The sequence below is a fragment of the Microcoleus sp. w1-18aA5 genome (assembly GCF_036701705.1).
Lineage (GTDB): Bacteria > Cyanobacteriota > Cyanobacteriia > Cyanobacteriales > Microcoleaceae > Microcoleus.
Window position 1 is genome coordinate 1 of the sequence record NZ_JAUPTE010000017.1, and the last position, 93731, is coordinate 93731.

Annotated in this window: 82 protein-coding genes; 44 read left to right on the forward strand and 38 right to left on the reverse strand. The window is 46.4% G+C overall.

Annotated features, from left to right (window positions below; translation table 11 throughout):
• Window positions 1-271 precede the first annotated feature (271 nt).
• From Q5691_RS08775 to Q5691_RS08795, 5 genes are all read right to left on the reverse strand, one after another.
• Window positions 272-646 carry a hypothetical protein gene (locus Q5691_RS08775; protein WP_333211214.1) on the reverse strand — a complete coding sequence of 125 codons (375 nt, stop codon included), beginning with the start codon at window positions 644-646 and terminating at the stop codon, window positions 272-274.
• Window positions 630-1013, reverse strand: a complete 384-nt coding sequence (locus Q5691_RS08780) for a class I SAM-dependent methyltransferase (RefSeq protein WP_333211213.1) — start codon at window positions 1011-1013, stop codon at window positions 630-632. Before Q5691_RS08780 ends, Q5691_RS08775 begins: the two co-directional genes overlap by 17 nt.
• Window positions 1014-1860: 847 nt before the next feature.
• Window positions 1861-2820: a DUF362 domain-containing protein gene (locus tag Q5691_RS08785; protein WP_333211208.1), complete on the reverse strand. Its 960-nt coding sequence runs from the start codon at window positions 2818-2820 to the stop codon at window positions 1861-1863.
• 125 nt (window positions 2821-2945) lie between these two features.
• Window positions 2946-3272 carry a hypothetical protein gene (locus Q5691_RS08790; RefSeq protein ID WP_333211206.1) on the reverse strand — a complete coding sequence of 109 codons (327 nt, stop codon included), beginning with the start codon at window positions 3270-3272 and terminating at the stop codon, window positions 2946-2948.
• Between the two features lie 174 nt (window positions 3273-3446).
• Entirely contained in the window at window positions 3447-4871 is a 1425-nt protein-coding gene (locus Q5691_RS08795; RefSeq protein ID WP_333344507.1) for an aspartate ammonia-lyase, read from the reverse strand.
• A gap of 375 nt (window positions 4872-5246) precedes the next feature.
• Between Q5691_RS08795 and Q5691_RS08800 the strand changes: the two genes are divergently transcribed.
• The 9 genes from Q5691_RS08800 (at window position 5247) to Q5691_RS08840 (ending at window position 14040) form a co-directional block, all read left to right on the forward strand.
• Window positions 5247-7112, forward strand: coding sequence for a hypothetical protein (locus Q5691_RS08800; RefSeq protein ID WP_333344509.1), 1866 nt, complete (start codon window positions 5247-5249; stop codon window positions 7110-7112).
• A 273-nt stretch (window positions 7113-7385) separates the two neighbouring features.
• Window positions 7386-9074 carry a DNA repair helicase XPB gene (locus Q5691_RS08805; RefSeq protein WP_333344511.1) on the forward strand — a complete coding sequence of 563 codons (1689 nt, stop codon included), beginning with the start codon at window positions 7386-7388 and terminating at the stop codon, window positions 9072-9074.
• Between the two features lie 105 nt (window positions 9075-9179).
• Window positions 9180-11297, forward strand: a complete 2118-nt coding sequence (locus Q5691_RS08810; RefSeq protein WP_333344513.1) for a WD40 repeat domain-containing protein — start codon at window positions 9180-9182, stop codon at window positions 11295-11297.
• Between the two features lie 105 nt (window positions 11298-11402).
• Window positions 11403-11744 carry a DUF2281 domain-containing protein gene (locus Q5691_RS08815; protein ID WP_333344516.1) on the forward strand — a complete coding sequence of 114 codons (342 nt, stop codon included), beginning with the start codon at window positions 11403-11405 and terminating at the stop codon, window positions 11742-11744.
• Complete coding sequence (locus tag Q5691_RS08820) at window positions 11734-12090, forward strand: type II toxin-antitoxin system PemK/MazF family toxin (protein ID WP_333344518.1); 357 nt, start codon at window positions 11734-11736, stop codon at window positions 12088-12090. The genes Q5691_RS08815 and Q5691_RS08820 overlap by 11 nt, the downstream gene beginning before the upstream one ends.
• A gap of 270 nt (window positions 12091-12360) precedes the next feature.
• Window positions 12361-12792, forward strand: coding sequence for a hypothetical protein (locus Q5691_RS08825; RefSeq protein WP_333231301.1), 432 nt, complete (start codon window positions 12361-12363; stop codon window positions 12790-12792).
• A gap of 219 nt (window positions 12793-13011) precedes the next feature.
• Complete coding sequence (locus Q5691_RS08830) at window positions 13012-13296, forward strand: peptidase (RefSeq protein WP_333344520.1); 285 nt, start codon at window positions 13012-13014, stop codon at window positions 13294-13296.
• 134 nt (window positions 13297-13430) lie between these two features.
• Entirely contained in the window at window positions 13431-13724 is a 294-nt protein-coding gene (locus Q5691_RS08835; RefSeq protein WP_333344522.1) for a hypothetical protein, read from the forward strand.
• Complete coding sequence (locus Q5691_RS08840) at window positions 13711-14040, forward strand: type II toxin-antitoxin system PemK/MazF family toxin (RefSeq protein WP_333344524.1); 330 nt, start codon at window positions 13711-13713, stop codon at window positions 14038-14040. The genes Q5691_RS08835 and Q5691_RS08840 overlap by 14 nt, the downstream gene beginning before the upstream one ends.
• A 91-nt stretch (window positions 14041-14131) precedes the next feature.
• Here the strand turns inward: Q5691_RS08840 and Q5691_RS08845 are convergent, their stop codons facing one another.
• The gene (locus Q5691_RS08845; protein ID WP_333344526.1) at window positions 14132-14599 is read right to left on the reverse strand and encodes a DUF29 domain-containing protein; all 468 of its coding nucleotides are present in this window, start codon (window positions 14597-14599) and stop codon (window positions 14132-14134) included.
• A gap of 203 nt (window positions 14600-14802) precedes the next feature.
• Between Q5691_RS08845 and Q5691_RS08850 the strand changes: the two genes are divergently transcribed.
• Window positions 14803-15948 carry an iron-containing alcohol dehydrogenase family protein gene (locus tag Q5691_RS08850; RefSeq protein ID WP_333344528.1) on the forward strand — a complete coding sequence of 382 codons (1146 nt, stop codon included), beginning with the start codon at window positions 14803-14805 and terminating at the stop codon, window positions 15946-15948.
• A gap of 99 nt (window positions 15949-16047) precedes the next feature.
• A complete protein-coding gene (locus Q5691_RS08855) occupies window positions 16048-17232 on the forward strand; it encodes an aspartate aminotransferase (protein WP_333344529.1) in 1185 nt (394 codons plus the stop codon).
• 167 nt (window positions 17233-17399) lie between these two features.
• Here Q5691_RS08855 and Q5691_RS08860 read toward each other — a convergent pair whose 3' ends face one another.
• Both Q5691_RS08860 and dapF read right to left on the reverse strand, forming a co-directional pair.
• Entirely contained in the window at window positions 17400-18545 is a 1146-nt protein-coding gene (locus Q5691_RS08860) for a hypothetical protein (RefSeq protein ID WP_333344531.1), read from the reverse strand.
• Window positions 18546-18767: 222 nt separating this feature from the next.
• Window positions 18768-19652, reverse strand: coding sequence for a diaminopimelate epimerase (dapF, locus tag Q5691_RS08865; RefSeq protein WP_333307737.1), 885 nt, complete (start codon window positions 19650-19652; stop codon window positions 18768-18770).
• A 312-nt stretch (window positions 19653-19964) separates the two neighbouring features.
• On the opposite strand from dapF, the gene Q5691_RS08870 reads away from it, so the two are divergent.
• A complete protein-coding gene (locus Q5691_RS08870) occupies window positions 19965-20177 on the forward strand; it encodes an Hfq-related RNA-binding protein (RefSeq protein ID WP_333057289.1) in 213 nt (70 codons plus the stop codon).
• Between the two features lie 141 nt (window positions 20178-20318).
• On the opposite strand, the gene Q5691_RS08875 is transcribed toward Q5691_RS08870, so the two are convergent.
• Complete coding sequence (locus Q5691_RS08875) at window positions 20319-22634, reverse strand: cation:proton antiporter domain-containing protein (RefSeq protein ID WP_333344533.1); 2316 nt, start codon at window positions 22632-22634, stop codon at window positions 20319-20321.
• 541 nt (window positions 22635-23175) lie between these two features.
• Between Q5691_RS08875 and Q5691_RS08880 the strand changes: the two genes are divergently transcribed.
• Window positions 23176-23415 carry a glutathione S-transferase domain-containing protein gene (locus Q5691_RS08880; protein WP_333211169.1) on the forward strand — a complete coding sequence of 80 codons (240 nt, stop codon included), beginning with the start codon at window positions 23176-23178 and terminating at the stop codon, window positions 23413-23415.
• A gap of 35 nt (window positions 23416-23450) precedes the next feature.
• A complete protein-coding gene (locus Q5691_RS08885; RefSeq protein WP_333211167.1) occupies window positions 23451-24512 on the forward strand; it encodes an NADH:flavin oxidoreductase/NADH oxidase in 1062 nt (353 codons plus the stop codon).
• Between the two features lie 158 nt (window positions 24513-24670).
• On the opposite strand, the gene Q5691_RS08890 is transcribed toward Q5691_RS08885, so the two are convergent.
• Window positions 24671-24961: a hypothetical protein gene (locus tag Q5691_RS08890; RefSeq protein ID WP_333211165.1), complete on the reverse strand. Its 291-nt coding sequence runs from the start codon at window positions 24959-24961 to the stop codon at window positions 24671-24673.
• Between the two features lie 40 nt (window positions 24962-25001).
• Here Q5691_RS08890 and Q5691_RS08895 point away from each other — a divergent pair, with 40 nt between their 5' ends.
• From Q5691_RS08895 to Q5691_RS08915, 5 genes are all read left to right on the forward strand, one after another.
• Window positions 25002-25907, forward strand: coding sequence for a D-hexose-6-phosphate mutarotase (locus Q5691_RS08895; RefSeq protein WP_333211164.1), 906 nt, complete (start codon window positions 25002-25004; stop codon window positions 25905-25907).
• A 331-nt stretch (window positions 25908-26238) separates the two neighbouring features.
• A complete protein-coding gene (locus tag Q5691_RS08900) occupies window positions 26239-27765 on the forward strand; it encodes a phosphomannomutase/phosphoglucomutase (RefSeq protein ID WP_333211162.1) in 1527 nt (508 codons plus the stop codon).
• Window positions 27766-27817: 52 nt separating this feature from the next.
• The gene (locus tag Q5691_RS08905; RefSeq protein WP_333211160.1) at window positions 27818-28045 is read left to right on the forward strand and encodes a hypothetical protein; all 228 of its coding nucleotides are present in this window, start codon (window positions 27818-27820) and stop codon (window positions 28043-28045) included.
• Window positions 28046-28765: 720 nt separating this feature from the next.
• Window positions 28766-29707, forward strand: coding sequence for a M23 family metallopeptidase (locus Q5691_RS08910; protein ID WP_333211158.1), 942 nt, complete (start codon window positions 28766-28768; stop codon window positions 29705-29707).
• A gap of 208 nt (window positions 29708-29915) precedes the next feature.
• Window positions 29916-30452, forward strand: a complete 537-nt coding sequence (locus Q5691_RS08915) for a late competence development ComFB family protein (RefSeq protein WP_006631395.1) — start codon at window positions 29916-29918, stop codon at window positions 30450-30452.
• Between the two features lie 228 nt (window positions 30453-30680).
• Here the strand turns inward: Q5691_RS08915 and psb29 are convergent, their stop codons facing one another.
• Window positions 30681-31394: a photosystem II biogenesis protein Psp29 gene (gene psb29, locus Q5691_RS08920; protein ID WP_333211156.1), complete on the reverse strand. Its 714-nt coding sequence runs from the start codon at window positions 31392-31394 to the stop codon at window positions 30681-30683.
• A gap of 471 nt (window positions 31395-31865) precedes the next feature.
• On the opposite strand from psb29, the gene Q5691_RS08925 reads away from it, so the two are divergent.
• Window positions 31866-32486, forward strand: coding sequence for a chromophore lyase CpcT/CpeT (locus tag Q5691_RS08925; RefSeq protein WP_333211155.1), 621 nt, complete (start codon window positions 31866-31868; stop codon window positions 32484-32486).
• A 245-nt stretch (window positions 32487-32731) separates the two neighbouring features.
• On the opposite strand, the gene Q5691_RS08930 is transcribed toward Q5691_RS08925, so the two are convergent.
• Both Q5691_RS08930 and hemF read right to left on the reverse strand, forming a co-directional pair.
• Window positions 32732-33094: an STAS domain-containing protein gene (locus Q5691_RS08930; RefSeq protein ID WP_006631392.1), complete on the reverse strand. Its 363-nt coding sequence runs from the start codon at window positions 33092-33094 to the stop codon at window positions 32732-32734.
• A 57-nt stretch (window positions 33095-33151) separates the two neighbouring features.
• Entirely contained in the window at window positions 33152-34195 is a 1044-nt protein-coding gene (hemF, locus tag Q5691_RS08935) for an oxygen-dependent coproporphyrinogen oxidase (RefSeq protein ID WP_333211153.1), read from the reverse strand.
• Window positions 34196-34476: 281 nt separating this feature from the next.
• Between hemF and Q5691_RS08940 the strand changes: the two genes are divergently transcribed.
• Window positions 34477-35547, forward strand: coding sequence for an Mrp/NBP35 family ATP-binding protein (locus tag Q5691_RS08940; RefSeq protein WP_333057242.1), 1071 nt, complete (start codon window positions 34477-34479; stop codon window positions 35545-35547).
• Window positions 35548-35678: 131 nt separating this feature from the next.
• On the forward strand, window positions 35679-35870 hold the full coding sequence (locus tag Q5691_RS08945) for an NAD(P)H dehydrogenase subunit NdhS (RefSeq protein WP_015175937.1): 192 nt from the start codon (window positions 35679-35681) through the stop codon (window positions 35868-35870).
• Between the two features lie 67 nt (window positions 35871-35937).
• Here the strand turns inward: Q5691_RS08945 and Q5691_RS08950 are convergent, their stop codons facing one another.
• Entirely contained in the window at window positions 35938-36078 is a 141-nt protein-coding gene (locus tag Q5691_RS08950; protein ID WP_333211151.1) for a hypothetical protein, read from the reverse strand.
• 80 nt (window positions 36079-36158) lie between these two features.
• On the opposite strand from Q5691_RS08950, the gene Q5691_RS08955 reads away from it, so the two are divergent.
• Window positions 36159-36827, forward strand: a complete 669-nt coding sequence (locus Q5691_RS08955; RefSeq protein WP_333173180.1) for an HAS-barrel domain-containing protein — start codon at window positions 36159-36161, stop codon at window positions 36825-36827.
• A gap of 192 nt (window positions 36828-37019) precedes the next feature.
• On the opposite strand, the gene Q5691_RS08960 is transcribed toward Q5691_RS08955, so the two are convergent.
• Window positions 37020-37283, reverse strand: coding sequence for a peptide ABC transporter substrate-binding protein (locus tag Q5691_RS08960; RefSeq protein WP_333211149.1), 264 nt, complete (start codon window positions 37281-37283; stop codon window positions 37020-37022).
• 115 nt (window positions 37284-37398) lie between these two features.
• Between Q5691_RS08960 and Q5691_RS08965 the strand changes: the two genes are divergently transcribed.
• Entirely contained in the window at window positions 37399-37635 is a 237-nt protein-coding gene (locus Q5691_RS08965) for a helix-turn-helix transcriptional regulator (protein WP_333344537.1), read from the forward strand.
• 99 nt (window positions 37636-37734) lie between these two features.
• Complete coding sequence (locus Q5691_RS08970; protein WP_333211147.1) at window positions 37735-38037, forward strand: Rieske (2Fe-2S) protein; 303 nt, start codon at window positions 37735-37737, stop codon at window positions 38035-38037.
• 205 nt (window positions 38038-38242) lie between these two features.
• Here Q5691_RS08970 and Q5691_RS08975 read toward each other — a convergent pair whose 3' ends face one another.
• Together Q5691_RS08975 and xrtO are read right to left on the reverse strand one after the other, a co-directional pair.
• Window positions 38243-41143, reverse strand: a complete 2901-nt coding sequence (locus Q5691_RS08975) for a TIGR02921 family PEP-CTERM protein (RefSeq protein ID WP_333344540.1) — start codon at window positions 41141-41143, stop codon at window positions 38243-38245.
• Window positions 41121-42707, reverse strand: a complete 1587-nt coding sequence (gene xrtO / locus Q5691_RS08980) for an exosortase O (protein ID WP_333344541.1) — start codon at window positions 42705-42707, stop codon at window positions 41121-41123. The genes Q5691_RS08975 and xrtO overlap by 23 nt, the downstream gene beginning before the upstream one ends.
• A 127-nt stretch (window positions 42708-42834) precedes the next feature.
• Here xrtO and smpB point away from each other — a divergent pair, with 127 nt between their 5' ends.
• The 3 genes from smpB to Q5691_RS08995 all read left to right on the forward strand — a co-directional run bounded on the left by smpB (window position 42835) and on the right by Q5691_RS08995 (window position 44963).
• The gene (gene smpB / locus Q5691_RS08985; RefSeq protein ID WP_006631384.1) at window positions 42835-43302 is read left to right on the forward strand and encodes an SsrA-binding protein SmpB; all 468 of its coding nucleotides are present in this window, start codon (window positions 42835-42837) and stop codon (window positions 43300-43302) included.
• A 717-nt stretch (window positions 43303-44019) separates the two neighbouring features.
• Window positions 44020-44736: a tetratricopeptide repeat protein gene (locus Q5691_RS08990; protein WP_333344543.1), complete on the forward strand. Its 717-nt coding sequence runs from the start codon at window positions 44020-44022 to the stop codon at window positions 44734-44736.
• Window positions 44733-44963, forward strand: a complete 231-nt coding sequence (locus tag Q5691_RS08995) for an Osc7112_2153 family protein (RefSeq protein WP_333307771.1) — start codon at window positions 44733-44735, stop codon at window positions 44961-44963. Before Q5691_RS08990 ends, Q5691_RS08995 begins: the two co-directional genes overlap by 4 nt.
• A gap of 443 nt (window positions 44964-45406) precedes the next feature.
• Here Q5691_RS08995 and Q5691_RS09000 read toward each other — a convergent pair whose 3' ends face one another.
• The 8 genes from Q5691_RS09000 to Q5691_RS09035 all read right to left on the reverse strand — a co-directional run bounded on the left by Q5691_RS09000 (window position 45407) and on the right by Q5691_RS09035 (window position 54064).
• Window positions 45407-46867 carry an IctB family putative bicarbonate transporter gene (locus Q5691_RS09000; protein WP_333307773.1) on the reverse strand — a complete coding sequence of 487 codons (1461 nt, stop codon included), beginning with the start codon at window positions 46865-46867 and terminating at the stop codon, window positions 45407-45409.
• Between the two features lie 283 nt (window positions 46868-47150).
• Window positions 47151-48038 (reverse strand): histidine kinase dimerization/phospho-acceptor domain-containing protein, encoded by an 888-nt coding sequence (locus tag Q5691_RS09005; protein WP_333211136.1) that lies wholly within the window; start codon window positions 48036-48038, stop codon window positions 47151-47153.
• Between the two features lie 156 nt (window positions 48039-48194).
• Window positions 48195-49637 carry a 1-acyl-sn-glycerol-3-phosphate acyltransferase gene (locus Q5691_RS09010; protein WP_333344545.1) on the reverse strand — a complete coding sequence of 481 codons (1443 nt, stop codon included), beginning with the start codon at window positions 49635-49637 and terminating at the stop codon, window positions 48195-48197.
• 597 nt (window positions 49638-50234) lie between these two features.
• Window positions 50235-52241: a ribonuclease R family protein gene (locus Q5691_RS09015; RefSeq protein WP_333344547.1), complete on the reverse strand. Its 2007-nt coding sequence runs from the start codon at window positions 52239-52241 to the stop codon at window positions 50235-50237.
• A 311-nt stretch (window positions 52242-52552) separates the two neighbouring features.
• The gene (rpsR, locus tag Q5691_RS09020; protein ID WP_006631377.1) at window positions 52553-52768 is read right to left on the reverse strand and encodes a 30S ribosomal protein S18; all 216 of its coding nucleotides are present in this window, start codon (window positions 52766-52768) and stop codon (window positions 52553-52555) included.
• A gap of 179 nt (window positions 52769-52947) precedes the next feature.
• Window positions 52948-53136: a 50S ribosomal protein L33 gene (gene rpmG / locus Q5691_RS09025; RefSeq protein WP_006631376.1), complete on the reverse strand. Its 189-nt coding sequence runs from the start codon at window positions 53134-53136 to the stop codon at window positions 52948-52950.
• Window positions 53137-53174: 38 nt separating this feature from the next.
• Entirely contained in the window at window positions 53175-53708 is a 534-nt protein-coding gene (locus Q5691_RS09030) for an RDD family protein (RefSeq protein WP_333344549.1), read from the reverse strand.
• A gap of 113 nt (window positions 53709-53821) precedes the next feature.
• On the reverse strand, window positions 53822-54064 hold the full coding sequence (locus Q5691_RS09035; RefSeq protein WP_190658612.1) for a DUF7219 family protein: 243 nt from the start codon (window positions 54062-54064) through the stop codon (window positions 53822-53824).
• A gap of 361 nt (window positions 54065-54425) precedes the next feature.
• Between Q5691_RS09035 and Q5691_RS09040 the strand changes: the two genes are divergently transcribed.
• Window positions 54426-55280 (forward strand): SGNH/GDSL hydrolase family protein, encoded by an 855-nt coding sequence (locus Q5691_RS09040; RefSeq protein ID WP_333344551.1) that lies wholly within the window; start codon window positions 54426-54428, stop codon window positions 55278-55280.
• Between the two features lie 116 nt (window positions 55281-55396).
• Here Q5691_RS09040 and Q5691_RS09045 read toward each other — a convergent pair whose 3' ends face one another.
• The 3 genes from Q5691_RS09045 to Q5691_RS09055 form a co-directional block, all read right to left on the reverse strand.
• Window positions 55397-56230, reverse strand: a complete 834-nt coding sequence (locus tag Q5691_RS09045; protein WP_333211126.1) for a DUF4436 family protein — start codon at window positions 56228-56230, stop codon at window positions 55397-55399.
• Window positions 56231-56518: 288 nt separating this feature from the next.
• Complete coding sequence (locus Q5691_RS09050) at window positions 56519-58015, reverse strand: carotenoid oxygenase family protein (protein ID WP_333211124.1); 1497 nt, start codon at window positions 58013-58015, stop codon at window positions 56519-56521.
• Between the two features lie 130 nt (window positions 58016-58145).
• Complete coding sequence (locus Q5691_RS09055) at window positions 58146-59600, reverse strand: folate/biopterin family MFS transporter (protein ID WP_333211122.1); 1455 nt, start codon at window positions 59598-59600, stop codon at window positions 58146-58148.
• Window positions 59601-59861: 261 nt separating this feature from the next.
• Here Q5691_RS09055 and Q5691_RS09060 point away from each other — a divergent pair, with 261 nt between their 5' ends.
• Both Q5691_RS09060 and Q5691_RS09065 read left to right on the forward strand, forming a co-directional pair.
• Window positions 59862-60323, forward strand: coding sequence for a cupin domain-containing protein (locus tag Q5691_RS09060; protein WP_333211120.1), 462 nt, complete (start codon window positions 59862-59864; stop codon window positions 60321-60323).
• Between the two features lie 6 nt (window positions 60324-60329).
• Window positions 60330-60968: a class I SAM-dependent methyltransferase gene (locus tag Q5691_RS09065; RefSeq protein ID WP_333211118.1), complete on the forward strand. Its 639-nt coding sequence runs from the start codon at window positions 60330-60332 to the stop codon at window positions 60966-60968.
• 94 nt (window positions 60969-61062) lie between these two features.
• Here the strand turns inward: Q5691_RS09065 and Q5691_RS09070 are convergent, their stop codons facing one another.
• From Q5691_RS09070 to kdpA, 6 genes are all read right to left on the reverse strand, one after another.
• Window positions 61063-62331 carry a sodium:proton antiporter gene (locus tag Q5691_RS09070; RefSeq protein WP_333211117.1) on the reverse strand — a complete coding sequence of 423 codons (1269 nt, stop codon included), beginning with the start codon at window positions 62329-62331 and terminating at the stop codon, window positions 61063-61065.
• A 125-nt stretch (window positions 62332-62456) separates the two neighbouring features.
• Window positions 62457-63599: a universal stress protein gene (locus Q5691_RS09075; protein ID WP_333211115.1), complete on the reverse strand. Its 1143-nt coding sequence runs from the start codon at window positions 63597-63599 to the stop codon at window positions 62457-62459.
• A gap of 167 nt (window positions 63600-63766) precedes the next feature.
• Complete coding sequence (kdpC, locus tag Q5691_RS09080; protein ID WP_333307783.1) at window positions 63767-64396, reverse strand: K(+)-transporting ATPase subunit C; 630 nt, start codon at window positions 64394-64396, stop codon at window positions 63767-63769.
• A 41-nt stretch (window positions 64397-64437) separates the two neighbouring features.
• Window positions 64438-64707, reverse strand: a complete 270-nt coding sequence (gene kdpF, locus Q5691_RS09085) for a K(+)-transporting ATPase subunit F (RefSeq protein WP_333211110.1) — start codon at window positions 64705-64707, stop codon at window positions 64438-64440.
• 157 nt (window positions 64708-64864) lie between these two features.
• Entirely contained in the window at window positions 64865-66958 is a 2094-nt protein-coding gene (gene kdpB / locus Q5691_RS09090) for a potassium-transporting ATPase subunit KdpB (RefSeq protein WP_333344553.1), read from the reverse strand.
• 128 nt (window positions 66959-67086) lie between these two features.
• Window positions 67087-68865: a potassium-transporting ATPase subunit KdpA gene (gene kdpA, locus Q5691_RS09095; protein WP_333344555.1), complete on the reverse strand. Its 1779-nt coding sequence runs from the start codon at window positions 68863-68865 to the stop codon at window positions 67087-67089.
• Between the two features lie 300 nt (window positions 68866-69165).
• Between kdpA and Q5691_RS09100 the strand changes: the two genes are divergently transcribed.
• From Q5691_RS09100 to Q5691_RS09115, 4 genes are all read left to right on the forward strand, one after another.
• Window positions 69166-70266 (forward strand): HAMP domain-containing sensor histidine kinase, encoded by a 1101-nt coding sequence (locus tag Q5691_RS09100; protein ID WP_333344557.1) that lies wholly within the window; start codon window positions 69166-69168, stop codon window positions 70264-70266.
• On the forward strand, window positions 70263-70955 hold the full coding sequence (locus Q5691_RS09105) for a response regulator transcription factor (protein WP_333233658.1): 693 nt from the start codon (window positions 70263-70265) through the stop codon (window positions 70953-70955). Before Q5691_RS09100 ends, Q5691_RS09105 begins: the two co-directional genes overlap by 4 nt.
• 264 nt (window positions 70956-71219) lie before the next feature.
• Entirely contained in the window at window positions 71220-76601 is a 5382-nt protein-coding gene (locus tag Q5691_RS09110; RefSeq protein ID WP_333344559.1) for an Ig-like domain-containing protein, read from the forward strand.
• 439 nt (window positions 76602-77040) lie between these two features.
• The gene (locus Q5691_RS09115) at window positions 77041-81468 is read left to right on the forward strand and encodes a choice-of-anchor Y domain-containing protein (protein ID WP_333344561.1); all 4428 of its coding nucleotides are present in this window, start codon (window positions 77041-77043) and stop codon (window positions 81466-81468) included.
• 387 nt (window positions 81469-81855) lie between these two features.
• Here Q5691_RS09115 and Q5691_RS09120 read toward each other — a convergent pair whose 3' ends face one another.
• Window positions 81856-83472 carry a Ppx/GppA phosphatase family protein gene (locus Q5691_RS09120; protein WP_333344563.1) on the reverse strand — a complete coding sequence of 539 codons (1617 nt, stop codon included), beginning with the start codon at window positions 83470-83472 and terminating at the stop codon, window positions 81856-81858.
• A 95-nt stretch (window positions 83473-83567) separates the two neighbouring features.
• Between Q5691_RS09120 and Q5691_RS09125 the strand changes: the two genes are divergently transcribed.
• From Q5691_RS09125 to Q5691_RS09155, 7 genes are all read left to right on the forward strand, one after another.
• Window positions 83568-84452 carry a 4-hydroxybenzoate solanesyltransferase gene (locus Q5691_RS09125; RefSeq protein ID WP_333344565.1) on the forward strand — a complete coding sequence of 295 codons (885 nt, stop codon included), beginning with the start codon at window positions 83568-83570 and terminating at the stop codon, window positions 84450-84452.
• Window positions 84453-84729: 277 nt separating this feature from the next.
• On the forward strand, window positions 84730-85440 hold the full coding sequence (locus Q5691_RS09130; RefSeq protein ID WP_333344567.1) for a hypothetical protein: 711 nt from the start codon (window positions 84730-84732) through the stop codon (window positions 85438-85440).
• Between the two features lie 32 nt (window positions 85441-85472).
• Window positions 85473-85772 carry a GIY-YIG nuclease family protein gene (locus tag Q5691_RS09135; RefSeq protein WP_333344569.1) on the forward strand — a complete coding sequence of 100 codons (300 nt, stop codon included), beginning with the start codon at window positions 85473-85475 and terminating at the stop codon, window positions 85770-85772.
• 65 nt (window positions 85773-85837) lie between these two features.
• Window positions 85838-86083: a hypothetical protein gene (locus Q5691_RS09140; RefSeq protein WP_333216126.1), complete on the forward strand. Its 246-nt coding sequence runs from the start codon at window positions 85838-85840 to the stop codon at window positions 86081-86083.
• A gap of 172 nt (window positions 86084-86255) precedes the next feature.
• Entirely contained in the window at window positions 86256-86753 is a 498-nt protein-coding gene (locus Q5691_RS09145) for a TIGR00725 family protein (RefSeq protein ID WP_333216124.1), read from the forward strand.
• A gap of 8 nt (window positions 86754-86761) precedes the next feature.
• A complete protein-coding gene (locus Q5691_RS09150) occupies window positions 86762-87283 on the forward strand; it encodes a hypothetical protein (protein WP_333216122.1) in 522 nt (173 codons plus the stop codon).
• A gap of 288 nt (window positions 87284-87571) precedes the next feature.
• Window positions 87572-88807 (forward strand): TPM domain-containing protein, encoded by a 1236-nt coding sequence (locus Q5691_RS09155; RefSeq protein ID WP_333307799.1) that lies wholly within the window; start codon window positions 87572-87574, stop codon window positions 88805-88807.
• A 109-nt stretch (window positions 88808-88916) separates the two neighbouring features.
• On the opposite strand, the gene wecB is transcribed toward Q5691_RS09155, so the two are convergent.
• Window positions 88917-90029, reverse strand: coding sequence for a non-hydrolyzing UDP-N-acetylglucosamine 2-epimerase (wecB, locus tag Q5691_RS09160; protein ID WP_333344571.1), 1113 nt, complete (start codon window positions 90027-90029; stop codon window positions 88917-88919).
• A 212-nt stretch (window positions 90030-90241) separates the two neighbouring features.
• Here wecB and Q5691_RS09165 point away from each other — a divergent pair, with 212 nt between their 5' ends.
• A complete protein-coding gene (locus Q5691_RS09165) occupies window positions 90242-90811 on the forward strand; it encodes a pseudouridine synthase (RefSeq protein WP_006631347.1) in 570 nt (189 codons plus the stop codon).
• 29 nt (window positions 90812-90840) lie between these two features.
• Here Q5691_RS09165 and Q5691_RS09170 read toward each other — a convergent pair whose 3' ends face one another.
• Together Q5691_RS09170 and Q5691_RS09175 are read right to left on the reverse strand one after the other, a co-directional pair.
• A complete protein-coding gene (locus Q5691_RS09170) occupies window positions 90841-91020 on the reverse strand; it encodes a hypothetical protein (RefSeq protein ID WP_333344573.1) in 180 nt (59 codons plus the stop codon).
• The gene (locus tag Q5691_RS09175) at window positions 90983-91828 is read right to left on the reverse strand and encodes a hypothetical protein (RefSeq protein ID WP_333307803.1); all 846 of its coding nucleotides are present in this window, start codon (window positions 91826-91828) and stop codon (window positions 90983-90985) included. The genes Q5691_RS09170 and Q5691_RS09175 overlap by 38 nt, the downstream gene beginning before the upstream one ends.
• 196 nt (window positions 91829-92024) lie before the next feature.
• Here Q5691_RS09175 and ctpB point away from each other — a divergent pair, with 196 nt between their 5' ends.
• Window positions 92025-93344, forward strand: a complete 1320-nt coding sequence (ctpB, locus tag Q5691_RS09180) for a carboxyl-terminal processing protease CtpB (RefSeq protein ID WP_333211505.1) — start codon at window positions 92025-92027, stop codon at window positions 93342-93344.
• The last annotated feature ends 387 nt before the right edge of the window (window positions 93345-93731 follow it).

Genomic DNA, 93731 nt, shown 5'->3' on the forward strand with positions numbered 1-93731 from the left:
GGTCTGACCAGTTTTTTTTCAACAATTCTCTAAAAGCCTCTTGACAAAAGACTTACAGTCTTAACTTGTCACCAATGATGCAGTAAGCTGCGGACTGCACACCTTACAAACAAAGTTGGTTGGTAAGTCTCGATCAAGTCAGGTGGATTGCTGGGTCAATAGTCGCATTTGGTGTGACTGTACTCCTGGCCTGGGCGACGATCGCAGGGGATCGCAAAAGTAGTGTGAGTGTGTAACCAAACTGGATAATCAAACCACAAATTTATTGCCCTTACCTAGATTTTGCTATGGCTTTTGTGCCACACACAATCCGGATCGAATCGTACTTGTCTTCATCAGCAGCAACAATTGTTTTCAGCAGTAGCTTCCAAGCTTGGAATTTAATGTTTTCTTGGAGCTTTACTATCTGATGAGATGCCATTGAATCGAACACACTAAAAATTTTTCTTTCATCATCGATCCAACTGTTGGCAAATTGGCGATAGTAGCCATTCAACTCAGTAGAAATTATCTCAAATCCCACTTTTTCACAGATAGCGCGGAAGCTCTGCAGTGTGAAGAAATACAAATGCCTTGGTACATCTAGATGCATCCATGCAATCCCTGATGACTTCAGCCCAATACAAGAGTTATTTGGTACTTCCATTACCAATTTGCCACCATCCACTCCGCAATTGCATGGCATTGCGGAGTGCAAGTAAAGGATCTCTGGTATGTTCGAGTACGTGGTTCATCACAATTATGTCGTACTGTCTAGACTTGACTTCCGGGGGCAAAGATTCAGCAGTACCATAAAATACATCAAGACCTCGCTGTTGGGCCAAAACCAAAGCTTGTCGATCGGGTTCTACACCCCAGACTTTGTGACCATCTGCTTGCAATTCTTGCAACAGGTGCCCGTTGGCGCAACCGATTTCTAATATCGAGCACGAAGCAGTCCCGAACTGTTGCTTCCACCATTTACTTGTGACATCTACTCCGCGATCAAAACGCCAAGCTAGATGGGTACGCAATTTATCGAAGAAGGAATAGAAGAGGCAGATACGAAGCCTGTAAAGTCTATATGATGAGTATAATACTCATCGATGTCGTAGAAGCTGGCGATTTTGTTGAAATCGGGCAGAGGATGAATGCATCCAAGTTGTGACTTTTCGCACCAATACAATTGAAATGACTCTTTGTTTGCAGGTCTGCGCCAATCACCGGGTATGAATAGCCACGGTTTCATACTCTCTCCCGATATCGGGCAGACGACGGTAGGGCTTAAGGACGTTTGACTTTGCATTGGAGTTTTCATTATTTAGGTACTTGACATACTCATAACCACTCGTGTTGGATGTCAAATCCAGTAATTAATTATGTGCCATTAAGAATTGCAGAATCCGAAATACAGCAGATGACTGCCCAAAAAATATTAGGTTTCGGAAACACGATTGCTGCGGCGTGGTTTTCAGCTTACATTGAATTTAAGCTAACGCATTTAACTTGCTTTGTCACTTTGCATAAAAAAACTTCACATTCTGCGATCTGGATGTGAGTAAGTTTTCATGTATTTACGAATTCAGCAATACTACAAGTATAAATTAAGTTATAAAACTGGGGAGCGATGTAGGCTGCGAGCGAGACCCATAAAAACTTTGTTGCATTTGTACCTCAATAATATTGCTGAAATCTTTTGCGAAAGCGAAGTATGAAATTTGCCATTTCATATATCTGTGGGCGCAAATATTGCGCCCGCTACTGTTCTTTGATCTGAAAATTTAGCTCCCAATTGAGTTGGGAAGCCAAACTTTTCTTGAATCTTCAGCACAAGAGCTAATTGACAAGCGTGCATTTTTATGTATTTGTAGTGAATGCCTCCTATCGATCGGCGTAAGCCCCCATCCGTTCTTTGATAAACCGGATATAAAAATGCCTGAAAGTAGACTTAATCACGCGGGGCATACCAAAGTCGATCGGCATCATTTTTTCCGGCAACTTCCAATCCAAAACCTTGAGATTTTCAGGCTGCAACAGCGGAAAATCAAGATCCTCTAAATTCGAGCACAGTCCTAATCTCATCGCCGCAGCTACAGTGGGAACCGCCGCCGGATCAGCATTAATAATTTCAACTAAAGTTCTGTCCAAAGCAAACACATCATCAGATGCGGCTAAAATTCCCAAAAACTTAGGTTCACCGCCACTTGGCCCGTTACCTTCGTGGCCGATAATGCCATCCAAAATCGTCAAATTTGGGTTAATTGCCCGGGCAGTTTCTACCAGCATTTCACCGAATCTGGCGCTATCTTTGCCAGCTTCCATGTGCCACCAAGCCTTCATTTTGCCGGGGACGCAGCCGAACAAGTTTTTCACGCCCATTGTCACGGTTAATTGAACGTGAGATTTGAGTTTGGGCAAATTAATCACTACATCCGCTTCCATTGCTTCTTTGCAAATTCGCAGATGATTGAAATCTTCGCTGACAGTTTCGTAGCGTTTTCCTTGAAACTCAACTACTGGCAAATTCAGTTCTTCCAAAAGTGGCAAATAACCGTTTGCTTTGGCTACACCCATAGCGCTACCAAAAGCTGGACTATCGCCTAAAAATGGTCTTCCTCCCGCTTCAATGACCATTTTAGCGACGCAGTAAACCAATTCTGGGCGGGTGACGCATTCTTTTGTAGGGCGAGAACCGGTGAGGAGATTGGGTTTGAGTAAAACCCGATCGCCCGATTTGACAAAAGCCGAGATTCCGCCCAAGGGTGCCAGCAAACTTTCTAAAGATGCTTGCAAGATTTGGCGATCGTATGAATTGGCCTGAATTAAACTAACAGCAGACATAATTATGAATTGATTGGTAATTGGTTATCGATCGGGAATAATCTAAATATAACGCACGCGCGGAACACCCTAAGCAGGGTGTTCCGCGCGTGCGTTACCAAGAATAATCTCAATACAAATGAACCCTAAGTATCCATCGGCAATCTGCCAACAGCAGCCCGCTGCATGGTACTAACTCGCAGCGAGTTAGAGAATACTCCTTGACCTTGCAGTTCAGGGATAGCAGGTTTAACTTCCACTTTCACCAACCGGGCAGTGCAGATAAAAACCGTTTGATCTGCTAAATGGAAAGTCAACCAAGGTTGATTTAACAAATGCAGCACTTCCTCTTGGAATTCTTGTGCAGGCATCGGAATAGTAAAGGTTTCTGCGTGACCTTCCACATAATGAAATGTCACTTGAGTCGTGTTCTCTCTATCTTGAGTTAATTTGGCAAAAGAACCTGCGCGCATAAATTTTGCTCCCAAACTTTAGACTATAAAAAAAATTCAGAATTAAATGTAAAAAAAATGAATTCTGAATTGTTTAACTTTAACCTGTGACAGTGATCGGGCAGAACTCAGAAGGTAGAAGGCAGAATTAAATCGAGTTCAGCCTTCTAGTTTCTAGCTGATTCCTGCGAGATACTATACGTTAGCAGAAGATGTTGGCATCGCACTCATTTTCTTTAAATCTAGAACTTTTGCCAAGTCTTCTGCACTCATTAAACCCTGTTCTAACACAATTTGCCGCAGAGATTTGCCAGTTTCTAGGGATGCTTTGGCGACAGCAGCGGCGTTGAGATAGCCGATGTGAGTGTTGAGGGCGGTAACGAGGGCGAGACTACCTTCAGCATAAGCAAGACACCGATCGCCCTTAGCTTCAATTTTCGCGAGGCATTGTGTAGTCAAAGCGCTGATGGTATTGCCCAAAATTTCGATGCTGTGAATGAGATTGTAGGCAATCAGGGGCATCATCACGTTCAATTCTAATTGTCCCGCTTGGGCCGCCAGGGCGATCGCGCTATCGTAACCCATAACTTGAAAACAAACCATCGATGTCATTTCTGCCATCACAGGATTGTATTTTCCCGGCATAATTGACGAACCAGGTTGCACAGGAGGCAGTTGAATTTCTTTCAAACCCGTTTTCGGCCCGGAGTCCATCAAACGCAAGTCATGGGACATTTTAACGCAATCCTGAGCGAGATTTCGCAGTGCACCGGAAACATTTACAAACGGTGCCATACTCTGCATAGCAGCCATTAAATGCTTTGCTGGTTTCAGGGGGTGGTCGATTAATTCGGAGAGAATTTCAGCAACTTTTTGACAGTATTCAGGGTGAGTATTTAACCCGGTTCCTGCCGCACTTCCCCCCAATCCCAGGGATGTCAAATCATCGGATGCCCTGTCAATTCTCAAGGTATGTTCTTTCAGAATTTGCGCCCAAGCGCCGAAGGTATCGCCGAGTCGAACCGGCACAGCATCTTGTAGGTGAGTGCGGCCTGATTTAACAATATCTTTGAATTCTTCTGCTTTATTTTCTAGGGCGACTACGGCATCCGACAAAGCCGGAAAAAGAGTTTTTTCTAACGCCAACAATCCGCCGATCCTAATCGCCGTCGGAATCACATCATTTGTCGATTGACCGTAGTTTACATGATCGTTAGGACTGATGCGCTTGTAATTGCCTTTTTCCTCGCCCATAATTTCCAAAGCGCGATTTGAAAGAACTTCATTAACATTCATGTGGTGAGAAGTTCCGGCGCCGGCTTGGTAGACATCAACTACAAATTGATCGCGCAATTTGCCAGCTAGGATTTCATCTGCTGCTTGGACAATTGCTTGACTGATGTCTTGGGGAATGCAGCCGAGTTCGCCATTGGCGATCGCCGTTGCTTTTTTAATTAAAACACAAGCCTCAACGTATGTTGATAAAGGCTTAATGCCGCTAATCGGGAAATTTTCAACTGCGCGCAGGGTTTGGATGCCGTAGTAGACATTAGATGGGATTTGTTTGTCTCCCATCGAGTCGCTTTCGGTGCGGTAGCTGATGGTTTGGTGTTCGCTCATATCGCCTTGTTTGTGATAATTGGGAATTGGGATTTTTTTTAAACGCTGCTGACTGTCACTGCTGTTTTACCGCGTCGGCGGACTCAGTAAAATACAAGTCACGATTGTAAATAATTATCTCACACTCTGAGTTAAATCTCAAAGCTCAAATTCTAAATTAAAATTATTTACCTAAGATTGTGCAATAATAGTAGTGTAATTCCGAGTTTTTTAGCTTGCATTCTTCTGTACTTCATTAGATAAAATTTTCGTGTTTAACAATAAATATTAAACCATACTTGGGGATTTTGTTACAAAAATTCAAGTTAAAATTTTCCGAAAGTTGTTATATTTGGTAGCACAAACAATTTTGCAGCAGGCGAATTGCCAAAAATTATGCCGCGTTACCAAACCATAGATGATGTTCCTACTCTCCAAGAGGCACTCGAAGGAATAATTGTTGAAGATTTAAAAAAGCTCAATGCACTGTTGTCGGGCGATCGCAAATTAACCCGCAAAGCTGACCTGGTTGCTGGGATTAAACAGCAAATGCAGGGAGAAAAACTTAAGCAAGTTTGGGCGCAATTAGACGATTTGCAAAAAGCGGCCGTAGCGGAAGTTATACATGGGTCAGGTGGTGGCTATGATGCCGATGTATTTGTAGCGAAATACGGACAACAACCAAACTGGGGAAAGAGCGATCGCTATGGATACAACCGAGAACCATCCCTACTATGCTTGTTCTTCTACGGCACTGAGATACCCTACGATCTGGAAAAAAACTTGCTGAAGTTTGTGCCAAAACCTCAAGCAACTCCCTTAAATCTGGTTGGCGATGTACTGCCAGAGAATTTTATGGTTCGTGTAGAAAAACATAACTTTCGTACATCTAAAAAAGAGGTATCCGAGTACGAACTTCCTTTGACAATTTTTGAAATGGAACGGGCAGCCCCAAAGGATTTGGAAGCAGTTTTGCGTCTGATTCAGTCGGGCAAAGTTGCCGTTAGTGAGAAAACCGCATTACCTGGTGCCACAACTCAGAAAGCGATCGCCGCCGTATTGCAAGGAGGTGATTTTTATAACGACGAACAGCGCCAAGCTACCGTGGAAAAGGGCGATATATTCTACGAGGTTGGTAACATCAAATCCTTTGCTTGGACCGCGATCGCTCAAGCGAGCAAATTCGCCGAACAATCGGGCAAAAAGCTTGTTTTGACGAAAGCGGGACAGAAAGCTTTGCAAGAATCACCTGCCAAAGGATTACAGACAGCATGGAAGCGTTGGTTAAAAACAAACTCTTTTGATGAATTTCGCCGCATTGATGCGATTAAAGGACAAACCGGCAAGGGCGCGCGCGGCATGACAGCGGTGGCGGGGCGGAGAGAGGCGATCGCCTCAAGGCTAGCAGAATGTCCTGTCGGTAAATGGGTTCTGTTTAGCGAATTTAGCAGGTATATGTTGGCAACGGGCAATCGGTTTGAAGTAACGCGCGATCCCGACAATCTCTACATTTCTGAATTTGGGTATGGTAACTTAGGATATTCGGGCAGTCACGATTGGCATATTCTGCAAGAAAGATATATGCGCTGCCTGTTGTTTGAGTATGTTGCTACCCTGGGAATAATTGATGTTGCCTATGCCGATCCGTCCCTCCTACCCAGCGATTTTGACGATCTTTGGGGAACGGACGATTTGAGATTTCTCAGCCGCTACGACGGCTTAATCTCTTTTCGCCTGACAGCTTTGGGGGCTTACTGTTTGGGATTGACTCAGAATTACACCGCGCCAGCAATTGAGTTCCGTCAAACACTCCGCGTACTACCCAATTTAGATATTGTTGTAGCAGGAGAAGGCATCGCGACATCAGATGCGATCGTCCTCGATCTCTATGCTAAAAAAGTTTCAGATGTCGTCTGGCAACTCGATCGACAAAAGCTATTTACCGCCATTGAAGCCGGATACCCGCTAGCAGAATTTAAAGAAGTTTTAGAGACAAGAAGTATCGAACCGCTACCGGAAACCGTACAGCGATTTCTGACGGATGTTACAGAACGAGCGAATAGTTTGCAAGATATAGGAACTGTCAAGTTAATCGAATGCACAAACGCCCATTTAGCAGTGTTGATTGCCAATGATTCCCGTACCAAAAAATTCTGTCAGCTAGCGGGCGATCGCACTTTGACGGTTCCATTGTCCCAGGAAACTAAGTTTCGCAACGCCCTGCGGCAAGTCGGCTACGTCTTACCCCAGCGGGATAAATAATACACCTGATACTATTAGTGTCAAAAATCACCCGAAAACCTTTTTATCTTTCGTTTATAGCTGAGTCCAGATCCCCCTAATCCCCCTTGAAAAGGGGGACTTTGAGTATTTGTACGGTGCGTCGCTGGCGATAAATCCTAAAAAAAGAGCGACAATCTCAATCGCGACGCACCTTATAACATGGACTGGAGCAAATCAACCAAACTTTTCTGTTCTAACAAACTTATTCCCTCTTCCTTCTTCCTTCTTCCCTCTTCCTTCTTCCTTCTTCCTATGACTTACGTTCCCGAAAATGCTTTAATCGTACAAAGCGATCGATCGATCTTACTAGAAGTTCACGCTCCCACAGCACAACAGGCGCGAGAAGCGATCGCCCCCTTTGCCGAATTAATCAAAAGTCCCGAACACATCCACACCTATCGCATCACGCCCCTCAGCGTGTGGAATGCGCGGGCGGCGGGAATGTTAGTTGAATTGATGATCGCAGCTTTGCGAAAGTATGCTAAATATGACATTCCTGAGTCGGTAGCGCAGGAAATCGAACTGCTTGGTACGCGCTACGGATTGACGGTAATTGAAAGGATTGATGCGGAAAATCCCGATTTACAACTGCGGATTGCCGATCGCCCGCTGACGGAGTTGCTAGTGCGGGACGATCGCGTTAAACCGCTGTTAGGTAAGCGGATTTCGGATCTTTGCTTTCAAGTCGATGCGGGGAATCGCGGTGTACTCAAACAAGCTTTGCTAGCCGTGGGTTATCCGGCGGAAGATTTGGCTGGATATGTCGAGGGTGCCGAGTTAGCAATTGCATTGCGCGATCGCACTTTAGGAAGCGATTTACCCTTTAATTTGCGTGCCTATCAAAAAGAAGCAGTAGAAGCATTCTATCAGAGCGGAGAGGTAAAAGGTGGCAGCGGTACGATCGTCCTACCGTGCGGCGCTGGTAAGACGATTGTGGGGATGATTGCGATGAGTTTGGTGCAGCAAAAAACATTGATTCTCACCAGCAGTTTGACTTCGGTACACCAGTGGCGCAGGGAAATATTAGACAAGACGAGTTTAACTGAAGATGCGATCGCCGAGTACAGCAGCAACAGCAAAAAAACGGCTTCTGTAACTCTCTCGACTTACCAAATGCTCAGTTATCGATCGAATAAAAATGATGAATTCCCGCATTTCGAGTTGTTTAACGCCCAATCGTGGGGACTGATTATTTATGATGAAGTCCATCTATTACCTGCACCGATATTTCGGATCACCGCTGAATTACAAGCACGACGCAGGTTAGGTTTAACTGCGACATTGATTCGCGAAGACGGGAAAGAAGGCGATGTCTTCACGTTGATTGGGCCCAAGCGCTATGACGTACCTTGGCGCGAATTGGAAGGACAGGGATTTATTGCCACTGCGAATTGTACGGAAATCCGCGTCGCGCAAAATGAAGCGGAAAAAATGGAATATGCCCTAGCACCCCGCCGCAGCCAGTTTCGGATTGCTGCGGAAAATCCGGGTAAGTTGGATGTGGTACAAAGTTTATTGCAAAAGGAGGCGGGACACCGTATTTTAATTATTGGTGAGTATCTCGAACAGTTGGATGCGATCGCCAAAATTACCGAATTGCCTCTGATTACGGGGAAGACAAAACAGGCAGAGCGCGATCGGTTATACGAAGCATTCCGTCACAAAGAGATTCCCGGATTAATTCTCTCTCGCGTGGGCAATTTTGCCGTCGATTTACCCGATGCCGATGTGTTGATTCAAGTATCGGGAAAGTATGGTTCTCGCCAAGAAGAAGCGCAGCGCCTCGGACGAATTCTCCGCCCTAAACCCGACGGACACAATGCCAGCTTTTATACATTAGTATCGCTACAAACTTGCGAGGAAGATTTTGCCCGACACCGCCAACTATTCCTCACCGAACAGGGCTACAACTATCGCATAGAAGTTCAAGGCGATGGTTAGTCTGCCTTGCATAATAGACCTCTTACAGTATTAACGCGCTTGTAGTTGCTTTTTTCATCTCAACAAGTTGCTACACTATTAATAACCGCATCCTCACCCACATTTATGCTTCCAACAATCATCGCCGCTATCGCTCCCTACATATCGGGAGTGCTCTCACCCATCGCCAGAAATATCGGCCACAAACTAGGAGAAGCCTTCGGAAACAACTCTCAAAAGTACCGAGATATTCTGATTCCCGCTCCCAATAACTCATCTGATTCGACTGAGATAGAGCGAGCAAAACACCGTTATTCTCAAGAAATGCTGGAATACGCGAAGGCGAAAGATACCAGAGACCGGGAATTGTTAAAGCTAACAGTAGCACAAACGGCACGTCGCATTGAGTTGCAGGAACAGGAACAGCAAGACAGACTAAAGCTGGCAGCCTTGCAGCGGGATTTGATGCGGGAATTGCAAGCAAAGGATATTCAGGTCAAGCTGGCTGAAATTCAAACGATTTGGGATAAAGATACTTGGTTTTCTAAGTTGAATCGAGAGGAAACTAAGCAGATTTTACTTCAGCAGCAACACCGCCTCTTAATCTTACTATCACCGCCCAAAATTAGCAAGCAATGCCCGGAAACATTCTGTGAAGATTTGCCAATTGAAATGAGAAGTGTCGGAGATTTTCTCAGACAGTATTATCCTCAACAGGATGTCTTACGCCCAGTTAAGTTTTATAGCGACTATTTCACAGAGTCGATTGGTGATATTGATGTGGAACGCTTGCAGCGAATTTTATCTCCGGTTCCGACTACAATTTTATATAGCGATATCAGTGATTATGCCGTAACTTTTCGCGTCGGCTTTTGGGGATTCCTCAACAATCAGGAAGTCTCCCTGTTTTCTACAAAAGTTTTTGACTGGGAAGAGACCAAAGATGCACTTTTAGCATCTGGGGTAAGTGAGAAAAAAGCCCTCCGCATGATTCGGCAGTTGATTGTGGCAATTCACAAGTTACTGGCTGGATTTTTAGCGGATTTGTATTATCTCAATATTGACCCATCCTATGAACCTCAGTTGTTTAATTTAAGGGATGAATTGGCTGAATATGGATTGGCAGAAGAATGGGTGAAACCTTATTTTGATATTCTTCAGGATATTCAGTGGCGACAGGGAGAACAGTATGAACAGCAGTTGAAAAAGCTGATGGAGCAAATAGAGGCAGAAGGTCAATCTCAAGCATCTGCCAAAGCTGAAGCCAAACGCCAACAACAAATAGAAGAATGTGCCAAAGCTGAAGTAAAAAGCCAACAACAAATAGAAGAAGCATTCACTAAAAAAGTTCAGTCATTCAAATGTGTCAAAACTCTTAATCGCGTAGGTAAGTCATCTGTTGATTGCGTAGTTGTTAGTCCAGATGGCAAGACTTTTTCTACTGATAGCAGGGGAAATTGCAGCAAACTTTGGAATTTGCATACAGGAGAGGTAATTCGTACTTTCTCTGGGCATTCAGATGCGGTTTATTGCGTTGCTATTAACCATAATGGGAAAATTTTAGCGAGTGGAAGTTATGACCAAACAATTAAGCTATGGAATCTGGAAACAGGACAAGAGATTAGCACTCTCAAGGGTCACTCAGGTTTAATTCGGTCTCTTGCTTTTAGTCCAGACGGAGAAACTCTTGTTAGCGGCAGTGGTGACCATACTATCAGACTGTGGAATCTGAAAACCAAACAGCAAATCCGCACTCTCACTGGGCATTCAAACCAGGTTTGGTCTGTTGCCATCAGCCCGGATGGACAAACTCTTGTTAGTGGCAGTTGGGACAAAACTATCAAACTGTGGAGTCTGAAAACCAGACAGGAGATTTGCACTCTCACTGGGCATTCAAAGTCGGTGTATTCTGTCGCCATCAGCCCGGATGGACGAACTCTTGCTAGTGGCAGTTGTGACAATACTATCAAGCTTTGGAATCCTAAAAAAGGAAATGAGATTTGCACTCTCACTGGGCATTCAGACTATGTTAAGTCTGTCGCCATCAGCCCGGATGGACAAACTCTTGCTAGTGGCAGTTTTGACAACACTATCAAGCTTTGGAATTTAAAAAATGGACAGACAATTCGCACTCTCATCGGACATTCAGATAAGGTTAATTCTGTCAGTTTTAGCCCAGATGGAAACACTCTGGTTAGTGGCAGTAATGATGAGAGTATCAAGATTTGGCGGTGTGATAAGTAAAGTAACATAAACAGATGAAAATTAAGGAGCAATTTGCAAACATGGCACTACAAAACTTGACTGCGTGAGAAATAAACCGATAAACGCTTAGGGAATGTAATTGAAATGTCAGAAACAATTAATTTTGAGCAAGCAGTGTTAGAGAATCTGCGACAGTTGCCAAGGGAGAAACAACAAGAATTGCTCGATTTTGCACAATTCCTGGTGCAAAAAGCGGAACAGAAAAAGCAGTTACCTAGCGAAAGTTCTGAGTCTAACAGTGCGTCAACAACCGCACCTACTCTCCAGCTATCACTTAGAGAAATTGCTAGCCTGCCAATAGCAGAACGCCATAAAATACTAGCACCATTTATACCGGCTACAGCCGAAGATTTTTTGACATATCCTGAATTAACCGAGTTTTCGGCACTCGATGGCGAAGACTGGGAGACTGAGTATGACTACTAACCCAAAACGAGGAGAGGTTTGGCTGGTACAACTTGATCCAACCCGAGGGCAAGAAATTCAGAAAACACGTCCTGCGGTTGTGATTAGTTCGGAAATGTTTAGTTCTATCGCCATGCGGATTATAATTCCTGTGGCTACATGGCAACCTAAATTTCAAAATCGCCCTTTCATGATTCTCATTCAGCGAACTGAAGAAAACTGTTTAGACGCAGACTCAGCAGGCAATGTTTTGCAAGTTCGGAGTGTAACTACTGAGCGATTTGTCAGATGTATCGGCAAAGTTTCTGAAACGGTTGTGCAAGAATTAGTAATAGGCTTAATTATCTGTGTTGATTATCGTCCATAAAATCAGGAATGTCGATCGCCCGAATTAGCTTTCTGAACATAAAACACACCAGAGGCTAGTCAGTATGGGTTGCACTGCATTCAGGTCAACAGTGGCAAACCCTCATCTAGTGGCGTTTCCTCCCTCAACCCAAACCTACCAAACTTACCCAACTATCAGCCCACTTCCAGCTTCAAAATTTACTATCCCGCAGGATGTTGATTTATTGCCACGGATCGGATTTCTTTGTGACACAATAGATTTTAGTATGAATCTATGTGAGGATTGTTCATGGCTCGTTTTAATCAAATCCTTGTCCTTAGCGCCATCAGCCTTATAGCTTTGGCTGGTTGCGACAGCGCTAAAGAAGCTTCCACTCCCCCAACTTCACCTGCCCCGGTTCCTGCTGCTACTGCTGTAAAAACTGATAAACCAGCATCGCAGGGAAACTATGCAGAATTGAGTGGTGTGGTTTCCAGTACCACAGCAGCAGTTCAGGCTGGAAACTTTGCCAAAGCGAAAACCGAATTTGACAAATTTGAGAATGCCTGGAAAAAAGTAGAAGACGGTATCAAAGCTAAAGCTCCTAAAAGCTACGATGCAGTTGAGGATACCACAGAAAAAGTGATGACTTCGCTCAAAAAGTCTCAGCCAAGTAAAGACCAAGTGCTGACTCAATTGCAGTCGCTAGAAAAGACGATCAGTAGCATTCCTAAGTCCTAAATTTCAGTGGTGAGTGCTTGATTCTAAAGTCTCAGACGCAGAAACCGAGTTTTTTAACTCCGGTAATTGGTTCAAACCTTGAATAAAAGTTAAAATACCCGGTTTCTGTGCGTCGGACTGCGTAAGTCCTGTGAGAGTTATGCGATCGGAGTTACTCAGCAACAAGCACTCAACGCTCGCTCCTTATATAACCTCAGTATTCCCAAACTTTCAACCACTATGAAGAGAGCATTTCGCAAGTACCACCGCATTCTAGGCCTTATTGTTGCTTTGCCGATCGCGCTGACTGTCTTGACTGGAATGGTGATCACAATTGTCCGAGAGTGGCCGCTCGGTATAGAAATTTCATCGAGATTATTATTGAAAATTCATACAGGTGAAATCTTCCACCTGCAAGCGATTTACCCCATTTTAAATGGATTAGGAATGATAGGCTTGCTAGTGACTGGTTTAAGTATGTCTGGTTTGTTTGGCCGGAAAAAGCAGCCCACCTCTAACGATTAAAACCACAGAGGTGAGGAACTTTGGTCGGTTATATTGTTGGACTGGCTAGAATCAGGAACGCTCTCACCTTTGAGAGTCGTGACAATATATGTAGATAACGCAGAAATATAACAAAGCTGAAGGGTAAAAATTCAATGAAACCCACTATTAATGTCGAACAAACCGTGTCAGAAAATTTGCGACTTCTGTCGATAGAAAAACAAGAGGAAGTGCTCGATTTCGTTCAATTCCTCTTGTACAAAGCCCAACAGACAAAGCAGTTTAGCATAAGTTCCGAATCTGGCACTTCGACAACAGAAACCCCGCCTCTCCAGCGCTCACTACTAGACGGCGAAGACTATTTAATTGACCCAGCTATTACGCGCAGTCATGATGCTTTTTTGAAAGGTTACGCACCCGAAGACGAAGGACTTTATGACGACTATTGAGCCTGGTGATTTTTGGGTAGCAAATATTCCCTTTACAAGCGGCGCAGGCTCTAAAAAACGCCCCATACTTTTGCTGTGGTTGGATGGCGAGGATGTGGTAGCAGCAGTCGTTACCTCTGCAAAACCCCGCAGCCAAACTGATGTATTTCTTAATGATTGGTCTGCCAGCGGTTTGCGCGTTGCTTCAACAGTACGCTTGTCTAGATTAGATTGTCTGGAAAAGTCTTTGTTGCTAGCAAAAATCGGGCAAATTTCTCAACCGGATGCAGCAGAAGTGAAACGAGTCTGGGATTTGTACGTTAAGCCTCAATTCTAACCTATAAAGGTTCTGCGTAAGTCTCGATCAGTAAACAGGTTGGGTTGAGAAACCAGGTGGCTGCGTCAGTCCAAAAAATGCGTCTGACACATTACTCAAAATTTCCATCTTCTAAAGCGCCATCCGACAAAGTATATTCATCCTCAAAAACTTCAGACCAAGCCAGTGAGGTTAATTGACATTTTTTACCCATTTCATCCTCGGCATCTTTCACCGCAACTTGAAAACATTTCTCCCAGATAGACTCAATAAAATCACGGTTTAAACTCGGCATTTCTTCTTGACTTTCTTCAATCTCTCGTCGCGCCGAACGAATACTAATAGCCCAGCTAGCAGTTCGTTTTTCAGGTTGAGATTTCCATTTAATAATATGAAGCATTAAACGAATTAACTGGCTTTTTAATGCTCGTTTTTCGGTTCTTCCCATTGCTTCAATTAAAGATTCTAAACCTGCCGTTGCTTCCATAGATTTTCCTTCTTTGAGAAGTGTCTGGACTGTGACAGCCGTTTGATAATGAGAACACACTGCTAACCAGTCCCAATCTTGTTTAGTCAGCATTGCCCTATCCTTGAAATTGCTTATATTCCTAAATTTATCATAGCGATCGCCCTCAACTCCTCCCTTCCATCCCCCAACCCCGCACAATACTTAATAAAAACTTTACAAAACTTACCCGATCGCTCAACATGGGTTAGAGTTATCCTATAAAATCCAGCAATCCTGCAAAGCGTCAACCTTCTCGTCACTTATCCAGTGGTTCGATGACTCAAACCCAAAGCACTAAAACCGCCACCCCAACAGCAATTTATTCCTTGACAATTGCTCCCGCCTGTGTATTGCGAGGTCGATCGGCCATCGCACAAGCCGGAGATGCGATCGCCCGTTTCGGAAAGCGGCCGCTAATCGTCGGCGGCAGCAACTCCCTCGCCGCCGCCCAACCCTACCTGCAACCAATCCTCGAACAGCAGCAGTTAAAATCCGCCGAAACAGCATACGGCAAGGATTGCAGCGAAACCAGCCTCGAAACCCTGCGCGCAGCAGCCCAAACCCATGAAGCCGATTTCATCATCGGTGTCGGCGGCGGCAAAGCCTTAGACGCAGCGAAACTCGTCGCCCATCAGTGCAAAATCCCGATCGTCACCATACCCACATCAGCAGCCACCTGTGCCGCTTGGACAGCCCTTTCTAACATTTATTCAGAACAAGGTGCATTCCAATACGATGTCACATTAGCCAGATGTCCCGACTTATTAATACTCGACTACGGCTTGATTCAAACCGCACCACAGCGGACATTAGTAGCAGGAATTGGAGATGCGATCGCCAAATGGTACGAAGCATCAGTCAGCAGCGGACACTCCGAACAAACCCTGATAATTTCCGCCGTTCAACAAGCTAGAATACTGCGCGATATATTATTCCAAAAATCAGCCGCCGCCCTCAAAGAACCCGGTAGCGAAACCTGGCAAGAAGTCACAGATGCCGCCGTATTGCTAGCAGGAGTAATCGGCGGAATTGGCGGCGCCCAATGTCGCACCGTCGCCGCCCACGCTGTCCACAACGGCCTAACTCATCTATTAGCAAGTCACGGCACATTGCACGGCGAAAAAGTCGCCTACGGCATTTTAGTACAACTGCGACTAGAAGAAATGCTGCAAAACAATCAACTCGCAGCTAGCGCCAGACAGCAACTGCTAAAATTTTACGCCGAGATTGGATTGCCCCAAACATTAGACAACCTCGGACTCGGAGACATTACCATAGCAGAATTGCAGCGCGCCGCCGACATAGCCTGCAATCCCAATTCCGACATCCACCGACTGCCTTTTAAAGTTGTTCCCCAACAATTAATGGCAGCGATGGTTTCTACCACCGCACCTGTGGGAGAATTAAAGATTAAGAATTAAAACAGTTTGTAGTAAGGACTTAAGTCCTGAAAAGGCTGTGCTAGCAAGGACGAAAGTCCTTACTACAAACCAGGAAAACTGACAACTGACACAAAATAAATGACCTTGGATTGGATTAGCCCTGCTGACAGGTTGCAAAAACTACCGCCCTACGTATTTGCCCGTCTCGACGAACTCAAAGCCCGCGCCCGCGAACAAGGACTCGATTTAATAGACTTAGGAATGGGAAACCCCGACGGGGCGACTCCTCAACCAGTAGTAGAAGCCGCTGTCGCAGCCATCCAAAATTCTGCCAATCACGGCTATCCACCCTTTGAAGGAACTGCCAGTTTCCGCCGTACTATTACTAAATGGTACAGCCGCCGCTACAACGTTGAACTCGATCCAGAAAGCGAAGCATTGCCTTTGTTGGGTTCTAAAGAAGGTTTAGCACATTTTGCGATCGCCTACATCAATCCAGGGGACTTAATATTAGTACCAAGTCCTGCTTATCCCGTATTATTTCGCGGCCCAATCATCGCCGGTGCAAAAGTTCACAACATCATCCTCAAACCCGAAAATGACTGGGTAATTGACTTAGCCGACATTCCCGACAGCGTAGCCGAACAAGCCAAAATCCTCTATTTCAATTATCCCAGTAATCCGACTGGAGCAACAGCACCCCGCGAATTTTACAAAGATATTGTTGCTTTTGCACACAAACATCAAATCTTGCTGGTTCACGACTTGTGTTATGCGGAATTAGCCTTTGACGGCTATCAACCGACAAGTTTATTAGAAATTCCCGGCGGGAAAGAAATCGGCGTCGAATTTCACACCATGTCCAAAACCTACAATATGGCCGGCTGGCGCGTCGGTTTTGTAGTAGGAAATAGCAAAATTATTCAAGGTTTGCGGACATTAAAAACTAACCTAGATTACGGTATATTTTCCGCTTTGCAAACAGCAGCAGAAACAGCACTGCAATTGCCCGACAGTTACTTGCACGAAGTGCAGAATCGTTACAGGAATCGCCGGGATTTCATGGTTGAAGGATTGGCAGAATTAGGGTGGAATATTCCTAAACCTCTGGCTGCAATGTATCTTTGGGTTCCCTGCACTCCGGGCATGAGTTCGACTGATTTTGCCCTGAATGTTTTGCAGCAAACGGGTGTTGTGGTGACTCCTGGCAATGCTTTTGGGCCGGGCGGCGAAGGATATGTGAGAATTAGTTTAATTGCAGATTGCGATCGACTGGGAGAAGCATTGCGGCGTTTGAAACAAGCAAACATTCGCTATCAGTAGTCATTAGTCAGTAGCCATTAGTCAGTTGTGATTGGTGATTTGTGAGTTGTTAGTTGTTATTGGTTATTTGTGGGTTGTTAGTTGTTATTGATTATGTGTTATTTGTTGGCGATCGTAACCAATTATTAACTACCCAGGACTACTGACTAATGACTACTGACTAATGACTATAACGTTTTAATTTGCTCAATCACCCAATCAAAAGTTTCCATAACTTGCTTCAGTGCAGATTCGTCTTGCACAGTAAATAAAGCCAGACTCGGCGACCTTCTCTCGCCTGGTTCTGTAGGTAGCGACAGACCGATCGAACTCAGTTTACTTCTCAATTCCAGCCAGTTCTGTTCTGCATTAAACGGCGGCTGGGAACCATAATTGTCAGCAGAAATCTCCATTCTGCCAGCAATATCTACAGTGAATAACTGATAGGGTTTTCTTCCCCTTTGAGGCAATTGAGCCGCGAAACCGCCGTAGGCGTCCCCCGTCCCCCAATGGATTTGAACTTCGGGTTCTTGACTTTTCGCCCAAAGGTAAATTGCTTTTGCCATTTGCGCCTCGTCCGCGCCCCGTCTAGCTTTGATTTCCGCAAAAAATGAAGATTCATCCCAGCGCCTTCTTTCGCGTGTTGCGCTGGATTTTTTCTGCTGTGCTTCTGCTGTCTGACCGATCACTCTAGGAACCAAAGTTTTGAGGCCGTCTTCGCTTACATACTGCTTAATTTCCAGGGCCAAAACTTCAACCGGGTCCATTTGTTCGTTGAGAAATTCCACAACTCGGCGCATTTCAGCGGAAATCTCGTCAGCTACAAACACTAAGCGAACTTTACCCGCTTGCAAATTAGTTTTAACCTTCTGCCAAAATCTGTCTTCATTAGCATTTACGCCGAGAAACTCTTCAAAAATCTGTTCGGGATCGCGACCCCGATCGCGACAATTAGCTTCAAACAGAGAAATAATTGAATCGATCGGCCAGTAAAACAACGCATTAGCAGCATAGTCGATCGACTGACCCAAAACTTTTTGCCGCAGTTCGGCATTCGGAGTTCGCCGCACATCCACCAAAGTAGGAACGGCATTTTGGTCGAGAAACAAATGATCCAGCGACCACTGCACCGCTGTTTCCTCATCGCTGGCTACTGCTGCTTCCCGCGAAATTAACAGCCACCTGCGCGGTGTCGCCCGATCGATTTGGTCTCCCGCGATCAAATTAGGATAAGTTACTAGCAAATCTTGTAACTGGTCTTCCGAGTCGTAGGGCTGTTCCATCATTTCTACCAGCCTGTCGTCGTCCTGAATCAGATAAATACCTCCCGCCATGCCAGCCCACCTACTTAATTTTAGATTTTAGATTTTAGATTTTAGATTTCAGGCTTAGTTATTAGTCTTCAGTCTTCAGTCCGCAGCCAATGATTTGTGAAGGCAAAAGGCATTGGTCAGAATTCAATAAAAATTTTGAAGTCAATAATTTTTATTGTTTGTTAATTCAACAAAAAATCCCTTCTGACTAATGACTGATGACTAATAACTAATGACTAATGACTAATCACTCATAGAACCAGTAAATACTCGCTGTGCCGGCCCGGTCATGTAAATCCGCCCAGAAACTTCTGCCCATTCGATTTCCAAAACGCCGCCGGGGAGTTCAACCGCAGTTACCCGATCGCACTTCCCGACCAACACCCCAGCTACCACAGCAGCACAAGCACCAGTCCCACAAGCTAGAGTAACACCCGCGCCTCTTTCCCACACCCGCATTTTTACATAGTCTGAACGTATCACTTGAATAAATTCCGTATTGGTACGCTGCGGGAATGCTTTGTTGTGCTCGAATTGAGGCCCGACAGTTTCTAAAGCAACAGCCGAAACATCCTCTACAAAGGTAATGCAGTGAGGATTACCCATGCTGACGCAGGTAACAGACCAAGATTTATCAGCAACTTCGATCGGCACATCAATAACTTTGGCATCCGCTGCAGCCAAAGTTGTCGGAATTTCCGCAGCCAGCAGCCGGGGAACCCCCATATCCACCTTCACCTGACCGTCCGATCGCAATTCGGTGATAATAACGCCCGCACCGGTGTGAATCCGGTACTCAGTCTTAGATTCACTCCCCCCCTTAGCAAGGGGGGGTTGGGGGGGGTGAATTTCTGACCCTTCCAAATCGGCGATAAACTTAGCCAAACAGCGAATCCCGTTGCCGCACATTTCCGGTTCCGAACCGTCGGAGTTAAAAATCCGCATCGTATAGTCAGTATCGTTTTGACCCGGAAGAGCAAATATCACACCGTCTGCGCCAATCCCGAAATGTCGATCGCACAAATCCACAGCTTGTTCTGGCGTGATCACCGGTTCTGACGAGTGGCGGTTGTCAATCAGAATAAAATCATTTCCCAGTCCGTGATACTTCGCAAACTCGATCGGCATAAAAACAAACCTCTTTTGGTTAAAACTGATTAGACAATTTGATTACCAAATTACCCAGTTCCCAGTATTATAAAACTTTATGCAATTTATAGTCCTTTCTACTGAAATATAAACAAATATAATATTTATAACTCCACCGGGATACCTAATTAATGCTGATGTCAATAGCTCAATGAATATTCGTCAAAAAGTAACTGCCAATGGGTTTCTCCCTCATCGATTAGACGCGCTTGTAGTTGTGGCAGTAAGGGTTAAACGGTATAAAGAGAAGAATATGGTTTAAGGTAATATTTGACTATATTTTTCTGAACTATGTCTGAATTTGAAACCGGATTGCCCAGCGTTCGCTTAATACAAAGCTACATCAAAGACAAACAACAGGTGGAGATCAAACTCCTGACCGGCGACTTAGTAGCTGGCAGAATTTTTTGGCAGGATAATAGCTGCATTTGCCTCCTAGATCCGTCAGAAACACAAATTCTGATCTCGCGGCCAGCAATTGCTTATCTCAAACCCAACGGGTAAGAGTGGGGCATGGGGCATGGGGCATCGGGCATCGGGCATTGTTGACAGTTGACTGTTGGCTGGAAAGCTCACCACAGTCAACTGCCAACTCTGAACTGTCAACTGCCAACCGTCAACTGCCAACTGCCAACTGCCAACTGACTAATCGCTAAACAGCTTTTCGATGACTTGGGCCTTGACCAAAGGCAGCTTTAAAGCAGGTTGCGGCACTGGTGGTGAGGCCGTCCGCTGCATCAAGCCGAGCTCGTAGAAGCCGCCACACAGCAGCAAACGATCGCCTTCTTGCAAATTGCTACTTCCGTCGGGCCAGCGAGTAAATTTCCCTTCCCGGCGGATCGCCCGCACCTGCACCCCGTACTGGGTCAGCCAATCTACCTCTGACAGTTTTTTGCCCGCCCAAGGGCTGTTTGCTGGCAGCCTCAGCCACTGGCAAGAACTGTCGCCCTGCGGGACTGCAACTTCGCCCTTCGCCAGCAACTCAAAACTGATGAGTTCTTCCGGTTCTCCGACTACAAAAAGTCGATCGCCCGACAGCAAAGCTGTCTTCCCGTTGGGATAATCAATTTCCTCGCCATTCTCGCGGACGATCGCCATTACGCTGACCCCTGTCAACTGCCGCAAGTTAGTTTCTTCCAGAGTCATGCTGGCAATGGGAGAACCTGACGGCAAGCTGTACCACTCGCTGTTCATATCCCGAACCGCCACTTTCAAATCCCGCGAAACCGCCAAAGGTTCGCGCGCTGGCCGCAATTCCAGATAGCGGCTGCTGCGAATTTGCTGCACATCCCGCGCGATCGCCATTGCTGAAAGCCCCATGCCAGCCAGCAAGTGGGAAGACAGTTCTAAACTGGCTTCAAACTCCGGCTGCACGACTTCCCAGGCCCCCAATTGGTAAAGCAGTTCGATGTCTTTATCTTGGTTCGCACACACCACAATATCCAAATCCGGGACTAATTCTAAAGCCCGCTTCAGACACAAGCGAGTGCTCATGGGATCGGGAAGGGCGATCGCCATTGCTTTTGCCCGTTCCACCCGCGCGGCTTCCAATACGTGCAAGCTGGCAGCATTCCCGTAAATGTAAGGAATTCCTTGGACTCTGCACTCTTGAATTCTACTTTCTGACTCATCGATCACCACAACTGAACAGTTGCGGCTTTGCAGCATTTTGACTAAAATTCTGCCGACTCGCCCGTAGCCGCAAACCACAACATAATTTTGTTCTGGCAAAGTTTCAGCTATTGCCACAGGTTGAGATGTTTCGTCAAAATAGCGCTGTAAAGGCCCGAAATTTTCCGCCCATTTCAATAACTGGGGCACGCTTCTCAACACAAACGGAGTTAGCACGAGGGTGACTGCTGTCGTGCCTAAAATTAACAGGTAAACATTCCGCGAAACCAGCCCCATAACTTGGCCGGCACTAGCGAGTACAAAGGAAAATTCTCCTATTTGAGCTAAGCCCAAACCTGCGATCAATGCTGTTTTTAGCGGATAGCCAAATAGTCGGACGATCGGCGTTATAATCAAGAATTTGCCGACAAATACTATAAATACCAGTCCCAGAATTACTTCTAGATGGTTCCACAGAAACATCGGGTCAATTAACATTCCGATGGTGACAAAAAATAAGGATGCAAAAATATCTCGCAAAGGCTCGACATAAGTTAGAGTTTGGTCGGCATATTCCACCTCCGAAATCATTAAACCCGCGACAAATGCGCCCATCTCGATGGAAAAACCCAAATATTCTGTCAGCAGCGCAATCCCTAAAGCCAAAACCACAACTCCCAGCAAAAATAGTTCCCGACTTTCTGTTTTCGCCAGGTAGCGCAGCAACTGCGGTACCATCCAAATGCCGGCGACTACAGCACCGACAGCAAATAACCCGATCCGCAGCAGCGCCCACGCTACCGTCATGCCGATCTCTTCTGCTGGCTGATTGAGTGCCGGCAAAACTGCTAACATTAGTCCCAAAGCCAAATCTTGAACTACTAATATTCCCAGCATGACTTGACCGTGGGAAGTACCGGATTCATTGCGCTCCATCAAGCATTTCAGTACAACTGCGGTCGAGGAAAGCGACAGAATCGCTCCTAAAAACACGCCTTGAGCGGGCGATTCTACCCAGCCTACAGCTAAGGAAATTGCAGTAGTAATGGCGATCGTCAGCACAATTTGCAAGCTCCCTCCGCCCAAACTAATGGCTTTTACTTTCTGGAGTTCGGCGAAAGAAAATTCCACTCCCAAGGCAAACAACAGAAAGGCAACCCCAAATTCAGCCAGGGTGTCTACCTGAATTAATTCTTTAATCAGCCCCAAACCGGCCGGCCCAACTACGATCCCTCCCAGCAGGTAGCCGAGAATTACCGGCTGTCGCAAGAGCGATGCAAAGAGTCCTCCTGCTGCGGCAGCAGCGAGAACTAGAACTAAGTCAACGATCAGTCGGAAGTCTTCTTGCACAAGTTTATGAAAAAAGTATAAAGTTATATTATAGTGTCTAATGTGTTGACTCTGTTTAGTGGGTTGACTGTAGTTGGGGAGCCAGGACAACTGCAACTATAGAACCAGGTATTTTCTGATACCAAAGAGTTTCACTGCTCAAAAAAACCTTAACCTCTTGCAATTTGAGCAAGAGATTGCGCCTTTATTGGGGGTAATGTTTCGCCTCAACGAGAGGAGCGCGGTGAGATTAAATCAAGTTACTTTTTTTAATCTATTTCTGACGGGGTGGAGTGATTTTAATTACCTTTTTGTAGTGAGTGGTTTTCTCAGGGTGTACGTTCACAGATCGGCGATCAATAAAAATGATTAGTTAAAATCTTTTTTATTTATTCAAGCCCTGCTTGCGGATTTACCCGATATACTGCATAATTACTCAGGCACTTTGGTGTTTTTTTCTAGTAATCCCCCGTTTTGCTAACAATAAAAATTTAGGTTTTAGAAAAGTAATTTTGTCGTGGCTCTTGATACCTCAAAATGACAAGCCCATTGGAGATGTAGGTTGGACAAAGCTGCCGTCGCACCTGTAAAGACTGCGCTAGAGGCGATCGACTCCCTAACTGTAGGACACCCGTATTTGCTCGGTCACGAACTGAGCATTGCCGATTTTTACCTAATTCCAGTCTTCACCTACCTATCCCAGACCGCAGAGTACGAAGCAACGATCGCGCCAACTTCAAAGCTGCGGACTTGGTGGAATAAAGTCAGTCAACTTCCCAGTGTGAAGGAAGTCTGTGCTTGACATCTGTACACTTTATAAATCAGGGGTTTACAACCATGTCGCATTTATTTGAGCCATTGGATCAACGTGGTGTTACCTTCCGAAATCGCATTGCAGTTTCTCCCATGTGTCAATATTCCAGTGTTGATGGATTCGCGAATGATTGGCATCTGGTTCATCTCGTCAGTCGAGCCGTAGGAGGGGCAGGGCTGGTGATGACTGAAGCAGCGGCAGTCGAGCCTGAAGGACGAATTACGCCGCAAGATTTGGGAATCTGGCAAGATGCTCACATTGAAATGTTGGCGCGAATCGTCGAGTTAATTCACCGCAACGGTGCGGTTGCAGGAATTCAACTGGCTCATGCAGGTCGAAAAGCCAGTACAGCACTTCCGTGGGAGGGCGGCGATGTGCTTTCGGAATCTCAAGGAGGATGGACTTCGATCGCCCCTAGCGCCGTTCCATTTGAACCCGGTACCCCCGCCCCGATCGCTCTGAGTATCGAAGACATTCAGAAGCAGACGACACTCTTTGTCAACGCAGCCCAACGCGCCCTCGAAGCCGGATTTGACGTAATCGAGATTCATGCGGCTCACGGCTACCTACTGCATGAATTTATGTCTCCCTTGAGTAATCAACGGACAGATGACTATGGTGGCAGTTTTGAGAATCGCATCCGGTTTTTATGTGAAGTCGTAGAAGCGGTGCGAAATGTTTTGCCGGATCAAACACCGCTTTGGGTTCGCATCTCTGCAACTGATTGGGTTCCAAATGGTTGGGACATTGAACAAAGTATTGTACTCAGCTATAAATTAAAGTCACTGGGCGTTGATTTAATCGATTGTTCATCAGGCGCAATTGTACCGGGTGAAAAGATTCCGACGGGTGCAGGTTATCAAACTACCTTTGCCGATCGCATTCGACGCTCCGCGAACATCGCCACCGGAGCCGTTGGTATGATTACTGCACCCGCGCAGGCTGACCACATCATCCGTACAGGTCAAGCAGATATGGTGTTACTTGCCAGAGAACTGCTGCGCGATCCTTATTGGCCGATGCGGGCTGCGAAGCAACTACGTCAATCCGTTCCTGCTCCTATTCAATACGCTCGCGCTTGGTAATTAAGCGGATTTGCGATCGTCGGTTTTACACAAATCCACTAGGACTCACTTGTTTAGTGTTTCTGTAAACCAGTCGCTCAATAAAGGCTTTTTTGATTCTGCGATCGCCTCAAGTACAAGGCACGTTCCCATCGCCGTGACGTGATTCGATGCGAACGCTAGCGGATGCAGTCAGTCGGATAGTGCTCTTTGCCCTGTTTTCGGCGTATTTCTGGCAATTGTCGCCTGAAATCACCCTCGAAGAGATGCGGAGTTTTGCAAATGCGCCGTCTTTTGATGAACTGCTGCATTAGCTTGCTTACAGAGAACTCAGTAAGGTGTGTCGGTGGGTTCGATCGCACATCGCCTCGCGATCGGTTGGCACTCCCAATTCGTTCCTCTGAGTGCATCGTGGTGTCGATCGCGCCTTCCCTCGTCCAACCCAACAATCTAATCAATCTAGAAACCATAATATCGGATAATTGTAAAGCAATTCACCAAGCTAACAGCATGAGTATTGACCAATTAAACACAGACTACGGCATTGCCGGGAACCTCACCTTCGCCACGGGAAACGGTGGTTTCCCGATGATTCACATCGACAACGGTCAAGCCAAAGCCTTAATTTCTGTGTATTCCGGTCAAGTTCTCTCCTTTCAACCCGCCACCGAAACCACAGACTTGATGTTCGTCAGCGACAAAGCCTACTACGCCGAAGGGAAAGCCATCAAAGGCGGTATACCCATCTGTTGGCCCTGGTTTGGCCCCGATCCCGAAGCCTTGGGGCGTCCGAGTCATGGGTTTGTGCGGAATCGCCTCTGGAATGTGCTGGAAACCGCCACAACCCCAGACGGCCCAACCAAAGTCACTCTCGGACTCAAGGATACCGATGAAACTAGAGCAATTTGGCCCCAAGCCTTTGAACTGGCGATCGAGATTACGATCGGTACCAGCCTCACGGTAGAATTAATCACCCGCAATCTAGGCGACAAAGCATTTCCCCTCACCCAAGCTTTCCACACCTATTTCCAAGTCGGCGATATCAACCGCGTGCAGGTTTTAGGCTTAGAAAATAGCCAGTATCTTGATAAAGCCGATAGTGGTGTCGAAAAAACTCAAGTGGGTGCAGTGGTAGTAACAGGTGAAGTCGATCGCATTTATCTTGATGTCACCAATGAATTAGTCATTGACGATAGCGCCCTCAATCGTCGAATTCGCATTAAATCATCGGGTAGTAAATCCGTCGTAGTGTGGAATCCCTGGGTGACAATTTCTGCAAATATGGCCGACCTTGATGATGCAGATTATCAGCGTTTACTCTGCGTAGAAACGACCAATGCAGCTACAGATATTGTGGAAGTTCCCGCTCATGGTGAGTTCCGCTTGCAGGCCATTTACAGCGTTGAACGCGGCTAAGGAATTAGAGCTTAAGCTTAGCGGTGATGGGGCCAAAATTCCAGTAAGCTGTTCAACATTTCAATTGGATATTTTGGGCGTTGCTTAAATCCCACCCACAAGAGGGGGATTGTTTCTTTAAATACAACTTAAATGCCGATTAGCTGATTGAATTGAAAAACTCTGTCACCGTAATGACTAATAACACCAAATTCTAGATTTCTCCCGTCTTTATTTCTTAGTCCGTGAAAGAATTTCGGCGAAGCTGAGTCGAACCGTCTAGCGGCAAACGAAAGTTTGTACGATCGGTTTCAACCGCCGACTCCGATCTTTTTACTTACCATCAATTATTATGCAAATCTTCAACTGGACAAAACTTCAAAATGGATCAGACATTCGCGGTATCGCCCTCGAAGGCGTTCCCAATGAAACAGTCAACCTAACGCCCGAAATTGCGACAATCTTAGGTAAATCCTTTGTCAGTTGGCTGGTGCAAAAAGTCAATAAGCCAGCGGCCGAATTAACGATCGCGATCGGGCGTGACAGTCGCCTATCAGGGCCAACCTTAATGCAAGCAGTCATGGAGGGAATCGCCTCAGTTGGTGCAACCGTGTACGACTTTGAAATGGCCTCAACCCCCGCCATGTTTATGAGTACCATTACTCCTGGTTTTGATTGCGACGGCGCGATTATGCTCACTGCTAGCCATTTGCCATTTAATCGAAATGGCTTAAAGTTTTTCACCGCCAAAGGTGGGTTACAAAAGCAGGATATTACAGATATCTTAACACTAGCCCAAAGCAATTACTTTCAGCCCGCCTCATCGCCCGGTAAGATTACAAAGCATGATTTTATCTCAGTTTATGCTAACCAATTTGTCACCAAGATTAGGGAATCAGTCAATCATCCCGATAATTTTGAGCAACCGCTAACAGGATTAAAAATTGTTGTAGACGCAGGAAACGGTGCTGGCGGTTTTTATGTTGATAAAGTCTTAAAACCTTTAGGTGCTGACACTACGGGGAGTCAGTTTTTAGAGCCCGATGGTACTTTCCCCAATCATGTGCCAAATCCCGAAGATAAACAGGCAATGCAGTCAATTTGTCAAGCGGTAATTGAACACCAAGCTGATTTTGGGATTATTTTTGATACGGATGTCGATCGCAGTGCTGCAGTCGATCAAGTTGGCAAGGAACTCAATCGCAATCGCTTAATTGCCTTGATTTCGGCGATCGTATTAAAAGAACACCCAGGCTCTACTATTGTCACCGATTCTATCACCTCCGATGGCTTGACACAATTCATAGAACAAGATTTAAAAGGGATTCACCATCGCTTTAAACGCGGCTACAAAAATGTGATTGATGAGTCGATTCGCCTCAATGAAGCCGGACAGGAATCATGGCTGGCGATTGAAACCTCTGGACATGGAGCTTTGAAAGAAAATTACTTTCTGGATGATGGCGCTTATTTGGTCAGCAAATTATTGATTGAATTGGCTAACTCAAAGCTAGCAAATCAATCTTTGCCGGATTTAATTGCGAATTTAAAAGAACCCGAAGAAAGTGCAGAATTTCGGATTAAAATTGGTGTGGATGATTTCAAGGCTCACGGCTATCTGGTTATTGAACAACTGCAACAATTTGTCTCAACGCAAGCAGACTGGAAAATAGTTCCCAATAACTACGAAGGTCTGCGAATTTCCTGCACTTCAGCTAGCGAATCCGGCTGGTTTCTGTTACGCTTATCACTCCATGATCCGGTGATGCCTTTGAATGTGGAGTCGAATGTTAAGGGTGGTGTTGCTCACATAGTGGCTCGGCTTTTAACTTTTTTCCAAACCACAGAATCCCTTAATTTTTCGGCACTATCGATCTAAGTTTTACTCGTGTCAGACTATTAGTAAACCCAACCCAAGGAGGAATTTCATCATGTGGCTTTTAACCATACAATGTTCTGCTGAAAGCTGGGATACCCATTCCAAAGCTTTCAAAGCCATCGCTGATAAATATCCGGCTACGCCTCTTTCTTCCAAAAAGATGAAAGGATCTGGTCAACGCATCATGGAATATCAGCTTGAGAATGTCAATGATGTAGAGGAATTTATGGAAGAATGCTTAACCTTAGATGGTTTCACCGCTACCTTTGAATCCCTATAATTCTAGGTGATCAGATTATAGCAAGTCTCAATTTTTATCTCATACCATTTTAGATGTGAGATTTTAAAATTGGGAATCAATACTATTTTGCCAAAAATAGGCTAAAATAACTAGAGAGTTTGAAGAAGGTTCGCGGAAAGTAAACGGCAAAGAAAGAATTGATTTAACTGCTATTGAGTCAAAAATAATTCTGTTGTAGCGGCGTGAACTATAACTAATACTAATTGTTGAAAGTTATGTAATAGTAGCTAGGACTGATAAAATATAATCATCCAGTTATAGATGAAGAGTGTTTCTGTTGAAACTTGGGCTCTCCTATATTTGTAATGGAAACTGTAGTGTGAGCGTCTGCCTCAAGCAGGCTTTTCTCCGCGCACTACGGGATTTTTTATTATTCTTATCACCTCAAGTTAAGCATTTATTTAAGTTAGTCTCTCATCTCCAAATCTTTGACCGAAAGCATCCAGGATACAAGCCCCCGGATTCATTCCGAAAGCAGACTCAGTATCCAGAAATAAAAAATCTGTATCTGATGAAACTTGCCGCCCGAATTTATCCGTGGGGTCAATGCTTCAATTCTAAAATCTAAAATCTAAAATCTAAAATCGATTGACCAAGCTTTTTACCTAAAGCTTTTTCTCTCGACTTATTGCGGATTGCTATAGTTAGTCTAGATAGTTAAAAATATATCAGCGAGACAAAGATTAAGGACACCTAGTGATGATAATGACTGTGAGTCGAGGCAACGGCGGGCTAAGTGCCGAAATAGTTACGGGTCGGATTTTGCGGTGGGGGCAGTTGAAAGCAAACAAGTTAACCACCAGTTCGATCGGGGGAATTGTTGCTGGCTTTCTGAGTTTTGCCCTGCCGGTGCAAGCTTTGCAGGTAGTTGTGACGCCGGCCAATCCCCAACTGGGAGATACGCTGTCAGTAATGATTCAAGTTGACGGTAACGGCGGGGAAACTCCAACAGTTTCTCTACAGCAAAAAAACTACCCTGCGTTTCCGATCGGCAACGGCCGCTTTCGGGCCCTGTTGCCGACGACGCCGGTAGAGAAACCCGGTGCCCGCCAAATCCAAGTCGCAGGTGACGGACAAGTGCAGAACTTGAGCGTGCAAGTGCGCGATCGAAATTTTCCCACTCAATCCATCTGGCTACCGCCTGGGAAAGACGAGGAAGGTACAGATGCTGAATTCGATCGCGTAGACGCATTTAAAGCACTCGTGACACCCGAAAAATTTTGGGACGGCAAATTGTTGCGCCCCAACTCCGGCGAAATTACCACTATTTACGGGGTGCGACGCTATTATAATGGGGTATTTGCTCAAGACTACTACCATCGCGGCGTGGATTACGCGGGTGCTTCCGGTTCCCCTGTAGTGGCACCAGCAGCCGGTCGGGTGTCTCTAGTGGGACGTGAATCGCAAGGCTTCAAAATCCACGGAAACGTGGTTGGTATCGACCACGGTCAGGGCGTAGCAAGTATTTTGATGCACCTCAGCCGGATTGATGTCAAGGAAGGCGATGTCGTGAAAGCCGGTCAAGTAATTGGTACTGTGGGGTCAACAGGGGCTTCTACAGGCCCTCACCTGCATTGGGGACTTTACGTGCATGGGCAGTCCGTCGATCCTGTACCTTGGCGACTTCAGGGAGTTGAGTAGGAGTTTTTACAGGTTTTGACGGATTTATCAGTCAATTATGGGGTAAGTTTGTGGCTAGGGTGTGCAGATAACTGTGATGGGTTATCAGTATTGAGTTAGGATTTGTATAAAATTTCTCAACTCAACTCTCAAAACTCGAATCTCAAGACGCTAACAATCGCGTCTTCACAAAACTTTATTGATGATGCCGTTGAGCGGGGACGCATATATGAGTATTGAAAAAATTGTTGAACAGGCTTTGCAGGATGGCTATTTAACGCCGTCTATGGAAGCTGAGGTGGGACGGATCTGCAATACGGCTTCGGAATTGTCGATCGAAGAGTACATGGCTCTCGATCGTCTGATGGGTTCTTTGTTGACTGGCGAAGTTGTAGTTCTGCCACGCAAACAGTTCATCAACGTGATGGAAGAGTTGGTACTCAGCGATGCGATCGCTAGAGTGGCCGAAATTGAGGCGACGAGCGACCTGAGTTTGGATGTGGGAGATATTGCAGCTTATGCTTTAAATAGGCTGCCACCTCTGTACGCTACGACGGAAGAGGGAGCTCACTTTCAAAGGGCTAGGGCTAAAGAGCAACTTCACGATTTGATTTCCAAAGAAGTCAACGCAGCGATCGCCCGCAACTTGGATCGGCCCGACACCCCAAACCCGACAGCTTTGGGCAAGTCTTCGGGAAACGAAGTTCTTTCACAGCTAAGCACTTGGCTGCAAGCTAACGCCACTAATTTTGAGCCCCAGCCTTAGTACCACCCCAACAGTTCTATTTTGATTAAGTCGATCCCGCTCAATTCAGAAAGCGGGATTTTTAGTTTCTGAGCCAGCAAGATTCATCTGAAGGCAGAAGCCAGAATTCAAGAACAAAAAATTAAAATTTAAGAGTTTTCTTTATTTGTTGCCTAAAACAAAAAATTCTCTCTTCCTTCTTCCTTCCTTCTTCCTTCCTTCTTCCTTCTTCCTTCTTCTTTCAAACGATTAATTGTTGCTGTCAGAAGACTCACCGGAGGGGCCAGCGGTAACTTTTGTTTCTCGCTTTTCGCGTTTTTTTCGTTCCGCTTGGATGACATCTTGAAGCACTATTCGTGCTTGGGCCATTTTTTCCAAATTGCTGCGGTACAAATCTAAATCTTTGCTAACTTTGTCTTCTGGCAGGTGCAAGGCTACACAGACTTTAGCGATCGCGTTGTTTCGCGTTTCTTGGTCTTTTACTAAGTTAGGATCAGCTTTTTCTAACAGCGAGAACAAACCGATCGCGAACAAGCGACTGTACTTAAATTGAGGGTTGCTGGCGATCGCCCCTAAAGACGCTTGCAAATCTGCTGTATCTTCAAAGCTGGTAGAGCGATCGAGCCACGAGAGCAACTCTTGCCCCGAAAGTCTATCTGCCAAGCTTTCCAATCGCTGAGCGTCTTGCTTGTAGCGCTCTGGATCGTCTTCTAGGGACTTGCACAAAGCGTTAAAAATCGAAACTCTGTCGGCTTCTGGGGCGTACCCAAGCATGAATCGATCAAAAGCTGTCACTACACCCAAAGCATAAATCGGGTCGTATTGAAAATCGGCATTCGCCGAAAGCAGGTGCATTTCTACCATCAACTCTTCCACCACTCGACGGTAAATTGAGTTGATCGGTCGAGTGTGAATCGTATAGAAACTTCGCTTAGTATCTGAAACAGTACGGTTATTGTTCACCTGAGTCTTATAGATAAATAATTTTGCCGTAGCGGGCGTGCCAGCGCGGCGTGAGTAAAGTCGGGGGAGTCAGTCGATTTTAGATTTGAGATTTTAGATTTTAGATTTACCCCACAGATAAATCTGGGAGCTTGAACTTTGGTCTAAAATTTTTATCTTTCCACGACTTAAGTACGTGGCACGGTATCCGTTGTTGGGCTGGGTCAATTCTGCGATCGGTCTGACAAAAAGTGCCAGTTTTTTAAGCGTTGCCGCCTCCTTGCGAGACAAAATTTTATCAAAAATATTTTACGCGCGATCGGCAGCAACAATTAATATGTCGCAATATGAGGGAAAAAACCCAGTATCTTTACAATCATAGCTCTTCTGGGATCGCTCATAAATCTCATCTTCTGACTTGCCCAGCCTTGATATGGTCTTACATATCACAATAACTTTTTCTTGTCAATCCCTAATCGTCAAAAAACAAACATGACAATTTCTCCTGAATTAATAGCTTTAGCCCAGTACATGGCGGGCGAATTTGACAACCGAGAACAAGCGCTAGCAGAGCCGGCGTGGTACGTCCACCTTCGTATGTGGCAAAGACCACTACCCGTTCCTTTATTTTCCGAACCCAGCATTGCCCTGTTTGCCGAACAAGCCAACATTTTGGAATTAGACAAGCCATACCGCCCCCGCATAGTGCAACTGAGGCACTCACAGATAGCGCCAGGACTTATTGAAGCTCAGTATTATATGTTCAACGACATTACAGCCGTCAAAGGAGCCGGTTGCAACCCCGACTTGCTTGGAAAGCTAACGAAGGAGCAAATCCAACTCCTTCCCGGCTGCACCCTCTCGGTTGCGGTGCAAAATTTAGCCTCAAACGGCTATCGATTTCGGGCATCTTTGCCGGAGGGCACTCGCTGCGGCTTTGCCTACGGGGGGCAAAATTACCAAGTAGACTTGGGATTTGAAGCCGCAGGCGAGGAATTCCTCAGCTACGACAAAGGAATAAGCCCCACGACAGGCCAGGCTATCTGGGGAGCTTTAATGGGTCCTTTTAGATTTGTCAAGCGTCAGGATTTTGCTCCTGAGATATTGGTTTGAAGCAAGAAGCAACAAGAAACAAGGAAGAAAAATATAGCTATCTAGGATAGAAGGCAAGACTTTACCTTGACCTATTCTTCTACTTTAGTGTTTTGGTGAACCTCTCAACCTCTCAAGAAAGGAAGAAAGCATAAGGAAGCTGGCAAGAATTTACCTGCTTCCTGTTCTTGTCCAGGGTTCCGGCGCATTTTGTGAGCCTCAAGCTTAAGTTGCGCTGACATCGCAACCGATGCAAGCGCGAGTGGTCAACTTGCGCGCGGCACCCCCTCTAGAGCTTCTTCTTCCGTTTCAAAGATTTCAAACACAGAATCCATCATGGTGACTTCAAACACCAGTTTGGCTTCGGGATGAACATTGCAAATGCGGAAACTTCCCTTAACTTTATCCGCATCCCGCATACCTGCTACAAGTGAGGTCAGGCCAGAGCTATCGATAAAGTTAACCTGACCAAGATTCACTACAACATGGCGGCTAAGTTTGGAAATACACTCTTGCAACTTGAGGCGGAATTGCCAAGCTGTAGTGATGTCCAACCGTCCTGTCGGTGCTAAGACGATAACTGTTGTACCGTCTTGAAGCGTGTGGGTTTTTTGATCAATATGAATCACTGACCCTTCCCTCAAATTTATTATCTATCGCGGTGGTTACTGTCCCAGTAGTTTAACTCAGGTCGGTGACTGCTGAGGCATCCAATTCGCCCAATCTTGCGGTTTTAAGAACTTGGAGTAGAGTTCGGCTTCGGGAGAGTTGGGTTCTGGCTCGTAACAATATTCCCAGCGTACCAAAGGTGGCAGGGACATGAGAATCGATTCCGTGCGTCCGTTGGTCTGCAAGCCAAAGGTCGTGCCTCGATCGTACACCAAGTTAAATTCAACGTAACGGCCGCGGCGGTAAAGTTGGAAATTACGCTCGCGCTCGCCGTATTCTTTCGATCGGTGCTTTTCAATAATAGGGGTGTAAGCCGGCAAAAATGCCCGGCCACAATCCTGTACGAAGGCGAACAGCGACTCCCAAGTCCTAGGTTCCGGCGCCCCAATGTTGTTGCTGCACTCAGCCGCCTTGCCTTTGACATGATGGTCGCGGTAAAGCGGGCCTTGAGCGCTTTGGTAGTCAAAAAATAGGCCGCCCACCCCGCGGGTTTCTTGGCGGTGGGGGAGGTAAAAATATTCGTCGCACCAAAGTTTAAATGTCGGATAATATCCGGGATGGTGGCGATCGCAAGCTGCTTTCAGAGTTTTGTGAAAATGAGCTGCATCCTCAGCCAACGGGTAATAAGGAGTCAAATCCACACCGCCGCCAAACCACCAAATCGGCCCAGCCTCAAAATAGCGGTAATTCAGGTGAACCGTAGGCAAGTAGGGATTGCGGGGGTGCAGCACCATCGAAGTGCCAGTTGCATAGAAATCGTGACCTGCGGCTTCTGGGTGCTTTGCCAGAATCAAAGCCGGCAAACTTTCGCCCCACACTTGGGAAAAATTGACTCCACCTTGTTCAAAAACATTGCCTTCCCGCATGACGCGAGAACGTCCGCCGCCACCTTCGGATCGTTCCCAAGCGTCCTCCTTAAATTTGCCAACGCCATCGAGCTGTTCGAGGGATTGACAAATTTCGTCTTGTAGGGTTTTCATAAATTGGCTGACTCTAGCTCTAGAGTCAGCGGGCGGCAAAAACGGGGAAGTGGCGGTTTTAAGTGTTGTAGAAACTGTCATCCGATTTTAGATTTTAGATTTTAGATTTTAGATTGAAGAATTGCGACCACGGATCAATTCGGGGATTGTGACCAAATTGCTTTCGGTCGTAGAAATTCTTGCCGATCGCATTTGAGTTTGAGCTTGACCGTGAGTCCCAAATCCAGTCGTCATGTAATTATGCCACCGTAGGTCGGCAAATGATCGCTATGAAGTTACATTAAAAAATAGCAATAAAAATATACTTAAACGTGCGATCGAAAATTCGCTAACCCAATTGCAGAGCTATGGTGGAGAACACAATGCCCAATACACTCGATGTTAGTTCAGTCTTAGAAATCCTGCGACCCGTGCAAGACCCCGAACTACAAAAGAGTTTGGTGGAATTGAACATGATTCGTAACATAAAAATTGACGGCGGTGTCGTCAGTTTCACCTTGGTGCTGACAACACCTGCTTGCCCGCTGCGAGAATTTATTGTCGAAGATTGCCAAAAAGCGGTCAAACAGTTGCCAGGAGTCGAAAAAGTGGCGGTGGAGGTGACAGCCGAGACGCCGCAGCAGAAGGGAGTGGTCGATCGCCAAGGCATTGAAGGCGTTAAAAATATTATCGCAATTTCCAGTGGCAAAGGTGGCGTCGGCAAAAGCACGGTGGCGGTAAATGTGGCAGTAGCGCTAGCACAAACCGGCGCTAAGGTGGGTTTGCTGGATGCGGATATCTATGGGCCCAACGACCCCAATATGTTGGGTTTGGGGGACGCAAAAGTGATGGTTAGAGACGGAAAAAGCGGGGAAAGCCTGGAACCCGCCTTCAACTACGGCGTCAAATTGGTGTCGATGGCGTTTTTAATTGACAAAGACCAACCCGTGATTTGGCGCGGCCCGATGTTAAACGGGATCATCCGGCAGTTCCTCTATCAGGTGAATTGGGGCGATTTAGACTATTTGATTGTCGATATGCCTCCGGGTACTGGAGACGCGCAGTTGACAATGGCGCAAGCGGTGCCGATGGCTGGTGTCGTGATCGTGACCACGCCACAGACTGTGGCATTGTTGGACTCTCGCAAGGGGTTAAAGATGTTCCAGCAGTTGGGAGTGTCCGTGTTGGGAATTGTGGAAAACATGAGCTATTTTGTGCCGCCGGATATGCCCGATAAGCAATACGATATTTTCGGTTCCGGTGGCGGGGAAAAGACTGCTGCTGAGTTGGGAGTGCCGCTGTTAGGCCGCATTCCGCTGGAAATTCCGTTGCGGGAAGGTGGCGATTCGGGGGTGCCGATCGTGGTGGGGCAACCGGGTTCTGCTTCAGCTAGGGAGTTGCGGGCGATCGCGGGCCGCATTGCCGGTAAAGTTTCCGTAGCAGCTTTAGCCTAACAAACTCTCGTTTCGAGGCTTTACCTCGCGTCTTCCTGTACACGAAGATTTGCCTAGTTCTCAGGCTCTGCTTGGGAACTAGAAACGAGAAAAGGTAAACTATAACCAGCAAACTTAACATTCAAAGAATTATGATTTTTCCAGGTTCGGCAGTTCGAGTTAAAGATAAGGGTGAGATTTACTACGCCTTTCAAGGACAAGTCCAGCGAGTTAGCGACGGAAAGGTCGCGGTACTGTTTGAAGGCGGGAATTGGGACAAGCTGATTACGTTCCGCTTGTCGCAGTTGGAACTTGTCGATGCTACGGCTGGTCGCGCGAAATAGTCCGTTGGTTGTTGACAGTTGTCAGTTGTCAGTTGTCAGTTGTCAGTTATTGTTTATTAGTACCCACTTACAAATAATAATAAATAACAACCAACTGCCAACTGACTAATATCAATTCCGGCTGCGCCGGAATGATATCAAATCCGCGCTTCATCGTCGGGCGTAAAGTAGAATCAAGCTGCCAACAAATAATTCGCGCAATTTTCATTTTTTTGACTCACAGTCAACAGTCAACAGTCAACAGTCAACAGTCAACAATGATTCCGGTTGCACCGGAATCGATATAATATGCGTTTACCTTTACCCCAATTTGCTACAAAAGAGCGCCATCCCGATCGCATTGCTGAGGTGATCGAGACGGCAACTTCGGAGTTTTTGGCTCAATGTTTGGAACCGGAAGACTTAAGCTTTCCCGTGATGCCGCCTTTTGGGAGTTGGGTGAAGGCCGAGGATGAAGAGTCGAAAAATCAAATTTACGGCGTGGTTTATTACGCTACGACTAGCCCGATCGACTCCGTGCACAGAGCTCGCGCTTTGGGTTTGTCGCTGGAAGAGTTGCGGGAAGAACAACCGCAGATTTTTGCGATGCTCAAAACCGAGTTTCGAGTGGCGATTGTGGGGTATGAGGCTGCGCCGGAAAGGTTGAACGGCCACGGCCCATCTAGGGGTAAAATTTATCAGTATTTGCCGCCGCGCCCGCCGCAAATTCACCAGGCGGTTTATCGCTGCGAACCCGATGAGGTGATTGATTTTACGGTGCAGTTGGATTTTTTGAGGACGCTGCTGGGGGTGGCTAATGCGCCGGTGGATGCGCTGACTGCGGCGGCGATTCGGGAGATTTATCAGTTGCGGATGCGCGATCGATCTTGGTTGGTGGAAGCAGGGAGGAGTTTGAGTGTTTTGCTGAAGGATGATTATGACAGGTTGAGGGTGATTTTGAGTCAGATTCATCCGTAGGGAAAAGCTGAATAGTATGTTTGAAACCGATCTTCAAATATTGAGGCGATCGCACCAGCCAGACTCTGGTATTTGATCGGCCTTACAATTAAATTGAGAAGGAAGAAACGATCGCACTTAATTTAAAATGCGATCGCCCCCTTCAGTTTTGCAGAACACTGCGTCTGATGTAAAAGAGCATTTTTGCCCAATTTAATCTAAAGAAACATAGCGAATCAAACTCCGCATGAGCTTGCCGATAGTCGGGGCAGGTAAAATCTGCGACCATTCTTGAACTGCTGCAAAACGACGCAAGTAAAGTGCGCTAACAATTTTATCGATTCCCTTCTGCGAGCCAATCACGAGGATCAGCACAGGTTCCCGGTCTGGTTCAGCAGGCACAGGATTTGGCTGCGATGTCGGCGATGTCGGGATGTCGTTGATATCTGTGGAAACAAAAAGCTGTGTTTGAGTCATTGCGGTCTATCTCCTCGATCTAATAGGTGCTAATTGTCAACTGCTTGCAGTGTAGCGCATTAGATGACAATCAGCAACGTTTACAGGAGGGTGACTCTCTGACACAATCGGGAGCATGGGAAGAGCAGGTAAAGCCCTCAAAAAAATATTAGAGGCATACGATATCAGTCAATATCAATTGGCGGCAAAGATGGAAATCGATCGCTCAAACGTTAGCCGTTGGGTGAGCGAAGAACGAGACCCATCTGCCGAGGCGGTATTTGCCATTAAGCAAGCGTTGCAGACCTTCAATCGGAAGGCGGCTAATGAATTCGTCAGGTTGTACCTGGGAAATGGCGAGGAAAACGATTAGGTTATCAGGTGTGGATGAGACCTCACCCATCGCCCTTGCTGCATTCAAGGGCGATCGCCTATTAGTTTGCAATCATTTATTTAAAGCGAGAAAGATTATATGTGGGTAGAGATAACAGGGGTCCATCAAGTTCCCGAATGGGGTGTGTTGAAGGTAAAAGTTGAGGGGACTTCGCTGATTTTGAATCGTCAAGGGGTGAATGTCACTTGTTACCGCAATGCTTGCACTCATTTAGAATATCCGATCGACATGGGTAAGGTAAGCAGCGGTATCATTACCTGTCCGTTTCATAAGTATCAGTACAAATTAGATAGCGGTAAATGTTTGAATGCACCCGCCGATTCCCTCGAATCTTATCCGGTAAAGATTGAGGGCGATCGCGTTTTTGTAGACATAGATTAGTTATGCGTTAGTCCTTAAGTCCGACAGGGGTTTAAACCCCTGTCTCATAACTCAAGTCGTCTCAAGACGACTGTAGATTAGTATTTGATATCAAGTCCGGTTTAAATACCCCCTCACTCTCTTAGTCTGCGGAGGCAGACTTTGTTTTTTTAGTAGCCGTTCCAACCGCCGAACCATCGAGGGAGTGGCCAACCCGGATTTACTTTCAACCTACCATTTTCGCGCGCCGCTGACGGAAGAAAATGACCAAAAGCCCGATCGCACCTACCGCCAACAGCAACCATTCTTCCGGTTCAGGAACCCCCGAAACATTCAGAGGATTATTCGGCTTACTCAACTCCTCCTTACCGGATTCTACCTCTCTGTCAAATCGATCGCTCTTAGCTTCCGCTGCTTTTAATTGCTCCCTTTGCGCGTCATTAACTAACACAATCATCGAAGAATAAGGCGTCACCACTTTGAAATTTTTAGCTACCGCGTGCATTGCATCCAGTTGCGTCAATTGATTTGAACTTTTCTGCTTGCTAAGTGCAGTTATCAACTGCCGCGCAGCTATCGGTTTAAAGCCTTCATTTCCGGCATTTTTCGGCTCTGCAACTGTCGCCGATTTGGCGGTTTTTTTCGACTGCGGGGTTTTGGCATAACTCCAAGCATAGCCGTCAACAACGCTAACTGTAGATTCGCCCGAAGCTGCTGTGGTTGCTACTCGCTGCATCGCCTCTTTCATATCTGTAGAAACTCCGCCACCGCTATCTTGAATGACCTTTAAAGTTGCGTCGTCGTAGCCGGGGGGCAAACCTCCCAAATGCACTGTCCATAGGGGTGAAGAGATGGAAAGTTTAAGTTTGCGATCGTCCGATAATTCGTAACTATGGCGATCGCTCACCAAAAATACTGTATCGTAACTTTTATCGCCCCGCAACTGTGCAAACTGTTGCAGCATATCTTTGAGCTGGATTGTACCGTAAAATGTCACTTTTGCCGCATCGAAATTGCGTACATCTTCCACAAACTTAGGTGGCATTCCCGCAGCGCTGGCGATATACAAATCAACACCATTTTTGCCTGCTGCATTAGCTTTCAACCATTCAAAAGTCTCTTTTACTTCCTTACTTTCCGCCGCCATGCTGCGGGAAGTATCGAGAATAACTGCAAATTTTTTGCCTTGCGGTAGCGAGTAATTTGCATCAGCCAGCGGCTTAGCAGAAATGATATTTCCTCCCGCTAGAATCGCCTGCTGCGCTGTTAGCGGTTGCTGTGCGGCTGCGGGCAAAAAGGGTGGCAGCCAAGTTTCTCTTGCTTCTTTACCGCTGTATTTTACCTCTTTTTCGGCGATCGTGCGGCGAGTATTTTGGTTCCAAAAAATGTTGCGTTTTTCAGCCAAAACAGGCATCGCCCAACCCTGCGGCTGGCGCATGACTTTGTAAGTAAGCCACAGGTGCATTTCCGTTGGCCCGTCAGTTTGGGTAAATTCTCGTTTTGCCGGGATTGGAAAAGCCCGCAAGCGGTATTGCTTGGGACCAATTTGTTCTAGCAAAGCCGGATCTACTCTTTCTCTCACCTGTTGATTGTAGACTTGTTGGGCTGCACCGCGAGGCGATACGGTAAATACAAAACGTTTGTTTAAATCCCCAGTATCTCCCAGCCAAACTCCTGTAACTGCGGCGCTTTCCGGCAGCGAAAAGTAGTAGAATACTTCTTGCAAGTTCGGCGTTTGATTTTTGTAAACTTCGTAGAGTTGAACGTCAGCCCAGTCGCCGTTTTCTTTGACTGTAACTTCTTGCGACTGCAACCATACTTTTTCTTGATTGACATTGAGCAAACCAGCTTTAGCTTCTTCCCGGTTTGATGTGGACTGTACTGCGTGTTTTACTGCTTCTGTGTCGCCTTTTTGCAGTTCCGTATCGAAGAATTCGCCGTAGAGTTTTTCGGCTTTTTCCACATCAGCACTAGAGCCTTGATACAAAAACGGCGACATTAAAAAATTATAGCTGTTCTGCAAAGTTTGAGCCGCTTCGTCAGGGAAAATCCAAATATTTTTGTATATCTCATAAATGTGGTTGTTTTCTCCTACAGTGCTCAGGTAGCGGTAAGGGGACAAATAAGCGTTAACTAAGCCCGATCGAATCATATCAGACTTGGCTAGTAAAGTTTGGCGAACCGTGTCATTTGCGGGTGGAGTCGCCAGCATTTTCATTACTGCAACTTGTGGCTGCTGCTGCAAAGCCGAGAAAATAGCCAGCCAAGCTGCTATGACTCCCAAACTTCCCATTAGCGCTTTATTTTTCCCGTATTGTGCAGCAAAACTCTGCCATATTTTCCGTCCGGAATGAATGTATAGGAAGCCGTACAGCGAAGGCATGACAACGAATAAGCTACAGGTTAAACCAAACAATATAAATGATAGCGGTATCCAAATTAAAGCCGAGGCCCACGCCCCGTATTTAAACATCTCCAGAAATGGTGAAACCCATGTAAACTTGAAAAATTGAATGACGACAAATAAAAATCCATAAAGTGTATACAATGCCACAGGTAGAGCGTAATAAAGCAGTAATGTTGCCGCCCAAATGCCAACTACTACCATTAAACTGTGACATCCTAGTTGCAGCCACGCACTTCGTTTTTCTCCGATTAACATGAAAAAACGAGGCTGTTGATTATGGGAATTCGGGGAATCGAAAATATTTTGCACATTTTCTCTTTGACCCAGATATCCGTACAGCATTTCCACTGAAAATGCTGCAATGCACAAAGCAATAGTAGCGATGATTTGAGAACTAGCTGGGGTGAGTTCTCGTAGCAGGAACAAGCGCAGCAAACAAAGCAAAAATAGCGGTGCTTCTACGCCGTAAAACCAACGCATTAGCTGTAGGGGTTGCTTGCGAAAACGCCTAGCTCCTATTACAGTACATACAGTGGGTACTGCGATCGTAGCTGCCATCGTCAAAGAAAACTCTAGCGGGATAGTGCCATCGATTGTCGCCTGAATTAAGGGCACTCCTAGAAGAGGCAAAATTCCCAAGTAAACAATCGATAAAAATGTCAAATTCCAAACCCAAAAAATTGTTTGAAAAACTCCATCAAATACCTGTTTGATTTTCATTCATTTCTCCTTGTAAGCTTTGTTTAACGGTATCGTAGACGTTACCAGCAAACTCTTTTACATCATTATTTTCTGCTTGTAGGGATCTGTCAAATAAAATGGAAACTAGCACCCAAGTATGATTTTTATGGGTAATATCGCTGCCGATGCGCGACAAGAAGTTATCGGTAGTTTTCTGGGTCGATTGCAGCCAGTATGCAGCAGATAGTTGGTTGTCTTTGAGAGACAGCCATCGGGCTGTTACTGAAAGAGTTAATTGTTTTTTTTCTATGCGATTGACGGGAATTCCGCTCGCTACAAAACACAACTCGGGGGCGTGATAAGTTTGCCAGGATGTGCTCGCTACTGTGAGCATGGAACCGCGCAAGTTGCCGGCGATAAATCTGATTTTTTGTGTTTGCGTGTCTGGATAGTTGCCAAAGAATTTTTGTTCGCTAGGATTCAGGGGAATCGACTCTGATTTAATGTATTCAGGCAATCTTAAAGGTGCGATCGCCATTTTTGACGTTTCTACATGAGACAGTTGAGCCATGACTGCCAAAACTATGACTGCGGCAATTATTCCGGGTTTGGCTAAAGGGTGATTCTGTAGTATTTCTGAGTTTGATTTTGCAGAAATACCGCTGCTTTTTTTGGGCTGAAATTTCGGTACTCGTTGCAGCATTAACCAGGTCACAAAAGAAGCACATACTAAACCGACAATTCCCAGAGGAACGTGAATAATTTTTGCTATTTTTGGCTGGTTAAACACTTCTGAGACCAGGACTAACACGGCAACCCGCGCAACGTTAGCACATACCAACATGAACAGATTAGCAGCGCCGATTGCTAGCCATTTTAAACTCAATTTACGCCCTTCCAGCCAGGTGGCAGCCAGCAAAAATAGCGTTCCCACTAAGAGGGTTTTAATGCCGCTACAAGGCACGTCAACCTGAGCGATGCCGTTTTCCAAAACGATAATATCGTAAGAAGAAATAGCCGCAACGTGCAGCATAGAGAGCAACTGTTCTACTACCTGAGCAGTAAGCACTCGCGCTGGCAAACCTAAGCCGCTATTCAACTGACTATTAAATGGTAAAATACAAGCCAGGAATCCCGCTATTGGCAAGTTTTTTCGCCAAAAGTTCGGCTCCACCAATAAGCCGCACAGCCCGTAAGTTCCGAGGATAAATAGCAGGACAGTAATTTGTTTGATATCAATTATGTACTGAAGGGCGATCGAGCAAATACCCGCACCCAACATCAACAGCAGCGGATATCGCCTCAAAACGAAATTGGGTGAAAATCCCGGCGGGCGAGCCTCTTCGTGGGCTGCGCTAACGCAGTTCCCGCTCGATCGCACTACTAATGCTACAATCAGGAAGCCAATTACTATTTTATATAGTGTGGGTATCTCAACAAACGAGGATAACAGCCACTTAACAGCCGAGATATTGGCCCAAAACCAAGCAAGCGCCAGCAAAAAAGGAGCCAGCCCAACCAAATTAACCGCAGGATGAGGAGTAACAGAATCTGGAATTGCAGAATCAGTGATATTGGTGCGCTGCATGATACCGCTTGACATTCACGTTGGTGACATCTTAGCTCAGCCAAATTGGTAATGTCCAGACCGATTATTTAAGTTTTGTCAAGCTTCGATTTTCTCTACAGAGAAGCTAGCGTTATAATAATTAATTTTAGCGGAGGTAAAAATGAGCGAAAAAAGCCCAGGATACAAAATTGTTAGCGATAACCGACAAGCGCGCCATCTCTATGAAATTATAGAGACATACCAAGTGGGAATCGAATTAAAGGGAACCGAAGTCAAATCAATTCGGGAAGGAAAAGCCAATTTGCGGGACGGATATGGTTTAGTTCGGAACGGGGAACTGTGGCTAATTAACGTTCACATTTCGCCTTGGAGAAGTGCTAGTAACTATTTTAATCACGAACCCCGCCGCACCCGTAAATTGCTGATGCACAAGCAGGAAATTCGCAAATTAATCGGCAAAGTGGAAGAAAAAGGCTTGACTTTAGTGCCGTTAAAAATGTATTTGAAAGGAGGCTGGGTAAAACTTGATATCGGTTTGGGTAAAGGGAAAAAACTGTACGACAAGCGCGAAGATTTAAAGAAACGCGAAGACAAGCGGGACATGGAAAGAGCGATGAAGCAATTTTAGTCATTAGTCATTAGTCATTAGTCATTAGTCATTAGTCATTAGACCTTTCCTAAAAAGAAACCAAAACCTTTGCTACTCGAAGGTTGAAATTTAGTCTCTGGAGATGTTTATTAGTCACCAGTCATTAGTGATTAATGATTGGTGATTGCTGATTATTGATTGATTATTTTAAATCTAGTTCGGTTAATTACCCATCATAAAATTGTTCGATATACCACGTTGAGAATTTTGAGGACTTCTATCCTCACTACAAACTTAATTAGAGTTATTTCACCGCAGTCCATCTTACAGAAGATTCCAAGTTGAGGAACTACACCCCAGCTCGTTCCATCCCCGTAGGGAAATGGCCCAGGGTAAGTTCCTACACTTCATAAACCTGGAATACGCTGTATCTGCTCATACTGTCGCATACTGTCGATCGACTGACCGTCAGCTAAGTATTATTACTTAGGCAAGGCGAACACTTCCACCTTCTTCCTGCTTCCCGCTTCCTTTTTCCTGAAAATATCCGGATGGCTTGTGGAGTCTCAGGAATGATTAACCTATGCTCGAATACATCTAGGTAGTGGGAGCATTACCCAAGCATTCGGCTGTGGACTGACAAACTCTTATAAGAAATGGGCTCAAACCTGAGTCATTTCGTTTATATGCCATTAGGGTGGCAATTAAATCTGGAAAAAAAATATCGCTCAACTCTCAAGTTAAAAAATGCTAAAAATGACACCATTAGCTAACATTTTCAATGCTATGAAAGAGCCAGGAAAAAAGCATCCGAACTCCAAGTGGGGAGCCTTCTTGCTGATGCTAGCTGTAGGCTTTGGCGGCTGGCAAATTGGGTTGCCGGAACTGGCATCTTTTTTTAATAATATGGCTTTTGAAAACTACAAAGCTAATCGATTCGCTGATACTCAACAAGCATATGAGTTAGCGCTCTGGGTAGATCCAAAAAGCCGAACAGCTCTTTACAATTTAGGATGGCTTTGCGAAGAGGTGCAAGATTTACAATGCGCCCGAGGAAAATATCTGCAAGCTGCAAAACTCGGTCTACCTGCTGCTTACAGCAATCTGGCTCGGTTATATATAGTTGATCAAAAAAACTATCCGGCTGCCGTTCACTTCCTGTGGCAAGGTTTGAAATTAGCTGAGGACGATCAAGTAAAATATTCTTTACTCAAAAACTTGGGATGGGCTCGCCTGGAACAGGGTCGATATTCAGAGGCATTGCAGCATCTGGATGAAGCGATTAAACTTGATAGTGAAGGACCAGCAACTTACTGCTTAAAAGCGCAAGTCCTAGAAAAAATGAAAAATACTAAGGCAGCGCTACCGCAGTGGAAAATTTGTCTAAAGTATGCGGATTCTCAAGAATTCGATGAGGATATATGGATAGGGATGGCACGTCAACGATTAAACGAGGAAAAAACAAATAAATGAAACGCACAGTTTTGTTTTCATCAACCATACTGGCAATTATAACGGTGCTGAAGCTAAGTCAAGCCTCAACAGCACTGCCAACTCCTTCGACTCTTAAAATTACAGTTAATGAATCAGTCGAAACGCCGTTCGACTCCAATCAAGCGAGGAGGCGGCGGTGCAGAGATAGAGATGGTGGAAAATATCCGTGTCCCAGATTCATCATGCCTTCGGATAGCGAAGCATAAGAGTTATTTTCAATGAATTTTGTAGAGTGTACCATCACCACTTTACAGCAACAGGTATGTAGTATGTAGTAGTATGCAGGGTGCCCCGTCCGCACCTTATAGCATTTGAGATTTGAGATTAATAATTGAAGAATTGGAAATAACTTATGGCGATAATGGTTTGCAGCTTGCATAAAGCTGCATTCTTTTTTTGCACTGGTATAACTCTTAATCATTGCTGTATCGGCTATTGCTGGAATCCACACCGGGCGCAGGGCTGTTTCATTCGACCTAGGGGCAAACCCTCGTGAAGATGCCCGATATTTGAAACATCGATTTCATCATCCGTGGAGGGGGTAGGCACGGGGAGTAGGGGTAGCACTACCCCTACAAAACGATGATTTCCCTGAGAATGAAACCGCCCTGCCACCGGGCGGGGAGAAAATCCCCGCCAGCAATTCTATCTACTCGCCCTCGGTCAAAGCTGAATCTTCCTGATGGTGTGAGTTGCTGTAAAAACTAGCAATAATCGCCACCATCAACCACCACAGCATATTAACTTCTGGTCGGTACCAAACGGTATCGACAAAACCGTGGGCCATCATGCCGGCTAAAGTTGCGATCGCCCCTATCAACCAAAACCCCTGATTCGATTTTATATTTTGGATTTTAGATTGGGGATTTTGGGATGCTTCCTCTAAACTAGAGAGTTTAAATTGTGCATCCCGCAGATTCTTTATCTGCAACAAACCTTGATTGACGGTGACAGTCATCAGCCACAGGAAACACATTAAACCGATAAAACCTGTTTCCACCGCAATTTCCAGCAGCACAGAATAAGCGCTCAAAGCAGTGAATTTCGGCCTCATATAAAGCGGATAAACTTTATTAAAAGCAGTGTTTCCCGGCCCAATTCCGAGAATGGGTCGATCGCGAATCATGTCAATCACCGCCGTCCAAACATTAATCCGAAAATTGTTACTGCTGTCACCTCGACCGATAAACATACTCGAAACTCGATCGCGCAGAGGCTCAACTAAAGCCACTCCCAAAATTAAGGCCCCAGCCAAACCTCCTAACCCTAACGGAAGCGCCCAAGTTCGCCAGAACCGAGGCATCAAAGGGCTGTACCAGTACCACAGCAGCACTAAAAACACCACCAGTAGAGCCACAAAACCAATCCAAGCACCCCGGCTGTCCGTGTAGCGCAAACACGCGCAATTCACTATCAGCATCGTCAGCGCTAAAATTTTTGTTCCCCATCCTTTCCACACAAAAAGTGCGGCGGCGCTCAATGCAATGGCTGGCAGTAAATAGGAACCAAGCAAGTTAGGATTTCCCAGAAAGCTGTAAACTCGCGTGACATTGGCTTGAGTAGAAGTCGGATCGTTCCAAGTAGCTAGTGGCGGCACTTTATCAATCCACTGCCGCACGCCGTAGAAACTGACAACTAGAGCGACGTTCAAAAATACGGCAATTAACCACGATCGCCAACGGGGATCTCGCAATATCCGAGCCATCAGCGCAAAAAACAGCAAGTACAGCGTTAGCTTGCTCCAACCAGTAGCAGCGGCGACTTTCACCGGCGACATGGCGGTTGCGACGGTGGCAATGCCCCAGTACAGCAGTACCAGCAAGTGAATCGGCCTCAAGGCGATCGGGCGATCGTCCGAAACAGTCAGCAGCACCCAAAATGCAGCGCTAGCCGCCATCAACACCCCCACCAAGGCATTGTTTACAAACGGCGCCAAACCGAAAGTCAAGGCCAGCAAAACAAAACCCAAGGGTTCTGCCCACTGCATCAGCCAGCTACTCTGCCGCCAACTGCGTAAAGAGCCGATCGCCAAATTGAATAAATAACTTCTACTTTGCCACTGAGAGAGTGGCAAATTTGCCAGAGTTAACTGTTGCCAAACTGAATTCATTTTTAGATTGATTATTGGGAATTGGGAATGGGGAATTGAGTCTAAAAGCATGGACAATTGGTAGTAACTCCAATCTTGCGCCATTCTTCCTGAAGACTTTTCTGGTCGGCTCCCCAAAGAATAAATTTCTTGTGGGTGGGGCACGCGAGCCCGCGCCTAATAGGCTTATTGAGAATGGTGCAACATCTCAGTATTAATTAACAAATGACTTGTTTCTTCTTCCTTCTTCTTTCCATCCGTTACATCCGTTAGAAATCCGTTGCCGAACTTTCTTCTTCCTTCTTTAGCCTTCCAACAATTCTGTAGCATTTGTGCAGGGCAGCCAGAGCACGTAGCGATATCCAGATTCCGGGGTTCCTTGAATCGAGAGTTGACCGCCTTGAATTTCCACCAATTGGCAGCAAAGCAGCAGCCCCAAGCGTTCCCGCGCCCCGTAACCAGCTAAAACAGGTGCGCTATCCTCTGCATTCTGTGCCACCAAAGCCGCCAACTCAGAAAACGCCAGCGTTAAGCGCTGCGAACCCTGTGTCGGGAATTGCGGTTCGAGTCCGAGGGAGTCGGTTTCGGAGTTCGATGGCGAACCGCTACCAGATCCGGCATTCAACAAGTAGTCGGTGTAGAGTTTAGCATGGGGCAAACTTTCCCCTAACCAAGGATGAAAAACCCAAACTCCGATGTTGATACCGTCTTCTTTCCGAGAAACGTGGACTCGAATCACGCTGCCTGCCCCAGCAGATTGAATAATGCTAAAAATTAAGTGGTGCAGCATTTGCTGAACCTTATCTTTATCTACCAACCAGATGCGCGACCCGGGCCCCATCGACAAATTAATTTCTTGCTCTCGTCTACTTGCCACCGAGGACAGGATTGTTACAACCTGCTGGCACAAAGTTTCTATATCGACTGCGGTTCGCTTCAAGGTGAAAGCAGAATCATCTAGTTCTGCCAGTTCCAAAATTTCTTCAACTAGCGATCGCAAAGAGCGGCTGCTGTCTTGGATTACGTCAATATATTCTTTTTGCTTGCTCGTTAAGGGGCCATAAATTTCTTGTTTCAACACGCTTGCCATGCCGAGGACAGAAGTGAGTGGTGTGAGCAATTCCTGCGCTAAATTATTTAGCAGTTTTACCTTAATTGAGTTAGTAGACAAATCGATAGGTTTGTTAGTCATCGCTAATTTTTATTGGTTCATTGTCGAGCGAGGGTTTGCGGTTCATTAGACCTCTTCCAAAAGTCTATAACAATTTGTTTATAATTCACCAAAAAAAACGTAGTGAATAAACATATATATTCCTTCTTCCCTAGAAGCTCTTGTTTATCTGAGTAATTAAGATTTAATCATTGCTTCTAAAGCTGATTGTAAGTCTTGAGTGAGTTCGGCAACTGCTAACCTGCGGCTGGTTTGATATCGATCCCAACGATCGCTCACTGATATGGGTTCGCCCACGGTCATTTGTACTTGCTGTTTGCCCAACTTGGGGCGACCGAAAGGATTTCCCCCTTTGATGCGAGCCAGTACGTCCCACAGCAGTAAAGTTGTTTCTGCCAAACGTTCTGCTGTCAGTTGTTCTTCGACGTACCTGCCCGTGACGGACACGAAACTTTCTACAAGTCTCATGTGCCACATCCGAAGACTTGCTTCTTCAGCGAGGCGATCGGCTAATCCTCTTTCTAAGGGAGAAAGTGCTGCAATATCTTTGATATCTTCTCGATAAATATACTCCCAGCCTGCTTGTTCCAGACGGCGGCAGCGATCTATTAAACTGCCTTTGGGCTTTAAGTTAAAATATTCTTCTGCTACTTGCAAACCCACGTCTAACAAAGCTTTCAGTCGAGCTATCATTACTTCATTGCCCGAATCATTTCCCATTTTTTCTGGTAGCGATAATGATGTCAAAATAGATGTTTCAGGCAGTAAAGTTTTATGATAAAAACGGCTGTAAAATTCTTCCATTACTGCTAGCAAATGGCTGCCCAGTCGAATCAGGCGCAAATATTGGAATTTGTGATTGTGGTTTTCGGGATCGGAATTTGCAGTATTTAAATTTTCGATTTCGGTGCGATCTAATGCGGGCAGTCCGCAATCAATTTCTAATTGAGTTAAAAGTTTTTCTAGGGGTTGCCAAGGTGGGTTGATATAGCGGTATTGAATGCCGATCGGCACAATTACAACTTTTTCAGTGCGTCCGGCTTTCAGCAAATCTTCAACGCACCAGAAGCCCATTTGAGCTATTCCCGGTTCGAGGGGGCTAACTATTTCATTGTGACCGTTGGTAGCGCCTTCTGGGGCGGCGGCGATCGGGAATTGGCTGTTGGCAAATAAATTGCGGGCCGATCGCAATCCGACGCGATCGATTTTACCGCGAACGATCGGAGTGCCACCGAGTTGGGAATACAACCAGCCGACTCCCGCACCGGCCCACAGGGGAATGCCGCGATCGTAGATAAAGTGGGAATGTACCGGGAATTGCAGGGGAATACCTTTGGCGCGCGCTGCTTGGGGAACGAGTTTCCAAATTAGTTGTCCCAAACAGTAGGGATCGTCTGAGTTGGGGTGGCGGAAGGCTAGCAAGAAGCGAACTTTCTGATTTTGAAATTGGTGGAATAGTTCGGCGAGGGTTTCGACGTTTTCGGCTTGAACGTGGCTGATACTCGTCCGAAATCGCAGCCACCACGGGAATATTTGCTTACAACCTTGCATCACTAGCGGGTTGTAGGCTGGGGGTATGAATTCCAGTGGCGGCTGAACTTGGCTAATTGAATTGGGCATTTTGCTATTTTAAATTTTAGATTTTAGATTTTAGATTACTAGGTTGGGGTAAAAACTTCCAATTTTTATGATGCTGAAGTTTTTTTTATTAACCGCAGAGGACGCAGAGGACACGGAGGAAGAGAGGAGATAGCAAAGGGTGTCAATTTAACGTCAAAAGTATTACCCGTCTTGGATTGAATATCATGTCTAGTCGATCGACCCCAATATTTTGGTCGGGGCGGGTTTAGAGGATTTCTGGCTTATATTACAGATCGGGGGTGAACTCGCCTTGACCAGAATTACGATTATTTTACAGGACTAGATATGAAACCATCATCTTTTTTACCCCCCTGTCCTTGACAAGGGGGATGCGAGGGGGTCAATCGATTTTAGATTTTAGATTTTAGATTTTAGATTTTAGATTTTAGAATTGACCCCACGGATAAGTTCGGGGGGCAATTTTCATCGGATACAGGTTTTTTATTTCTCCAGGAATGAAGCCGGGGGCTTGTATCCTGGATGCTTTCGGTCGGAAACTCGACTAAAAACGAGATTTATCCTCAGTTTCAGCCTTCAACGCAGATTTTTGCAGTCTAAAATCTCAAATCTCAAATCCTATTGTGCGGCTTCAAAGATCATTTCTTGGAAGTTAATGACATCCGATCGCGGATCGCAGTGGGTGACTTTGACTTCTAGCCGATCGCCTATGGCGACCGATCGACCAAATCGCATTGCCAATTCTAAACCCAAATCTTCCAATAAAATCAATCCGAGATTGCTGTCTTCCCTCAGCCAGCGCAGCATTAAAGCTTCCCAAACTTCATCGGGGTTGCGCCGCAAATATTCCAATCCCCAATAGCGGTTTGTTTGGCGTTCTACGGTGGATGCTTCTTTAACTGCGGTGCCGAGACACATCACAATGTCCTGTATTTCTTCAGCAGTAAAAGGTAGGGGTTCGCCCCGCAGGTGGGCTTTGATTTGGAAGTGAGTCAGCAAATCGGTATAGCGGCGGATCGGGGAAGTAACTTGAGTGTATAATTCCAAACCCAAGCCGGCGTGGCGTCCGGGGGTGAGGCCCATTTCGCTGCGGGGCATACACCGACGCACAGCGCAAGCGCGGGCGGGGCCTGCGGGTACAGCCAGCAGTTCTTCATCGGGAGGGAGTTCCGGCTGTGGCTGATAGCGGTAGGGTATGGGCAGGCTGTGAGTTTGACCGTAGCGGGCGGCGAGTTCGCCGGCTAAAATCATCATTTCGGCTACTAGCATCCGGGCTGTGGAGTCGTCGATGACGTGGATTTTGATGTCGTCGCCGTTGACTTTGATGACGGATTCTGGCATGAAAATGCTGATTGCGCCTTGGGCTTCCCGCCATTTTTGGCGCAGTTTTGCTGCAGAGGCGATCGCTGCTATTTCCGGTTCTGCTTCGATTCCCAACTCCAGCATTTCATCTACGTCATCGTAGGTCAAGCGGTAGGTGGGTTTTATGGTGCTGATGTGGATGCTGTAATCTTGAGCCGCGCCGATTTCGTCTAAGGTGACGCTGAAGCTGAGCGCGCTGCACTCTTTGCCTTGAATTAAACTCATCGGCCCGGTTGCCAAAGCTGGGGGAAACATGGGGATCATTCCCGTGGGCAGGTAAACCGTAGTGGTGCGCTTTCTGGCTTCGAGGTCGAGTTCGTCTCCGGGGGAAAGCAAGCGGGTGGGATCGGCAATGTGTATCCAGATCCGCTGCTGGCCGTTTTCGAGGAATTCTAAGCTGAGGCCGTCGTCGATTTCGGTGGTGCTTTCGTCGTCGATCGTGTAAACCTTGAGGTGAGTTAAATCGAGACGATTTGTGTCGGAGTCGGTTGGGGGATTTTCTAGGCAGCGTTGGGCCACTTCTAATACCTTTGCGGAGAATTGTAGGGGAATTTGGCTGCGCCGCAAAAACAGGTTTTCGTGGGTACTCCAGAGGCCGAGCTCGACTAGGAGACCAAATGCTGCTTCAGGGTTTTCGGATCGTTGTAAGCTGGCTAAAGTTTCTAAGGCTGGGGTGCGGTGCGTTGCTTCTTCTCCGAGGAGGGCAAAGCGTTCTAGGGCGTCGAGGCGAGTTCGATCGCTATTTTCCCAATCGACATTTTCCCCTGCCAGCCGCTGTTTGACTCGATCCCAAAATCCTTGGGATTCTTGGTGTCGCTGCTGTTCTACTTCTTGCTGGTGTTTGATTTCGGCTACTTGGGCGGCCGGTCGCGGTTCGTAGCGATCGCCCTTTTGTTTGAAATACAGTTTGTCTGTTGATAGCAAACAGTAAGCCGCGTAACACTGGGCCGCACTACTCTCCGAAAATAGCAGCATTGCCAGGGATTCGGGATCTGCTGTTTCTCCGTCGCCGACTAGGAGTTCCCAAGCTACTTCCAAACTCGACGGATCTGAGTAGGCTTCTACTTCTTTGAGAAATTTGGGAATGTCGGAGGGTTTGTAAGTTTCTCCGACTACTTCGTAGCTGATTTGTTTGGGCGGTATGCTGTGCGGTTGACCGTTTTCGTCTACCACGACCCAGTTTTTCTTGCCATCGGGGCGATCGGCAACTGCCAGACGGCGGTCGCCGTGCACTCTAAATTCTACTAACGTTCCCTTCTCCACTTGCCAGCTTTATATTTGAGATTTTGGATTTTTACAATAGCCACTTATCGAGTTTCGACTTTGCGATTTTAGATTTTGGATTTTGGCAATTTTTCTGGTCAATTGTGAAAGTTAAAATCTAAAAAGTTGTTCTTTTTCTTCTTTCTTTTTTAACTTTTTACTTTTGATTAAGACTTGCGCTGCAGCGACTCTTAACCCTATTTCGCGATTATTTCGCTGCATTCTTGCTGCACTCTTAATGGCAGAAAGACGTTGTTTTCGCGCCAGTCTTATTCCAGTCCAAAATCTAAAACCCAAAATCCCAAATCCTGTTAACCTTCTTGGTTTACGAAGGGCATCAAAGCTACAATTCTTGCTCTTTTGATACTTCTGGTCAGGTCTCGCTGCTGCTTTGCCGTCAAACCGGTAATCCGGCGGGGCAAAATTTTACCGCGTTCTGTGACGTATTTTTTGAGCAAATCGACATCTTTGTAGTCGATCGGGTCTCCTGGTTTGATGGGCGAAACGCGCCGGCGAAAGTAAGTCATGGTTTGTTGTTTTTTGACTGTTGACTGTTGACTGTTGACTGTTGACTGTTGACTGTTGTCTGTTGACTGTTGACTGTTGTCTGTTGACTGTTGACTGTTGACTGTTGTCTGTTAACTGTTGTCTGTTGACCAATAACAACTGACAACTGACAACTGACCATTGACAACTGACCACTGATCTACTTGATCTCTTTGTGGGCAGTGTGGCTGTTGCAATGGGGGCAGAACTTTTTGAGTTCTAGCCGCGCCGTCGTGTTGCGACGGTTCTTGGTGGTGGTGTACCGAGACACGCCTTTTGAGCGTTTGCTTACGTTTGTACGGCACTCAGTACACTCTAGAGTAATTATGATGCGGACGCCTTTAGCCATAATTCTAAATAAATTTCGACTAATTTAAACACAATTTATTATCTTCTCACATTGCTCTGCACTTGGTCAAGCAATCTTCTAACTTTGATGTCGAGGGAGTAGCCACGGCGGGTTCCAACTACGATCGTCCCGCCGATGCGATCGTGGAAAGCTTGGGGAAACCTTTCGGCGGAGGTGAGGGCAACGCTACAGTCGATCGCCAGGGGCAGCATCAGCAGCAAGACGGCGGCGTTGGTAGATGTGAGCCCACCTATACCTGCGAAGGCTAAGGCGGCGCAAAAGCCCAGCAATGCCTCGCGCTTGCAGAGTTCTTGCACTCCGGGAGTCCGGTGGAATCTGGTATCGGCAATTTTCATGTCCAAGGCCCAGCGCCCCAGACTTTGACCTTGGTTTTTCCTGACGATGGCTACGCGCATGATCAGCCACAGCAGGACAAAAAATATGGTTTGGACGATCGCATTAGTACCCAGAAGCAAACTGGGCAGCCAAACTGCGATTCCGTCGATGCAGAGGGCCGCAGCGCGGCGGCCGACGGATACTTTGGGAAGGAGAGGTACTAAATCGGAACTCATAGGCAAAAAGGTCGATCGCCACTAGCTACTTTTTCATTTTTCATCTTAAGCTGTGGATTAATCGATCGGCATCAATGGCGCGTCACTCAACTTCCAAGCCAACCGCTAATTATTCAAGCTGAAAATGGATTTTCGCCAATTCCCAACTGCTTTTTCGACTTTTCCACCTGTTCCCACAGTGTTTGGATCTGAGTAAATGCCTGTTCCACAGAGATTTTACCGTTAGATGTCAAGGAACTGATGTAACCCACTCGCTGAGAAAACTCTTGTAAATTCGCATTAAATACCAAATTCTCTGGTTTTACCTCACCGTAATAGCGATTTTGAGGATATAAAAAATTTGAATTTGCTACCATTGCTTTAACCTCGCATGAAAAGTTGTTTCCTGAACTAATCAATAATATTATAAACCGCGAACACCTGCTAAAGTTGTGCCGTAAGTAGCAGAAATCATGTGACATTGGGCGAACTTTTTTGTGATGGCAATTACACGGACTGATCGGGGCAACAAAAACCTCAGTAATTTCACCTGTATAGCTTACGCAGGCGGGGTCAACAACCAGGTTTCTGCCTTAAGGCTTATAACTTAGGATGTGGCGTCCAAACCAGGTTTTTGTTAGTCCATGACTGAGTTATTGAAATAAGTGACAAAAACCCCTGAAATGGATAATATTATTGCAGACATAAATAGTTAGAGTTTTAATAGGAATCTGCGTAATGTCTCCCAATGCGCTATCGCCCCGTCCCAAACCCCGGCTGAGGAAATTTTTAATTAGACTTGCCATTGCCGTAATTGCTGCTGTTATCGCCTTCAACCTTCCTCACTCCTTAATTCCAGTGTTTAAAGAATCCGTATCCCAAGCAACGCCGGCACCAGAAATCCAGAACTTGCTCACCGGCAAGCGCAAAATTGTGATAGTGGGCGACAGCATCACCGAGGCGGGGAAATACCCCGGAGGTTACGTTTGGCTGCTAGAACGCTATCTGAATGCCCTTTATCCCGATCGCAAAATCGAAATCATCAACGCCGGGATCGGCGGTAACAAATCGACTGATATGCAAGCGCGCTTCCAGAAAGATGCGATCGATCAAAAGCCAGGTTTAGTGATGATTAATGTCGGAGTAAACGACGTTTGGAACGCTTTCTTCGACTTCCCAAACAATCAGTTTTATCCGGAAGGCAACTGGTCCGCAGGAGTGCAAGTGGCAGAATATCGGGAGAAAATAACTCAAATGGTGCTGGCCGCAAAAGCCGCAGGAATTCGACTTGTACTGCTTTCTCCTACTCTGATAGGGGAAAGTATCGACGGCCCAGAAAATCGCAGGTTGCAACAGTATGTTGCCGCGATGCGAGAAATTGCGTTAGAGAATCAGTGCTTGTTTATTGATTTGAATGCGCCTTTTCGGGAAGTTATCGGCACGTATCAAAAGCACGCGGGCAAGACTCTGAATTTGTTGGCTGCAGATGGAGTGCACCCAAATCAATCGGGATATCGAATTATGGCTTTTACTATCTTGCGCGGTTTGGGCGTACCCGCAAAGGATATTGAGAATTTGGAAGTCAAAAATTGAATTTTTGAATGTAGTTAACAGTTGACTGTTGGCTGTTAAGTGAAAGTATCAAAGCTACAAGCCCCCTGATTTATATCGGGGGTAAATTATTCCCATATAAAATCTAAAATCTAAAATCATTCAATCGGCGGATGATACCGCTTTAACCAACAGCTACCGATAATCACCAACGCCACCACAACTATAATTTCCGTCCAAAAAAAGGAAAGGAAATCGCTGGCAGTTCCCACGGGAGGCACCCCCGGTTGAGCGTTGCGAATCGCTGGAAAAGCAAACAGCATGACAGCAGTCCAACTCAACATTCCCACTTCCGGCAACTTGCCTGATTTCATCACTTTCAATGCTAGCAAAAGCGCCATAATTGACAGCACCCACATGATCACAATTATTACTAACGCAAAGAATTTCACCGGCAGCGATCGAGTTGCAGAAACATCGATATAAATAAAAATAGATGAATTCTCTTCCATCGGCTTATAGCTGATGTCGAAACCGGGAACATCGGCATGAAAATTAAATTCCAGCGGCACGGGATTCAGTTCAAAGGGAGCAAACTTTTTACCAATTGAAGGCAGCGGGTCAATCGAAATAGCTACTTTAGCAATGTGCCTGTCAAATGGGTAATTGTTAATTTTTCCTTTGACTAAGTTAAACTTCAATGCAGGGACAATCATCGGTTTGCCTTCTTTAAAGGTAATTTCCGAATCTTGTACGTTTGCGCCGTTAACTGTCATTAACAAGTCTTGCGCCGGGTAAGTTGGCCCTTTTTTATAGATACCTTTGAGTTCAAACTGCAAGCGGGCTTCTAGTTCGTTTTTAATGGGATCAACGGCAATTAATGTCATTTTGACCTCAACCAAGCCTTTGGACGCTACAGTGCTTTCTGGAGAGGGATTATAAGGCTCTTGAGCGTTAGCATTGTGAGAATAAATAGATAGGATGATTGCCAAAATTGCGACCAGACTGCAAATTAAAATAAGTATTTTTTTTAGATTAAATTTGTTGACTGTTTGCATTTACTATGGATTTTTCTGTGTAAATTGTTGTTAGTATTTCCCGCACTCTCCGCAGTCAGTCAGCCAGGGGTGTAAACCCCTGGCTCATAGCTAAATTCGGTTAAAAGTGAGATATTAGAGCATTCTCAATTACTTGTTTAGGAACAGGCAAGATGCCTGTTCCACAAGAGTTCAATTTTCTTTTTTGTGGGGTGGGCATTCTGCCCGCCCATAGTAGCCGAACTACGAACCGATAGGAAGCAATACATTTGGCGTGAAACTTCCGTGCAAGCCGTAGGGAATGTGCTGTTTTAAATGCAAGCGCGCTAGGGGTCCTTTGGTGATGTCGCGAGCATCTAAAATCACTAAGGTCGATCGATGATTAGCTGCATCATACATTAAAACCAGCAGCCAGCCGTCATCCTCGGCAACAGCATCGGGACGGGTAACAAACACCGGTTCCCCCGCAAAACCGCGCGGCGCCGCACTCCAAATTTGCCTTTCACCAGTCACAAAATCAATTTTGAGGATAGCTTGCAAAGGAGCATTCCCAGTGGGAGCATCAGCAGCACCGATATAAAGATATCGGTAAGGTTGTCCGACATTATTGGGATGCAGAGTTGGAAACTCGCAGCACCGAGTTTCAACAACTTGATGCTGCACGGTTTTGTCTTGCAAATTTAACTTAAACCGCCACAATTCGCCCGCTGGAACGCTGTCAAAATCAACCTCGCGAAAATCGCCGTCCTCTTCTACATTTGGAAACGATTCATAACAAACTGAGTCAACAAAAACTTCGTCTCCTTCTTCCCATGCGTTGCAGTGGTGGAAGACAAAACAAGGTTCAGTTTCTAATATCTTTACCTCGTCAGTGCCGTTGCGGGAAATTAAAATTGCTTGCGTTGGCTTGTTTGGCGAAAATTGAATACACTGGGCGGCACTCCGAAATCCTAACACGAAAAGCAGCGGATTGAAGCTGACGGGATTTTGGAAGAATATGCAGTAATTCGGGGTAATTACCATGTCGTGCAGGAAGGCAAAACCCGGTATTGCATGGGCGTGACGCTGCAAAAGTTTGCCGCTTTCGTCGAGTTCGTAAATGGTAATTGTACTCGACAAACCTGGTTTGACGGAAAAGTTGATTAATCTGTCTCCTTTGCCATTTTTCCCTTTTTCAATTCTGGGGTGGGCGGCGAAGGCTTCACCGGGTTCCAAGATGCCGTCTAGAGTATCTAAGCCGAGTGTTTCTAGGGTGCGGGGGTCGAGTCTGTAGGGCTGTGCGGCTTCCCAAAGTGCTAGCAGTTTGTCGCCCCAATAAATGATGTTGGTGTTGGCAATGTTTTTGATTTTGACATCAAAGATGTTGGCTAGCCAACCCCCTGGTTTCTGTGTGCCGAAAACGCCTCGGTGGAGAATTTTTCCGGCTTCTTGTTCGGCGAGATAGCCTTCTGTGCGGACGAATCGGTTGCGGAAATGGGCGCGGCCTTCGGATATTGCGATCGCACAAACCATCCCGTCACCGTCAAACGGGTGGTGGATGCGTTGGCCGTTGACCTCTAATAATCCGGGCCCGTTGCGAAAGAATGTGCCTTGCAAGTCGGCGGGGATTTCGCCTTCTATGTCGTCAATCCAGTAGTCGGATTCGTTGGGTTGGGATTCGTACCCGCGCTGCCAGTCTGTGCGATCGTATGATACGTTTTGAGCTGCGGTTTGAGGTTGAGAAATCTGTAAGTTTGGCATTGGTAGAATAAGCTTTTATTGATTTAACCGCAGAGAACACAGAGGGCGCAGAGAGAAGGAAAATCGGAGAATTGGGAAACACAGTTAAATTCATCCGTGTATCCGTGTCAAAATCCGTGTGTGCCTGCGTTTATTTGCTGTCTGCGGTGCGGCTTTGTGACCTTACTGTGGGTACTAAGTCGGGAAAGTATTCGGGCATGAAATGCTGTCCGCCTGGCTTGGAACTGCCGATTTCTGGTTCTAATACGGGAAGAGACTTTTGAGAATTTGGATCGGCGCTTTCTGTACTATCGGCGGGCAGCCAATTTAAGAAGGGTAGGGGCAGAAGTGTGGAGAGGTTTGTGATGACAATTAGCAGCCAGAGGTTATCGAAATTGCGATCGGTAATTCCTAGCAAGTGGGTCAAAAGTGCGCCGCCTTCGTGGGAAATAAGTCCTGCTAAGTTGGTGACTGACATCAACACGGCAAATAAAGTTGCTTCGACGCCTGGGGGACACAATCTGGCGGAGAGTACGAGCACCGGCATATAAGCAATTTGTCCGATTACTGTCAGGATCAGGCTGTCTCCGATGCTGAACCATTGATCGTCAATTCCTAAAGCTCTGTTGGCATGAGTTACTAATAATAAAGTAGTCATGCCCAAAACAGCCGCAAGGACGGTTGACCAGCCAAAAATTACTCGAAATGGAACTGTTTTGAGGAAGCGTTGAAACAGCCAGATCCCGGCGAGGGCGGCAATGCTGGTAACGAGGCGCACTCGGCCGAGAAATTCTGGTTGAAAGCCTAATTCGTTGGTGGTGAAAAAGAAGAAGGCGGAGTCTGAGCTTGGGGTGGCTTGCCAAAGGAAGAGAAAGGCTGTGGGCAGCCAAATTGTTTTTTGGGTAACAGCTTGCCGTAGTTGTTTGAATTGGTCTTTGACTGTATCAAAGTCGGTTCTTTTGTCGGTTTTTTCTTCGGCAATTAACCAAGCTGTTGCTGATACAATTAGCGGGAAAGATGCAGTGATTAAAAAGATAGTGTGGGTGCTGAAGTGTTGCAGCAGGGAACCGCTGAGGTAGGCGGTAATTAGTCCGCCGAGGGCAGCTGCGCCCCAAGACAAGGATTGCAGGGAACCGGCGTCGGTAACTGATTCTTTTCTGGCCCTTTCGACTACCAGGGAGTCGGCGATTACGTCGCTGACGGCGAGGGAGAGGGAACTCAGGGCGATCGCGCCTGTAGCTGCCAGCGGTGTGTGTACAATTGTTGCGAGGCTCACCCATGCTAAGGTTCCCAGCAGCCCGGAGAGGACGATGTAAGGGCGTCTGCGGTAGCCGAATATCGGCAAGCCGTCGGACATGAACCCGAACACGGGTTTGATAATCCAAGGCAGGGCTACGACGCCCAGCATGGCCGAGACTTCTGCCGGACTCATGCCGAGTTCGTCTTTGAGAAAGAAGCTGACGGCTAAGCGGGCTAGTCCGAGAATGCCTTGGACGAAGTAAATCAGTAAGATGGCTATGAGTTCGGGGGTTGGCTCATTCCCAAAGAATACTTTTTCTTTTAAAGATTCTTTGAGTTTGCTGACGCCGGAGGGGGAAACGAGCATTTGAGCAATATTTCTTAATGAATCTCAATATTTATAACACATTCTTAATGAGTTGGGGGAACTGTCGGAGGTGGGAGGCGAGAGTGGCGGGGATCTGGTAAGTGCTATAAAATTGTATTTATCTTGAATTTAAGCGTGTTTTGTAATAATAAAAACCGAAAAACGAACCGCGAAGGCGCGTTAGGCGAAGCCGCGCGTAAACCCTAGGACGCCAAGCAAGAGAAAGAAGAAAAAACTCACAACTGCGGTCAGCTTTGTTATATGATTATTGACCCTAAAAACGTGCCGGAAATTACGGGTTCTAAGTACCCTCAGCAATTCCAATCTGCTGTTGCGGGGAGAGTTAAAAAACGCTTGGGCGATGCTGCCGGGTTGCAGAATTTTGGGGTGAATTTGGTGAGACTTGCGCCGGGAAGTTGTTCTGCTCTCAGGCATTGGCACACTCGTCAAGATGAGTTAATCTATGTTCTGGAAGGGGAAGTTACTCTGATTGCAAATTCGGGAGAGCAGGTGCTGAAACCGGGTATGGCTGCGGGTTTTCGCGCGGGTGATTCAGATGGGCATCATTTAGTCAACCGCAGCAATGCAGATGTTGTTTATCTGGAAATGGGCGATCGCACTCCGGGAGATAGTGCCGAATATCCCGATGATGATTTAATTGCCAAAGCTACGGATAATGGTTGGATTTTTACTCACAAAAATGGCGAAGTTTATGAGAGTTGAGAATTTATGAGTCAAGTGAATCTTTGGACTTCGGCGGAACACGCTTTGTGGTATCTTGCTAAAGCTGATGGAATTCCTCACCGCACTGAAGGTGAAGCGGTTTTGTTGGAGGAAGTGCCGAAAAATGTTAAGCGAATTCTGGATGTGGGTACGGGAGACGGGCGGTTGCTGGGTCTGCTTAAGTGCGATCGACCAAATGTGGAATGTGTGGCGATCGACTTTTCGCCGACAATGCTGGAAAAAACCAGAATTCGCTTTGCTGATGACCAGAATGTCACGGTAATCGAACACAATTTTGACGAATCGCTACCGGCGGATTTGGGCAAGTTTGATGCGGTTGTTTCTAGTTTTGCGATTCATCATGTAGCAGACGATCGCAAACGTTCGCTTTACACCGAGATTTTCGAGCTTTTGGAACCGGGAGGCATTTTTGGCAATTTGGAGCACGTAGCATCACCAACTCCCGCTTTGCATGATAAATTTCGAGAGGCGATCGGTATTAGCGATTCGCCAGACGATCCATCTAATAAATTGCTAGATGTCGAAACGCAATTGCGCTGGTTTAGAGAACTTGGTTTTACCGATGCAGATTGTTATTGGAAGTGGCGGGAACTCGCTTTATTAATTGGTGTCAAACCAGTTTAGAGTATTTCGTGAAATTCGCTGAGCCGGGTAAGGACACGGCACTGCCGTGTCCCTACAAATATGGCATACAATCTATATGAGGTTAGTGACTGAATTAAATTAAATCTGGTACGTCAGGTTTGATTCGGCGCTCGTACCAGTTCATTAACGGGGTAGAAGTAATGCCGTGCAGAATCACAGAAAGTACGATGGTTGAAAAGGTAATCCAGGCAATTTTTTCTGCCGTTTCGCCTTTCAAACCTTTACCCAAAGCATATGTAAGATAATAGATAGAACCGACACCACGAATGCCGAACCAACCGTAAAGCCAGCGGTTGGCTGGGTGCAAAGGACTGCCGATCGTACTAATCCAAGCTCCCACAGGCCGGATTAAAAAAATTAACAATCCAGCTACTAAGAGGGAGTAACCTCCATATGCCAACATAGGTTCTAGGCGCAAAAGTGAACCTAATAGTAAAATAGTTGCTACTTCCATTAACTTTTCTATGCGCTCGGTAAAGTGCAGTTGGGAAAGCGGCTTTTCTGGGTTGCGGTAACTCCGCTGCACCACAATTCCTGCTACAAAAACTGCGAGAAATCCGTAGCCGTTGACTACTTCTGTGAGGGAATATGTAAGCAGAATTGTGCTGAGAGCAATGAAATCTTCCATTAATTGATCGGCCGGTCTATAGTGTTGGAGTTGGCGATCGACCCAGGTGACGGCTTTAGCTACTAAAATTCCCATAACGATACCTGCGGCGATCGCCCAAATCAAGTCAACTGCTACCCACTGCGAAAACCAGTTCGGCCAGTTGTTATCTTTTAGTGCATAAATTCCGAAATAAACAAAGGGAAAAGCTAAAGCATCGTTCAAACCGCCTTCCGATGTTAAACCAAAGCGCAATTCATCGTGATCGTCTAGATGAGCTAACTGAACTTCTGAGGCTAAAACTGGATCGGTGGGAGCGAGAATTGCTCCCAGTAAAATCGCCGGGCCCCAATCTAATTTCACAAACCAATGACCGATCGCAGCAACAGCAAAAATCGAAATTGGCATTAAAAAACCGATCAGCCGCGCTGTGGAATTCCAGGCCCAAAGTTGCAGTGGGCGATTCATTTTTAAGCCGCAACTGAACAGAGAAACAATAACTACAAATTCTGTAAGTCTTTCTAAAAATTCAGCTTCGGGACGCAAGTCAATCAGCTTGATGCCGTAGGGCCCCAATCCGATACCGACAATGAGATAAATTAAGGCATAAGATACAGGCAATCGCGAAATCCAGCCGGAACCCAAGGTAACGGTAAGCAGGAGGATGCCAATAACTAGCAAGTTGAGAATGTAATCATCCACCATAGCGATCGCACTTTTAATCAGGTTTACCAAGTGCAATCTTGACAGATAAAAGCTTCTGCAGCATCCACCACCCGCTAGATTCACCTATCCTCCAAAAGTTGCAGTTTTTCTGCAAAATAACTAACAACTCACAACTACTGACTAATAACTAATGACTACTGACTTTTTTCAGTAGCGATGATGTGCAAATCTACGTGTTTGAGCGATCGCACTAACTGTTGAGTCAAAGAACCCCGCAGCAGCAATTTCCAGCGGGATTGCTGGCTTTCGCCGATCACAATTTGAGTAATGCGATACTGTTTCGCTACCTCCGAAATTGCTTTGGCTATATTAGTGCCGTTTACCCGCAAAAACTGCCCCTTAAATTCTTGACAGAGTTTCTCACAAGTTTCAACGTGCAAGCTTTCTGCTTTTGTTAAAAATCGGTCTGGATCGTTGACAAACACAGCATAAAATGGGGCATTCATATAGCTAGCAATCCTCGCGCCCCGCCGCAGCAGTTGCAAAGAATTCGGATAAGTCGAGATGCACACTAAAACTCGTTCGTGAATGTTGCAAGATTGACCTTTTAAAGTTGCTGCGTCGTCTTCCACATTGTCTGCGACTTCTCGCAGGGCGAGTTCTCGCAAAGCGATTAAATGACGGCGCTGAAAAAAGTTTTCTAAAGATTGTTCAATTTTTTCGGGAGCATAAATTTTGCCTTCAAGCAACCTTTCTTCTAAAGTTTCTGGCGTGACATCGACAACGACTATTTCGTCAGCATCTTCGAGGACGCGATCGGGTACTCGCTCTCGCACTACAACTCCGGTAATTCGAGCTACTAAATCGTTGAGACTTTCTATGTGCTGAATGTTGAGGGTGGAGAAAACATCAATTCCAGCCTTGAGAATTTGTTCGACATCTTGATATCGTTTTTCTCTCAGAGAACCCGGAATGTTTGTATGAGCCAGTTCGTCTATTAATGCTAATTGAGGACGGCGTTCGATGACAGCATCTGTATCCATTTCGGTGAGCATTTTTTCGCCGCGCCGCATTTGTTTTTTGGGTACTACTTCCAATCCTTCTGCTTTAGCTGCTGTTTCTTTCCGACCGTGAGTTTCTAACAGTCCAATTACCACATCAATGCCTTCAGATTTGAGCCTGTGTCCTTCTTCCAGCATTCGGAACGTTTTGCCGACACCGGGGGCCATGCCGATAAATATTTTGTGCTTTCCCCGGCGGGTGGTGCGATCGTAAGTGCGGTTTGGTTGGGCGTAAACCGCGTCTGGATTGTTGGTAATTTCGCTAGAGTGAATCATAGCTGAGTAGTGAGTTGTCAGTTGGCGATTGTCAGTTGTCAGTTGTCAGTTGTCTGTTGGCGATTGTCAGTTGTCTGTTGTCTGTTGTCAGTTGGCGGTTGTTTGTTGCTACTAATAACTAATAACTAATGACTAATGACTAATGACTACTGACTATTGACTGTAAACTATTGTAAACGGTCGAGAGCCAAATTTAGTTTCAGGACGTTAACTCCCGGTTCACCGAAAATGCCGATAAATCTACCATCTGTATTTTTGGCTACCAACATTTCTACTTGATTAAGATTGAGCGATCGCACTGTTGCTATCCGCTGAATTTGCGATCGAGCTGCCTCTACGCTAATGTGCGGATCGAGGCTAGAACCAGAGGTGTAGACTAAATCAGCAGTTGGTTTGATACCAGCTTTGTTGAGGCGATCTAATTCAACTTGCACCCCTTGAAAACCCTCTTTTTGATTACCTCGCTTCAGCAAATCCGAGTTACTTGGAGCCAGGTTGCTAGCACCAGAAACGCCTGTTCTTTGACTAACATTTTCTTCCTTTGTCGGATCGTAATTTTCTGTCGCAAAGCTGCTGTAATTGGTGGTGCTGGGACGACCCCAAAAATATCTTTCTGAGGAGAAAGGCTGACCGATTAAAGCAGAGCCAACTACAACTCCTTGGTTGGTAATTAAGCTGCCGTTTGCCTGGGAGTTGAAGGCAATTTGGCCGATTACTAGCAAGATTAAAGGGTAAATAATAGCTGTAATTCCCCACAAAACCAGGGTAAGGCGAATGGCTCTAATTATTTCTCTCATAAATTACCTCGATCGGTTATTTGCTAAGGGTTAATTATTGACTAAAATCTTTCCGGTTGAAAGATGACTACGAACAAGTAAATAGAAAGGGCGATAATCACCAAACCTAGGAGACTTAAACCCCAGACAGCTTTTCGGGTCAAATCTTCACCTGCAGCAGCGTAGACAGCGGGGGCAACTATAGCATTGAAACACATCACTAGAAATAGCTGCACCGGGATTGGGTGGCGCTGCCAAAGCATTTGTGCTAACTCAACGTTTTCTTGGAAATCTCTGGGACAAATATCATTCAGCCAATTATTCCGTTTCATGAATTCTCCTTATTTTGGGAATAAATATCTGTCTTTCTATTGGATTATTTTTTGGGAAAAATCGACGCAGAGCCTCTGGATATGCGTTCATCAGCAGAGCCGGGGAACGAGATTAATCCGTGTATCCGTCTCAAAATCCTTGTCATGCTTTCCCGATCTATGCTAGCCCAACGGCGGTAATCAAAACATCAATAATTTTGATGGCAATAAACGGCGCGACTGCCCCGCCCAATCCGTAGATTAAAATGTTCCGCTGCAACAGTTGGTTGGCGCTCAAAGGTCGAAATTTTACCCCGGTTAATGCTAGGGGAATCAAAGCGGGAATAATCAAAGCATTGTAAACTAATGCCGACAAAACCGCCGATTGACCGCTGGCTAAACCCATGACGTTCAAAGCGCCAACAGGGGAAAATATTGCCGGAATAATTGCAAAATATTTAGCGATATCGTTGGCTAGGGAAAATGTGGTCAGCGCGCCGCGAGTAATCAGCAATTGTTTGCCAATTGTAACTAAATCAATTAGTTTTGTGGGGTCAGAATCTAAGTCCACCATGTTCGCTGCTTCCTTCGCTGCTTGGGTTCCAGAATTCATCGCGAGTCCTACGTTTGCCTGAGCTAGTGCGGGTGCGTCGTTGGTTCCGTCTCCCGTCATTGCGACTAATTTACCCTCGGCTTGTTGCTTGCGAATTACGTCGATTTTGTCTTCGGGAGTTGCTTCGGCAATGAAGTCGTCAACGCCTGCTTCATCGGCAATTACTGATGCTGTAATTCGGTTATCTCCGGTGAGCATAATGGTGCGAATTCCCATTTTTCGCAGTTGGTCAAATCGATCGCGAATTCCCGGTTTGATGACATCTTTCAAATAGATAATGCCGTAGGTGTCGCTGCCTTGACAAACAGCTAAAGGTGTGCCTCCCAAGCGCGAAACTCGCTCGTAAGCTGCATCGAGATCCGGGCCGAAATTGCCCCCGCGCGATCGCACAAAACCCTTCACCGCATCAACCGCACCCTTGCGAACCTCTGTCCCATCGGGCAAATCCGTGCCAGACATCCGCGTTTTTGCGGAAAAATCAAGCCCCGTGGCATTGGTGCGATCGAACTCCACCTGTGCGCCCAAATTCTGAGCCAAACGGACGATCGACTTTCCCTCTGGAGTATCGTCAAACAGGCTAGCAGCAAGGGCTACACTCGCAACATCCTCCAGCGAGTGACCGTTTACCGGAATGAACTCCTCGGCTAAACGGTTCCCCAGCGTGATCGTCCCCGTTTTGTCCAAAATCAGCGTATTCACGTCGCCACAAGCCTCCACGGCGCGTCCAGAGGTCGCTATCACGTTAAACTGAGCGACGCGATCCATGCCCGCAATGCCGATCGCGCTCAGCAAACCGCCGATCGTTGTTGGAATCAGCGCCACCAGCAGCGAAATCAGCGTCACCACGCCCACAGGGGTTTTCACGTAATTTCCCACGGGCGGAATCGTCGAAACCACAATCAAAAACACCAGCGTTAGCACCGCCAGCAGCACCGTCAGCGCGATCTCGTTCGGCGTTTTCGACCTTTCAGCGCCCTCTACCAGCGCAATCATCCTGTCCAAAAATCCCTTACCGGGGTCGGCCATCACCCGCAGCGTCAATTCGTCGGAAAGGATGCGCGTGCCGCCGGTAACGGAACTGGCGATGTCCGAACCCGGTTCCTTGAGCACCGGTGCGGATTCGCCAGTGATCGCAGATTCGTCTACAGATGCGACGCCTGCAATCACTTCGCCGTCGGCGGGAATGACATCGCCTGCGATCACTTTAATTTGGTCGCCCCGTCTCAGGGATGTCGAACTAACTTCTTGAATTGAACCGTCTGGTAGGAGTTTGCGGGCTGTTGTGTCGGCTTTGGTCGATCGCAGTGCATCTGCTTGCGCTTTCCCCCGCCCTTCTGCTATCGCTTCGGCAAAATTAGCAAATACCAAGGTGAAGAACAAAATAAACGTTACTAAACCGTTGAAAACTCTCTGATTTTCGCCGGGAACCGGGCCGAACAGCGTCGGGTCAATGGTTAATAATGCAGTCACAATTGTGCCAACCCACACCACAAACATCACCGGATTTTTCAGCATCACCCGCGGGTTTAGCTTGACAAAAGCTTGTTTAAAAGCTCTTTGATAAAGACCTTTTGTATTTGCTTTCGGCGTGTGCTTGCGAGACTCGCGAGAGCCTCTAGCAGGTTTTTTTGGGGAATCTGGAGTATGGGAAGAAGCCATGTCGATTTTAGATTTTAGATTTTAGATTTTAGATTTGGGATTAGGGATTTGGGATTTGGGATTTTAGATTGTTGCCAGCAACAGCAGTTTATTGTCGCTGCATTACTTAATGCAATCTACATCTACTGTCAGCTGTTTGGTGTCGGGGTTGTCGCTTCAGGCGAAGGCGTTGCTAAAGGTGTTGTGGGTGCAGTTATCGGTGTGGGTTCAAATTTGCCGTTGCTAATTTCATATCCTTCGGCAATTGGCCCTAAAGCTAGAACTGGGAAAAATGTCAGCGCGCCCAGAATTATAATTACTCCTGCGGTGACGCCGGTGAATAAAACTGAATCGGTTCTGAGAGTGCCGGTTGTTTCGGGAACCAGTTGTTTGTTCGTCATGCTGTCAGCTAAAAGCAGGAGGGCAATAATTGGAACGTAGCGCCCCAGCAGCAGGCTGAAACAGGTGCTTAAATTCCACCAAAGTCCGGTAGGTGCGGGTTGAGAGTCTGCCAATCCTTCCAAGCCAGAACCGTTGTTGGCTGCAGCCGAAGCGTATTCGTACATCACCTGGGAAATGCCGTGAAATCCGGGGTTGCTGATGCCGCTCAAACTGTCGGTAAAGGCGAGAGTAATGGCACCGGGGATTAAAACTGCGATCGGGTGAATTAACAAAACAACGCTGGCTAAAACAATTTCCCGTTTCTCAATTTTGCGTCCCAAAAATTCCGGCGTTCTCCCCACCATCAAGCCCGTGAGAAACACGCTCAAAATTGAGTAGATAAATAAGTAAGCAGTTCCTGTTCCTTGTCCGCCCCAAACGATTTGCAGAAACAAATTAAACAGAGTGGCAAAACCACCGGGAGGCATTAAAGAATCGTGCATTCCGTTGACAGCGCCGCACATTGTCCCAGTCGTAGTGACAGCCCACAGTGCAGTCTCTGCCCAGCCAAACCTAACTTCTTTTCCTTCTAAATTTGGCTGCTGCGAACCCAGTAAATTATTAATTTGAGGGTTGCCGCCGTACTCGCCAAACGCTGCAATGCCAATCAAAATTACATAGATGGCAAACACCATCCAAAAAATCAGCCATCCCTGCTTTTTGTTGTTGGCAAATCTGCCGTAGGTGTGAATCATAGCTGCTGGTATAGAAACCATTGCTAGTGTTTCCAGCAGGTTGGTAAAAGGATTGGGATTTTCAAAAGGATGAGCCGAGTTAATGGCAAAAAAACCGCCGCCATTTTCTCCTAGTTGTTTGATGCTTTCAAAGTGAGCTACTGGGCCGCGAGCAATTATTTGCGTGCCGCCTTCTAATGTACGGGCAACGGCCGGCCCGGCTAGGGTTTCTGGGACTCCCGACATCAGCAACAGTAAGGCAATTATTAAAGAAAGGGGTAGCAGAATCCGGGTGATTGATTGAATTAAATCTATGTAAAAGTTGCCCAATGGACGACCTGTTAAGCCCCGGATAAAAGCAATGCCTACTGCTAAACCTGTAGCTGCTGAGGTAAACATTAAAAATCCCAGGGTTAACTGGGACAAATAAGTAAATGTTGTCTCGCCGGAGTAATGCTGTTGGTCGGTATTTGTGAGGAATGAAATAGTTGTGTGCAGCGCAGTATCCCAGGTTGGGGCAGTTAAGCTGGTGGCATTTAAAGGCAGGACTCCCTGAAGCATGAAAATTAGGAAAACAAATATGCCCATTGCTGCATTGCTGTAGAGTAGTGATCGCGCATATTGCCAACCTGTCATCGAATCTATAGACCGGATATTGCTGGCTTTATAGATGAGTTGTTCTAGGGGTTTAATAGCGGGGTCGAGAATGGTTGGTTCTCCCATGTACACCCGCGCCATGTAATTACCAAAAATAGGGGCGATCGCTACTACAATGATTAGCGTTAATGCGATTTGAATTAATCCTTCAAGCATAACTGAGCCAATACTTCCTTAAAAGTGCAATCTGCTTTTAAAAATCAATATACTTGCCGTTAGGATTTTTGATAATCAGCCCGCAGGTATAAGTTTCCGTTTACCCGTTATGCTTAGCTGCTATATATTTTCACTGACTGACAAATGTTTAAATATTTAGCAGTATCTATGCTTGCAGATATAGATGTTATCTAAACGATTGTTTTGGCGTCACAGGAGAAAAATTTTGGCGATGAAAAACCGCAGGTATAAGGCAGAGAGTAGAGTGTAAATATAAAATATAAAATGGATGGATAAAAAATGTTAAACAGCTTATTAAAAATCACAGACAACCTGGCAATTCAAGAGAATTATTTGCGGGGGAGGTGGTCGATCGCAATTTTATTTGCGATCGTTGTAGTGCTGGAATTTACTACGCCGTCGGAGTATCTGTTTGGGTATTTGTACACAGGGCCGATTTTATTGGCAAATTCGCGCTTGAGTCGGTTGGGTAAGTTGCAAATTACGCTGGTATCGGCAGCTTTGACGCTGTTAAATTTGTTTGTTCCTCCTGGAGAAGCGATCGCCCTAGCAACTGTAGCAAATAGATCGATCGCAGTCATGGCTTTAGGGGTGACGGGATATTTAAGCGATCGCAACCAGCAGTACCAAGAGACGATCGCGATCGCTAAAGCTGAGTTGCAGTCGCAGCAGCAGCTAGCAAGCATCCGAGAAGATTTTGTCTCTACTTTGAGTCACGACTTAAAAACGCCGATGCTGGGGGCGATTGAAACAATTAAAGCTTTTGGATCAGCAAAATTTGGGAATGTCACCGCCAGTCAGCAAAAAGTTCTCGAAACAATGGCGCGATCGCACCAAATGTCACTACAATTAGTAGAAACGCTGCTAGATGTTTACCGCAACGATGCCGAAGGTTTAAAACTGCAACTTGCTCCCGTAAATTTAGTAGCATTGGCAGAAGAAGTAATTGCAACACTCATCCATTTATCGGCGGCGCGCCGCGTCTATATTAGTATGAGTTACGGAGAGTCTGATTTTCGCCGCTCTTTGTGGGTAAATGGCGATGCTGTGCAACTCCAGCGCGTTTTTGTTAATTTGCTAACAAACGGCATCAATCATTCTCATCGCGGCGGTAAAGTGGAAATTGTTATGGAATCTAATTCGAGTTATCAGGTGGTGAAAGTTATCGATAGCGGGTTGGGAATTACCGCCGATGAACTGCCCCATTTGTTCGAGCGTTTTTATCAAGGACACAGCGATCGGCAAGCCAAAGGATCGGGATTGGGGTTATACTTATCTCGCCAAATCATTGACGCCCACGGCGGTATAATTTGGGCAGAAAATAAATTGCCACACGGTGCTTTATTTGGATTCCGACTCCCAGCTATCCCACAGAAATGAAACCAGCTTATCCATTACGAATTCTCCTAGTTGAAGACGACGAACTGTTTCGTTTGGGGCTGCAAACCAGGTTGCAGCAAGAAAGTTGCTTGCAAGTAATTGCTGAAGCGGAAGATGGCGAAACGGCGGTAGAATTGACTCAGGAACACTTGCCAGATGTGGTAGTTCTCGATGTCGGTTTGCCGGGAATAGGCGGCATTGAAGCTTGCCGCCAAATTAAACAGCGACATCCAGCAATTCCGGTTTTAATTTTAACTTCTCATTCGCAAAAATCCTTAATTGAAAGATTAATTGCAGCGGGAGCTCAGGGATATTGCCTCAAGGGAATTGTGGCGGAAACTTTAGTGTTGGCAATTCGATCGGTAGCAGCGGGTGCTTCGTGGTGGGATCAGGCCGCGACTGCGGAAATTAGGGCGGTTTTTGCTAATCCCGAACCTTTGAAAAATGGGTTGAAATCGGAACTTTTGGAGAATCCGCTGACGAAGCGAGAACAGGAAATCTTGGCTTTAGTTGCGGGGGGAAAAAGCAATCAGGAAATTGCACAAATATTGTACATTGCTCCGGGGACTGTACGGGTTCACGTGCACGCGATTTTGCAAAAGTTAGAAGTGCGCGATCGCACTCAAGCTGCTGTACTCGCAATTCAGAAAGGATTGGTAGCAGAAGAACTTTTGGCGATCGAACCTTAAACAGGCGATTTTTGTACTGGAATAGTCGGTTTCTGAAATGAATTAATTGCTAAATACGCCTCTATCAAGATGAATCTGTTGCAGCTTCACGGAAAGTTAATATCAGTCTTGATTGTTAATTTTACTGGTCTCCTGACTATACGATACTACTATTGTTTATCAATGCTGACAACCTTAATGAAGTTTGACATTGCACAAGTTTAACCTCAAGGCTAAGACGATGCAGAACTTCGTGCATTCTCTCCTACGGCCGCCCCCGAAAGTTTGCAACTAGGAGCGATCGACCTAAACTTGACAATACTGGTTTATTCAGCGTACCACCCGCGATCGTACTCTTTAGGACAACTGATTTTTACGTCGGCGGGGGCTGCGATCTGCCGTGCTACTATTAGTTTAAACCTCAGAGACAATGGTCGTATAGCTAACGGCGGTATCGATACTTCGCCTAGCCAGACTTTCGTCATTAACGTCACCAACCAGCAACCAGTGGCACAACCAGACAGTTACAGCATTCCCCATGACAAGGTATTCAATCTGCCAGCCCGCGGAGTCCTAGCCAACGACTCCGACCCCGATGGCGATGCCTTGACTGCCAAACTGGTGTCCTTGCCAAACAATGGCAAGGTAGTTTTCAACAGCGACGGTTCCTTCAGCTATACTCCCAATCCCGGTTTTGCAGGTTTTGACAACTTTACCTACAGCGTCAGCAACGGGGCATCGCCGTCTCCTCCCGTTCCGGTGAACCTGAATGTCATTAACCAGCCGGTAGTGGGACAGCCAGACAGTTACAGCATTCCCCACGACAAAGTATTCAATCTGCCAGCCCGCGGAGTCCTAGCCAACGATGACAACTTCGACGGCGACCCCCTGACTGCCAAACTGGCATCAGTCCCTAACAACGGCAAGGTAGTTTTCAAGGCTGATGGTTCCTTCAGCTACACTCCCAATCCCGGTTTTGCTGGTCTTGACAACTTCACCTACAGCGTCAGCGATGGGGTATCGCCGTCTCCCCCCGTTCCGGTGAACCTGAATGTCACCAACTTTCCACCTGCGGGACAACCAGACAATTACAGCATTCCCCAAGACAAGGTATTCAACCTGCCAGCCCCCGGAGTCTTGGCCAACGACGACGACTTCGACGGCGACCCCCTAACGGCAAAACTGGTGTCCGCCCCCAACAGTGGCAAGCTGAATTTCAATGCTGATGGTTCCTTCAGCTATACTCCGAATCCGGGTTTTGCTGGTATTGACAACTTCACCTACAGCGTCAGCGATGGGGCATCGCCGTCTCCCCCCGTTCCGGTGAACCTGAATGTCACCAACTTTCCACCTGCGGGACAACCAGACAATTACAGCATTCCCCAAGACAAGGTATTCAACCTGCCAGCCCCCGGAGTCTTGGCCAACGACGACGACTTCGACGGCGACCCCCTAACGGCAAAACTGGTGTCCGCCCCCAACAGTGGCAAGGTAGTTTTCAATGCTGACGGTTCCTTCAGCTATACTCCGAATCCGGGTTTTGCTGGTATTGACAACTTCACCTACAGCATCAGCGATGGGGTATTGCCCTCTCCCCCCGTTTCGGTGAACCTCAACGTCACCAAGTTCTTAATCAACCAGCCGCCGCAGGCAAATAGCGACCGTTACAACACTCCTCACGACAAGACACTCAATGTCCTAATTCCCGGACTCCTGGCCAATGACACCGACCCCGACGGCGACCCATTAACTGCAAAACTTGAGTCAGTCCCCAAAAACGGCAAGCTGAATTTCAATGCTGACGGTTCCTTTAGCTATACTCCGAATCCCGGTTTTGTTGGCTTGGAGGAATTCAGCTACAGTGTCAGCGATCCAACCTTCGCCTCTGCGATTACTCTGATAGGTATTAATGTCACCAATCAGCCACCGCAGGCAAATAGTGACCGTTACAACACTCCCCACGACAAGACACTCAATGTCGTATTCCCCGGAGTTCTGGCCAATGACATCGACCCCGACGGCGACCCCTTGAGTGCCAAACTGGTATCCTTGCCAAACAACGGCAAGATCAATTTCAACCCTGACGGTTCCTTTAACTATACTCCCAATCCGGGTTTTGTCGGCTTGGAGGAATTCAGCTACAGTGTCAGCGATCCAACCTTCGCCTCTGCGATTACTCTGATAGGTATTAATGTCACCAATCAGCCACCGCAGGCAAATAGTGACCGTTACAACACTCCCCACGACAAGACACTCAATGTCGTATTCCCCGGAGTTCTGGCCAATGACATCGACCCCGACGGCGACCCCTTGAGTGCCAAACTGGTATCCTTGCCAAACAACGGCAAGATCAATTTTAACCCTGACGGTTCCTTTAGCTATACTCCCAATCCCGGTTTTGTCGGCTTGGAGGTATTCAGCTACAGTGTCAGCGACGGAGCCTTCGTGCCTGCGACCAATCAGATAGTTATTAATGTCACAAATCAGCCGCCGCAGGCAAATAGCGACCGTTACAACACTCCCCACGACAAGACACTCAATGTCGTAATTCCCGGAGTCCTGGCCAATGACATCGACCCTGACGGCGACACATTGACTGCAAAACTTGAGTCAGTCCCCAAAAACGGCAAGCTGAATTTCAATGCTGACGGTTCGTTCAGCTATACTCCGAATCCGGGTTTTGCTGGTTTTGACGACTTCAGCTACAGCATCACTGACGGGGCCGCCTTCCCGCCTTTTTTCACGACTGTCCCGGTAAATCTCAATGTCACAAATCAGCCACCGCAGGCAAATAGTGACTATTACAAAACCCTGCACGGTCGAGTGATAAACGTTCCTGTGGCTGAGGGAGTTTTAGCCAACGATAGCGACTTTGACGGTGATTTGCTGACGGCAACTAAAGTCACAAATCCCAACAATGGCACTCTCGGATTTAATCAGGATGGTTCGTTTACTTATACTCCGAATCCAGGATTCTTTGGACTCGATAGTTTTACTTACACTGTCAGTGATGGGGCTGTTACTTCACCTGAAATTTTAGCAAATATCAATGTCACAAATAATCCACCGCTGGCAATAATTGACAATTACCAAATTCTGCACGGTAAAGTCCTGAATGTGCCTGTTGCTGAGGGAGTTTTAGCCAACGATAGCGACTTTGACGGTGATTTGCTGACGGCAACTAAAGTCACAAATCCCAACAATGGCACTCTCGGATTTAATCAGGATGGTTCGTTTACTTATACTCCGAATCCAGGATTCTTTGGACTCGATAGTTTTACTTACACTGTCAGTGATGGGGCTGTTACTTCACCTGAAAATTCGGCAAATATCAATGTCATAAACAATCCGCCGATCGCACAACCCGATACCTACAGCATCAGTGCGGGAAAAGTCCTCAGCGTAACAGTGCCGCCGGGAGTTTTAGCCAACGACTCCGACGCAGATTTAGACACGCTGACTGCTGCGGTGGCCGCAAATCCGACGCAAGGGTCGATCGCCCTCAACAAAGACGGTTCTTTCACTTATACTCCTAACGCTGGCTTTTCTGGAACAGACACATTTACCTACACAGTCAGCGACGGGATAGTTAACTCTGAACCGGCGGCTACCGTGACTGTAAACGTCAACAATAACCCGCCTGTTGCGAATTCGGACAGCTATACTACTGCTTTTAATACGAGTCTCAACGTGGCAGATTTGGGAGTCTTAATCAACGATACAGACCCGGAAAATGACCCGCTGACGGCGATTCTGGTGACAAATCCGGCTACAGGGTCGATCGCCCTCAATGCTAACGGTTCTTTCAATTACACTCCGAATCCTGGTTTTGCAGGGACAGACTCTTTTACCTACAAAGCTAACGACGGGAAAGCTGATTCTGCGATCGTCACGGCAAGCATTGTTGTCAATAACCCTCCGACTCCTACGGAAACTCCGACTCCGACTCCCACGGAAACTCCGACTCCGACTCCCACGGAAACGCCGACTCCTACGGAAACTCCGACGCCGACTCCTACGGAAACTCCGACTCCGACTCCTGCGGAAACTCCGACTCCGACTCCTGCGGAAACTCCGACTCCGACTCCTGCGGAAACTCCGACTCCGACTCCTACGGAAACTCCGACTCCGACTCCTACGGAAACTCCGACTCCGACTCCCACGGAAACTCCGACTCCGACTCCCACGGAAACTCCGACTCCGACTCCCACGGAAACTCCAACGCCAACGGAAACTCCGACGCCAACGGAAACTCCGACGCCGACTCCTACGGAAACTCCGACGCCAACGGAAACTCCGACGCCAACGGAAACTCCGACGCCGACTCCTACGGAAACTCCGACTCCGACTCCTGCGGAAACTCCGACGCCAACGGAAACTCCGACTCCGACTCCCACGGAAACTCCGACTCCGACGGGAACTCCGACTCCGACTCCTGCGGAAACTCCGACTCCGACTCCTGCGGGAACTCCAACGCCAACGGAAACTCCGACTCCTGCGGAAACTCCGACTCCGACTCCGACGGGAACTCCGACTCCGACTCCGACGGAAACTCCGACTCCGACTCCGACTCCGACGGGAACTCCAGACGATCGCGATTGCATTTGCGAACAGATTACCCTACCCGCGATCAGTTCGATTCCCGGCCCGAATTCTGTCGATCGCACTTTCAACGGCACTGACGGTGACGACTTCCTCACTGGCAGCAATATCAACGACGTTATCAGCGGTTTCAACGGCGACGACATTCTGCTGGGCGAAAAAGGCAACGACAATATTTACGGGGGACTGCCCAGCAATATCCCCCTTGGCCCGAATGCAGACAGAGACTTGCTGTTTGGTGGGGGTGGCAATGATTACCTCCACGGCCACGCCGGCAACGATCTCATTTTTGCGGGTAAGGGCGATGATGTCGCGATCGGTGGCAAAGACGATGACTTGATTTGGGGTGACAAGGGCAATGACACTCTGGTTGGGGCTCAGGGTAACGACTGCTTGTTTGGAGGCAATTTTGACCCCTCTAGCCCTGACTCGAATGGACGCGATTTGCTGTTTGGCGCTGCTGGCAACGACTTCTTGAATGGGGGAGATGCTGCGGATACTCTAAGCGGCGGCGAGGGCAACGATACTGTTTATGGCGGCAAGGGCAATGACGTTGTGGTGGGGGGTACTGGCAACGATCTGCTGTTGGGCGATCGCGGCAGTGATAGCATTTGTGGCGGCGATGGGGACGATACTATTTTAGGAGATAGTGCGATCGACTTTAACGGCGAGCCAGATTCCATGTGCGGCGCTGCTGGCAATGATTTGATGTTTGGCAACCGCAGTAGTGACAAGCTATGTGGCGATGAGGGCAACGATACTCTCTACGGCGGCAAAGGTGACGATTGTCTGATTGGGGGTTTGGGCAATGATATTCTCAGCGGCGGCATTGGGCGCGATCGCTTTGTTTTAACAGCAGGTGAAGGCAGCGATCTAATTACTGATTTCACAAAAGGTGAAGATTTGCTGGTGTTAGCGGGCGGTCTAACTTTTGCTCAACTTAGTATTACCCAAAGCGCTAATGCAGCTTTCATCAGGATTGGTGAGAACGGTCAACTGTTAGCTGCTTTGAATGGAGTGCAAGCTAGTGCGATCGGTGTGAATGATTTTACCATCTTTGGGTAAGCACAAGTTAATTAACTAAGGTGCGTACTCCGCACCTTAGTTAATTATGTAGAGTGTGCAACGCGCTGCTTACCGCTATTAGTAGTGTGTCAAATCATATCGTTTCCGGTTGCATCGGTATTGTTCAAATGTCCAAACAGTCTGTTGTCCCGAAAGCATAATTTTAGTCAACAGTCAACAGTCAACAATCATCTCGCTCGTGCAACCGGAATTGATATCAAATCACTTTTTGTGTCTAGAAGTGCGATCGACAATAATCCAAGCTTTTGCTTGACACTGGTCAGCACTCCAGATATTATTTTAGTAATAAAAATGACTTAAACAAGCCACTGTACGGAGAAACTACTGACAGTGTATTTACGTAAATAAAATTTTAATGTAAAAAAATGATAGTAGTTGACCGCTAATACATAATCATCTCAAATTTAGGTGCATCTAGATGGGACAGATAATTATTAACGAATTCCGGCGCGCTACTGGAAACATTACAGGCAACGAGTATGTAGAGTTACTGCTCACAGAAGATGTAAGTCCAACTCAGCTTCAGAGCTATTTTGTAGGCGACTCAACTGAGGCAACAGCAGTTAAATATTCAGCTTATCGATTTACTAATATGGCAAGTATTGCTCCTGTGTTTAAAACAGGGACAATACTTACGGTTGGCGGTTCGCCTGCTGATCAAGAGATTGCCTACAACCCCATACCATCGGGAACAAACAATGATTGGAACATTCGATTGAGTCCCCAAGGTGGATTTTTGACAAAGCTACTCCCAGCCGGAAATTTTCATGGGGACTTCGCGGCTTCAGATGTTGTTTATGTTGATAATGCTAGCACTACAAATACAGATACAGTAGATTCGATCGCCTGGAGGACATCGGGGACACACGGAGCCTTTGGGAGTGCAGCTAAGGTGCAAATTCCAGCACCAAGTAACGGGGGTATTGTCGAGTTTTTCAGCGCTATTGGCGGGGTGAACAAAACTGCTAATTATGCTGTAAATAGTCCTGGCTCGTTGGGTTTGCCCAACGGCGGAATCAACACTATTTATATTAACAGTCTCCGCAACCCGCAGGTTAACATCGCTCCGAATTTGGCAACTCCTAATGTTAATCCGCCGATCGCAATTAATGAAGATATACCCAGCGCTGCTAACACAGGCTTTAGTATTTTTAACCTCACTAGCGAGTTAGGAAGTGACGCTAATGGCGATCCTTTGGGTGTCGCCGTCACCACGGCAGACAATACTAACGGTAACTGGCAATTTTCAACAGACGGCAATACTTGGACAAATTTCGGCACAGTGTCGGAAAGTTCAGCAACCGTGCTCGGCCCGACTCCTCTTTATAATGGCTTACTTGGTAACACTCCCACTGCTCAAAATTGGTTGTCTTTGACTAACTTAAATCTTGCTTCTCCTACCGCTACAGCTTCAGAAATATTTAGCGGTAATGGAGTTAATTTAAACAGCACTGCTGCCAATAGCATTTATGCTGGCTATACAAATAATCCTTTAAATCTGTCATTTCCCCCGCTCGATCGCACTACAGGCTTTAGCTTGTCTTTTAATCTCCAAATTATCTCGGAATCCCGCACTAATCAAAATCAAGCTGGTTTTAGCATTGTTGCCGTTACTAGCGATCGCAAAGCCATTGAAATCGGTTTTCAGCAGCTATCTGCAAGTTCTGGCAATATCTTTGCACAAGGCGACGGCATTACTCCCAACCCAAGCGGACAAACCAACGGCTTATTTGTTGCAGCCGAGAATGTTGGTTATAACACCAATATTGCTACTAACTACACTCTCATAGTTCAAGGTGACAAATACCTTCTTTCCGATGGCAGCGAGATCATACTAACCGGCCCGCTGCGCGATTATTCAGGATTTAGCGACCAGATAGATCCTTACGAAACTCCTAATTTTCTATTCCTCGGTGACGGCACTACCTCGGCGCAAGCTAACATCAACCTGACGCGGGTTTCCCTGCAAACGCCTGCGATAGTCCGCTTTGTACCCAACCAAGACTATTACAGTACCCCTGGAAGCGAACCAACAATTACTTTTCGGGCGTGGGATGGAAGTAACGGAGTGGGTAACGGTACTGCCGGCGTCAATGCTTCTGTTACTGGGGGAACAACGCCGTTTAGCACTAATAGTTTAACAAGTTCGATCGCAGTTAATCCAGTCAACGATCCACCTTCGTTTGTCAAAGGAGTCGATCGCACTCTCAGCAGCAATTCGGGGCCACAAACCATCCCCGGATGGGCGACTGCGATTTCTCCAGGCCCTGCCAACGAATCAGGACAAACAGTGGCTTTTCAAGTGGTAGGGAATGATAATGCTGCTTTGTTTAGTGTACAACCTGCGATCGACTCGGTGGGGACGCTAACCTTTACACCGGTGCCGGGGGCGATCGGCAGTGCTAATATCACTCTAAACCTGAGAGATAATGGCGGTATAGAGAACGAAGGACTCGATACTTCTGACACCCAAGCGTTCATTATCAATCTCACCAATCCAGGCACATTTAACTTTAGTGCTGCAAATTACAGCGTTAATGAAAACGGTCAATTTGCCACAATTACTGTTACTCGCACTGATGCTACTAATGTAACTGCTGTCAGTTACAGTACCAGTAATGGCACTGCTAATGCTGGCAGCGACTATAACCAAACATCGGGAACATTAAATTTTGGCATTGGAGAAACTACTCAATTTTTCACGATTCCAATTGTTGATGATGCGGCAATAGAAGAGGATGAAACTGTTAATTTGACTCTGAACAATCCCACTAACGGATCTGATTTAGGAGGGATTTATAGTGCTGTTTTGACTATTGTAGATACAACTCCAACTCCGACTCCGATACCTGCTGAAACTCCGACGCCAACTCCGACTCCGACGCCTGCTGAAACTCCGACGCCAACTCCGACGCCAATTCCGACTCCGACGCCAACTCCGACGCCAATTCCGACAGCGACACCTGCGGAAACTCCGACGCCAATTCCGACACCGACGCCGACGCTTGCGGAAACTCCAATTCCGACGCCAATTCCCACACCGACGCCGACGCTTGCGGAAACTCCAATTCCGACACCAATTCCGACGCCTGCGGAAACTCTAATTCCGACAGCGACGCCAATTCCGACTCCGACGCCGACACCTGCGGAAACTCCGACGCCAACTCCAACTCCGACGCCAACTCCAACTCCGACGACTGCGGAAACTCCAATTCCGACAGCGACACCTGCGGAAACTCCGACGCCAACTCCAACTCCGACGCCAATTCCGACACCGACGCCGACGCCTGCGGAAACTCCACTTCCGACGCCAATTCCTGCGGAAACTCCGACACCAATTCCGACGCCAATTCCGACACCGACACCAATTCCGACACCAATTCCGACACCTGCGGAAACTCCAACTCCGACACCAATTCCGACACCAATTCCGACGCCAATTCCTGCGGAAACTCCGACACCAATTCCGACGCCAATTCCGACACCGACACCAATTCCAACACCAATTCCGACACCTGCGGAAACTCCAATTCCGACACCAATTCCGACGCCAATTCCGATATCTACGGAAACTCCGACACCAATTCCAACGCCAATTCCGACTGCGACACCAATTCCGACGGCTATACCTGGGGAAACGCCGATCGCCAATCAGAATTCGATCGCCCCAACCACATCTCCAACAAGCGAAACCCCCACACCTGCGCTAATTCCTGCTGCTTCGGAAGACTGTATGTGCGATCGAATCACTTTACCCGATCGCACTTCCATTCCCGGCCAGAATATCCCTGAAAATATCCTCAACGGTACAGACGGTAAAGATACTCTAACCGGCAGCGATATTAATGACATCATCAACGGTTTTAATAGCAGCGACTGGCTAAATGGCTTATTCGGCAACGACAATATTTACGGTGGCCTTGCTAGCCCAGTTACTGTTGGCGCGGATGCAGACAGCGACACCATATTTGGCAACGAAAATAACGACTATCTCGTCGGCCACGCTGGGAATGACATTATTTATGCGGGTAAAGATCATGATGTGGCGATCGCAGGCAAAGATAATGACGTAGTTTGGGGCGACAAAGGCAACGATACCCTACTTGGCGATGAAGGTAATGACAGTTTATTTGGTGGCACTTCTGATGCGTCTGACGGTGACTTGACAGGAAAAGATTTGCTTTTTGGCAATAACGGCAACGACGTTTTATACGGACAAGAAAGCGAAGATACTCTTGCTGGGGGCGAAGACAATGATACCTTACACGGTGGCAAAGATAACGATATAATTTGCGGCGATTCTGGCAATGATTTGCTGTTTGGAGATTTGGGAAATGACAGCATCTGCGGTGGCGATGGCGAGGATACAATTTTCGGAGATATTGACAATATCGCGACAGATGCTAGCAATCAAAAAGATTATTTGTGCGGTGGCAGCGGGAATGATTTAATTTTTGGTAATCAAGATGTCGATCAATTGTGTGGTGGTGACGGTAACGATACTCTGTACGGCGGCAAGGGTGATGATACTTTGATTGGGGGAATGGGCGACGACTGGTTGATGCCAGACTTCGGAAACGATACGCTGGAAGGGGGAAGCGGGCGCGATTACTTTTTCTTGACTGCGGGAGAAGGCCACGATGTAATTGCTGATTTTACGCAAGGTGAAGATTTATTAATTTTGACGGGAGGGTTAACGGTCGATCGACTCAGCATAGTTCAAGAAAACACTACAACTTTTATCAAAATTGCCAACACAGATCAAATCTTAGCTAGCCTCAAAGGGGTGCCAGCTAATCTCATCACTCAACAGGATTTTACAGTAATTGGGCTACCTGGTTTGTAGATAATATCAAATCCGGTTGTATCAGAATGATCCCTAATATCATGTCCGATCGATTAACGATAATATCCGGGTCGGGGCGGGTTTTTGAGATTGTCAATTATTTGCAGGTATTGTTGGTGAGGGAAGCCCCTACAAAAATCGCGATCGCTCGACCGGACATGATATGAGACACTAATTAAATCTTTCGTATAGCGTCAGCAAATAGTCATATCGCATTGATTTATCCTCTCTAAAATTAATCCACCCTGCCTTCAGAAGGCAGGCTAGGGCGATCGCGAGGAGTATGGAGTCAAACACAATATTGGTACTAGACTTAGGGTTAAGTTGAAACTGTAGGGTGCGTACTTCGCACCCTACAGTCTCTCGTTTCCAGGCTCGGCTTTGTATTTAAACCGGAACCAGATTCGGTTCCAAAGTTGCTACTAATTTGAGATTGTACTCATATTCAAAACACGGCTTTTTATAATCCAAACTCCACATTTCTAGAGCGCAATTGTCTTCGCGATTGAGCGGTTGTAGGCGCAAGTGAAACTCTCTCACTTCTGGGCGATATTCGCATTTAAAATCAGAAATTGCGCCAATCTGCCGCCTGTCTAAAGCCACAGCTAACCGCATAAAAGGATGCAATTTACTGACGAGTTCTCGGCATTTTTTTGGAAGAATAATAAAGTTTTCGTGCTTCTTTTTAGGAGGATTTTTCCGGTGATAGCGAGCTAAATTGGCAATGACTTCAATCTCTGTTTCAGTGTAGCCCAATAACTCACCATTGCGAATTAAATAGTAAGAATGCTTGTGGTGCGCTGAATGGCTGACGTATAAACCGCAGTTGTGTAGAATTGCCGCAGCCCACAGCAACTCGCGTTCTTCGCTTCCCCAGTTGTGTAGAATTCCTTGAGTTTGGTCGAAGAAATTGAGAGTAAATGCTGCGGTTCTTTCGCTTTGTTCTAAATTGACTTGATATTTGTTAGCCATGTGGAGAATGCTACGCTGGCGGATTGAACCTTGATAGCGTAAGCGGTTTTCAATTAAACCGTGCGCCAGCATCCAGTCAACAATTACGCCTTCTCTCAGAGACCGATCGCAAACAGTAAGAAATTCCATTCCTAATAATGTCATCGCTTCCTGCAAAATCAAAGCGCCTGCCAGAATAATTTCGGCCCGCTTGTCCGACATTCCCGGAATTGCCAACCTTTCGGCATAAGAAAGTTTGCGAAAGCGATTGACTAAATCGCGCAAATCTTTTAAACTTAACTGATATCCGGCTAGGGGACTCGGCACTGTTCCCAACTTTTCGCGAGCGTTAATTGTGGCCAGAGTTTCGATGGTTCCAGCAGTGCCAATCAAGCGCAAAGGTTCGCCAGCATGGAATTGGGAGCGCAATTCGTCGATCGGTCTTTCTAGCGAAATCCGAATATAAGCTTGCAAATAAGCAAACTCCTCCTTGCTAATTGGGTCAGTTTTGACAAATTGTCCTGTTAGGCGAACAGCACCAATTTTTGTACTGGTGAGACAGCGAGGTTCTGAACTATCTCCTAAAATCAACTCAGTAGAACCGCCTCCAATATCAATAATTACCTGGGACTGATTGTTAAACTCCATTCCCGAAAGTACGCCGAGATAAATTCTCCGCGCTTCTTCCTGACCGGAAATTAAACTTACATTCAGGTCTAATTCTTCAGCGACTTGTTGGAGAAAATCCCGCCCGTTAGGGGCTTCCCGAACCGCACTCGTAGCCACAGCAATAATTTGTTCGACATTGAAAGTTTTAGCAATATCTTGAAAACGGCGCAGAGTGGCAAGAGCCCTTTCCATAACCTCGGATTTCAAGCGCCCTGTCTTAACCTCACAATCGCCCAACCGAACCGTATCTTTTTCTCTAGCAATAATCGTAAACGCGGGAAATTTCGGATCGATCCGCGCCACCACCATGTGAAACGAGTTAGTACCCATATCAATAGCAGCAATAATGCGATTTGACTCCGCAGAAGCAAGTGAATTAACCATTGGAGTGTATCGGGGTTGACAGATATTTTTAATTATTCCATGAATTTACTGAGTCATCGGCTTAAAATATTAAAAATCTCCAATCTAAAATTAAAATGCTTACAGAGCCTGATCGCCAACCCGAATCCACATTGCTAACCGTCGTAAGGCTTTTGAGATGGGACAAACCAGCAGGAAGGCTCATTTTAATGATTCCAGCCCTCTGGGCCGTCTTTTTAGCAGCAGACGGGAGGCCGCCCGCAGCATTGGTGGGTGTGATTGTGTTGGGTACCTTAGCCACGAGTGCGGCTGGATGCGTTATCAACGACTTGTGGGATCGCGATATCGATCCCGAAGTAGAAAGAACGCGATCGCGCCCCCTAGCATCCCGCGCCCTCACCGTGCAAACTGGGATAGGAGTTGCATTAATTTCCTTTGCTTGCGCGGCGATTCTCGCTTTTTATCTCAATCCTTTAAGCTTCTGGCTGTGCGTGGCCGCCGTACCAGTAATTATCTGCTATCCCCTAGCAAAAAGATTCTTCCCAGTGCCACAATTAGTGTTATCAATTGCCTGGGGTTTTGCAGTTTTAATTAGTTGGAGCGCCGCCGTGGGAGAACTAGAATTAGCGACTTGGTTGCTGTGGGGTGCAGTCGTACTGTGGACGTTAGGATTTGATACAGTTTATGCGATGAGCGATCGGGAAGACGATTTGCGTTTGGGTGTGAATTCCAGCGCGATATTTTTCGGGAATAATGCTGCTAATGCTGTGGGTTTTTTCTTTGTTGGTACTGTCGGTTTGTTAGCAGCAATGGGAATTAATCTGCACTTGCACATTGGTTTTTGGATGGCAATTAGTGCGGCGGCAATTTTATGGTTTTTGCAGTACAGTCAACTGCAGAATGCGGATATTCCTAAGCTTGTTTACGGTCAAATTTTTCGCCAAAATGTTTGGGTGGGTTTTGTCATATTGGCGGGGATGATTGTTGGGGAGATTTTTTGATAAGTTCGCCAATATCAAGTGTAGGTTAGGTTGAACGCTCGCGAAACCAAATTTACACTTGATATGAATCGTGAAGCAGAGAGATAAAAAGCGCGAGGCAGAAACACCCAAGTGAATGCAAAGAAACAGTAGCAGTGAAGATTAAAGCGCTCAACGATCGCCACCAACTCAGTTTATTTACTTGACAAAATAACACTTACAAGCTATTGTGAAAGCACCTCTACATTTAAATTCTAATATAAAAATTTATTTATTCATAATGTAGACCCTAGACTTTATGATTCAAAAAATCCGTGAAGCTATTGGATTGTTCGCCTCAAACTTTGTGCTGTTTAGTTTGATAGTGCTAACAGTATGGTTGCCGGGGTCAATTCTGTTGATATATTTGCGCCTGTACGTTTTTCCAGAAATGACTGGCGGAGACGAGTTGCGTATAACCATGCAAGAATTGCGAGTGTCGCAATTCATTGAAGGCTCTTTTGGTACGCTCTATGTGGGTGCATTACTTCATGCACTTGCTAAGTTGAAGCGGGGACTTCATCCAACTTATCGTGAGTCCATGACCCACGCAGGACGAAAGTGTTTCAAGATGTTCGGAACTCGTTTTGTCACTGGATTGATTGTGCTAGGTGGTTTAATTCTTTTCATCGTTCCAGGTGTCATTTTGGCATTGCGCTATGCACTAATTGATGCCGCTGTGGTGCTGGAAGGTGTAGAAGGATCGAAGGCTCAAAAAGTTAGTGCGAATTTGACTCAAGGGAAAAGAGATAAGATATTTTGGACGATGATTCTGACCTATCTTGGATTGTTTATTGCTTCGACGATCGTGTCTTTTATTTTGTATCTACCGCTATCATTTATTGGACAAGAGGAGAACTTTGGAGTCGCATTAATCTATGAGTGCGTTGCGAATATTCTTGCTGCATTGCCCATCATAGTTTTGTTTTTGTTCTACTGGGATGCAAAAAATCAGCAGCCAGTTGTCTAGGATGAAATAACTGCTTGCATCTGGCAATTTCCATGACCAACCCCATCAAGCAAGAAGCCCGCCAAATTCTCGACACTCTCGCCTTTACCGCCTTCGATCGGTGCCATCCCCTGGGCCACGACTTCGACACAATTCCTCCTAGAGTTGGTTTGTACGCCTTTCAACATCGCATTCAAGGATTACTCTACATCGGCAAAGCCAAGAACCTCCGCGATCGACTGCGAGGTAATCACAAAGCCTTCCTCTGGGGCTGGCTCTATCGCTACGATCCAGATGATGTAAGGATCGCTTTTGTTACCATCAACCTATGGCAAAAACCAGGGTTATTATAGGAATTATAAACCCTCATCCTTCAAGCTACAAATCCTCCCTACAACGTTAAAATCCCCAGAGAACAATGACTCAGATCCTCAATATCCAACACTTACCACCAGAAGCTATTCATTCGCTGATGACCCATTTGCCGGACTATGTGAAAGTCGCCCTGATGGAAAAAGCTACGCAGCTAGAATGTTCTCTGGAAGCTGCAATCGAAATGGCGATCGCTAGTTTTCTAGACTCAGAATCTTTCAGCTTTGAAGATTGCCTATTATCGCAACGTCTTAAGGAATCAGAATTGGTAGAATTTCCCCAAAAGAAATAGGGTGCGATCGCCCGTTTTACAATCAAAAGAGCGAGATCCCTTCTTGCATCCGCGTTAATCTGCGTCCATCTGCAGTTAAAAAAGAGCGAGATCCATTTTTCACCCATCTCCAGAGTAGATAGTGTGAAAACAAACTAGCAAGTATTAATAACACCATATTCACCCCAAAACTATGAAAAAAATTATCATTGGCATTATGGGCCCGGGCGATAGTGCCACATCAACCGACTTAGAAAACGCCTATCAACTGGGACAACTCATCGCGGAAGCAGGATGGATATTGCTAACTGGCGGCAGAAATGTCGGCGTCATGGATGCCGCCAACAAAGGAGCAAAATCAGCTAACGGTTTAACAGTCGGCATCCTTCCGGGAAATGACACTCGCGGCATTTCTGAAGCTGTAGATATTGCCATTGTCACCGATATGGGAAACGCCAGAAATAACATTAACGTTCTTTCTTCAGATGTAATAATTGCCTGCGGTATGGGCACGGGCACTGCTTCGGAAATTGCCCTCGCCCTCAAAGCTAACAAACAAGTTATATTGTTAAATTACAGCGCCGAAAGTCAACTTTTTTTTAAAGGTTTAGCACAATTTAACATCTTTGTGGTAAACAATGCTGTAGAGGCTATGAATCAAGCTCGCGAAATCCTAGTAAATCCAAGATGAAATCCAAGATGAGAGCAAGCAAATTCAACTTTTGTGCGATCGGCATTTTCCTGACTTTGGGGATTTTCGTCACTACCAAAGCAGACGGAAGAATTGCACAGTTCAGTTTCAGCAACAAATCTACTCAAAAATTAGCACAAACCCTCCCTCCTCCTCCCCCTGTCGCAAAGCCTGTTACTGAACAAGAAGCGCCACCTATTCGCAGTGAATCCGTGCCGGATCAAATCGCTTTAGCAACCCATTTGCAGACCATCAAAGCTAGAATGTACGGTGCTTACTGGTGCCCTCACTGTCACACGCAACAAGAACTTTTCGGCAAAGAAGCATTTACCGCAATTACTTACATTGAGTGCGACCCCAGAGGCAAAGATTCTCAACCGGATTTGTGCAAAGCTGCCAATATTAAAGCTTATCCCACTTGGGAAATTCGGGGAAAATATTACACGGGCAGGCAATCTTTGGAAAAACTGGCTATTTTATCCGGTTATAAAGGCAGCAGCAATTTTATGCCACCAGTTACCTCTCCTTAAAAATATCTAAATTAGTTAGCACTCGCACTCGCCCACTCAGAAACCGGGTTTTTGAACCGAGATTGACGGTTTTCAGCAATTATTTTGGTTAAAAACCCGGTTTCTCGCTACCCGTGCGTCCATGACTATAAATGTAAGGTGCTTATGGCGCACCTAAAATTATGATTTTTATGAATCCAACTTCTGAATAATATGAATTGACATGACAGTAAGCTGGTTATTTAATTGTAATTAGGCGGACAGATATATGTCAATTTCAGACTAGCAGTTATTCAGGAGACTGAAGCGATGCAGTTACAATTTAGCAATAAACAAATAATCTGGGCCAGTTTGCTATGCTTTTCGGCAATTGCATTTCCTCTAACAAGCCAAGCTATAACAGTACAAGAAGTACCGAATCCCCGTCAAGTAAATAACACTTGGGTAACGGACAAGGCAAACATTCTCAGCGACAGCACCGAAACTCAGCTAAATCAAATGATTTCGGATTTAGAGGCGAAAAACGGCTCAGAAATCGCTGTTGTGACAGTGCCTGATACTAAACCATCTGCGACACCAAAAGCATTTGCTACAGAATTATTTAACTTTTGGGGGATTGGCAAAAAAGGTAAAAATAACGGATTTTTATTGTTGATTTCGTCGGGGGAACGCCGCGTTCAAATTGAAACAGGTTCGGGCATTCAAAGCATTTTACCCGATGCGAAGGTAGTGGAAATTATTAAAACCGAAATTACGCCCCGATTTAAACAGCAGGACTTTGACGGGGGCACATTAGCGGGGACAAAGGCGTTAGTAAATGTTTTACAAACTCCGATGGTAAATGCTCAATATCAAACCACGCTGCCTTTGGTTCCAATCGTACCATCTCAAGGGGTGAAACCGTCACCAATACCTAGTCAACCGCCAGTTATTAGTAATAGTACATCCACAGGTGAAGATTCATCGAATTTAATTTATGGCTTACTTGGGTTGTTATTCACAGCGTTCATAGCATTTATACCTTGCTTCATTATCTTCAGGATATTTAGCAGCTTATTTTCTCGGATATCTCGTTACCGCCACCGCCGTTATCCGCGCAATTACAGCAGTAACAATCGCAATTACGGCAGTCACAGTCCCAATTACACCAGTAACAGTCCTAATTACAGCAATAACAATCGCAATTACAGCAGTAACAATCGCAATTACAGCAGTAACAGTCCTAATTACACCAGTAACAGCGTCGATTACAGTAGCACTAACAACAGTAGTAGCGATGATTGCGGTGGCTACTACAGCAGTAATAGCAGCGACTACAGTATTAGCAACAGCGACTGCGGAGGTAGCTTTGGCGGTGGAAACTCCAGCGGTGGCGGTGCGGGTGCCGATTACAGCAGCAGCATTAGCAGTAGCGACTACAGCATTAGCAGCAGTAGCGACTACAGCAGTAGCAGCAGTAGTGACTACAGCAGCAGTAGCAGTAGCGACTACAGCAGTAGCAGTAGCGACTATAGCAGTAGTGGGGGTGGCGGTGGGGATTGGTAATTTGGGAATGCAGGTAGAAACCGAGTTTTTTTAACAGGAATTAGTCCCCCTCTGCGGGGACTTCGTTTGTTTAGTTACGGTTTCCACCGTCCCACTCACGAGGGGTTAGCTAACTAAAATAGTCTTCAACAATTTTCAAAATTCGCGAAGCCGCCAAACCGTCACCAAAGGGATTAATTGCCATTGCCATTGCGTTGTATGCTTCGGAATTGCTGAGCAATTCTGCCGCTGCCGAGAAAATTGTATCAGAATTCGTACCTACAAGTTTAGCGGTTCCTGCGGAAATAGCTTCTGGTCTTTCTGTGGTTTCTCGTAATACTAAAACTGGCTTGCCCAAACTAGGTGCTTCTTCTTGCAAGCCCCCCGAATCTGTTAAAATTAAATGAGATCTTTGAATGGCTCCTACTAATTCTGCGTAATCTAAAGGTTCAGTTAAAAAGACTCTCGGATTGTCGCCCAAAAGAGCTTGCAAAGGTTCTCGAACAGTGGGGTTTCGGTGTAGTGGTAGCAGCAAGGCTGTGTCGGGAAATTTATCTAAGATTTGGAGAAATGCGTGAGCAATCCCTTGTAAGGGTTCTCCCCAATTTTCGCGGCGGTGAACTGTTGCTAAGATAGTGCGATATTTGCTCCAATCTAAGTTAGGAATGTTGCATTTTGGTTCGCGTTTGGCGACAGAAAGCAAGGCATCGATTACTGTGTTGCCTGTACGGTGAATTTCTCCCAAAACGCCCGATCGCACTAAATTCTCTTGGGCCAGCGCTGTCGGGGCAAAATGCAGCCTTGTGAGCTGAGATATCAACCGTCGGTTAGCCTCTTCGGGGTAAGGATTGAACACGTCGTCTGTCCGCAATCCGGCTTCTACGTGACCTACGGGTATTTTTTGGTAAAATGCAGCCAAAGCAGCGGCAAATGCTGTCGTTGTATCGCCCTGAACTAAGACGATGTGGGGCTGCAATTCTTTAAACAATGCTTCCAAACCCTGCAAACTCCGGGATGTAATATCTGTCAAGGTTTGCTGGTGCTGCATAATTGCTAAATCCCGATCGGCTTTTAGAGCGAACATTCGCATTACTTGCTCGACCATTTCTCGGTGCTGACCGGTTAAAATTACTTGGGTGTCAAAGGTTGGCGAACTTTTGAACACTTGAATGACTGGGGCTAGTTTAATTGCTTCCGGGCGAGTTCCTAAGACGATGCAAACGCGGTGTGTGGCTTCGGGCATGGTAAAATTGGGTAGTTGAGATTGGTGAGGGTTTTAAAGGCTCAATATTTATAGCAGGTTTGAATCGTTGGTTAATAAGATTTATTTTTTTGGGAACTGCAGAGGGCGCAGAGGGCGCAGAGGAGGGAGAAAAGATAGAGAGGAAGGGGTTTATTGAGGGTGTTATATAGTTTTATCTCGCACTGTTGGTACATTTTTATTGTTTAATTGTCATGCCTTATCGCTACATTCTATTTTATAAACCCTACGATGTTTTAACTCAATTCACTGACAACTCCAGCGAAACTAAACGCAGCACTCTCAAAGACTATATTCCTATTCCTAACATTTATGCAGTAGGAAGGCTCGATCGCGATAGTGAAGGTTTGTTGCTGCTAACCGATGATGGACAAATGCAGCACCGCCTCAGTGACCCGAAATTCGCTCATCCCCGCACTTACTGGGTGCAAGTTGAACGAATTCCCGATGCAAGTGCGATCGCAGCTTTGCAGACAGGTGTCACAATTCAAGATTATCGGACTCGATCGGCAAAAGTGCAATTATTGTTAGAAGAACCACCTTTGCCACCCCGCGAACCGCCGATTAGATTTCGCAAAAACGTGCCGACAGCTTGGCTGGAAATGACTCTCACAGAAGGCCGCAACCGCCAAGTGCGCCGGATGACCGCAGCAGTAGGGTTTCCGACACTGCGGCTGGTCAGATGTGCGATCGGGCATTTGCGTCTGGAAGGCCTCAAACCCGGTGAATGGCGGGAACTAACTCAAGCCGATTTTAGATTTTAGATTTTGGATTTTGGATTGGAGAATTACAGTCAACCGTCTTGACATTTAGGACATTCTTGATAGCTGAAACTATTACTGCGGCTGCATTTCCCTTCTTCCTTCTTCCTGATATCCGTTACATCCGTTACATCCGTTACACAATCCGTTGCCGAACTTCCTTCTGCCTTCTGCTTACTTTCGAGGGGGCAAAATAAAACTCTCCTTTCCATCCTGATCTTTTTGCACCTGAGCTCCCAACTTGACAAGAGCTTGTCTCGCCCTTTGACGCACCAACTTATCAGTTGTTTGAGCATAAACCGTGCTCCAAGCATTAAACCGCACCGGCACGCTATCGGGATCTCGGCGCAAATACTCAGCAGTGGCTCGAAACATCGGCGCCAATTTCGACCATTCCGGGCTTCCTTCCACCCAATCAGCGGCCATTTCGTGAGAGCGAATTGAGTCGGGAATATCCCCCAACAGCAGCAACTCATCAATACCTTTAGTTCGCCACACTATCCACGATTGGGAATGAAGTTGCGGCGAAACGGCAAGGGCTCTAGTACCACGCTCTATAAAGTTAACAGCGGTTTCAGGCTTTCCTTGATAAAAAGAAATAGCTGTGGAAAGAAACAGGTAGATGTCAGTCCACCGCGGGTCGCGCTGCGTAACTATGTCAAAATAATCTTGGCTGAGATTGTAGCCCGTCACCTCTCGCGCTTCGTCGTCGCCAAAATATTGCAAAAATTTGAGAAATGTCCAATCTGCAATTAAATTGTCAAACCCAAAACTAGGGATAGTTTTGAGCATTTTTAGCCGCAGGGCTTCTTGCTGCGCTTCTTGCTGTGCGGCTTGCTTGAAACTGGCAGCAGACATTGCAGACAGCGGCTTTTGCCCCTGAACGCCAACTGGGGACATTCCGCCTAACTCCCGGCTAGACTGCATGGCGACGACCCCCGCCAGCGCTGCTAGACCGATAGCTCCATTAACGAGCAGGCTCAACCACTTACGCGAAAATTGTTCGATTTTAGCTTCCACGGCACTTTATAAATCCAAGTTTTAAATTAAGTTTATTGAAAGAGAGTAATAATTGGTTGGCGATCGACTATGAATCTCGTTAAACTGTCCAAAGGGATGGTGGAGCCTCCGCACAATAGTTTAAGTAGTAGTGTGAGATTTTTTAGCAATATAAAATCTCAAATCAAAAATCTAAAATCGAATTGAGCCAAATTCAATGAATCAAGCCCGCAGACGCTTTTCTAAATTACAGGCAGCCCTGTTCAGTGGGGCAATGGCAACAACCGCTTCGATATCTTTGCTCGTTCCCGGCCTGAGTCAATCAGTCCGCGCTGAGCTTCAAGATAGCCCCAAAGCTGTCTTAGACGAAGCTTGGCAAATTGTGAACCGAGACTATGTTGATGGCAGCTTTAACAAGACTGACTGGCAAGTAACCCGCCAAGAACTGCTGAGCAAAAATTATACTTCTCGCGAAGCTGCCTACACCGCCCTCCGCAAAGCCCTAGAGAAATTAAACGACCCCTACACGCGCTTCATGGACCCGAAGCAGTACGAAGCGCTGACGAATCAAACGTCTGGGGAACTGACAGGGGTGGGGATGAGGCTGGAAGAAGACGAGAAAACAAAAGCGATTAGGGTAGTCGAGCCGATGGAAAATTCCCCGGCCCTGAAGGCAGGGATTCTAGCGGGCGATACGATTTTGGTGATTGACGGCAAAACTACCAAAGGCATGACTGTCTCGGATGCGGCTCAGGTAATTCGGGGCGACGAAGGTACGAAAGTAACGCTGCGGATTGCTCGTGAGGGCAAAAGCGAGTTTGATATCACTCTGACTCGGGCGAGAATAGAGGTAGCCGCGGTTCGCTACAGCCTCAAGAATGAAGGCGGTAAGAATGTGGGTTACATCCGTTTACAAGAGTTTAGCTCCCACGCGGGCGAACAAATGGAGGCGGCGATTAAAAAGCTCTCGGCTCAGAAAGCTGACGCTTTTGTGTTGGATTTGCGGGGGAATCCCGGCGGGTTGCTGCGAGTGAGCATTGATATCGCTCGGATGTGGATGGATACAGGGGCGATCGTCCGCACAGTCGATCGGGCGGGCGATTCTCAGGAAATGAAGGCAAATCGCACTGCGCTCACTGACAAGCCTTTGGTGGTGCTCGTGGACGACAACTCAGCCAGCGCCAGCGAGATTTTGGCCGGTGCTCTGAAGGACAACAAGCGCGCAACTGTGATGGGCGGCCAAACTTTTGGCAAAGCTTTGGTGCAGTCGGTGCATTCTTTGGCTGACGGTTCGGGATTGGCGGTGACGATCGCTCACTACTATACTCCTAACGGTACGGATATCAGCCACAAGGGGGTTACTCCTGATGTTAAGGTGGAAATCACCGACGAACAAAAGCTGAAATTAGCTAACAAACCGATGTTGGTTGCGACTAAGGATGATCCTTGCTACGCGCAGGCGATCGCACTTTTGAAAACTACTGCTTCCTCGGCGCGTCCCGTGGCCGCTAATGAGGTTCTTGTTCCTAAAAAGTAAGTAGTTGAAACAGTAATTTATTAACAATAAGCATGAATATAAAACCCGCTGGCGCGGGTTTTATTTTTATTGATTAGTTATTGGTAATTAAGTAAATCCCCTTAATCCAAACGAAAGATGCAGATGGCTAAAAAGTTGGCTATATGAGCATTCTTCCTGCTCCCTGTTTCCTTCTTTTTTCTATTTAGTTATTGGTTAATTGATATCCGGATTAAAGCAGATTAGTCGGATTGGAATTTTTTAACCGCAGATATCAACTTCGGAACACAGATGGAGGCTGATGGGATTTCTGAAGTGTTTCAACTCAGACTTAGGAATGAAAAATAAATAAGTTGATTAGTTATCGGTTATAATGAAAAAAGTGTGAGATTACAATTTTTACCAAAA

What these genes read in the sequence shown, in the direction of transcription:
- Q5691_RS08775 (WP_333211214.1), bottom strand. Translation starts at nt 646, where the DNA reads ATGGAAGTACCAAATAACTCTTGTATTGGGCTGAAGTCATCAGGGATT.
- Q5691_RS08785 (WP_333211208.1), bottom strand. Translation starts at nt 2,820, where the DNA reads ATGTCTGCTGTTAGTTTAATTCAGGCCAATTCATACGATCGCCAAATC.
- Q5691_RS08790 (WP_333211206.1), bottom strand. Translation starts at nt 3,272, where the DNA reads ATGCGCGCAGGTTCTTTTGCCAAATTAACTCAAGATAGAGAGAACACG.
- Q5691_RS08795 (WP_333344507.1), bottom strand. Translation starts at nt 4,871, where the DNA reads ATGAGCGAACACCAAACCATCAGCTACCGCACCGAAAGCGACTCGATG.
- Q5691_RS08800 (WP_333344509.1), top strand. Translation starts at nt 5,247, where the DNA reads ATGCCGCGTTACCAAACCATAGATGATGTTCCTACTCTCCAAGAGGCA.
- Q5691_RS08805 (WP_333344511.1), top strand. Translation starts at nt 7,386, where the DNA reads ATGACTTACGTTCCCGAAAATGCTTTAATCGTACAAAGCGATCGATCG.
- Q5691_RS08810 (WP_333344513.1), top strand. Translation starts at nt 9,180, where the DNA reads ATGCTTCCAACAATCATCGCCGCTATCGCTCCCTACATATCGGGAGTG.
- Q5691_RS08815 (WP_333344516.1), top strand. Translation starts at nt 11,403, where the DNA reads ATGTCAGAAACAATTAATTTTGAGCAAGCAGTGTTAGAGAATCTGCGA.
- Q5691_RS08820 (WP_333344518.1), top strand. Translation starts at nt 11,734, where the DNA reads ATGACTACTAACCCAAAACGAGGAGAGGTTTGGCTGGTACAACTTGAT.
- Q5691_RS08825 (WP_333231301.1), top strand. Translation starts at nt 12,361, where the DNA reads ATGGCTCGTTTTAATCAAATCCTTGTCCTTAGCGCCATCAGCCTTATA.
- Q5691_RS08830 (WP_333344520.1), top strand. Translation starts at nt 13,012, where the DNA reads ATGAAGAGAGCATTTCGCAAGTACCACCGCATTCTAGGCCTTATTGTT.
- Q5691_RS08835 (WP_333344522.1), top strand. Translation starts at nt 13,431, where the DNA reads ATGAAACCCACTATTAATGTCGAACAAACCGTGTCAGAAAATTTGCGA.
- Q5691_RS08840 (WP_333344524.1), top strand. Translation starts at nt 13,711, where the DNA reads ATGACGACTATTGAGCCTGGTGATTTTTGGGTAGCAAATATTCCCTTT.
- Q5691_RS08845 (WP_333344526.1), bottom strand. Translation starts at nt 14,599, where the DNA reads ATGCTGACTAAACAAGATTGGGACTGGTTAGCAGTGTGTTCTCATTAT.
- Q5691_RS08850 (WP_333344528.1), top strand. Translation starts at nt 14,803, where the DNA reads ATGACTCAAACCCAAAGCACTAAAACCGCCACCCCAACAGCAATTTAT.
- Q5691_RS08855 (WP_333344529.1), top strand. Translation starts at nt 16,048, where the DNA reads ATGACCTTGGATTGGATTAGCCCTGCTGACAGGTTGCAAAAACTACCG.
- Q5691_RS08860 (WP_333344531.1), bottom strand. Translation starts at nt 18,545, where the DNA reads ATGGCGGGAGGTATTTATCTGATTCAGGACGACGACAGGCTGGTAGAA.
- dapF (WP_333307737.1), bottom strand. Translation starts at nt 19,652, where the DNA reads ATGCCGATCGAGTTTGCGAAGTATCACGGACTGGGAAATGATTTTATT.
- Q5691_RS08870 (WP_333057289.1), top strand. Translation starts at nt 19,965, where the DNA reads ATGTCTGAATTTGAAACCGGATTGCCCAGCGTTCGCTTAATACAAAGC.
- Q5691_RS08885 (WP_333211167.1), top strand. Translation starts at nt 23,451, where the DNA reads ATGTCGCATTTATTTGAGCCATTGGATCAACGTGGTGTTACCTTCCGA.
- Q5691_RS08890 (WP_333211165.1), bottom strand. Translation starts at nt 24,961, where the DNA reads ATGGTTTCTAGATTGATTAGATTGTTGGGTTGGACGAGGGAAGGCGCG.
- Q5691_RS08895 (WP_333211164.1), top strand. Translation starts at nt 25,002, where the DNA reads ATGAGTATTGACCAATTAAACACAGACTACGGCATTGCCGGGAACCTC.
- Q5691_RS08900 (WP_333211162.1), top strand. Translation starts at nt 26,239, where the DNA reads ATGCAAATCTTCAACTGGACAAAACTTCAAAATGGATCAGACATTCGC.
- Q5691_RS08905 (WP_333211160.1), top strand. Translation starts at nt 27,818, where the DNA reads ATGTGGCTTTTAACCATACAATGTTCTGCTGAAAGCTGGGATACCCAT.
- Q5691_RS08910 (WP_333211158.1), top strand. Translation starts at nt 28,766, where the DNA reads ATGATAATGACTGTGAGTCGAGGCAACGGCGGGCTAAGTGCCGAAATA.
- Q5691_RS08915 (WP_006631395.1), top strand. Translation starts at nt 29,916, where the DNA reads ATGAGTATTGAAAAAATTGTTGAACAGGCTTTGCAGGATGGCTATTTA.
- Q5691_RS08925 (WP_333211155.1), top strand. Translation starts at nt 31,866, where the DNA reads ATGACAATTTCTCCTGAATTAATAGCTTTAGCCCAGTACATGGCGGGC.
- hemF (WP_333211153.1), bottom strand. Translation starts at nt 34,195, where the DNA reads ATGACAGTTTCTACAACACTTAAAACCGCCACTTCCCCGTTTTTGCCG.
- Q5691_RS08940 (WP_333057242.1), top strand. Translation starts at nt 34,477, where the DNA reads ATGCCCAATACACTCGATGTTAGTTCAGTCTTAGAAATCCTGCGACCC.
- Q5691_RS08945 (WP_015175937.1), top strand. Translation starts at nt 35,679, where the DNA reads ATGATTTTTCCAGGTTCGGCAGTTCGAGTTAAAGATAAGGGTGAGATT.
- Q5691_RS08950 (WP_333211151.1), bottom strand. Translation starts at nt 36,078, where the DNA reads ATGAAAATTGCGCGAATTATTTGTTGGCAGCTTGATTCTACTTTACGC.
- Q5691_RS08955 (WP_333173180.1), top strand. Translation starts at nt 36,159, where the DNA reads ATGCGTTTACCTTTACCCCAATTTGCTACAAAAGAGCGCCATCCCGAT.
- Q5691_RS08960 (WP_333211149.1), bottom strand. Translation starts at nt 37,283, where the DNA reads ATGACTCAAACACAGCTTTTTGTTTCCACAGATATCAACGACATCCCG.
- Q5691_RS08965 (WP_333344537.1), top strand. Translation starts at nt 37,399, where the DNA reads ATGGGAAGAGCAGGTAAAGCCCTCAAAAAAATATTAGAGGCATACGAT.
- Q5691_RS08970 (WP_333211147.1), top strand. Translation starts at nt 37,735, where the DNA reads ATGTGGGTAGAGATAACAGGGGTCCATCAAGTTCCCGAATGGGGTGTG.
- Q5691_RS08975 (WP_333344540.1), bottom strand. Translation starts at nt 41,143, where the DNA reads ATGAAAATCAAACAGGTATTTGATGGAGTTTTTCAAACAATTTTTTGG.
- xrtO (WP_333344541.1), bottom strand. Translation starts at nt 42,707, where the DNA reads ATGTCAAGCGGTATCATGCAGCGCACCAATATCACTGATTCTGCAATT.
- smpB (WP_006631384.1), top strand. Translation starts at nt 42,835, where the DNA reads ATGAGCGAAAAAAGCCCAGGATACAAAATTGTTAGCGATAACCGACAA.
- Q5691_RS08990 (WP_333344543.1), top strand. Translation starts at nt 44,020, where the DNA reads ATGACACCATTAGCTAACATTTTCAATGCTATGAAAGAGCCAGGAAAA.
- Q5691_RS08995 (WP_333307771.1), top strand. Translation starts at nt 44,733, where the DNA reads ATGAAACGCACAGTTTTGTTTTCATCAACCATACTGGCAATTATAACG.
- Q5691_RS09000 (WP_333307773.1), bottom strand. Translation starts at nt 46,867, where the DNA reads ATGAATTCAGTTTGGCAACAGTTAACTCTGGCAAATTTGCCACTCTCT.
- Q5691_RS09005 (WP_333211136.1), bottom strand. Translation starts at nt 48,038, where the DNA reads ATGACTAACAAACCTATCGATTTGTCTACTAACTCAATTAAGGTAAAA.
- Q5691_RS09010 (WP_333344545.1), bottom strand. Translation starts at nt 49,637, where the DNA reads ATGCCCAATTCAATTAGCCAAGTTCAGCCGCCACTGGAATTCATACCC.
- rpsR (WP_006631377.1), bottom strand. Translation starts at nt 52,768, where the DNA reads ATGACTTACTTTCGCCGGCGCGTTTCGCCCATCAAACCAGGAGACCCG.
- rpmG (WP_006631376.1), bottom strand. Translation starts at nt 53,136, where the DNA reads ATGGCTAAAGGCGTCCGCATCATAATTACTCTAGAGTGTACTGAGTGC.
- Q5691_RS09030 (WP_333344549.1), bottom strand. Translation starts at nt 53,708, where the DNA reads ATGAGTTCCGATTTAGTACCTCTCCTTCCCAAAGTATCCGTCGGCCGC.
- Q5691_RS09035 (WP_190658612.1), bottom strand. Translation starts at nt 54,064, where the DNA reads ATGGTAGCAAATTCAAATTTTTTATATCCTCAAAATCGCTATTACGGT.
- Q5691_RS09040 (WP_333344551.1), top strand. Translation starts at nt 54,426, where the DNA reads ATGTCTCCCAATGCGCTATCGCCCCGTCCCAAACCCCGGCTGAGGAAA.
- Q5691_RS09050 (WP_333211124.1), bottom strand. Translation starts at nt 58,015, where the DNA reads ATGCCAAACTTACAGATTTCTCAACCTCAAACCGCAGCTCAAAACGTA.
- Q5691_RS09055 (WP_333211122.1), bottom strand. Translation starts at nt 59,600, where the DNA reads ATGCTCGTTTCCCCCTCCGGCGTCAGCAAACTCAAAGAATCTTTAAAA.
- Q5691_RS09060 (WP_333211120.1), top strand. Translation starts at nt 59,862, where the DNA reads ATGATTATTGACCCTAAAAACGTGCCGGAAATTACGGGTTCTAAGTAC.
- Q5691_RS09065 (WP_333211118.1), top strand. Translation starts at nt 60,330, where the DNA reads ATGAGTCAAGTGAATCTTTGGACTTCGGCGGAACACGCTTTGTGGTAT.
- Q5691_RS09075 (WP_333211115.1), bottom strand. Translation starts at nt 63,599, where the DNA reads ATGATTCACTCTAGCGAAATTACCAACAATCCAGACGCGGTTTACGCC.
- kdpC (WP_333307783.1), bottom strand. Translation starts at nt 64,396, where the DNA reads ATGAGAGAAATAATTAGAGCCATTCGCCTTACCCTGGTTTTGTGGGGA.
- kdpF (WP_333211110.1), bottom strand. Translation starts at nt 64,707, where the DNA reads ATGAAACGGAATAATTGGCTGAATGATATTTGTCCCAGAGATTTCCAA.
- kdpB (WP_333344553.1), bottom strand. Translation starts at nt 66,958, where the DNA reads ATGGCTTCTTCCCATACTCCAGATTCCCCAAAAAAACCTGCTAGAGGC.
- kdpA (WP_333344555.1), bottom strand. Translation starts at nt 68,865, where the DNA reads ATGCTTGAAGGATTAATTCAAATCGCATTAACGCTAATCATTGTAGTA.
- Q5691_RS09100 (WP_333344557.1), top strand. Translation starts at nt 69,166, where the DNA reads ATGTTAAACAGCTTATTAAAAATCACAGACAACCTGGCAATTCAAGAG.
- Q5691_RS09105 (WP_333233658.1), top strand. Translation starts at nt 70,263, where the DNA reads ATGAAACCAGCTTATCCATTACGAATTCTCCTAGTTGAAGACGACGAA.
- Q5691_RS09115 (WP_333344561.1), top strand. Translation starts at nt 77,041, where the DNA reads ATGGGACAGATAATTATTAACGAATTCCGGCGCGCTACTGGAAACATT.
- Q5691_RS09120 (WP_333344563.1), bottom strand. Translation starts at nt 83,472, where the DNA reads ATGGTTAATTCACTTGCTTCTGCGGAGTCAAATCGCATTATTGCTGCT.
- Q5691_RS09125 (WP_333344565.1), top strand. Translation starts at nt 83,568, where the DNA reads ATGCTTACAGAGCCTGATCGCCAACCCGAATCCACATTGCTAACCGTC.
- Q5691_RS09130 (WP_333344567.1), top strand. Translation starts at nt 84,730, where the DNA reads ATGATTCAAAAAATCCGTGAAGCTATTGGATTGTTCGCCTCAAACTTT.
- Q5691_RS09135 (WP_333344569.1), top strand. Translation starts at nt 85,473, where the DNA reads ATGACCAACCCCATCAAGCAAGAAGCCCGCCAAATTCTCGACACTCTC.
- Q5691_RS09140 (WP_333216126.1), top strand. Translation starts at nt 85,838, where the DNA reads ATGACTCAGATCCTCAATATCCAACACTTACCACCAGAAGCTATTCAT.
- Q5691_RS09145 (WP_333216124.1), top strand. Translation starts at nt 86,256, where the DNA reads ATGAAAAAAATTATCATTGGCATTATGGGCCCGGGCGATAGTGCCACA.
- Q5691_RS09150 (WP_333216122.1), top strand. Translation starts at nt 86,762, where the DNA reads ATGAGAGCAAGCAAATTCAACTTTTGTGCGATCGGCATTTTCCTGACT.
- Q5691_RS09155 (WP_333307799.1), top strand. Translation starts at nt 87,572, where the DNA reads ATGCAGTTACAATTTAGCAATAAACAAATAATCTGGGCCAGTTTGCTA.
- wecB (WP_333344571.1), bottom strand. Translation starts at nt 90,029, where the DNA reads ATGCCCGAAGCCACACACCGCGTTTGCATCGTCTTAGGAACTCGCCCG.
- Q5691_RS09165 (WP_006631347.1), top strand. Translation starts at nt 90,242, where the DNA reads ATGCCTTATCGCTACATTCTATTTTATAAACCCTACGATGTTTTAACT.
- Q5691_RS09170 (WP_333344573.1), bottom strand. Translation starts at nt 91,020, where the DNA reads ATGGAAAGGAGAGTTTTATTTTGCCCCCTCGAAAGTAAGCAGAAGGCA.
- ctpB (WP_333211505.1), top strand. Translation starts at nt 92,025, where the DNA reads ATGAATCAAGCCCGCAGACGCTTTTCTAAATTACAGGCAGCCCTGTTC.